Annotated in this window: 109 protein-coding genes and 3 tRNA genes (2 of these 112 only partly in view); 92 read left to right on the top strand and 20 right to left on the bottom strand. The window is 58.5% G+C overall.

What is annotated here, in order from left to right; translation table 11 throughout:
• The 17 genes from AC50YL_RS12875 to AC50YL_RS12795 form a co-directional block, all read left to right on the top strand.
• Positions 1-1,230, top strand: partial view of an ABC transporter substrate-binding protein gene (locus tag AC50YL_RS12875; protein ID WP_494832394.1) — the 3' portion only. Its footprint begins 231 nt before the window's first position; only the last 1,230 of its 1,461 coding nucleotides appear in the window; its start codon lies beyond the left edge, outside the window; its stop codon occupies positions 1,228-1,230.
• The gene (locus AC50YL_RS12870) at positions 1,223-2,113 is read left to right on the top strand and encodes a carbohydrate ABC transporter permease (RefSeq protein WP_494832393.1); all 891 of its coding nucleotides are present in this window, start codon (positions 1,223-1,225) and stop codon (positions 2,111-2,113) included. The genes AC50YL_RS12875 and AC50YL_RS12870 overlap by 8 nt, the downstream gene beginning before the upstream one ends.
• A gap of 12 nt (positions 2,114-2,125) precedes the next feature.
• A complete protein-coding gene (locus tag AC50YL_RS12865) occupies positions 2,126-3,004 on the top strand; it encodes a carbohydrate ABC transporter permease (protein WP_494832392.1) in 879 nt (292 codons plus the stop codon).
• Between the two features lie 16 nt (positions 3,005-3,020).
• Entirely contained in the window at positions 3,021-4,160 is a 1,140-nt protein-coding gene (locus AC50YL_RS12860; RefSeq protein WP_494832391.1) for an efflux RND transporter periplasmic adaptor subunit, read from the top strand.
• A 160-nt stretch (positions 4,161-4,320) separates the two neighbouring features.
• Positions 4,321-4,407, top strand: a tRNA-Leu gene (locus tag AC50YL_RS12855).
• A gap of 210 nt (positions 4,408-4,617) precedes the next feature.
• Entirely contained in the window at positions 4,618-6,420 is a 1,803-nt protein-coding gene (locus AC50YL_RS12850; protein WP_494832390.1) for a sensor histidine kinase, read from the top strand.
• Positions 6,413-7,828 carry a response regulator gene (locus AC50YL_RS12845; RefSeq protein WP_494832389.1) on the top strand — a complete coding sequence of 472 codons (1,416 nt, stop codon included), beginning with the start codon at positions 6,413-6,415 and terminating at the stop codon, positions 7,826-7,828. The genes AC50YL_RS12850 and AC50YL_RS12845 overlap by 8 nt, the downstream gene beginning before the upstream one ends.
• 190 nt (positions 7,829-8,018) lie before the next feature.
• Entirely contained in the window at positions 8,019-8,927 is a 909-nt protein-coding gene (locus AC50YL_RS12840) for an ABC transporter permease (protein ID WP_494832388.1), read from the top strand.
• On the top strand, positions 8,927-9,850 hold the full coding sequence (locus tag AC50YL_RS12835; protein WP_494832387.1) for a carbohydrate ABC transporter permease: 924 nt from the start codon (positions 8,927-8,929) through the stop codon (positions 9,848-9,850). The genes AC50YL_RS12840 and AC50YL_RS12835 overlap by 1 nt, the downstream gene beginning before the upstream one ends.
• Before the next feature lie 54 nt (positions 9,851-9,904).
• Positions 9,905-11,587, top strand: a complete 1,683-nt coding sequence (locus tag AC50YL_RS12830) for a type 2 periplasmic-binding domain-containing protein (protein ID WP_494832385.1) — start codon at positions 9,905-9,907, stop codon at positions 11,585-11,587.
• A gap of 335 nt (positions 11,588-11,922) precedes the next feature.
• Complete coding sequence (locus AC50YL_RS12825; RefSeq protein WP_494832383.1) at positions 11,923-12,096, top strand: hypothetical protein; 174 nt, start codon at positions 11,923-11,925, stop codon at positions 12,094-12,096.
• A gap of 60 nt (positions 12,097-12,156) precedes the next feature.
• The gene (locus tag AC50YL_RS12820; RefSeq protein ID WP_494832381.1) at positions 12,157-12,663 is read left to right on the top strand and encodes a hypothetical protein; all 507 of its coding nucleotides are present in this window, start codon (positions 12,157-12,159) and stop codon (positions 12,661-12,663) included.
• Positions 12,664-12,811: 148 nt separating this feature from the next.
• Positions 12,812-14,635 (top strand): right-handed parallel beta-helix repeat-containing protein, encoded by a 1,824-nt coding sequence (locus AC50YL_RS12815; protein WP_494832379.1) that lies wholly within the window; start codon positions 12,812-12,814, stop codon positions 14,633-14,635.
• Between the two features lie 82 nt (positions 14,636-14,717).
• Positions 14,718-17,117: a glycoside hydrolase family 95 protein gene (locus AC50YL_RS12810; protein ID WP_494832378.1), complete on the top strand. Its 2,400-nt coding sequence runs from the start codon at positions 14,718-14,720 to the stop codon at positions 17,115-17,117.
• Positions 17,118-17,160: 43 nt separating this feature from the next.
• Positions 17,161-17,706 (top strand): HAD family hydrolase, encoded by a 546-nt coding sequence (locus AC50YL_RS12805; RefSeq protein WP_494832376.1) that lies wholly within the window; start codon positions 17,161-17,163, stop codon positions 17,704-17,706.
• Between the two features lie 110 nt (positions 17,707-17,816).
• On the top strand, positions 17,817-18,233 hold the full coding sequence (locus AC50YL_RS12800; RefSeq protein ID WP_494832374.1) for an exosporium protein C: 417 nt from the start codon (positions 17,817-17,819) through the stop codon (positions 18,231-18,233).
• Between the two features lie 116 nt (positions 18,234-18,349).
• Positions 18,350-19,186 (top strand): divergent polysaccharide deacetylase family protein, encoded by an 837-nt coding sequence (locus AC50YL_RS12795; protein WP_494832373.1) that lies wholly within the window; start codon positions 18,350-18,352, stop codon positions 19,184-19,186.
• Here AC50YL_RS12795 and AC50YL_RS12790 read toward each other — a convergent pair.
• The gene (locus tag AC50YL_RS12790; protein ID WP_494832371.1) at positions 19,154-19,930 is read right to left on the bottom strand and encodes an N-acetylmuramoyl-L-alanine amidase family protein; all 777 of its coding nucleotides are present in this window, start codon (positions 19,928-19,930) and stop codon (positions 19,154-19,156) included. The genes AC50YL_RS12795 and AC50YL_RS12790 overlap by 33 nt on opposite strands.
• A gap of 148 nt (positions 19,931-20,078) precedes the next feature.
• On the opposite strand from AC50YL_RS12790, the gene AC50YL_RS12785 reads away from it, so the two are divergent.
• Positions 20,079-20,261: a YqzE family protein gene (locus AC50YL_RS12785; protein WP_161745108.1), complete on the top strand. Its 183-nt coding sequence runs from the start codon at positions 20,079-20,081 to the stop codon at positions 20,259-20,261.
• A gap of 12 nt (positions 20,262-20,273) precedes the next feature.
• Here the strand turns inward: AC50YL_RS12785 and AC50YL_RS12780 are convergent, their stop codons facing one another.
• The 3 genes from AC50YL_RS12780 to AC50YL_RS12770 form a co-directional block, all read right to left on the bottom strand.
• A complete protein-coding gene (locus AC50YL_RS12780) occupies positions 20,274-21,167 on the bottom strand; it encodes a hypothetical protein (RefSeq protein ID WP_494832369.1) in 894 nt (297 codons plus the stop codon).
• 171 nt (positions 21,168-21,338) lie between these two features.
• Positions 21,339-22,295 carry a YqhG family protein gene (locus AC50YL_RS12775; RefSeq protein ID WP_494832367.1) on the bottom strand — a complete coding sequence of 319 codons (957 nt, stop codon included), beginning with the start codon at positions 22,293-22,295 and terminating at the stop codon, positions 21,339-21,341.
• Positions 22,292-24,133: a DEAD/DEAH box helicase gene (locus tag AC50YL_RS12770; RefSeq protein ID WP_494832366.1), complete on the bottom strand. Its 1,842-nt coding sequence runs from the start codon at positions 24,131-24,133 to the stop codon at positions 22,292-22,294. The genes AC50YL_RS12775 and AC50YL_RS12770 overlap by 4 nt, the downstream gene beginning before the upstream one ends.
• A 331-nt stretch (positions 24,134-24,464) precedes the next feature.
• On the opposite strand from AC50YL_RS12770, the gene AC50YL_RS12765 reads away from it, so the two are divergent.
• The 10 genes from AC50YL_RS12765 (at position 24,465) to AC50YL_RS12720 (ending at position 32,803) form a co-directional block, all read left to right on the top strand.
• Positions 24,465-25,073: a hypothetical protein gene (locus AC50YL_RS12765; RefSeq protein WP_494832364.1), complete on the top strand. Its 609-nt coding sequence runs from the start codon at positions 24,465-24,467 to the stop codon at positions 25,071-25,073.
• The gene (locus tag AC50YL_RS12760; protein ID WP_494832363.1) at positions 25,070-25,369 is read left to right on the top strand and encodes a hypothetical protein; all 300 of its coding nucleotides are present in this window, start codon (positions 25,070-25,072) and stop codon (positions 25,367-25,369) included. Before AC50YL_RS12765 ends, AC50YL_RS12760 begins: the two co-directional genes overlap by 4 nt.
• A gap of 21 nt (positions 25,370-25,390) precedes the next feature.
• Positions 25,391-25,786: a hypothetical protein gene (locus tag AC50YL_RS12755; protein ID WP_494832362.1), complete on the top strand. Its 396-nt coding sequence runs from the start codon at positions 25,391-25,393 to the stop codon at positions 25,784-25,786.
• Positions 25,787-25,814: 28 nt separating this feature from the next.
• On the top strand, positions 25,815-26,603 hold the full coding sequence (locus AC50YL_RS12750; RefSeq protein WP_494832361.1) for a sugar phosphate isomerase/epimerase family protein: 789 nt from the start codon (positions 25,815-25,817) through the stop codon (positions 26,601-26,603).
• A 200-nt stretch (positions 26,604-26,803) separates the two neighbouring features.
• Positions 26,804-28,066, top strand: a complete 1,263-nt coding sequence (locus AC50YL_RS12745) for an alkaline phosphatase (protein WP_494832360.1) — start codon at positions 26,804-26,806, stop codon at positions 28,064-28,066.
• Positions 28,067-28,178: 112 nt separating this feature from the next.
• Entirely contained in the window at positions 28,179-28,943 is a 765-nt protein-coding gene (locus AC50YL_RS12740) for a GNAT family N-acetyltransferase (protein WP_494832358.1), read from the top strand.
• Positions 28,944-28,979: 36 nt separating this feature from the next.
• Positions 28,980-29,414, top strand: a complete 435-nt coding sequence (locus tag AC50YL_RS12735; protein WP_494832357.1) for a DUF1284 domain-containing protein — start codon at positions 28,980-28,982, stop codon at positions 29,412-29,414.
• Positions 29,415-29,602: 188 nt separating this feature from the next.
• Complete coding sequence (locus AC50YL_RS12730) at positions 29,603-30,454, top strand: phytanoyl-CoA dioxygenase family protein (protein WP_494832356.1); 852 nt, start codon at positions 29,603-29,605, stop codon at positions 30,452-30,454.
• A 149-nt stretch (positions 30,455-30,603) separates the two neighbouring features.
• Complete coding sequence (locus AC50YL_RS12725; protein ID WP_494832354.1) at positions 30,604-31,506, top strand: cation diffusion facilitator family transporter; 903 nt, start codon at positions 30,604-30,606, stop codon at positions 31,504-31,506.
• Positions 31,507-31,666: 160 nt separating this feature from the next.
• On the top strand, positions 31,667-32,803 hold the full coding sequence (locus AC50YL_RS12720; RefSeq protein WP_494832353.1) for a stalk domain-containing protein: 1,137 nt from the start codon (positions 31,667-31,669) through the stop codon (positions 32,801-32,803).
• Between the two features lie 289 nt (positions 32,804-33,092).
• Here the strand turns inward: AC50YL_RS12720 and AC50YL_RS12715 are convergent, their stop codons facing one another.
• The gene (locus tag AC50YL_RS12715; protein ID WP_494832351.1) at positions 33,093-33,938 is read right to left on the bottom strand and encodes an AraC family transcriptional regulator; all 846 of its coding nucleotides are present in this window, start codon (positions 33,936-33,938) and stop codon (positions 33,093-33,095) included.
• 187 nt (positions 33,939-34,125) lie between these two features.
• Here AC50YL_RS12715 and AC50YL_RS12710 point away from each other — a divergent pair, with 187 nt between their 5' ends.
• Positions 34,126-35,526 (top strand): HEAT repeat domain-containing protein, encoded by a 1,401-nt coding sequence (locus AC50YL_RS12710; RefSeq protein ID WP_494832349.1) that lies wholly within the window; start codon positions 34,126-34,128, stop codon positions 35,524-35,526.
• A 319-nt stretch (positions 35,527-35,845) separates the two neighbouring features.
• Here AC50YL_RS12710 and rbsK read toward each other — a convergent pair whose 3' ends face one another.
• The 4 genes from rbsK to AC50YL_RS12690 form a co-directional block, all read right to left on the bottom strand.
• Positions 35,846-36,760 (bottom strand): ribokinase, encoded by a 915-nt coding sequence (gene rbsK, locus AC50YL_RS12705; protein WP_494832348.1) that lies wholly within the window; start codon positions 36,758-36,760, stop codon positions 35,846-35,848.
• Positions 36,761-36,973: 213 nt separating this feature from the next.
• Positions 36,974-37,050 (bottom strand) — tRNA-Pro (locus AC50YL_RS12700).
• Between the two features lie 10 nt (positions 37,051-37,060).
• Positions 37,061-37,136 (bottom strand) — tRNA-Thr (locus tag AC50YL_RS12695).
• Positions 37,137-37,175: 39 nt separating this feature from the next.
• Positions 37,176-37,730, bottom strand: a complete 555-nt coding sequence (locus AC50YL_RS12690) for a GNAT family protein (RefSeq protein WP_494832346.1) — start codon at positions 37,728-37,730, stop codon at positions 37,176-37,178.
• A gap of 277 nt (positions 37,731-38,007) precedes the next feature.
• On the opposite strand from AC50YL_RS12690, the gene AC50YL_RS12685 reads away from it, so the two are divergent.
• The 34 genes from AC50YL_RS12685 to AC50YL_RS12520 all read left to right on the top strand — a co-directional run bounded on the left by AC50YL_RS12685 (position 38,008) and on the right by AC50YL_RS12520 (position 73,824).
• Entirely contained in the window at positions 38,008-39,597 is a 1,590-nt protein-coding gene (locus tag AC50YL_RS12685; RefSeq protein ID WP_494832345.1) for a phytoene desaturase family protein, read from the top strand.
• 327 nt (positions 39,598-39,924) lie between these two features.
• Entirely contained in the window at positions 39,925-40,596 is a 672-nt protein-coding gene (locus AC50YL_RS12680) for a PspA/IM30 family protein (RefSeq protein ID WP_494832344.1), read from the top strand.
• Between the two features lie 165 nt (positions 40,597-40,761).
• A complete protein-coding gene (locus AC50YL_RS12675) occupies positions 40,762-41,166 on the top strand; it encodes a DUF350 domain-containing protein (protein ID WP_161745127.1) in 405 nt (134 codons plus the stop codon).
• A gap of 25 nt (positions 41,167-41,191) precedes the next feature.
• Positions 41,192-41,698, top strand: a complete 507-nt coding sequence (locus AC50YL_RS12670; RefSeq protein ID WP_161745128.1) for a DUF4178 domain-containing protein — start codon at positions 41,192-41,194, stop codon at positions 41,696-41,698.
• A 15-nt stretch (positions 41,699-41,713) separates the two neighbouring features.
• Positions 41,714-42,451: a DUF4247 domain-containing protein gene (locus AC50YL_RS12665; RefSeq protein WP_494832343.1), complete on the top strand. Its 738-nt coding sequence runs from the start codon at positions 41,714-41,716 to the stop codon at positions 42,449-42,451.
• A gap of 184 nt (positions 42,452-42,635) precedes the next feature.
• Positions 42,636-43,853, top strand: coding sequence for a lysophospholipid transporter LplT (gene lplT / locus AC50YL_RS12660; RefSeq protein WP_494832341.1), 1,218 nt, complete (start codon positions 42,636-42,638; stop codon positions 43,851-43,853).
• 56 nt (positions 43,854-43,909) lie between these two features.
• On the top strand, positions 43,910-44,686 hold the full coding sequence (locus tag AC50YL_RS12655; RefSeq protein ID WP_494832340.1) for a phosphotransferase family protein: 777 nt from the start codon (positions 43,910-43,912) through the stop codon (positions 44,684-44,686).
• Positions 44,686-44,826 (top strand): DUF4269 domain-containing protein, encoded by a 141-nt coding sequence (locus AC50YL_RS12650; protein ID WP_494832339.1) that lies wholly within the window; start codon positions 44,686-44,688, stop codon positions 44,824-44,826. Before AC50YL_RS12655 ends, AC50YL_RS12650 begins: the two co-directional genes overlap by 1 nt.
• Before the next feature lie 181 nt (positions 44,827-45,007).
• On the top strand, positions 45,008-45,556 hold the full coding sequence (locus tag AC50YL_RS12645; RefSeq protein ID WP_494832338.1) for an acyltransferase: 549 nt from the start codon (positions 45,008-45,010) through the stop codon (positions 45,554-45,556).
• Positions 45,557-46,238: 682 nt separating this feature from the next.
• Complete coding sequence (locus AC50YL_RS12640) at positions 46,239-46,934, top strand: sensor histidine kinase (RefSeq protein WP_494832336.1); 696 nt, start codon at positions 46,239-46,241, stop codon at positions 46,932-46,934.
• Positions 46,935-46,939: 5 nt separating this feature from the next.
• The gene (locus AC50YL_RS12635; protein ID WP_494832334.1) at positions 46,940-47,608 is read left to right on the top strand and encodes a response regulator; all 669 of its coding nucleotides are present in this window, start codon (positions 46,940-46,942) and stop codon (positions 47,606-47,608) included.
• 255 nt (positions 47,609-47,863) lie between these two features.
• A complete protein-coding gene (locus tag AC50YL_RS12630; RefSeq protein WP_494832333.1) occupies positions 47,864-48,622 on the top strand; it encodes a YveK family protein in 759 nt (252 codons plus the stop codon).
• Complete coding sequence (locus AC50YL_RS12625; RefSeq protein ID WP_494832331.1) at positions 48,603-49,247, top strand: CpsD/CapB family tyrosine-protein kinase; 645 nt, start codon at positions 48,603-48,605, stop codon at positions 49,245-49,247. The genes AC50YL_RS12630 and AC50YL_RS12625 overlap by 20 nt, the downstream gene beginning before the upstream one ends.
• A gap of 260 nt (positions 49,248-49,507) precedes the next feature.
• The gene (gene galU / locus AC50YL_RS12620) at positions 49,508-50,407 is read left to right on the top strand and encodes a UTP--glucose-1-phosphate uridylyltransferase GalU (protein ID WP_494832329.1); all 900 of its coding nucleotides are present in this window, start codon (positions 49,508-49,510) and stop codon (positions 50,405-50,407) included.
• Between the two features lie 13 nt (positions 50,408-50,420).
• Positions 50,421-51,083: a sugar transferase gene (locus AC50YL_RS12615; RefSeq protein ID WP_494832327.1), complete on the top strand. Its 663-nt coding sequence runs from the start codon at positions 50,421-50,423 to the stop codon at positions 51,081-51,083.
• 20 nt (positions 51,084-51,103) lie between these two features.
• Complete coding sequence (locus tag AC50YL_RS12610; RefSeq protein WP_494832325.1) at positions 51,104-52,360, top strand: glycosyltransferase; 1,257 nt, start codon at positions 51,104-51,106, stop codon at positions 52,358-52,360.
• Between the two features lie 32 nt (positions 52,361-52,392).
• Complete coding sequence (locus AC50YL_RS12605) at positions 52,393-53,703, top strand: O-antigen ligase family protein (protein WP_494832323.1); 1,311 nt, start codon at positions 52,393-52,395, stop codon at positions 53,701-53,703.
• The gene (locus AC50YL_RS12600) at positions 53,700-54,920 is read left to right on the top strand and encodes a glycosyltransferase family 4 protein (protein ID WP_494832322.1); all 1,221 of its coding nucleotides are present in this window, start codon (positions 53,700-53,702) and stop codon (positions 54,918-54,920) included. The genes AC50YL_RS12605 and AC50YL_RS12600 overlap by 4 nt, the downstream gene beginning before the upstream one ends.
• A 2-nt stretch (positions 54,921-54,922) precedes the next feature.
• Complete coding sequence (locus AC50YL_RS12595) at positions 54,923-55,966, top strand: glycosyltransferase family 4 protein (RefSeq protein ID WP_494832320.1); 1,044 nt, start codon at positions 54,923-54,925, stop codon at positions 55,964-55,966.
• On the top strand, positions 55,963-56,850 hold the full coding sequence (locus tag AC50YL_RS12590; RefSeq protein WP_494832317.1) for a glycosyltransferase: 888 nt from the start codon (positions 55,963-55,965) through the stop codon (positions 56,848-56,850). The genes AC50YL_RS12595 and AC50YL_RS12590 overlap by 4 nt, the downstream gene beginning before the upstream one ends.
• A gap of 31 nt (positions 56,851-56,881) precedes the next feature.
• Positions 56,882-58,225 carry an oligosaccharide flippase family protein gene (locus AC50YL_RS12585; protein WP_494832315.1) on the top strand — a complete coding sequence of 448 codons (1,344 nt, stop codon included), beginning with the start codon at positions 56,882-56,884 and terminating at the stop codon, positions 58,223-58,225.
• A 51-nt stretch (positions 58,226-58,276) separates the two neighbouring features.
• The gene (locus tag AC50YL_RS12580; RefSeq protein ID WP_494832313.1) at positions 58,277-58,828 is read left to right on the top strand and encodes an acyltransferase; all 552 of its coding nucleotides are present in this window, start codon (positions 58,277-58,279) and stop codon (positions 58,826-58,828) included.
• Between the two features lie 54 nt (positions 58,829-58,882).
• Positions 58,883-59,839: a polysaccharide pyruvyl transferase family protein gene (locus AC50YL_RS12575; protein WP_494832311.1), complete on the top strand. Its 957-nt coding sequence runs from the start codon at positions 58,883-58,885 to the stop codon at positions 59,837-59,839.
• Between the two features lie 14 nt (positions 59,840-59,853).
• Entirely contained in the window at positions 59,854-61,221 is a 1,368-nt protein-coding gene (locus tag AC50YL_RS12570) for a sugar phosphate nucleotidyltransferase (RefSeq protein ID WP_494832309.1), read from the top strand.
• Positions 61,222-61,333: 112 nt separating this feature from the next.
• Complete coding sequence (locus tag AC50YL_RS12565; protein ID WP_494832307.1) at positions 61,334-62,674, top strand: UDP-glucose dehydrogenase family protein; 1,341 nt, start codon at positions 61,334-61,336, stop codon at positions 62,672-62,674.
• Between the two features lie 22 nt (positions 62,675-62,696).
• Complete coding sequence (locus tag AC50YL_RS12560; RefSeq protein WP_494832305.1) at positions 62,697-65,633, top strand: chitobiase/beta-hexosaminidase C-terminal domain-containing protein; 2,937 nt, start codon at positions 62,697-62,699, stop codon at positions 65,631-65,633.
• 8 nt (positions 65,634-65,641) lie between these two features.
• Positions 65,642-66,895, top strand: coding sequence for a sulfotransferase family protein (locus tag AC50YL_RS12555; protein WP_494832303.1), 1,254 nt, complete (start codon positions 65,642-65,644; stop codon positions 66,893-66,895).
• Complete coding sequence (locus AC50YL_RS12550) at positions 66,892-68,832, top strand: asparagine synthase-related protein (RefSeq protein ID WP_494832302.1); 1,941 nt, start codon at positions 66,892-66,894, stop codon at positions 68,830-68,832. Before AC50YL_RS12555 ends, AC50YL_RS12550 begins: the two co-directional genes overlap by 4 nt.
• Before the next feature lie 34 nt (positions 68,833-68,866).
• Positions 68,867-69,004 carry a paeninodin family lasso peptide gene (locus tag AC50YL_RS12545; protein WP_494832301.1) on the top strand — a complete coding sequence of 46 codons (138 nt, stop codon included), beginning with the start codon at positions 68,867-68,869 and terminating at the stop codon, positions 69,002-69,004.
• Positions 69,005-69,109: 105 nt separating this feature from the next.
• Positions 69,110-70,057, top strand: a complete 948-nt coding sequence (locus AC50YL_RS12540; protein WP_494832299.1) for an HPr kinase/phosphorylase — start codon at positions 69,110-69,112, stop codon at positions 70,055-70,057.
• Entirely contained in the window at positions 70,054-70,350 is a 297-nt protein-coding gene (locus tag AC50YL_RS12535) for a lasso peptide biosynthesis PqqD family chaperone (RefSeq protein ID WP_494832298.1), read from the top strand. Before AC50YL_RS12540 ends, AC50YL_RS12535 begins: the two co-directional genes overlap by 4 nt.
• A 43-nt stretch (positions 70,351-70,393) precedes the next feature.
• The gene (locus AC50YL_RS12530) at positions 70,394-70,816 is read left to right on the top strand and encodes a lasso peptide biosynthesis B2 protein (protein WP_494832574.1); all 423 of its coding nucleotides are present in this window, start codon (positions 70,394-70,396) and stop codon (positions 70,814-70,816) included.
• 46 nt (positions 70,817-70,862) lie between these two features.
• The gene (locus AC50YL_RS12525; RefSeq protein ID WP_494832296.1) at positions 70,863-71,981 is read left to right on the top strand and encodes a nucleotidyltransferase domain-containing protein; all 1,119 of its coding nucleotides are present in this window, start codon (positions 70,863-70,865) and stop codon (positions 71,979-71,981) included.
• 40 nt (positions 71,982-72,021) lie between these two features.
• Positions 72,022-73,824 carry an ABC transporter ATP-binding protein gene (locus AC50YL_RS12520; protein WP_494832294.1) on the top strand — a complete coding sequence of 601 codons (1,803 nt, stop codon included), beginning with the start codon at positions 72,022-72,024 and terminating at the stop codon, positions 73,822-73,824.
• 70 nt (positions 73,825-73,894) lie between these two features.
• Here the strand turns inward: AC50YL_RS12520 and cysC are convergent, their stop codons facing one another.
• Positions 73,895-74,506 carry an adenylyl-sulfate kinase gene (gene cysC, locus AC50YL_RS12515; RefSeq protein ID WP_494832292.1) on the bottom strand — a complete coding sequence of 204 codons (612 nt, stop codon included), beginning with the start codon at positions 74,504-74,506 and terminating at the stop codon, positions 73,895-73,897.
• Positions 74,507-74,773: 267 nt separating this feature from the next.
• Between cysC and AC50YL_RS12510 the strand changes: the two genes are divergently transcribed.
• Complete coding sequence (locus AC50YL_RS12510) at positions 74,774-75,667, top strand: helix-turn-helix domain-containing protein (protein WP_494832290.1); 894 nt, start codon at positions 74,774-74,776, stop codon at positions 75,665-75,667.
• Between the two features lie 293 nt (positions 75,668-75,960).
• On the opposite strand, the gene AC50YL_RS12505 is transcribed toward AC50YL_RS12510, so the two are convergent.
• The gene (locus AC50YL_RS12505) at positions 75,961-76,983 is read right to left on the bottom strand and encodes a DUF2332 domain-containing protein (protein WP_494832289.1); all 1,023 of its coding nucleotides are present in this window, start codon (positions 76,981-76,983) and stop codon (positions 75,961-75,963) included.
• A gap of 423 nt (positions 76,984-77,406) precedes the next feature.
• Here AC50YL_RS12505 and nrdI point away from each other — a divergent pair, with 423 nt between their 5' ends.
• The 6 genes from nrdI to murA all read left to right on the top strand — a co-directional run bounded on the left by nrdI (position 77,407) and on the right by murA (position 85,207).
• Positions 77,407-77,766 carry a class Ib ribonucleoside-diphosphate reductase assembly flavoprotein NrdI gene (gene nrdI / locus AC50YL_RS12500; RefSeq protein ID WP_494832288.1) on the top strand — a complete coding sequence of 120 codons (360 nt, stop codon included), beginning with the start codon at positions 77,407-77,409 and terminating at the stop codon, positions 77,764-77,766.
• The gene (gene nrdE / locus AC50YL_RS12495; protein ID WP_494832287.1) at positions 77,753-79,837 is read left to right on the top strand and encodes a class 1b ribonucleoside-diphosphate reductase subunit alpha; all 2,085 of its coding nucleotides are present in this window, start codon (positions 77,753-77,755) and stop codon (positions 79,835-79,837) included. Before nrdI ends, nrdE begins: the two co-directional genes overlap by 14 nt.
• Before the next feature lie 40 nt (positions 79,838-79,877).
• Positions 79,878-80,840 carry a class 1b ribonucleoside-diphosphate reductase subunit beta gene (gene nrdF, locus AC50YL_RS12490; RefSeq protein WP_494832286.1) on the top strand — a complete coding sequence of 321 codons (963 nt, stop codon included), beginning with the start codon at positions 79,878-79,880 and terminating at the stop codon, positions 80,838-80,840.
• 251 nt (positions 80,841-81,091) lie between these two features.
• Positions 81,092-82,891 (top strand): ABC transporter ATP-binding protein, encoded by a 1,800-nt coding sequence (locus tag AC50YL_RS12485; protein WP_494832284.1) that lies wholly within the window; start codon positions 81,092-81,094, stop codon positions 82,889-82,891.
• A gap of 209 nt (positions 82,892-83,100) precedes the next feature.
• Positions 83,101-83,913, top strand: coding sequence for a DeoR/GlpR family DNA-binding transcription regulator (locus AC50YL_RS12480; protein ID WP_494832283.1), 813 nt, complete (start codon positions 83,101-83,103; stop codon positions 83,911-83,913).
• The gene (gene murA, locus AC50YL_RS12475) at positions 83,900-85,207 is read left to right on the top strand and encodes a UDP-N-acetylglucosamine 1-carboxyvinyltransferase (protein WP_494832281.1); all 1,308 of its coding nucleotides are present in this window, start codon (positions 83,900-83,902) and stop codon (positions 85,205-85,207) included. The genes AC50YL_RS12480 and murA overlap by 14 nt, the downstream gene beginning before the upstream one ends.
• Positions 85,208-85,309: 102 nt before the next feature.
• Here murA and AC50YL_RS12470 read toward each other — a convergent pair whose 3' ends face one another.
• On the bottom strand, positions 85,310-86,476 hold the full coding sequence (locus AC50YL_RS12470) for an iron-containing alcohol dehydrogenase (RefSeq protein ID WP_494832280.1): 1,167 nt from the start codon (positions 86,474-86,476) through the stop codon (positions 85,310-85,312).
• 220 nt (positions 86,477-86,696) lie between these two features.
• On the opposite strand from AC50YL_RS12470, the gene AC50YL_RS12465 reads away from it, so the two are divergent.
• The 8 genes from AC50YL_RS12465 to AC50YL_RS12430 all read left to right on the top strand — a co-directional run bounded on the left by AC50YL_RS12465 (position 86,697) and on the right by AC50YL_RS12430 (position 98,297).
• Positions 86,697-87,170 carry a MarR family winged helix-turn-helix transcriptional regulator gene (locus AC50YL_RS12465; RefSeq protein ID WP_494832279.1) on the top strand — a complete coding sequence of 158 codons (474 nt, stop codon included), beginning with the start codon at positions 86,697-86,699 and terminating at the stop codon, positions 87,168-87,170.
• Positions 87,171-87,318: 148 nt separating this feature from the next.
• Positions 87,319-89,268 (top strand): 1,4-alpha-glucan branching protein GlgB, encoded by a 1,950-nt coding sequence (glgB, locus tag AC50YL_RS12460; protein ID WP_494832278.1) that lies wholly within the window; start codon positions 87,319-87,321, stop codon positions 89,266-89,268.
• A 54-nt stretch (positions 89,269-89,322) separates the two neighbouring features.
• A complete protein-coding gene (locus tag AC50YL_RS12455) occupies positions 89,323-90,489 on the top strand; it encodes a glucose-1-phosphate adenylyltransferase (protein ID WP_494832276.1) in 1,167 nt (388 codons plus the stop codon).
• A complete protein-coding gene (glgD, locus tag AC50YL_RS12450) occupies positions 90,486-91,598 on the top strand; it encodes a glucose-1-phosphate adenylyltransferase subunit GlgD (RefSeq protein WP_494832274.1) in 1,113 nt (370 codons plus the stop codon). The genes AC50YL_RS12455 and glgD overlap by 4 nt, the downstream gene beginning before the upstream one ends.
• 66 nt (positions 91,599-91,664) lie before the next feature.
• Positions 91,665-93,131, top strand: coding sequence for a glycogen synthase GlgA (gene glgA / locus AC50YL_RS12445; RefSeq protein WP_494832272.1), 1,467 nt, complete (start codon positions 91,665-91,667; stop codon positions 93,129-93,131).
• On the top strand, positions 93,113-95,098 hold the full coding sequence (locus AC50YL_RS12440; RefSeq protein WP_494832270.1) for a glycoside hydrolase family 15 protein: 1,986 nt from the start codon (positions 93,113-93,115) through the stop codon (positions 95,096-95,098). Before glgA ends, AC50YL_RS12440 begins: the two co-directional genes overlap by 19 nt.
• Positions 95,099-95,782: 684 nt before the next feature.
• Positions 95,783-97,702, top strand: coding sequence for a threonine--tRNA ligase (gene thrS / locus AC50YL_RS12435; protein WP_494832268.1), 1,920 nt, complete (start codon positions 95,783-95,785; stop codon positions 97,700-97,702).
• Positions 97,703-97,847: 145 nt separating this feature from the next.
• A complete protein-coding gene (locus AC50YL_RS12430; RefSeq protein ID WP_494832573.1) occupies positions 97,848-98,297 on the top strand; it encodes a GyrI-like domain-containing protein in 450 nt (149 codons plus the stop codon).
• 340 nt (positions 98,298-98,637) lie between these two features.
• Here AC50YL_RS12430 and AC50YL_RS12425 read toward each other — a convergent pair whose 3' ends face one another.
• Genes AC50YL_RS12425 through AC50YL_RS12405 form a run of 5 tightly spaced genes read right to left on the bottom strand, consistent with a single transcriptional unit; the run spans position 98,638 to position 100,745 of the window.
• The gene (locus AC50YL_RS12425; RefSeq protein WP_494832266.1) at positions 98,638-99,147 is read right to left on the bottom strand and encodes a spore germination protein GerPE; all 510 of its coding nucleotides are present in this window, start codon (positions 99,145-99,147) and stop codon (positions 98,638-98,640) included.
• Positions 99,144-99,398 carry a spore germination protein GerPD gene (locus tag AC50YL_RS12420; protein ID WP_494832264.1) on the bottom strand — a complete coding sequence of 85 codons (255 nt, stop codon included), beginning with the start codon at positions 99,396-99,398 and terminating at the stop codon, positions 99,144-99,146. Before AC50YL_RS12420 ends, AC50YL_RS12425 begins: the two co-directional genes overlap by 4 nt.
• 19 nt (positions 99,399-99,417) lie before the next feature.
• Positions 99,418-100,290 carry a spore germination protein GerPC gene (gerPC, locus tag AC50YL_RS12415; RefSeq protein ID WP_494832263.1) on the bottom strand — a complete coding sequence of 291 codons (873 nt, stop codon included), beginning with the start codon at positions 100,288-100,290 and terminating at the stop codon, positions 99,418-99,420.
• 18 nt (positions 100,291-100,308) lie between these two features.
• A complete protein-coding gene (locus AC50YL_RS12410) occupies positions 100,309-100,509 on the bottom strand; it encodes a spore germination protein GerPB (protein ID WP_161745175.1) in 201 nt (66 codons plus the stop codon).
• Positions 100,509-100,745: a spore germination protein gene (locus AC50YL_RS12405; protein ID WP_161745176.1), complete on the bottom strand. Its 237-nt coding sequence runs from the start codon at positions 100,743-100,745 to the stop codon at positions 100,509-100,511. Before AC50YL_RS12405 ends, AC50YL_RS12410 begins: the two co-directional genes overlap by 1 nt.
• Positions 100,746-100,900: 155 nt before the next feature.
• Between AC50YL_RS12405 and AC50YL_RS12400 the strand changes: the two genes are divergently transcribed.
• The 4 genes from AC50YL_RS12400 to gnd all read left to right on the top strand — a co-directional run bounded on the left by AC50YL_RS12400 (position 100,901) and on the right by gnd (position 104,151).
• Positions 100,901-101,326 (top strand): Hsp20/alpha crystallin family protein, encoded by a 426-nt coding sequence (locus AC50YL_RS12400; protein ID WP_494832261.1) that lies wholly within the window; start codon positions 100,901-100,903, stop codon positions 101,324-101,326.
• Between the two features lie 121 nt (positions 101,327-101,447).
• Positions 101,448-101,648 (top strand): hypothetical protein, encoded by a 201-nt coding sequence (locus AC50YL_RS12395; protein ID WP_494832260.1) that lies wholly within the window; start codon positions 101,448-101,450, stop codon positions 101,646-101,648.
• Between the two features lie 280 nt (positions 101,649-101,928).
• The gene (locus tag AC50YL_RS12390) at positions 101,929-102,525 is read left to right on the top strand and encodes a YkzI domain-containing protein (protein WP_161745179.1); all 597 of its coding nucleotides are present in this window, start codon (positions 101,929-101,931) and stop codon (positions 102,523-102,525) included.
• Positions 102,526-102,738: 213 nt separating this feature from the next.
• Positions 102,739-104,151 carry an NADP-dependent phosphogluconate dehydrogenase gene (gnd, locus tag AC50YL_RS12385; RefSeq protein WP_494832259.1) on the top strand — a complete coding sequence of 471 codons (1,413 nt, stop codon included), beginning with the start codon at positions 102,739-102,741 and terminating at the stop codon, positions 104,149-104,151.
• Here the strand turns inward: gnd and AC50YL_RS12380 are convergent.
• A complete protein-coding gene (locus tag AC50YL_RS12380; RefSeq protein ID WP_161745181.1) occupies positions 104,132-104,431 on the bottom strand; it encodes a hypothetical protein in 300 nt (99 codons plus the stop codon). The two genes, gnd and AC50YL_RS12380, sit on opposite strands and share 20 nt — an antisense overlap.
• 143 nt (positions 104,432-104,574) lie before the next feature.
• On the opposite strand from AC50YL_RS12380, the gene AC50YL_RS12375 reads away from it, so the two are divergent.
• The 6 genes from AC50YL_RS12375 (at position 104,575) to ptsP (ending at position 111,561) form a co-directional block, all read left to right on the top strand.
• On the top strand, positions 104,575-105,117 hold the full coding sequence (locus tag AC50YL_RS12375) for a shikimate kinase (RefSeq protein ID WP_494832257.1): 543 nt from the start codon (positions 104,575-104,577) through the stop codon (positions 105,115-105,117).
• Positions 105,118-105,136: 19 nt separating this feature from the next.
• Entirely contained in the window at positions 105,137-106,435 is a 1,299-nt protein-coding gene (gene aroA, locus AC50YL_RS12370; protein WP_494832255.1) for a 3-phosphoshikimate 1-carboxyvinyltransferase, read from the top strand.
• A gap of 57 nt (positions 106,436-106,492) precedes the next feature.
• Complete coding sequence (locus AC50YL_RS12365; RefSeq protein ID WP_494832253.1) at positions 106,493-106,927, top strand: CoA-binding protein; 435 nt, start codon at positions 106,493-106,495, stop codon at positions 106,925-106,927.
• Between the two features lie 158 nt (positions 106,928-107,085).
• Positions 107,086-107,766, top strand: coding sequence for a hypothetical protein (locus tag AC50YL_RS12360; RefSeq protein ID WP_494832251.1), 681 nt, complete (start codon positions 107,086-107,088; stop codon positions 107,764-107,766).
• Positions 107,767-107,920: 154 nt separating this feature from the next.
• Positions 107,921-109,804, top strand: a complete 1,884-nt coding sequence (locus AC50YL_RS12355) for a glucose PTS transporter subunit IIA (RefSeq protein WP_494832249.1) — start codon at positions 107,921-107,923, stop codon at positions 109,802-109,804.
• A complete protein-coding gene (ptsP, locus tag AC50YL_RS12350) occupies positions 109,801-111,561 on the top strand; it encodes a phosphoenolpyruvate--protein phosphotransferase (RefSeq protein ID WP_494832247.1) in 1,761 nt (586 codons plus the stop codon). Before AC50YL_RS12355 ends, ptsP begins: the two co-directional genes overlap by 4 nt.
• Positions 111,562-111,641: 80 nt before the next feature.
• On the opposite strand, the gene AC50YL_RS12345 is transcribed toward ptsP, so the two are convergent.
• On the bottom strand, positions 111,642-112,166 hold the full coding sequence (locus AC50YL_RS12345) for a type 1 glutamine amidotransferase domain-containing protein (RefSeq protein WP_494832246.1): 525 nt from the start codon (positions 112,164-112,166) through the stop codon (positions 111,642-111,644).
• A gap of 453 nt (positions 112,167-112,619) precedes the next feature.
• Here AC50YL_RS12345 and AC50YL_RS12340 point away from each other — a divergent pair, with 453 nt between their 5' ends.
• The 4 genes from AC50YL_RS12340 to AC50YL_RS12325 all read left to right on the top strand — a co-directional run bounded on the left by AC50YL_RS12340 (position 112,620) and on the right by AC50YL_RS12325 (position 115,191).
• Positions 112,620-113,036 (top strand): hypothetical protein, encoded by a 417-nt coding sequence (locus AC50YL_RS12340; RefSeq protein WP_161745189.1) that lies wholly within the window; start codon positions 112,620-112,622, stop codon positions 113,034-113,036.
• A gap of 16 nt (positions 113,037-113,052) precedes the next feature.
• Complete coding sequence (ytxJ, locus tag AC50YL_RS12335; RefSeq protein WP_494832244.1) at positions 113,053-113,409, top strand: bacillithiol system redox-active protein YtxJ; 357 nt, start codon at positions 113,053-113,055, stop codon at positions 113,407-113,409.
• Positions 113,410-113,482: 73 nt separating this feature from the next.
• A complete protein-coding gene (ccpA, locus tag AC50YL_RS12330) occupies positions 113,483-114,490 on the top strand; it encodes a catabolite control protein A (protein WP_494832243.1) in 1,008 nt (335 codons plus the stop codon).
• The gene (locus AC50YL_RS12325) at positions 114,487-115,191 is read left to right on the top strand and encodes a 5'-methylthioadenosine/adenosylhomocysteine nucleosidase (protein WP_494832242.1); all 705 of its coding nucleotides are present in this window, start codon (positions 114,487-114,489) and stop codon (positions 115,189-115,191) included. Before ccpA ends, AC50YL_RS12325 begins: the two co-directional genes overlap by 4 nt.
• Positions 115,192-115,274: 83 nt before the next feature.
• Here the strand turns inward: AC50YL_RS12325 and AC50YL_RS12320 are convergent, their stop codons facing one another.
• Positions 115,275-115,343, bottom strand: the final stretch of a protein-coding gene (locus AC50YL_RS12320) for an acetoin utilization protein AcuC (protein WP_494832572.1). It continues 1,110 nt past the right edge of the window; 69 of the gene's 1,179 nt are visible here — the last part of the coding sequence; its start codon lies beyond the right edge, outside the window; the stop codon is at positions 115,275-115,277.

The following is a 115,343-nucleotide window of genomic DNA, read 5'->3' as shown; positions in this document are numbered from 1 at the left end:
CGGAAGACCATCGTCTTCGCGGCGTTCTGGCCGAGCGACGAGTACGAGCAGGCGGCGAAGGACTACGAAGCGTCCCATCCGAACGTCACGATCAAGCTGCAGTACGGACTGAGCAAGCCTTACGAAGACGACGGCGGGAACGGGGAGCAGACGGATGCCGACATCGAGAAGTTCACGACCGCCACGAACGCGGCCATGCTGGCCGGCGAAGGTCCGGACGTGCTCGATTTGCGGTATCTGTCCGCGGACGATTACGAGCGGCATCATTTACTCGAGGACTTGGGGGCGAGAATGGACGGGGACGGCAAGTTCAGCAAGTCCGATTATTTCGCCAACGTTCTCGAGAGCGGAAGGAACGGGAGCAGCCAGTTCGGCATCCCGCTGACCTTCTCCTTAAGCGGCATGGTCGGCGACGAAGCCGCGCTCGCCGCGACCGGCGTGAAGTTCGACGATCGCACTTGGACGTGGGACGATTTCATGCAGACGGGACGGGCGCTCGTCGGGGCGAAAGGCAAATACGACGCGGCCGTAGTCAGCGGAGAAGGCTTTCAAGTAGGCGGCACCGATTATTTCGCGCGCAGCGTGGTGGCCGACAATTACAGCCGGTTCGTGGACGAAACAAACGGCAAGGCAAGCTTCGATTCGCCCGCGTTCACCGACCTGCTCCAGCAGATCAAGGGCATGTTCGACGATGGCGTCGTCAGCACCGCCGCCCGGGGTTACTTCATTAACGTCTCGATTATTTCTCCGGAGGACTACTTGACGAGCCTGAAAAATTTCGGCGAGAATACCGCGTTTTACGTGAAGCCGCATGCGGACGGGGAGGCAGCGGGCGCATCCTTCGAACCGGGCTCGGAAATCGGCATCAACGCCGGCTCCAAAGCCAAGGACGCGGCCTGGGATTTCCTGAAATACATGATGGACCATACGTCGATCGGCCTTCCGATCAACAAGGCGCGATTCGCGGACGCTGTTCAATCACTGAAGAAGCAGGGCACGATCACGCCTCCCGCGATCGGCTCGCAGCCCGCCAAACCGTTCAAGGTCGATGGCGCGCAGCTCGACCGGCTCGAAGGCTTCGCGGACGCCGCCGCCCGCAAGAGAAACGACGGCGGCAAGGTGCTGGACATCGTCGCGCAGAACGCGCCTGCTTTCTTCGCCGGCCAGAAATCCGCGGAGGACGTCGCCAAGCTGATCCAGAACAAAGCGACGACGCTTCTGCATGAGTAGCGGCATGCGGCTTCGGACGCTGCGTCCGCTCCGCAGGGACGGCTTCAAGGCGCTTTGGTTTCTCGCGCCGAGCCTGATCGGGTTCGCGGTCTTTTATTTTATCCCGTTCCTGCTCGGCATCTACGAATCCTTGACGGACGGCGCGCTGGGCGGCAAGTTCGTCGGCTTGGCCAACTACATGGAGCTGTTTCGCAGCGGCTCCTTCCGCAAGGCGGCCTCCAATACGATGCTCTTCACCGGCATCGGGGTTCCGCTGCTCATCGCGTTGTCGCTGCTGCTCGCCATGCTGTTGAACCGGCCGCTCTTCATGCGCAACTGGCTGCGGACGTCGATCATGATGCCGCTCGTGGTGCCCGTCGCGTCCATCGTCATGGTGTGGCAGATCTTCTTCGATTGGAACGGAACGCTGAACGCTTGGCTGCATCACTTTCATCTGGAGCGGATCGACTGGATGCAATCGAACTGGTCGATGAGCATTATCGTGGTCATGTACATCTGGAAAAACATCGGCTATAACATGATTCTGTTCCTGGCCGGCCTCCAATCGATCCCGAGGGATTATTACGAAACGGCCGCCATCGAGGGAGCCGGACGGCTGCACCAGTTCCGCCATATCACGATGGTGTATTTGACGCCGACGATGTTCTTCGTCGTGCTGATCTCGATCATTAATTCGTTCAAGGTGTTCCGGGAGACGTACCTGCTCGCCGGGGACTATCCGTACGACAGGCTGTACATGATGCAGCACTACATGAACAACATGTTCTTCACGCTCGATATCCAGAAGCTGACGGCCGCCGCCACGATCATGGTCGGCTGCATCGTGCTCCTGGTGTCGGGACTGCTCGGCGTCGAACGCCGGTTCCGGGATAACGTGGAGTAGCGGGGGGTTAACATGAAGAAAATATCCTGGCTTCCACGGCTGATCCTGTCGTTCGTGATCGGCGCGGTCGCCGTCGCCATGCTGATCCCGATCCTGCTGACGTTCACGAATTCGCTGATGACGGAGGAGGAGATCGGCCGCAATTACGACCTGCTCGGGAAGATGGTCGATGCCGCGGCGGGCGGCAAGGACGCGTTCGTTAATTTGAAGATCCTTCCGGATTGGCTGTCGTTCAAGCAATACGCGCAAGTGCTGGTGCTGAGCCCGAAGTTTCTCAGCATGTTCTGGAATTCGGCCGCGCTCGTCGTGCCGATCGTCGTCGGGCAGACGATCGTCGCTTCGCTGGCCGCCTACGCCTTCGCCAAGCTGCGGTTCTTCGGGCGGGACAAGCTGTTCCTGGTCTATCTGATGACCATGCTCATGCCGTTCCAGGTCACGCTCGTGCCGAACTATCTCGTCATCGACAAGCTCGGGCTCATGAATCATGCATCCGCGATCATCCTGCCGGGCATCTTCGGCGCGTTCGGGGTGTTCATGATGCGGCAGTTCATGTCGCATATTCCCTACGCGTATTCCGAAGCCGCCAAGATCGACGGAGCGGGGCAATGGACGATATTCGCGCGCATCATGCTGCCGCTGGCCAAGCCGGGATTGGCGGCATTGACCGTCCTCTTGTTCGTCGATTACTGGAATATGATCGAGCAGCCGCTCATTTTCCTGCAGGATGCGGCGAAGCAGCCGTTATCGCTTTACTTGGCGCAGATCAATCAATCGGCGCGGGGCATCGGCTTCGCCGCTTCCGCGCTGTACATGGCCCCGATGGTGCTGCTGTTCCTTTACGCGGAGTCCTACTTCGTCGAAGGCATTCAACAATCGGGCATCAAAGGATAACTCAGGAGTGATCGTCATGGAAGAACAGACGTCCCGATCCAGAAAACGCAAGATCCGGCTCGTCGCGGGCGCGTTCCTCGTGCTGCTGGCCGGATGCACGCTGGCCGGCAATTCGCTCCGGGCGTTAACGTTGCCGAAGGTCTACACGGCGGTTCCGTCCGCGGGCACGCTCGCGCATGACTTCGAAGGCAGCGCCGCCATACAGCCGGGGGAGACGAGGAATCTTGCGAATCCGGCGGGCTGGAAAGTCGCGAAGGTGCTCGTCAAGCAAGGCGACCAAGTGCACGCAGGCCAGCCGCTCGTGCAATACGACGACGCGGATGCCAATCTGGAGCTGGCCGATCAGCAGGCGGCCTTAAAGAAGCTTAATCTGTCGATGCATCAGCTGGAGACCGATTATATCGAGGCCGCAGGCGGGGACAGCGCTTCGGCCAAGGTGGCCGCGGCCAACGCGATCGAGACGGCCAAGCTCGACATCGCGAGCCAGCAGGAGCATATCCAGCACCTGCAGAAGACCATTGCAGAGAGCAGGCAGATCGCGGCGCCGTTCGATGGCGTCGTCACGGCGGTGAACGCGGCGGCTGGCCTCGATTCGGGAGGATTGCCGGACGTGATCTTGTCCAACGCGGCCAAGGGGTACCAGCTCCAGCTTCTCGTGCCGGGCGACACGGCGGCCTTGCTCCACATCGGCGATACGCTGGATCAAATCACGCTGCCGGAGGCGGATGACCGGACGCTCGCGGGCACGATATCGGCGATCGAGGAGGTCTCGGCGGTCGGCGCGGATCCGGCAATCGGCGACGAGACCGGCTCCGACGCGGCGGTCGGCTCGTCGTACAAGCTGACCGTCGGGTTCAAGGACGGCAGCCTTCGGGGAGGCGAGCGGGCGGAGGTGAAGCTGTCCGAGACCGGCGGCGACCAGCTGATCCTCGTACCGAACGAGGCTATCCACAAGAATGCCGAGGGAACGTACGTCTTCACGCTGAGAGCCGACGAAGGACCGCTCGGCAATGCCTATTACGCCGTCGAAACGCCGGTAAAAGCAGTCGACTCGAACGAATACGTGACGGCGGTCAGCGAAGGGCTGTTCGAGCAGCAGGAGATCATCGTCAACAGCAGCGACTTTATTATGGATGGCGTACGCGTCCGGCGGTAAGACGTCGGGCGCCTGTCATCGCCTGACCTGCCGAGGCTCCCAATACCGCCCTTGTTCGCTTTGGAGAAATTTGTTGAATAAGAGTTGACTTCGTACTTTCATTCGTGGTATATTAATTCTCGCCGCTTCTGAGAAGAAGGAAGCGACATCTGCCGGATGTGCGGTCGTGGCGGAATTGGCAGACGCGCTAGATTCAGGTTCTAGTGGTGTAACAGCCGTGGAGGTTCGAGTCCTCTCGACCGCACCAACCATACAAACTCAAGAAGTCCCGCTGATGCAGGGCTTCTTTTTTATGTTCGCCTGACGGCTGCGTTCGTCATGCCGCGGCTTCGTCCGTCGGGAGGATTCGCTCGTTAATTCCGCCGGTCGGCCGCCGGGCTTTTCGCACCGCGATTGACTATCCTTGTCGAAAGCAGTAATAATAGGCCATAGGCAATTCGACATTAGGGAGACGGGAATGAGCGCCGTGGCTTTCCTGAGAAGATTATCCATCCGTTCGCAATTGTTCATTCTGGCGGCGTGCACGATTATCGTGATCCTGGTCGTCGTCATGCATACGTACGCGATGATGTCCGGCATGATTACCCGCAGCCACGAGGAATACGTCAAGCAGACCGTCTCGGAGATCAAGAAGAACGTCGCCTCCAATCACGATGTCATTTATCGGATCATGCAAGACATCTCGTATAATCAGGACGTGCAGGACTACCTCGTCGAGACGGACAAGCTCGTCCGGTACGACAAGTTCACGAAGCTGAACAAGTACATGAGCGGCCAGAAAGAGCTGAAGGAAGGCATCGAGGACATCATCATCTCGGGCAACAACGGCACCTGGATCGATCTCTACGGAGGCAACCGGTACGTGATCCCGCTCCGCAAGCAGCTGGCGAACAGCAAGGTGAACGGCTATTACGCGGGGATGCTGCAGTTCGACCCGAAGCTGTACGGACCCGACAAGAAGCTGGTCTTCGCGACTTCGATCACCTACAGCCAGCAGGGAGAGCTGTTCAACCGCAACATCGGCACGGCGTTCTTTATCGTCGACGCCGCCGCGGTCGTCAGCGAACAGGATTATACGTCGCAGGAAACCGGCACGCAGATTTATTTGCTGGACCGTTCGAACCAGGTTATCGCCAGCAATTCGTCCGTGCAAACTGGAAGCGATTTCAAAGGGATTCAGTATGGCTCGACGAATGCCAGCAACCGGATCATCGAATGGAAGAACCGCAGCTACGTGGTCGAAACGGAGGCCTTGCCCGATATCGACGGCACGATCCTGAGCATGGTGCCGGAGAACGAGCTGCTGCGGGATTTGCTCGATATCCGCAGGCAGGAGCTGATCATACTCGGCATCGCGCTGCTGGTGCTGGCCGTTCCGTTCATGTTCATCATCAACAACATCCTGCGTCCGCTCAAGCGGTTGATCTTCTTCATCACGACGATCAGGCGCGGGGACCTGCTCAAATTCAAGAAGCGGATCGCCTTGCACGGCTATATGGAGATCAGCATCGTGGCGACCGAGCTGAACAGCATGCTCGACGAGATCGACCGGCTGACGCTGAGCCTGCTGGATACGAATACGCGGCTGTACGGCATCGAACTGGAGAAGAAGAAATCGGAGCTGGCGTTCTTGCGCAGCCAGATCAACCCGCATTTTCTCTACAATACGCTGGAAGCGATTACGGGCATTGCCGTCGTGGAAGGACAGGACCGCATCAAGACGATGACCCGCTCGCTGTCGAGCATCTTCCGTTACAGCATCAAAGGCTCGAGCGAGGTGCCGCTGAGCGAGGAGATCCGGATGATCGAGTCGTACGTCCGGATTCAGCAGATCCGGTTCGCGGACCGCTTCTCCGTCCATTACGAGCTGTCGGACGAAGCGCTTGCTTACCGCGTCCCGAAGATGATCCTGCAGCCGCTCGTGGAGAACGCCGTCTATCATGGCTTCGAGCCGACGCTGCGGCAGGGCGAGCTGTGGATCAGAGGGCGCGTCGACGCCGAAGGCACGCTCGTCGTGCGGATCGAGGACAACGGCATGGGCATCTCGTTCGAGGTGCTCGAGGAGCTGCAGCGGACGATCAAGGCGCCGGTATCGGGCTTGCAGGAGCCGGGCGAGCAGAAGAGCATCGGGCTCGTCAACGTGCATAACCGGATTCAATTGATGTTCGGCGCGGGCAGCGGATTGCGGATCGAAAGCAAGGCGGATAGGGGAACGACGATCGAGATGACGATTCACGGAAGGAGCGAGCAGGATGCATAGGGCATTGATCGTCGATGACGAGAGCTGGGTCGTGGAAAGCCTGAAGGACTTGGTCGACTGGGAGCGCCATGGCTTCGAGATCGTCGGCCAGGCGTACAACGGAGCGGATGCGCTGGCGTCGATGAGGGAGCTGAAGCCGGATGTCGTCTTTACCGACATTCGAATGCCGGAGATGAGCGGGCTCGAATTGATTCAACGGGGGCGGAATCCGGAGCATCCCATCCTCTTCGTCGTCGTCAGCGGCTATGCCGAATTCGCATATGCGCAGAAGGCGATCTCGTACGGCGCGATCGCTTACTGCCTGAAGCCGTTCGACGAAATGGAAATAGCCGGCGTGCTGCTCAAGCTGGACAAAATGCTCGCCGCGGCCAAGCCCGCGCCGGCGTCGTCGCTGCTGCATTTCCTGGAAGAGCCCGGCGAGGGCAGCAGGATGAAGCTGTTGGAAGAGCTGGGCCGCGCCGGCTTCGGCGATTGGACCGCCGACGGCATCGTGCCCGTCGTCGCGGTAGGTCCGGGCGACCTGCATGCGAAGGGACCGTGCGTACGATTGAAAACCGGCGCCTCGAAGTCCGTGTACCTGCTTCGCGCCGCGGAGGCGAGCACGCTCGAGGCGGAGTGGCGGGAGCGTTTCCCGCCGGGCTTGTCCGGCATCGGCATCGCCTGCGCGATCAAGGAGCTCGGCGAGGTCCGGACCGGGATCGATGCCGCGGACGCGCTCGCGCATCAGTTCTTCGTAACGCGCGATTGCGGCGTATATGCGGCCCAGGCTTTCCGGCAGGAGGAGCTGAACCGCTGCTTGGCGGACATGAGCGAGGCGATCTCCGCCAAGTCCGGACCGGCGATCCAGCGGGCGTTCAAAGGAATCGCGGAGCTGTTCGGCAGCCGCGCGCTCTCGATCCGCCATGCGTTCCAGGTATACAACATGACGGTCTCGTTCCTGTTCAAGCTGGGGCAGACGGAGGAGACCCTGTACAGCTACGAGCAGTTGATCCGGTCGTACCGCGACGCGTTCGACATGCTGGCCGTCCTGGAGGCGCTTGTCGCCCGGAACATGAGTCCCGCCGAGCCGCCGCTTTCGATCGAGACGAAGAACCGCAATTTCAACAGCATCCTGCAGTACGTCACGCAGCATTTCCGCCAGGAGCTGTCGCTGCAGGGCTTGTCGGAGCAGTTCTACATGAATCCGAGCTATATCAGCCAGCTCTTCCGGAAGGAAGTCGGCGAGACGCTGACGGGCTATATCGCCAGGCTGCGGATCCAGCATGCCCAGGAGCTGCTGAACGGCGACGACGACACGATTCAGGAGATCGCCGAGAAGATCGGCTACCAGGACTATTTTTATTTTACGCGGCTGTTCAAGAAGATGACGGGCAAAACGCCGACGCAATACCGCGGCGAACGGCCGTGAAAGCGCAGACAATGGATTCATTTTAGCTTTCCTATGGACTATTTTTAGAAAACCTTCCGCTGAAGGTTTTCTATTTTTATGTTCGGGCGCGAGAAGCGGTTACATTCGATAAATCCCGTGCATACCCGAAGCTCGCGGATGGGGGGATAATGGAAGCATATTGTTGGTAACGCTTACGAGGGGGTGCATCATGGGAAAAACCTTAGGGAAGGATCTGTTCAAACACCGCTATTTATACTTGCTTCTCCTTCCTACCGTGCTTTTTTACGTCTTGTTCCAGTATGTGCCGATGTACGGCGTCCTGCTGGCGTTCAAGGAATTCAAGTACCACGGGGGCATTCTGAGCGGGCCGTGGGTCGGAATGGACAATTTCAAGGATCTGGTGGCGCAAAGCGACTTCTGGCGCGCGTTCTGGAACACGCTCTACATCAGCTGCGGACGGCTGGCGTTCGAATTTCCGATCGCGATCATCCTGGCGCTGCTCATCAACGAAGTGGCGCGGGAGAAAATGAAGAAGTTTTACCAAACCGTGTATACGTTTCCGCATTTCATCTCCTGGGTCATCATCAGCGGCATCATGTTCAATTTCCTCGGCAACGCCGGCGTCTTGAACCAAATCATCGCCTCGCTGGGCTTTCATAAGGTGACGTTCCTGACCGATCCCGGGCTCTTCCGGGCGATCGTGTTCATCTCGAATATTTGGAAGGAAGTCGGCTGGAGCGCGATCATCTATTTGGCGGCGATCGCCGGCATCAACCCGGAACTGTACGAAGCCGCTTACGTCGACGGCGCGGGCCGCTTCCAGCAGCTGAAATCGGTTACCTGGCCTTCGATTCGCGGCACGGCGGCGATCATGCTCATCCTGGCCGTCGGCAACGCGATGAACGGCGGCTTCGATCAGATCTTCAATCTGTACAATCCGGGCGTCTATTCGACCGGCGATATCATCGATACGTACACCTACCGGTCGGCGTTCTCGGACGGTCTCGGCTTCGGCGTGACGACGGCGGTCGGATTGTTCAAAGCCGTGCTGAATTTCTCGCTGCTGTATCTGGCCAACTTCATCGTAAAACGCCTAGGCGGGGAGGGACTCGTATAATGCAAAGCGCTGCGAAAACAGCAAGCGCGCCGATCCGGCAAACGTCGGGGCGGCGCCGCAAGATTCATGCCGCGGACGCGGTCATCCACGCCGTTCTCATCGTGTTGACGCTGGCGACATTGCTGCCGTTCTATAACGTCGTGCTGATGTCGTTCAGCAACACGGTGGCGGTATCGAAGCAAATGGTCTATCTGATTCCGACCGTGTTCGATTTCTCGGCGTACACGTACATCATCCACGAGCCCCGTTTCTTGAAAGCGCTGCTGGTCACGATCTTCGTCACGGGGGTCGGGACCGCGGTCAATATGCTCGTCACGGTGACCGGCTCTTACGTGCTGTCGAAGACCGGCTTTCCGGGGAGGAAGATCGTCATGGGGGGCATCGTCTTCACGATGTTTTTCAACGGCGGACTGATTCCGTTCTACCTGACGATGAAGAATTTCCACCTGATCAACAATTTGTTCGTCATGGTGCTTCCGGTCGCCGTCAACACCTTTTATCTGATCATCTGCATCGCGTTCTTCCGCACGCTTCCGGTAGCCTTGGAGGAGTCGGCCAAGATTGACGGCGCCAACGATCTTCAAGTATTGTATAAGGTTGTCATTCCCATCTCCATGCCGATGATCGCCACGATCACGCTGTTCTACGCGGTGGACCGCTGGAACGAATGGTGGTACGGGGTCCTGTTCATGACCAATGTCAACCTGCTGCCGCTGCAAGCGCTGCTGAGAGAGCTGCTGACCAACTACGCGCAGGTGCTCTCGAGCATCACGACCAGCGTCAGCGTGCAGAATAGCGACCTGCAGCCGGAAATGCTCAAGATGGCGGTACTCGTCGTCAGCACGCTGCCGATCGCCTGCCTGTACCCGTTCCTGCAAAAATATTTTTCCAAAGGCGTTATGATCGGTTCCATCAAGGGATAGTAAGAGCGACAAGCTTTTATTATAAAATCATATCAGACAAGGGGATAATCGAAGATGAACAGAGCAAAACGGATTGGCTTGAACAGTCTCCTCGCAGCGGCGCTCATCGTTGTCGTATCCGGTTGCGGCAGCTCGAACGACGCGGGCAATACCGCGAACGACGGCGCGAACAATGCGCCGGCGGCGGATAACGGCGCAGGAAACAGCGCGGCAGCGAACACGCCGGCAGCAACGGATGATCCATACAAGGATCATCTGGATATTTCCCTCTCCTGGTGGGGCATCGGCGTCGGTTTCCAGCAGCACGACGAGCTGGTTCAGAAGATCGAGAAGGATTTCAACGTCACGCTGAAGCCCGTCGACATCGGCTGGGACAATTACAAAGAGAAAAACCAAGTATGGTCCGCGGCGGGCCAGCTGCCCGACATCATCACCAACAGCATCGTGAACGACAACCCGGCGACGTATAATCAATGGGTTTCGCAAGGACTCGTACATGCGCTTCCCGAAGATCTGAGCGCTTACCCGAACCTGGATAAGGTGGCCAAGGCGCCGGACGTGCAGGGCGTATACCGCGACGGCAAGCTGTACGCCATCCCGCGGATGACGTACCCGAATACGGACATGTGGGCCGTTGACCGCGCCATTTACGTACGCAAGGACTGGATGGATAAGCTCGGCTTGCAGGATCCGAAAAGCTTCGACGAATTCGACGCGATGATGAAAGCGTTCGCAGATAAAGATCCGGACGGCAACGGCAAGAACGATACGACGGGCATCGCCATGAATACGCTCGGTTATTTTAAAGGGGTCTTCATGCCGACCTTCCCGCAGTTCGACAACTCCAGCTGGGTGCAGGAAGACGGCAAATGGATCCCGTATTATGCCTCCAAGCAAATGGACCAAGTCATGGTTCAAGCCCGTCAGCTGTACACGGACGGCGGACTGGATCCGGACTTCGCGGTCGAGAAGGCCGGCGAAGCGAACCAGAAGTTCTATCAAGGCAAAGCCGGCGCGCTGGCGTTCGCGTCCAATTCCGTCAGCGGCTCCAATGGCGTCAAGGCGGAGTGGGAGAAGGCGAACCCAGGCAAAAACTTCTTCGATAACGTGAAAATTCTTCATCTGTGGCCGGCGGCGGACGGCACGATCTATCGTCACACGACGCAGTCGTTCTGGTCCGAGACGATGATCAACGCGGAAGTGGACGACGCGAAAATGTCCCGTATCCTCAGCATTTACGACTGGCTGCTGTCGCCGGAAGCCAAGGAGATGTTCGACTACGGCATCGAAGGCAAGGATTACACGAAGGACGCGAGCGGCGCGATCACGATTACCCGTCCGAAGGAAGGCGATGCCTACGTCGCCCTGAATAAAGAATATCCGTCGTTTGACATCGTCGCGCAGCTGGCAGCTTGGCGCAATGCAAGCACGCTGGAGGACAACGCGGCTAACCGTGCCGCATATGGCGACAATGTCGTCGAGTTCATTCAGAACGAGCTGAAATGGCAGATGGACAATGCCAAGCCCATCCCGACGGCTTTCGATATCTTCTCGATGTCCACGCCGGCGAAGGATAAGCTGTCAACGATCAACTTCGACGAGGACTTCACCCGCATCGTGCTCGGCAAAGACGATCCGGTGAAAATGCTGCACGACGCCCAAAAAGGCTATGACGGCAAAGGATTGCAGGACGCCATCGCCGAAGTAACGGCGGAAATGGCGAAACTGGGCAAATAACACAAGAAAGGGGAAAGGCTCTGCGCGGTCTTCGGGCGGAGCCTTTTTCTTTTTTTTGTCCAAGGATCGGCATGGGCCGGAGAGAATCGGGAGGGGACGGATTCGAATGACAAACAAAGCTCACGCAAGCGGCAACGCGGAATGGAAAGCACAAGCGTCGCACGACGGCATACGCGGCGATTATTACGATTGGACGGCAACGCGGCAGCCGTACCTGCATGCCTACGAACGGACGCTCGTGACCAAAATGTTTCTGGCCGAGCCGGACGGCAAGGGCGGCTCGAACGTCAAGCTGAACTTCGAGCAGGCGCTGGCGCGGGGCGGGAACCGTTCATTTGGATGCATTTTTCCCGCGCGCAAGCCCGTATCACGGCATCTCGCTGGAGACCGAGACGGCCGCGATGCGAAAGCTGTACCGGTACTGGCGTTCGCGGGGGATCGACGTGACGAGCGAGCAATTCGCGCGATTCCGTTCCGATCCGTTCATCGGCCTGCAGCCGATGGCCTAGTGGAACGACCTCGACGCGGTTACGCAGTTTCGAGCGCCGGCGTCGCTTGCTTGCGGCGGCATGCCTTTCGAGCCGAACGATGCGGAGCTCGGCTTCGCGTTCGGACAAAGCATGCAGGGCGTGGCCTTGTTCGGCTTGGAGGACCCCGAGGACTTCGAGGCGCGGTTCGTGCGCGAGTTCTGCTTGACGACGTTGCAATCCGTCTATCTGAGCGGTTTCGGCAAACTGTCGTACGAAGACGGGATTGCAGCGTACGAGGACGGACTGAAAGTCGACGCGCTCCGGCGACCGGTCGTTCATCGGGGCCGCCCGCTGCAGGAAGGGGACGATGTTCTGCTGCCGGCCGGATGGCTGCCTCATAAGGAGCTGATCGCGTTCAGCGGCGGCGGCTCCTTCGGCAAGCAGTGGACGCTGCCGCCGGATTGGAACGGCGCGAAGCAGGCGAACGTCCTGCGCATCACGGCGGCAGGTCTGGTGCCCCTCGTGACCGGCTTGCCCGTCGCGGACGGCACGGTGCGTCTTACGCTCCAAGCCGGTCAAGCGGTAGCGGTGCAAGCGGCGGAATAATCGGCTGCCGCGCGCGAGGTCCGCGTGCGAAAGCATAATTTCTTCCCGCCGTATTGAAGCGGGAACGGATTCGTTGTATGGTAGGTTAAGCGCTTAACCTATCGCTTTGCGCAATAGTCGACAGGAGACAGCAGACAGGAGGATGACAATGAATACCGATCATCATGTATCGGATGCGGCCGTCCGCATCCTGTTAACGGATTACGGCGCGGAGCCCGGCTCGGGGCGCGATGCGCTGCCCGCCATGCGCCGCGCGATCGAAGCGGCTGCGCGGACGGCTGGGCCGGTCGTGCTGGACTGCCCGCGGGGGCGTTACGATTTCTACCCGGACGAGGCTGCGCGGGAGAAGTACTATATTACCAATACCGCCAGCGAAGAAGAAAACCCCGACGTGACGAAGACGATCGCCATCCTGCTGAAGGACGCGGCGCAGCTGACGCTTGAAGGAAACGGATCGCTGTTCCTGATCCACGGGCGAATGACGATGCTCGCGCTGGACGGCTGCGACGATATCGAGATCCGCAATCTGCATCTGGATTATTCGCTTCCGACGGTGGCGGAAATGACGATCTCGGCAAGCGGCGGCGATTGGTTCGATGCCGAGGTGCACGCCGATTCCCGTTACGAGCTGCAGGACGGCAAAGTATACTGGATCGGCGACGGCTGGCGCTTCAACGCGGGGCCGATGCAGGCATTCGACCCGGCCCGGAACAGAACCTGGCGGATCGATAATTTGGGCGAGCAGGCCGCTCGGGTCGAGGAGCTTGCCCCGAACCGTCTCCGCTTCTTCTTTGACGCCGGGACGCCGCTTCAACCCGTAGGCCGGGTGCTGCAGGTGCGCGACGGCATTCGCGATCAGGTAGGCGCGTTTATTTACAAAAGCCGCAACGTTCGCTTGCTCAAGTCCGGCATTCATTTCATGCACGGCCTGGGCATCGTCTGCCAGTACAGCGAGCATCTTCGCTTCGCGGAGCTGGACCTGTCGCCGCGCCCCGAGACGGGACGGACGGTGACGGCGTTCGCGGATTTCATCCATCTATCCGGCTGCCGCGGCAGGGTCGAGATCGAAGACAGCCGGTTCATCGGCGGTCATGACGACGCGGTCAACGCGCACGGCACGTATCTGCAGATCGCGGAGGCGGCGACGGCCAATCAAGTGCGATTGCGGTTCATGCATCCGCAGACGTACGGCTTCGAGGCGTTTTTTCCCGGCGACGAGGTGGCGTTCGTGAGGAGCGCATCGCTGAGGGCGTACGGTACGGGTACGGTGCGCGCCGCCGAGGCGATCAGCCCGCGGGAATTACTGCTTACGCTGGAGGAAGATTTGCCGCCCGGCGCAACGGCGGGCGATGCGGTCGAGAACGTGACCTGGACGCCGGAGCTGCACGTGCGGCGCAACTATTTCGCGCGTATCTCGACGCGCGGCGTTCTGGCGTCGACCCGCCGGAAGATCGTCATCGAGGATAACGTCTTCGACGGCATGACGATGAGCGGCGTGTTCGTGTGCGACGAAGCGGAGAACTGGTTCGAATCCGGTCCGGTACGCGATATGACGATACGCCGCAACCGGTTTCTCGCATGCGGAAGCGCCGATCATCCCGTCGTCTATATCGCGCCGGAGAACCGCGAGGTCGACTCCGGCATGCCGGTGCACAGCGGGATCGCGATCGAAGACAACGTGATCGAGACGTCCTTGGCCGCGGCGCTGGACGCGAAGAGCGTCCGGGGAATTCGCTTCGCCAACAATACGATCGTGCCGGCATCCCCGGAGGGTCGCGCCGCCAACGATTCATCCGGCGAAGATGCGCCGACGGCCGGCAGCATCATTCGGCTGACCGCATGCAGCGAGGCCGAGATCGCCGGCAATCGCATCGACGCGGCAGGAACGCCGGCCGGCGTCGTCTCGATTGATCGAATGCCGCCGGGCGAGCTGCGCTTGGATGCGGGACAGGGGCTGCGCCTGGAAGCGTAAGCGAACGGCCTTCTTGGATGAAAGGGAACGCCGGCACGACGATGAAACGAACGAGGGCATTACGCGAGGAGGCAGCAAGCCTATGAATCAAGCAGCATCGACGAAGCTGCAATACGGGGCGCCGGCGCGCGCCTGGACCGAAGCGCTGCCCGTCGGCAACGGCCGGATCGGCGCCATGGTCTTCGGCGGCGTCGAGAAGGAGCGGATCGCGCTGAACGAGGACACGCTCTGGTCCGGCCATCCTCGGGATTGGAACAATCCGCGGTCGAAGGAGCTTCTGCCGGCCGTGCGGGAATTGATCGCGCAAGGGAAGTACCGCGAAGCGGACCTGATGTGCCGGGACATGATGGGCCCGCACAGCCAGGCGTACCTGCCGCTCGGGGACCTGACGCTGCGCTTCGGGCACGGGGACGTTTACCGGGACTATGTCCGGGAGCTCGACGTGGCGAACGCCTTGTCGGCGGTCGAATACACGATCGGCAACGTAGCATACAAGCGGGAAATCTTCGCCTCCCATCCGCACGGAACGCTGATCGTGCGGCTTGAATCGAGCGTGCCGGGCGCGCTGGACGTGCACGCCCGGCTGGAGAGTCCGCTGCGCAGCCGCACGGCGGCATCCGGAACGCGGTTCGTCCTGCGGGGAATCGCCCCGGAGATCGCGATTCCGAGCTATGACGGCAGCAGCAGCCGGCCGCTCGTCTACGGCGACGAAGCCGCCACGGAAGCGCTGCGCTTCGAAAGCCATCTGCATGCCGTGCTGGAAGACGGCAGCCTGACGGCGGACGGCGACGGGCTTTATGTCGCCGGCAGCACGAGCGTGACGTTCTACGTGAGCGCGGCGACCAGCTTCAACGGCTTCGACAAGCTGCCGGGGAGCCATGGCCGGGATGCCGCCAAGGCGGCGTCGGCAGCGCTCGACAAGGCGATTGCTATGTCGTACGAGGCAGCCAAGAGCGTCCATACAGCCGATTACCGTTCCTTTTTCGATCGGGTCGAACTCGATCTGGGTCCATCGAAGGCTCCGGCCGGGTTGCCCACGGATCGGCGGATCGCGGAATACGGCGCGAAGGATCCGGCGCTCGTGGAGCTGTTGTTCAATTACGGCCGCTACCTGCTGATCGCCAGCTCCCGCCCAGGCACGCAGCCGGCGAATTTGCAGGGCATCTGGAACGAGTCGACGCGGCCGCCGTGGAGCAGCAATTATACGATCAACATCAATACGGAGATGAACTATTGGCCGGCCGAAACGACGAATCTGGCGGAGCTGCACGAGCCGCTGCTGGATTTCATCGGCAGCCTCGCGGTCAACGGGGCGGAGACGGCCCGCGTCAATTACGGCGCGCGCGGCTGGACGGCGCATCACAACTCCGATATTTGGGCGCTGACCTCGCCGGTCGGCGATTACGGCGCAGGCGATCCCATCTGGGTCACGTGGCCGATGGGCGGCGTATGGCTGACGCAGCATCTGTGGGAGCATTTCGCCTTCGGCGGCGATGTCGTCTATTTGCGCGAACGCGCGTATCCGGTCATGAAGGAAGCGGCGCTGTTCTGCCTGGATTGGCTGTTCGAGGACGCGGAAGGCCGTCTCGTGACGGCCCCGTCGACCTCGCCCGAGCATAAATTCCGCGCCGGCGACGGCTTGGCCGCCGTCAGCATGGCGTCGACGATGGATCTCGCGCTCATCGCCGAGCTGTTCGCCAATTGCATCGAAGCGGCGGGCCGCCTGGAGACGGACGAGGCGTTCGCCGCGGAGCTGGCTGGATCGCTCGAGCGCCTGCTGCCGATGGGGATCGGCAAGCACGGCCAGCTGCGGGAGTGGTTCCGGGACTTCGAGGAAGAGGACGTCCACCATCGCCATCCGTCGCATCTGTTCGGCGTTTACCCCGGCCGCCGCTTGACGGAGCGGACGACGCCCGAGCTGTTCGCGGCCGCGAGACGGTCGCTCGAGCGCAGGGGCGACGACGGCACGGGCTGGAGCCTCGGCTGGAAGATCGGACTGTGGGCGCATTTCGGGGAAGGCAACCGTTCGCTGAAGCTCATCTCGAATTTGCTGCAGCTCGTCGGCGAGAACGAGCCGCCCGATTCCGAGAAGGGCGGCGTGTACGCCAACCTGTTCGACGCGCACCCGCCGTTCCAGATCGACGGCAATTTCGCCGCCACGGCCGGCATCGCCGAGATGCTGCTGCAATCGGACCAGGATTGCCTGGACCTGCTGCCCGCGCTGCCGGACGATTGGCGGGAGGGCTCCGTCAGAGGGCTGCGGGCGCGCGGCGGGTTCGAGATCGGCATTCGCTGGCGCGAAGGCAAGCTCGCGGAAGCGTCGATCGTTCCGCTGCGCGACGGCCGCTGCGTGCTGCGCGCCCGCGATGAAGTCGAGGTCGTCAATGTCGGCCGAAGCGTAGCGATAGCGGCCGGGCAAGCGGAATGCATCGCGTTCGACGTCAAGGCCGGCGAGACGTATCTAGTGCGGCCGGGCGGATAACCCGCGCCGCGTTACAACATGAAGAGAAGGAGCTAAAACGAACATGAGCGAAAAAAAATTAATTCTTTTCCTCGATAGCGGGGATACCATCGTCGACGAATCGACGGAAATCCGGGACGAAGAGGGGATCGTCGTCAGCGCGGACCTCATTCCCGGGGCGGCCGACATGGTCAAGACGCTTCATGAGCGGGGGTACACGCTGGCGCTCGTCGCCGACGGGGATGCGCAGTCGTTCAAGAACGTGTACAAGCAGCATGGACTCTACGATTATTTCGCCACGATGATTTACTCGGAGACGATCAAGGCCTTCAAGCCGAGCCCGCGCATGTTCCGCGCGGCGGCGGGCGCGCTCGAGCTGAGCGAAGCGGATTTCGGCCGGATCGCCATGGTCGGCAACAACCTGAGCCGCGACGTCAAAGGCGCCAACGCGCTCGGCATCGCCAGCGTCTTCCTGAGCTGGACGACGCGTTATCCGCACGAGCCGGCCGACGACAGCGAACGTCCGGTCCATGTCATCCGCGAGCCCCTGGAGCTGCTGGAATTGGCCGAGCGATTGGAAGCGGGATTACGGGAAACGGAATCCGCATAAAACGCGGATTTCGGCCATTCGCCAAAATTGAATAGCAACTCGTCCACACCAGAGCATTTCCGTTTTCATAGAATGGAAATATCTGATAGGGAAGGAGTTGAACTTCTACTATGGCACAATTAATCAACTACAACGTCAGCGTACCGGCTGTCGCTACGAACCAAGTCGCGATTACTGCTCCGCTCACGCCGAACAAAATCATCCTCGCGGAGCTTGGCATCTACGTTCTCCCGCAATACGCCAACAACAACCGCGTGCAGCTGATCGCTTCCTTCGGCGCGCAAGGCGTGGCCAGCTTGCCGTCTCTGCTGTTCCGCGTATTCCGCGGAACGCAAGAAATCTATTATGGCTTGCATGGGTTGGAATCCGGCTTCGAGCATTACGGCCTGATCACGTTCCAAGTCATCGACATCAACGTTGCTGCAGGCGCGCACGGCTATTCCGTTTACGTCGAAAACCTGACAGCAGGCACGACGGGCCAAATCATCGGCCCTATGAACCTCAGCGCAGCCGTATTCGCGGTCTGATCTCTTCCTTTCATCGGTCGCAAAAAAGACGAGCATTCACTTGCTCGTCTTTTTGCTTATACATAATTTTTCCTCTTTCCACAAACAATGTACGTGATGCGGCAGAAAGAGGGCGAATGAACATGAACAGGAAACGCAGAAAGAAGATCGGAAACGCGGCGGCTGCCGCCGCTTTGTGCCTGACCTTATTTCCACTATCGGGACGGGCATTGAACGCGGCTCCGGAAGGCAAGCCGACATCGGTTCAAGGCCATCGCCAAGTCGCCATCGTCATCGACGATTTCGGCAACGGCATGACGGGCACGCCGGAAATGATGGCGCTGCCCGTCAAATTCACGACGGCCATCATGCCGTTCATGCCAACGACGAAGCAGGACGCGGAGCTCGCGCACAAGCTGGGCGACGACGTCATCGTGCATATGCCGATGGAGCCGGTCAGAGGCAAGCCGGAGTGGCTCGGGCCCGGGGCCATCACGACGGCGATGAGCGATGCCGAGATCCGCAAACGGGTGGAGGCGGCGATCGCGGACGTGCCGTATGCCGTCGGGATGAACAATCACATGGGTTCCAAGGCGACGGCGGACGAACGGGTCATGCGCGTCGTGCTGACCGTCGTGAAGGAGAAAGGGCTGTTCTTCCTGGACAGCCGGACCACGTACAAGACGGTGCTGCCCAAGCTGACGGCCGAGCTGGGCGTCCCGCTCTTGTCCAATCAAGTGTTCCTGGACGACGTGTATTCGGCAAGCCATATCACGAAGCAGCTTGGCGTGCTCCGCGAATACTTGAAGGACAACGACAGCTGCGTCACGATCGGGCATGTCGGGCCGCCGGGCAAATTGACCGCCGCCGTGCTGAAGAACGCCATTCCCCGGATGCAAGCCGACACGCAGTTCGTGAAATTGTCCGACATGGTCGTGCCTTCAGCGGAGAAGGATATAATTCCGCACCCCTGAGGCGATAGCGGCCGCGATTTCCTCCTGCTTGCGGGGGTCGGTCAGCATGGCGCGGTCGCGTTCGTGGCTGATGAAGCCCATTTCCACGATGACGGCGGGCTGCTTCACGACATTGAGCAGGTAGAAGGGCTTGCCGACGCGAGGAAGGCCGCGCGTGTTCTGCCTGCGGTTCAGCGCGTCTTGAATGCAAAAGGCAAGCAGCGCGCTTTCGCCTTCGTTCTGATGCAGCACGAGCGGTCCGTATTCCGTCCGGTCGGGAGCCCAGTTCACGTGAATGCTGACGAGGATCTGCGTGTTGATTTCCTTGGTCAGCTGGCTGCGCTGGGACAAGTCGCGGCGATGCCGCGACGCGGACGGATTCCACCGGTTGTCGTCGCTCAGCGCGTAATCGCCGCTGCGGTTCATGATGGCGCGTACTCCGCCGGTCTGCAGCATGGCGTACAATTTCGTGGCGACGGCGAGATTGATGTCCTTCTCCAAAATATCTTCATGATGCGCCCCGCCGTCGATGCCCCCGTGGCCCACGTCGATGAGCACCTGGGCGGTCGGCAGCGCGCGGCTGTAATCCGTCGGGAGCTGGCTGTCCAGCAGCGATTGCGCGGACGGGGCGGATTCCTCATCGATCGGATCGGCTCCGCGCGAATAAGACGCGTTCGCCAAGCCGCCGCCATGCAACAGGATAACGCCCGCGCACAACGACGCGGCCAAGCGAAACGAAAGATGCTTCATGCGGCGATCGCGCATCGTCATCCCTCCTCCATTTCCAAAATGATTATCCTTAGCGTGGCACAGACCAAGGGAACTCATGCATGTTTGAAAGAAATGATTCGCGGGGACACTGTAAATAACGGAGTTCCGTACCGATCATTTGAAGAAGAGGAGTGTTCGAAGCATGGAGAAGACCGAGGACTACATCAAATTCATGACCGGCAAAGTAGTGGATTATATGGAGACGCCGCAGGAACAGCGCAAAGAAAACCGCAAAAAAGCCAAAGCCGCTAAAGAGCCTTGGCTGACGCGATGGTTCGGCCTGGGCGGCTTCGCGCTCGCCCAGTGGATCAAATCCCGCGACTGACGGTCGATCCGGTTACTTGTAAAAATGCCCCTCCCGGTTCAACGCATCGATCGGAATATACCGCGTGCCGGGGAAGCTTTGCTCGAAAGCCACGTACAATCGGCCGTCGTTCCAGTCGTGATAGCCGACCGCGGGCAGCACGTACAGCACGGTGGATTTAAACAGTTCGGCGGTATAGCGGACTTGGGTCAGCTTGTCCAGCATGCCGGTTAAGCCTTTCAGCTGCTCCGCCGATAGCGGGGCGTTGGTCAGCCAAGGCAGGCGTTCGAACGGATCGAAGGTCCGATTCGTCTTGGCCGCCGTGAGTTTGCTGAGCTCCGGAGAGCCGGCCGAACCGGGCGCTGCCGGCCGTTTCGTCTGCTCGAGCCAAGCCTGCTCGTCGATCGGCAGCGCTTCGCCCGTCCAAGCGTCCAAATAATACGTTTCTCCGCTCGCGGCCGTCCATTTCCAGGCGGCCAGCATCGGAGAGAAGTAAAGCCGTTCCAGTCGGAGCGGCTTTTTGGCGATTTCTCCGTATCCGCCGATTAAGCCCTGGCGGATCAGCGCGTTGTACATCGTATCGGGATCGAAGGCCGGATGCCGGCCGACGCCGTATTCGCCAAGCTGATAGCCGCCTTCCGGCGTGGCGTTCACGATCATGTAGCCGACCGGTTTGCCGGCGCGCGCGAACGTGACGAGCCAGCCGTGCGTGCCCGGTCCGAGCGGCGAGATGGAGCGGGACGCGCCGTTCCATGCATTGAAAGCCGGCTGCTTTGACAAGGCGTCCGTCCAAGTGCGGACATGCCGCTGCAGCGGCGTATCGGCGGATTGGGCGGCTTCCGGCACGGATGCCGCAGCCGTGCGCATCGGCGCGCTCACGATCAGCATGACCGACAAAGCGGCAAGAATCGCGGTCCATTTTCTCATAAACGGCATCACCTGCTGTTTCTGTAGAATAGGGTGACGAAGGGCTGACAGCACCAGACACTTTCAATTGTAGCGCAGCGCGCGCGGGGAAGTTGTTGGTTTCTGTCAGGGAAGCGGGACGAGCACCGTTCTATTTTTGCCGGAATAAGGGGGGGCGTTGTCGCAATTTCGCTAACCGATGCCCTGCAAGTAGAAGATGCCGCAGTTCATCGCCGAGACGCTGACCCGCGGCTCGTATTGCCAGCGGATCTCGTCCTGCCTGCGCTCGTATTGTTCCGCGATGAGCGGGCGATGCTCTTCTTCCGCGCCTTCGATCAGCGGCTCGTAGTAATGGCGGATCGTGGACAGCTCCTCTTCCAACCGCCGGGCGGCCGCGTCGGCCCATCCGTAATCGTACGCGCGCAGCTTGCGCTCGAGAATTCCCTCGGCGATGGAAGCGGCCTTGTTGAGCGTGATCGCATTTTTGGCGGTATGGACGTTCGGCGGCAGCTTCGGCGTCATTTTGTGCTGCTGCAGCCGGTCGTTGAACTGCTCCAAGCATTGGCCCGTCGCGAGCGAGATGCCGAAGGAATGGATTTCTTCCCGCTTCATGTCGCACTGGAATTCTACTTTCATATTAACCCCGAGCCAGGCGCTGTAAGCAGTCGAATGCAGCGGGTGGCTGGTGCGCTTCTCCGGCTCTTGGAACAGGCACAGGTAGCTCCCGCCGAGCTTGGCGGACTGGAACAGCTGCTCCAGCCGCCGCGCGCCGAAGTGCAAATCCTCCCGTGACACCCGCACGTTCGGGTTGATCGTGCTGTTCAGGTAACCGAACGAGCGGCCGAATGCGGCTTCGCCGGCGGCACCCGCCGAACCCGCGGCGGATTTTTGCTGAACGGGAGGCTTGTCCTTGGCGGCTGCGTCCGCCTCGTCGTATTTGTGCTTGTCCGTGACCAGCAGCATGGACATCGTCTCCGGCTCGGCGCCGGTCCGATCCACGAAGCTCCAGTAATAGGGGCGGTTCGTCAAATCCCGGTCCGCGCGGGGGGACAGCTTCACTTGAAAATGCGCGGGCGATTTCTCGACGATCCGGCAGTCCGTCGCTTCCAGGTAACGCTGCACGAATTTGTGGATTTGGCGCTCGTTCATGGTCTCACCTCGATCGTTTGTCCGACGGCGTTCAGGACGGCGTCGACCGCTCCGAGATCGACCGGCTCATCGAGCTCCACTTCGTCCCGGATGCGGCTCAGCGAACTGCCGAGCTGGTCGATGCCTTCTTTGAGCGCGTCCTTGTTCGTCCCCGCCTCCAGCAGGAGCCGGGCGAGGCGCTGTTCCAGCGTCTCGTTCTTCTCGAACCGCTCGAGAATATGATCCAGCTCGCCGATGACCAGCTCGAACAGATTGATTTTCTCGTGCAGCAGGCTCACGATATGCTCTTCGATCGTGCCGATCGTGCATAGGTTGTAGATGTGCACGTCGCTCGTCTGCCCAAGCCGGTGCACGCGCCCGATCCGCTGCTCGACGCGCATGGGATTCCAGGGGAGATCGAAGTTGATCATATGGTGGCAGAACTGCAGGTTGATGCCTTCGCCGCCGGCTTCCGTGGCGATGAGCACCTGCGCGCGGCCGCGGAACAGATCCATCATCCAGTCCTTCTTGCCGCGGTTCATGCCGCCTCTGTAGGGCACGGCCACCATGTTGTGGGAACGGAAATACTGCAGGAGATATTCCTGCGTCGCCCGGTATTCCGTGAAAATGATCACCTTGTCGTTCATTTCGCGGACGAGCTCCATCGCTTTCTCCGCCTTCGTGTTGGCTTGAATGCCGCGGATGACCTCGACCAGCTGCCAGATTTTCGCGCGAACCGGAGAGTCCTCCGGCGTCTTCTTGAACATGTTGACGAGCGTCAGGAACACGGCGTCGCGGCTGCTGCACACCTCGCGCTGGAGCGTGACGAGCGACAGCATGCTCGTCCAATCGCCATGATTCTCGTCGAACCGTTCCCGCACGAAGTTGGTGACGCCGTCGTAGAGCGCCTGCTCCTCGGTCGACAGCTTCAGCCGGATATTCTTGACGATCCGTTTCGTAAAATGAATGCCGCCGTCGCCGCGCCGGTTCCGGATCATGACCGCTTGCAGCGCCTCCTGCAGCTGGTCCTCGTTCTTCGGCAGCCGCTTGTCCACGACGAAATTCGCGGCGAATTCGTTCTGGCCGCCGAGCTGGCCCGGCTTCAGCAGCGTGATCAGGTTGAAGAGCTCGTCCAGGTCGTTCTGAACCGGCGTCGCCGTCAGCAGCAGGCAGTATTTCTTGCGCATCGCGTTGACGAACTGGTAATTGGTCGTCTTCTTGTTCTTCAGCTTATGCGCCTCGTCGATGATCAGCATGTCGTAATCCTGGTTCAAGAGCTTGTCCCGGTGCGGATCGCGCTTCGCCGTGTCCATGGAGGCGACGACGACGTCATAGCCCCAGGAATGGTCTTTCTTCTGCGCGTAAGCGGAGATGCCGAACTTGGTGTTCAGCTCGCGCACCCACTGCAGCACCAGCGAGGCGGGCACGAGGATAAGCGCGCGTTTGACGAGTCCGCGGACCATGTATTCCTTCAGGACGAGCCCGGCTTCGATCGTCTTGCCGAGACCGACCTCGTCGGCCAGGATCGCCCGGCCGCTCATTTCGTGCAGCACTTTGCGGGCGGTGCTGATCTGATGCGGCATGGGTTCGAACGAAGGCAGGCTGCGCAGGCACTGCAGGTCGTCGAAGCTGCTGACCAGCTTGGATTGTTCCGCTTCCACGGCAAGCTGGTACAAGGTCCAGTCGTCCCAAGGACCGTTGCGGTCGACGCGTTCCTGCAGCTGCTGCAGCCAGGTACGGTCGTAATGAAGCTCGACGCCGGGATGAAGAAGCTTGCGTTTGGGCGTTCCCGCGCCCGCGCCGTTCGGACTCGAAGAGAGCTGCTGTTCGCCATTGGCGGAATCTTTACTCGGATGCATGGGGGCGGAACTCCTTTCTTGTGAGATTCCGACAGAATGAACGGAAACTGTATGCAGTTAGTATGACCCTTGATTCGGGAATTCATAAGGCGGGCAGGCGAAAGGAGCGTTTTCATCCCTATGGCAACGCGAAGGCCGATATCATCGATAGGACTGGGGAACGAAAATGCGGGATTTTGCTAGCCGGCTAGCCGCGAAGATTCGCCCAAGGCAGGAATAAGCGCCGGTTGCTCGTACTTATTTAGTAGGGCGGGTTTCGCTCGCCGCCGATGGAAAGCAATCGTAATCTATTGGATCGGAAATCGAAAACCATACAGAGGATGATTAATCGATGGGATCGAGAGTCATGCATTATTGCATAGGGACCATGCTCGCAGATGAAATACAAGGCTCGCTCGGGCAGTTTCTGCTTGGGGGAATCGCCCCGGACGTGAATAAAAACATGCATGCGCCCAAGAGCGTTTCGCACTTTGTCGTCGAGGGCGAAGATGGGAAGCGCTATATCGACTTGGCGGGCTTTAACGCGAAATACTTGCGGCAGGGGAGCGAGCCGTTTTACTTGGGCTACTATTATCATTTGATTGCCGATCATATCTGGACGGAGCGCATATACGATCCTAGGATCAGATGGCTGCCGCAGCCGGAGAAGGAACTCGCGAAAGGGAAGTATTATCGGGATTTCTGGCGATTGAACGGCAAATTGATCGATTATTACGCGTTGGAGTTGATCGATATGAAGGCGGAGCCGATCGCGATGGAAGAGATCGATTACCGGTATCTGCCCGCTATCGTCAAAGAGTTGGCCGACGACTTTGCGATGAAGGACGAGGCCAAGGAACAAGCCTTGGAGATCCTGGACTTCGCCGAAGTAATCGAGGTGCTCGAAGATACGGTCAAGGCGCTCAGGGCTTGCGCGGTCGGCGGGCTGGTGTCCTATTGAGAGGCATCGCCATTTTCGTCGGCATCGCGATCGTGAACGCGGGCCTTCTCTTTTTTACCACGATTTACGGGCTCGTGTATTTTGATCTGTCCTTGATCGTTACCTTGTTGATTCTCTTGTCGGAAGACCAGAGACGGATCGTCAGAAGGCTGAACAGAAGGAAATCGGCGCACGAACGGCAAGCGTTGCTCATGCAGCGAGAGGCGGCCGAACAAGATTTCGACAAGAAGGATCTGCCGACCGAGAAAGACATCGAGGATATGAGCCGCGATACGGACGACATCGGCCGCGGGTAACGAAAAGGAGCATGCGAACCGATGAAACCGGCGGAAGATTTCATTCATAAGCAAGAGCAAGCGGGTCGAAAAATACTACTCTCCATCGTCGTTTCGAATCTGTCGCTGTTCATTGCGTTGTTCAACATGAGTCTGATATATGGCATCTATCATAACTCAACCGGACTTATTCTGATGATCCTGGTATGCGTATTCATATATAAGGGCGGCCAAGTCGCGAAATGGATCTATATCGTCTTGAATACGATCAATGCGCTGTCATTGTTTCTCGCATTAACGATCGGTCATGTCGCGTCCGATGCTCCCTTGATCATGAATGTCATCACGGTCTTAACGCTGTTGGTGGCGATCGCGACAAGCGTCGCCTTGCTTTTCTCGAATCAGGTGAAGGAATTTATGGATAAGCAACGCGGTTAAACTTAAGCTCGACCGAAAGGGTGATCCTATGAAGCTCGGCATGCCGACGCTGGTGGAGTTCAAGACGCTGGAGCAGAACGTGGAGCTATGCCGGGAGTTAAAGCTGGACTTCGTCGAATTGAACATGAATTTGCCGATCTGCATCCCGGAGAACCTGAAGCATGCGCATCTCCGCGCAATCACGGAGGAGACGGGGATCGCGTTTACGCTGCATTTGCCGGAAGAGCTGGACCTGGCTTCCTTTCAACCGAGGATTCGGCAGGGACATATGGAATGCTGCCTCGAGGCGATGGATTGGGCCAGCCTGGCGGGAATCGGGACGCTGAACATGCACGTGAACAACGGCATCTATTTCACGCTGCCGGACGGCAGGGAGTGGATCAATGCCGCCTATGAAAAGGAATTCATCGCGCTGCTGCTGGATTCGTACCGCGCGTTGTACCGCCACGCGGAACGGCGCGGCATTCGGCTTTGCATCGAGAATACCTGCAATTTTCATCTCCCTTTTATCCGTCGCGCGCTCGATCGGCTGGCGGCGTTCGACGATTTCTGTCTGACCTGGGACACGGGGCACGATGCCAAGACCGGCTTCCGGGAAGAGCCCGCGCTCCTCGCGCATGCCGACCGGATCAGGCATATGCATCTGCATGATTGCCGCGCCCAGTCGGATCATCAGACGCTGTATTCGGGCGACGTGCCGATTCATCGGCGCTTGGATTTCGCGAAAGCGCGCGGTATCTCCGCGGTGATCGAAGTGAAAACCGGCGAAGCGCTCCGGGAGTCCGTTCAGCGCTTACGAGAACGGTATCCCCTCTAGGCCGGATCTTTGGCCGCTTCGCAAATGGAAGCGTCTCTCCACACGGCGGTTTTTATCGCATTTTGACGGAGAACGCGATGTCCGTTTTCAAGAATTCTAACAAAATTGGAAATTGCTTCACAGGATCTTAACATGATTCGTACATCCTCTTAATACTCGAATTCTATGATGCTATAGAAAAGACAATAGGAGGCGTACTCATGAAATCCACAATTGGCTGGAAGACTTCTGTGATTGGCATTACGGCAGCGGCTCTCGTCGTGACGAGTTTTGTCGCAGCGCAAGGCAAGACTAACGAAGCGTCCGCGGCATCGAAACAAGCAAAGAACGTCATTCTGTTCGTCGGCGACGGCATGGGCACGGCTCAACGCGACGCGATTCGTCTTGCGACGGTCGGCGAAAATGGCCAACTGGCGATGGATGCCATGCCTTACCTCGGATTGATTCATACGAGCTCCACGATTCCGGTAACGGACTCCGCTGCGGCTGCAACGGCGTTTGCAAGCGGCGTGAAAACGTATAACGGCGCGATTGGCATGGATGCCAACAAGAAAAGCGTCAAAACGATCTATGAATATGCCAAAGAAATGGGCAAATCGACGGGTCTCGTAACGACGAGCCAAATCACCGACGCAACGCCGGCGGCGTTCGCTTCCCACGTAGAAGACCGCGCGAAACAAAGCGACATCGCGCTGCAATATTTGACGAAAACGAAAGTCGACGTCCTGCTCGGCGGAGGCGAAGATTTCTGGTACCCGGCCGGACAAGCCGGCGCGTTCAAGGACGAGCCTGCCGAAGATCCGTCCGAGAAGAGCAAAGGCACGCAGGGCAACCTCGTCAATAAAGCGAAAGCGCTCGGCTACACGTACGTGAAGAACAAAGCCGATATGCAAAAAGCGAAAGGCAAAGTGCTCGGCCTGTTCGCGAACGAAGAAATGTTCCAACAACGTCCGGAAGGCGAAGGCGATATCTACGCGCCGATCGTTTCGCTGCCTGACATGACGAAAAAAGCGCTAGACACGCTGTCCACGAACAAAAAAGGTTTCTTCCTGATGGTCGAAGAGGAAGCAACGGACGAAATGGCGCACTCCAACAACGCGAAACTGACGATCAAAGCCGGCCAAGAGCTGGACAAATCGGTTCGCATCGCGACAAACTACGCTAAAGCGCATCCGGACACGCTTGTCCTCGTGCTGGCTGACCACGAAACCGGCGGCTTCTCGATCGAAGAAGTCGACGCTAACGACGAGTCGGGCGACAAAATCTCCAAAGAAGACGGACCGTTCGCCATCGCGAAGTCGAAAATGAACTTCGTCGTGGACTGGACGACTTCGGGCCACACGGCGGTTGACGTACCGGTAACGGTAATGGGTACGGGCGCCGAGCTGTTCTCGGGCGTTTACGAGAATACGGGCATCTTCACCCGCCTGGCGCAAGCCATGGGCATTAAGCTTCCTAAATAAGCAAGCAAGCGAATAAAGGCTGTCTCCTCTCGAGGAGGCAGCTTTTTATATTGAATTTTAATGCGATAAAATGTATATTTATACATAATTATTGGATAAGGGGGACGGTTGAATGGCGGTTGCGATCGAGGAATTAACGATGAATGCATGGCCGTCGCAGCAGACCGTCGCGCACGGGGGCTGGCTGCTCAGATTGGCCGAAGGCTACACGAAACGGGCGAACTCCGTCCATCCGCTGTACGCGCAGGAGGAGACGGCAGCCTCGCTTCGGCGGAAAATCGATGCCTGCGAAGCCTTCTACGACCGTGCGGGGCAGGATACGATTTTCAAGCTGACGCCGTTCGCCCCGGACGGGCTCGATCTTGCGTTGGAAGCGCGCGGCTATGTGCTGGACACGCCTTCGCGTGTTATGATGTTACCTAACCTCGACTCGCCCCGGAAGCTTAAAGCTTACGATCCGGGCTTGGCCGTCGAATGCGAGGATCGGTTGTCGTATTCCTGGCTGGGCCTGATGTGCGGTTTTAACGATATCCCGGCTTGCAATGAAGGAGCGGCCGCGCGGATTCTTCACGCGATCACGATGAAGACCGGGTACTTCACGCTCTACGCGGACAAGGTTCCGGCATCCTGCGGCCTTGCCGTTATTGAAGGGGAGTACGTCGGTCTGTACGATATCGCGACCGCGCCGTCGCATCGGAATCAAGGACATGGGGAGCGGTTGATCCGGCATATGCTGCAGTGGGCGAGGACGAACGGGGCCGCGCGCAGTTATTTGCAGGTCGTGCAAAGCAACGCGCCGGCCAATCGGCTGTATGCCAAATTATCGTATGAGGAGCTGTATCCCTACTGGTTCCGCGTCAAGAAACGCGGCGGTTAAGGGGGATTCATGCCTTCGGAAGGGGAACGTTCGCGCATGGACATTCGGCTGAGAGGCCATCATATGCTATGTTTGCTGGGATTTCGGGGAATGGGGTATTCGGCCGCGTATGCGGCCAATATGACGAACGTCTATAACCGGCTGCGGGACGAGCCGGGCACGCAGGTGACGATCATCGCGGGTCCCGACGATCTGTGCGCCTGCTTCCCGGAAGGCGAGGAAGCGCATTGCGAGAATGATTCCGTCGCCGGACTCGACGCGCGCGTACTGAAGCGGCTGCAGCTTCAGGTCGGGCTGACGCTGCCTTGGACCGCCGTCATCGAACGGGTTCGGAAGAACGTCATGCCCGAGGATATCAACGACTTGTGCATCACCTGCCAATGGCGCTCCTACGGCGTATGCGAAGCCGGCGTGCGCACGATCAAGCGGGGAGAATGGCTTCCGCCGCTGCCGCAATCAGAAGCGCTATGAGGATCGGCTGAACGCCGGACCGCCGCTTGTTATGCGAAGATTTCCCATTGCTGAACCCCGCCGATTGCACGCGAATTGTCGCGATCGGCCAAGGCGCATTCTAATCTTGCAATCGTTTTCAACGGGGACTAAGATAAGGATGAGCGACGAAACGAGTGTCTATTTCTCTAATAACGGAGGGTGTGGGCATGACGGAATTCAGCGTATCGGTTCAGCAGAAGGCGTTCTTCGACACGTTCGGTTACCTGGTATTCAGGGGATTGATGAAGGACCGAATCATGGAAATCACCGACGAGTTCGATCGCGTGTTTCGGAAGATGGGCGGCAATTTCAACGGGAGGGAACATGATTTCGTCAAGACGTCGACCATCGTCGCGTTTCTCGGCCACAGCGGGAAGCTGGCCGCGCTGCTGGACGATCCGCGGGTCATGCATATCTGTTCCGCGCTTCTCGGCGAAGATTACAATTATTTGACGAGCGCCGGCAACAAATACGTCGGCGATACCGGCTGGCATTCCGATACGACGATGGATAGGCCGTGGCCGGGCAACCTCAAGAGCATCAATCTTTCCTTTTACCTCGATCCCGTCACCAAGGACACGGGCGCGCTGCGGGTGATTCCGGGCAGCCAGTTCATCGGCGACCGGTTCACGGAGATCCTGAAGGAACAGATTCAATCGTCGGACATGAAGGCGCAGTGGGGCGTCGACCGGACGGACCTGCCGGCGGTGCCGATCGATATCCGCCCTGGCGATCTGCTGGTCTTCAACAATTACCTCAAGCACGCGGCCTTTAACGGCGGCAATAACCGCAGGGTGCTGCTGCTCAACTTTTCCCGGCGTTACACCGAGGAGCATATGGACGAACTTCATCAGTACGTCGGTACCTTTGCCCCGTATTGGGTGGAGGAGCTGCACGGCGAGGCGGTGCTGAACGATGCCGGTCCGGAACGCATGCGCCATTTGCGCCAGATTCAAGAGAACCAAGGACATCTGCCGGCGCTTGCGCGAGCGGCGCGAGCCGCGGCTTTGAACGGTTAGCGGCAGGCGGACGGCGCGACAAGATCAGGCATCGCCCATGATTCGGCGAAGCCTGTTTTGTGCTGCGAATAATGGAAAAGTATATTTGATTTTCACTGGGCGAGAATGGTAAGATTCCTCTGCAAGAAAAGCGCCGGCAAACGAAGGAGATGAGAAGAGACGCCTTGGGAAATCGATCGTCTGTCATTGCTATGTGGGTCTCTCTGCTCAGCAATGTGCTTCTTACGGGAATCAAGCTCATCGTCGGGATCGTATTCAAGAGCCAGGTCCTGATCGCGGACGGGATACATAACGCCGGCGATATCATCGCCACCGCGACCGCCTACAGCTCGATGCGGCTTTCGGGCAAGCCGCCTGACGAGGACCACCCTTACGGCCACGGCAAAGCCGAGGTGCTGGGCGCGGGCGTCGTGGCGTTCATACTCGTGCTCGCCGCGCTGTATATGGGCTATCATGCCGTTCTGGCGTTCTTCCATCCGCCGGGCCAAGCGCATCTGATCGCGCTCGCCGCCGCCGTCGTATCGCTGATCGTGAAGCAGCTGCTGTACATCTATACGAAGCGCGTCAGCATGACGGTCAACAGCAAAGCCTTGATGGCGACGGCGTACGATCATTTGGCCGATGTTTATGCGTCGCTCGCGGCGTCGATCGGCATCTTTCTGGCTTGGCTCGGCGAACGGATCGATATCGTCTGGCTCGGGTACGGCGATCCGGCCGCGGGCGTCATCGTCTCGGTGCTCGTCCTTCGGCTCGGCATCGAGATGGCGCGCGAGACCGTCGATGTCCTGATGGACAAGAGCCTCAGCCCCGAGAAGGTCGAAGACATCATGGAGCATCTGCGCGAGGTGCCGGAAGTGCGCCGGATCGACCGCCTGCGCGCGCGCGAACATGGCCACTATGTGCTGGTGGACGCCAGGGTAGCGGTGCTCGGAACGCTGACCATTCAGGAAGGGCACGACATTATCCGCAAGATCAAGAAAAAAGTGCAGGACGCCCATCCCGAAGTGGATGAGGTGCTCGTGCATCTGAATCCATGGTACGCGGACGAATAGCGGGATCGAGCCGGCATGAACGATGCCGGCTTTTGCATGCGGAGTCTAGTGCCTAGGGACGAATAATAAAAGTGCTGCAACCTTTTTCGCAAGGTCGCCGTCTGAGGACATGTAAGATCATACAACAACTACTCGTGACGATTGGAAGGGGCAAAACAACATGAACAAGAAGAAAATCATTATCGTGGCAACGCTTGTAGGATTGATGGGCTCGGCGGTCGCCGCGGAGGCATCCGGTTTGTTCCAAAAAGTAAACGGACTCGTGCGCAGCGACATCAAGGTGACGGTCGACGGACAAAACACGTCCATGAAGCCGGTATTCATTAACGGCCAAGCTTATCTCCCGGCGAAGAGCGAAGCGAACGCGCTCGGCTTCGACGTACAATACAACGCGAAGGATAAGAGCCTTACGCTGACTTCCAGAGACCAAGGCAACGACGGCAGCGGAGACCAAGAAGCGCAGCTGATGATGCTCTCCGGCGTCATCCAAAGCGTAACGCCGATGGACAACGGTACATACCGTCTTGACGTCGTCGGCAGAGGCACGAACAGCTGGGTACTGCTGACCGTCGATCAAGAGACGAAATTGACGGACGGCAGCGGCAAAACGTTCGCGGCCAAAGATTTGAAAGCCGGCACGGAAATCGTCGCCGAATACGGTCCGATGATGACCATGAGCTTCCCGGGACAATCCCACGCGGTGAAAGTAACGGTCGGCGCGGAGCGTCTGGTCAAAGAAGACACGATCTCGGCGGTTAAACATACGGAAGACGGCTGGCAAGTCACGATCGGCGCCGACGCTGCATCGCAAATCGTGCTGAATGCCGGCAAAGAAACGAAGCTCATGAACGCGCAAGGCTCGTCGATCGACTGGGAAAGCCTGAAAGCCGGCACGAAGGTCGTCGCTTATTACGGTCCGGAAATGACGAAGAGCCTGCCGCCGATCAGCCCGCTGTTCTACCTGGTCGCGCTGACGGATAAACCGGCACAGGATTCGCTTGCCCCTGCAGCGATCGCCGAATTCCAAACGCTGGCTTGGAGCAAGCTTCCCGAAGGCCAAGCGTCGCACGTGAAGACGAAGAAGGAAGAAGCGGTAGTCGAAGTGGTGAATGCCGCCGATTCCGGCGTGCTGGCTACGACCGACGAAGCGAAGAAACTGCTGCAAGCCGTGAAGGATAAAGGCGGCAAACTGGTCACCGTAACGTACCAAACCGACCAAGACGAGCTGCTTGGACCGTTGACGGTCGTGTTCGACCTCGATTCCAAGACGTTCATCGGCTATAATGCCCGCAGATAAGCAAAAAGCACGCTACGTGATGCCGATGATGCAAGGTTCGGCAGCGCTGTGAAATTCGGCAAAAACGCCTCTTGGGTATTCAAGAGGCGTTTTTGCGTTGAGCGCCGCGAGGCTGGCAGCTCACGGCTGTTGAGCGGGCACCGAGCCGATGTTCGTCAAGTCTCCACTGGTATGGCCGGGCGTCGACCCGGCGCTCGGGTAGTGCCGACGACAAACAAGGCGATCCCCGCAGCAGCCCGCTGCGGAGATCGCCTTGTTGCCGTTAGGCTTCTTGCAGGGAAACCGCTGGCTAACTGCCATGCAGCAGCCGATATTCCGTCGGGCTTTGACCCGTTTCCTTGCGGAAAAATTTCGCGAAATGGTTCGTTTCCTTGAAGCCCGTCTGATCGGCGATGTCCTTGATGCTGAGCGCGGTCGTCGAGAGCAGGATTTTCGCTTTGTCCGCCCGCCTGCGGCTGATGTATTTGAGCGGGGGCACGCCGAACTGCTTTTTGAAATACGCGATGAAATAATTCGGATGCAGGTGGGCGGCCTTCGCCATGTCCTCCACCTTCAGGCTGCTTTCCATATGGGTGTCGATATACGATTGGATGAATTGGATCCGCTTCAAATCCTCGGAACGATGCTGCAGGATCGTGATCGGCACATGCTCGAGGTACCGGGAGATGATCTCGAGCAGGATCGATTTCTCGCGCAGCCTGGCTATGACCGAGGCATTGCCGTACGAGCTGGCGAGAATCTTGAACAAGGCGGACATTTCCTCGCGGTCGGCGATGGGAACGGAGAGCGGCACGCCGATCCATTGAAACAGGTCGAACGGTCCGATCGAGGACGTGAAATGGCACCAGTACTTCAGAAACGGCGGCCGGTTCTTCAGCGTCGCGTAAGACTGGTTGACGTAGGCGGGCAGCAGGCAGAGGTCGCCCGGCGCCGGCGTCAGCTCGGTTTCGCCGGATTTCAGCCAGCCCTCGCCCTCCAGGATGTAGTACAGCTTATTGTATTCGGGGACGAAATCGTAATCCTGCCATTCGTGCGTCACTTGCGTCTTGTGCGCGATTTGCAGGTCGATTTGCAGCGAATGCAGCAGGTCGGTCAAGGCGCCGTGCTCGCGTTTCATGTTCATGCTCATGCTCATGCGGGGATCTCCTTACGGACCGAATCTATGGAATGGAAAGCGTATGGTCCCATCATAGACCATTTGGGCGCCGCTGCAAACGGATACCTTAACTTTGGCACCTTCATTCTTAGCCTTATCCATTTGAATGCGCGCGGACGGATCCTATAATGGGGAGGAGAAGACAACCGAGGAGGACGATGAGGCAATGACGCAGCAACAACCGCTTCTGCTCACCGACGAGCAGCTCAAATCTTTTATCGTAAACGGATTTTTAATCTTGAAAACGGATTTCCCGCAAGCGTTCCATGAACGTCTCGTAGCGCAACTGAACGAGATTTACGACAAGGAGGGCAACCCGGGCAACAACATTTTGCCGCGGATCCGCGATTTGCAGCGGGTATTCGAGCATCCCGTCATCACCGGCGCGCTCACCAGCGTGCTCGGACCGGACTATCTGCTCCACACGCATCGCCACGGGCATTACAATTCCATCCCGAAGCCGGGCGCGTGGCATAAAGACAGCTATTGGGGCTACGACAGGCTGCGCAACCATCACCCGTGGTGGGCGATGATCATGTATTTCCCGCAGGACACGCCGCAGGAGCTCGGACCGACGGGCGTGCTGCCGGGCACGCAGTACGAGGACGGCCGGAATTTCGCTTCCGACGAGATGGCCGAGGAAGCGACGGCGAAGGGCGAAGCGGGCACGTTCGCGCTGATCCACTACGATATCTGGCATCGCTCGACGCCGAATCTGCTCGGTCAGCCGCGCTTCATGCTGAAATTCGAATTCATGCGGACGCAAGCGCCGACCGCGCCGACCTGGGATAACCGGCAGGCGGATTTCCGCCAGGTGCAAGGTCCCGAACCCTTGGCCCACGAAGCGATCGCGGAGGAAGTATGGAATTGGATGTCGGGCCGCGTCGCCTCGCGGGCGGGTTCCAAGCCGGGCAATGCCGAAGCGATCGAAGCGCTGTCGGCGCGCCTGACGGGATCGAGGGAGCCGGATGCCCTCACGGCGGCCTACGATCTGGCTGCAAGCGGGCCGGAAGGCATCCGCGTGCTGCTGGACGCGCTGGGCGGCGGCTACAAGAAGCGCGCGCGCATGGCATCGTACGGATTGTCGACCGCCGGCTCCGAAGCGGTGGCCGGTCTGACGCAGACCTTGGCGAGCGAGGACGAGATCGCCGTCAATAATGCCGTGTTCGCGCTCTCCGAGCTGCGCGGCTTGGCGGAAAGCGCCGTGCCGCAGGTCGCCGCGCTGCTGGATCACCCGACTGTCGAGATTCGCCGCACGGCCGTGGAAGCGCTCGGCATCATGAGCGCGAATCCGTCCGCCGTCGTGCCCGCGCTGATCAAGGCGCTGTCGGACGAGGACACGCAGGTCAAGTTCACGGCCGGCCTGTCGTTGGTTCGCGTCGGCCCCGGCGCCGCGGATGCCGTGCCGGCCCTGGAGCGATCGCTTGCGGACGAGAACCGCTACGTGCGCGGGCATGCGCTGGAAGCGCTGCGCAGCATCGGCACGAAGGAAGCGCACAAGGTGCTGATGAACGAGCTGTTCAATACGCGCTGGTGCTCCGATACGACGCCTGCCAGCACGTTCTGATAGGCAGGAACAGTCATACGGCTGCAGGTGAAGAATGCATGGATGGCGTCAGCTACAGGCCACAAGGAAAGGCTGTCGGTACCGGGATGATATATTGAATAGGCTGCATGGAAAGAGCCGAAGCGGGTATTCTTCCGTCTGCCAACGAGGTGCGGGTAGGGCAACGAGCGGTCATGCGGACTTGCGAGGTTCCGGTCGACGGTAGAAACGGGCATAACAAAAACGGGCGATGCAGCTGCTGCATCGCCCGTTTTTGTTTGCGGTGGTTTACCGTCTCGTCTGCCATTCGGCAGCGCCGGTCGAGCCCGGACGGGCGGCTCTAAGCGAGATCCGCCATCGTCGGCATGCCGTCCTGCGCGCCGAAGACCGTCACGGAATGGGACGCGGCTTTGACGGCCAGCGGAAGCGTCTCTTCAAGGCTCCTACCCGCCGCGAGGCCGTAGCAGAGCGCCGCGTTGAACGAATCGCCGGCGCCGGTCGTATCGACGACCTGCACGATGGGAGCGGGGACCGTGACGATCTCGCCGCCGTCTCCGGCCAAGCAAGAGATGCCGTGCTTGCCGCGGGTCACGATCAGCGTCTGATGCGGGAATCTCGTCCGCCAGTCCCGCATCTGGGCGAACAGCTCGTCCTCGTTCGCGGCAGGTCTTCCGCAATAGAACTCGAATTCCGTCTCGTTCGGCGTGAAATAATCGCCGAGCGCGATTTGTTCCTCCGTCAGCGCGAGCGCGGGGGCGGGATTGACGATCGTGCGCACCCCGGCTTCGCGGGCGATCCGCAGCGCCGCTTCGACGGCGGGAAGCGGGATCTCAAGCTGGACGATCAGCGCATCGGCTTCCGCGATGACGGGTGCGTGCGCCTGAATCATCGCCGGCGTGCACATGCCGTTGGCGCCGGGCACGATAACGATGCTGTTGTCGTTCTCGGCATGCAGGATGGTAGCCGTCCCCGTAGCCGCGTCCTTCAGGACGGACACCGTATCCGTGCCGACGCCGAAGGTGCTCATCCGCGCCATGACTTGGTCGCCGAAGCCGTCCCCGCCGACCGCTCCGATCATGCGCACGTCCGCGCCGAGCTTGGCGCAGCCGACCGCCTGATTCGCGCCTTTTCCCCCGGATATGTAATGAATGTCGTCGCCTTGGATCGTTTCACCGATTCGGGGCATGCGCCGCATCGAGATCACGAGGTCCATATTCAAGCTGCCGACAACGGCGATTCGCGGTTTTTGCGTCATCTTTATCATCCTTTGCGTTTGAGGGAATGTGGTAACGGTTACCTAACATGTGCATCCCGACTATATCATGCGGCAAAAATCATCGTCAATTCGGGAGGATCGGCGGCAACAAAAAAAGCCCGGGCGTTTGCCCGCGCTTCATTGTAATTTGCGTAATGTTGAACGCAATTTGCGTCGTCTTGAACGTCCATGACCTGAACGCGATTGTTAAGATGGTCGGGACGACACGATTTGAACATGCGACCCCCTGGTCCCAAACCAGGTGCTCTACCAAGCTGAGCTACGTCCCGAAAGCGAAGATGGTGCCGGCGAGAGGAGTCGAACCCCCGACCTACTGATTACAAGTCAGTTGCTCTACCAGCTGAGCTACACCGGCAACTGTGTTCTGAACACAAAAAATATTTTATCATATCCTTTAAAAAGGATGCAAGTCCTTTTTTTCGGCTTTCTGGAACCGCGAGAACCGGAAGAAACGCTTCCGCTCAAAAGCGCAATGCGACGGCGCGGGCTGCAGCTTTGCGTTGTCCCACCGCAGGTTGAACTGCTCGTCGACGGCGAAGCCGAATTTGGCATAGAAATGCCGCAGCCGGTCAAGATGCTCCCGATGCTCGGCCTGCCTCATGCGGCCCTCGATATAGGCAATCCCTTCTCGCTCCGCAAGCAGCAGCAGCTGTCTCATCATGATGGAGCCGAATCCCTGGTTGACTTTGTCGCCGAGGATGCGGATATACTGCAGGTTCCATGCTTTGACCGTCGTCCCGCCGATCGGCGAGACATGCAGCGAGAGATCGTTCATATGCCGCCTCGTCGCCACGCCGCTCGGATAGACGATGCGGGCGTGAATGTCGCAGCGTCCGAGCGGCGAATAGAGAATGACTGTGACGCCCGATTTGGCCGGCTGAACGTCATGGACGAAGCAGCCGTCGTTTCGGATGCAGGCGATCTGGGATTGAACGAACGCGTTTTCCATCGTTGAACCTCCCGGTCGAAAGGATTGGTTTCTACATTGTATTACCTCGTATCGTCTGAAATTATTCATTATGCGCCGCGCCCGAGCGCGGAACGAGGATTATTCAACATGCTTATACGTGCCGTTATCACATATGAACGGCCTCAAACCGCGACAATCCGACGCAACTTCGCAATTATTAAGGAAATCTTTGGAATCTAGTACAAGATCCGACAACCCTCGCTTTAAGCTTGCGATAGACTGGTTTTGGACGATAGCCATGGAGGAGGAATAGCCGTTGAACGAGTATGACGTAATCATGATTGGAAGCGGCCATAACGCACTGATCGCAGCCGCTTATTTGACGCGCGCGGGGAGAAGCGTCCTCCTGTTGGAGAAGAACGACCGACCAGGGGGCTATTTGCGAACGGACGAGCTGACGCTTCCCGGCTTCAAGCATGACGTGTACGCCGCGGCCCACCCGCTGTTTCTGACCGGACCGGCGTACGCGGACTTCGGGGAAGCGCTGGAGGCGCGTGGACTGCAATACGCGAACACGGATCTTCCGACCGGGGTGTCGATGGAGAACGGCGAGACGGCCGTCTTCGCGCGCACGGGCGAGGAGCTGGCCGCCGAAGCCGAACGTCTCGCGCCGGGAGACGGCGCGGCGATGGGACGATTGTTCGAGTCGTTCGCGCCGTATGCGGGGGATGTATTCGAGCTGTTCAATCTGGATTTGTCGGGTCAACGGGCTTCCGAGATTATCCGGAAGCTGCTGCATGACCATCGTTCCGAAGGGAAAGGCTATTCGGCGTTCGCCGCCTCCCTGTATTCCACGGCGCGCAACGCGGTTGGCGATTTCCGATCGCCGGTTACGCGCGCGATGCTGGCGTCATGGGTCACGCATCTGGGCAGAACGCCGGACGAGGTCGGCAGCGGCATCTGGGTGCCGCTCACGGCAATGGCGCTCATGGGCGGCGGGATGCCGATTCCCGTAGGCGGCAGCGAGAAGCTCGCGCAGGCCTTGACGCGGCTGGTGCAAGACCAGGGCGGTACGATCATTACCGGCGCGCGGGCCGAACGGATCGCCGTTGAACACGGCAAGGCCGTCGGCGTGCGCACGGCGGAAGGCGAGGAATACCGCGCGAAGCATGCGGTCGTCGCTTCCACCGGACCGGATCAGCTGTACTTGTCGCTCTTGGCCGATACGAAAGTCAGCTCGGACATTCGCGGCCAAGCGAAGCGATTCCGTTACGGAAGGGGCTGCGTGCAGATTCATCTCGCGCTGAGCGAAGCGCCGAAGTGGCCGGATTCGCGGTTTGCGCGCGTCGGCCAGCCACATCTGACCGACGGGCTCGACGGCTTCACCCAAGCCATTGCGCAAGGGATGGCCGATCTTCTGCCGGCCAAGCCGACCTTTACGGTCGATTGCCCGACCAATCTCGATCCGACCCGGGCACCGGAGGGCAAAGCGATCATGCGGATCCAGGTGCTCGAGGTTCCTTGCCGTCCGAGGGGGGATGCCGCAGGCCGGATCGACGTCGGCGACGGCTCATGGATGCCAGAGTTGACCGAACGGTTCGCGGAGCGCGCGATCGCCGTCGCCGGCAAGCATATTCCGAATCTCCCCGGCGCCATCATCGGCAAATCCGTCATTACTCCGGACAGCATTGCCCGCTTCAATCCGAATTCCGGTCCGGGGGACCCTTACGGCGGATCGCACGACTTCGCGCAGAGCTATTTGTTCCGTCCTCTGCCTTCGCAGCCGAGCCACCGCACGGAAATCCCGAATCTCTACATGCTCGGCGCCGCTACTTGGCCGGGACACGGCATTAACGGCGGATCGGGTTATATCGTGGCGCAGCAGCTGCTTTCTCTCGATCGATGACGCCGTTCGGCTGACAGCCGGGCCTGATCGATGGCTCGGATGAGCGCGACGAGAGCCTCTTGCGGCGTTTAGCGCCGCGATAGGCTCTTTCCTTGTTTCCGTCCCGTATGTTAAATTAAGGATGTCGCTTTCGATGAGCGGGCAGAATGAGCTTAACTGGCGCCGGCGGCTCCAACTCGGGCGCGTGCCGCATTTTGGCAGGCAAGGCTGCAAGACCGGAATCCGCTATTCCGCGCGCGAATTTTTTTGAAACGCAATCCGGCTCGTTGTCGTATTAGGTAGCATAAACGCTGACGAACAGCACATTATCGAGGAGGAAATGAAACCATGTCTGTATTTAAACGCCTGCGCGACCTTACGTTGTCGAATGTCTACTCCCTGATCGAGAAAGCCGAAGATCCGATCAAACTGACGGACCAATATATCCGCGACATGCAAGAGGATTTGGAAGACGCGGAGAAAGCGGTAGCCGCGCAAATCGCGATCGAGAAACGATTCAAGCAGCTGTACGAAGAGCAGGAATCGCTCGTGCAGAAGCGCGGCGAGCAAGCGCACACGGCAGCCTCCATGCAAAACGTCGAGCTCGCTAGACGCGCGCTGGAAGAGAAGAAAGCCGCCGAGACGAAGCGCGACGAGTACAAGGTCAGCTACGACTCCAACAAAGCGTCCGCGGACAATCTTCGCGGCAAGCTGAGCGAGATGCGCGACCAGCTGACGGAAATGAAAAACAAACGCGAAACGCTCGTAGCCCGTTACAAAGCGGCCAGAGCGCAAGCCGAGATCAACAAGTCGATGGCGGGATTCAGCTCCGATACGGCGATGTCCGGCTTGAAGCGGATGGAAGAGAAGATGCTGCAGGCGGAAGCGCAAGCCGAAGCAAGCAACGAAATGAGCAGCAAAGGCAAGTCGCTCGACGACGAATTCGAAGCGCTCGGCACGAACAAAGCCGTCGACGACGAACTGGCCGCTTTGATGAAGCAATACGAGAAAAAAGAGTAAGCGCGTAGTATACTACAACTAAGCAATCCGCTTGTTCGCAATCGGAATGAACGTCCGCCGGCATGGACCGCTAAGCTTCGCGCGCTGCCTTCCATCCGCCCAAGGACGTTTTTTCTTTGCGAAGCGCGGCGCTGCGGCAAATTAGACGATGGAGGCTCTTGACGAATGACACTTGACGAGATGCTCGGCATTCTTGTATGGACCGGAGCGGGCGCGGTGCTGCTGATCGTGCTGATGGCGGTCGATTCGCTGTTTACCCGGTACAAGGATTTGGAAGAAATCAAGAAAGGGAACGTGGCGGTGACGACCCGCTTCATCATGAAGCTGCTCGCGCAGGCTTACATTCTCTCGCGGTCCATCACGACATCGGACGATCTGTGGGAAGCGCTGCTCGTATCGGCCATATCGTTCGTGATCCTGCTGCTCATCGAGAGCCTCGTCGAATTCGCGCTCCGGGCGATGTCGGGGCTGGACCTCACCGAAGGCACGAAGCAGAACCAGATCGCGCCGGCGCTGTTTACGGGTTCGCTGCATCTGGCGGGGGCGCTCATTATCGGGGCGTGCTTGTAAACTAGAATCGTAAGGAGCGATCGCCATGGGCATATTTTCGCGCATCAAAAACATTATCGCTAAACCCGAGCCGCCGATCGTGGAGAAAAGCTTGCTGACGATCGGTCCCGGCGACGTCTGCGAGGTATCCCTGGTGACCTACCAGGTGGTCGGCAGACTGCAGAACCGCAAGCGCAATCTCGTCGTGCTCACGCTGCAGGACGGATCGGCCATTCGCTATCTGACGATCGAAGAACGCGAGCGTACCGTCTACGCGCTCTACGAGCCGATCGACGGCCGTCTGGATTCCGTGGAGGAAGTGCCGACGGAGCTGGAGCTGGACGACAGGACGTTCCACTTGGAGGAGCAATACTCCGGCTTCGTCACGGCGGCCGGCAGAACCCCGTTCGTGCAGGGCGGCGAGCAATACGTATGGCAGTATCAGTCGGACGACCAGAAGCTGCTGCGGGTCGAGTGGCAGGACGGCCGCTTCATGCTGTACGAAGGGGAAGACGTGCTTGCTGCCGATGTTCGCGTTCTCCGCGGAAACTAGGGGAGGATGAGAAGGATGCGAAGCAAGAGCTCGTACTTACTTAAATTATTTCTTGTCTTCACGCTCGTCTTTCCGCTGCTGGCCGCTTGCGGCATCAATCAGAAGATCGAGGAGCAATATCCGCTCGAATCGGTGAACGGCAGCGGGGCCGAAACCTCGTACGTGTACCGCGCCGCAGGGGTGAGCGTGCCCGAGGTCGCGAAGGCGCTCGTGGATGCGGATAAACCGCAGCAGGAATCTACCGAAGCGAAGGACCATATGTTCCTCGTCTACTCCGACCGCATCATTCATCTGCAGCAGGATACGGCGAAGCCGGAAGACACGCTGATCGAAGTGGATTCCCAGGAATACGTCCGCAACAATTACAGCTCGAGCTTCCTGGAAGGGTATCTGCTCGCGAGCTTCCTCGGCAATCTGTTCGATAACGGCCGCTACGGTCACGGCACGTATCGCGGTTACGACGACCGCGGCACGTACAAGCCGACAGGCGGCAGCTACCATGCGCCGACGGACCAAGAGAAGAAAGCCGTGCCGCCGATGACGGTGACGCGCACCGGCTCGGTGTTCAAGCGCTCGAAGAACGCCGTGTCGACGAGCCCGTCCGGATCGGGCGGCGTGACAGACAATCCGTCGAAGGGCAAGATTACCCGGGATACGGACAGCGGCAAGAAATCGGGCAGATGGCTCACGCCGCGCAAGTCGTCGAAGCCGAAGACGCGGGTCGGTTTCGGCAGAGTATCCAGGCGACGATGAGCCTGCGCGCGTACGGTTCGTTACGGTGAGCATAGAGATGGCGGACGGAACCAGACGGTTTCTGCCGCCGTCTTTTTTTTGCGTGAAAAAGGCGAAATTCGGACTTTAAGCAGGCATGCGCATTGCGGTATGATAGGGAGGTTGCAATCGATAGTCAGTCGTACATAAAGGAAGGGGAACGTGGATGAAACGAATGTTATCGCCGCTGAATACGGTCGTGCTCACGCAGTTTCTGAGCGCATTCGCGGATAATTTGAACTTTTTTCTGATCGTGGGCATGGTGAAGCGCCAAGGGGTGGAGAACCCGGACATCGCGGTCAATTATATCCAGATCGCTTTCCTGGCAGCGTACGTGATCTTGGCGCCGATCGTCGGCGCGTATGCCGACAAGAAGGCAAAATCGAACGTGCTGCTGCTCGGCAACGCTTTGAAGGCCGTCGGCATCGGCATGCTGCTGTTCGGCCTGCCGCCGGCGTTGTGTTATGTATTCGTCGGCATCGGCGCGGTCGTGTATTCGCCGGGGAAGTACGGCATCCTGACGGAGCTGACCCGGACCGAGGACGAGCTGCTTCGGGCGAACGCGAAGGTGGAAGGTTCCACGATATTGGCCATCCTGCTGGGAACGGTCGCGGGCGGCTTCCTGGCGCAAAACTCCGATCTTCCGGCGGTACTTGCCTGTCTCGGCGTCTACCTGCTCTCCTTGCTGATGACGCTCGTCATTCCGGCCAGGGCGGGAAACGCCGAGCTGCGGTATGGCAAGGAAGCGATGCAGTTCCTACGGGATTTCGGTACGATGTTCCGCAATCCGCGCGCGCGCTTCTCGCTGATCGGCACCGGCTCGTTCTGGCTGACGGCCGCGGTGCTGCGCATCGCGTTGATCGCTTGGCTGCCGCTCAACCTCGGCATTACCGACACGGACCAGCAGTCCATGATGATCGGAATCACGGCGGTCGGCGTAGTCGTTAGCGCGTTCTTGACGCCGAAGCTGGTGCCGGCCGGCAAGCTGCACCGGGCATTCTATTACGGTTTGTTCATGGTCGCATCGGTAATGGTAGCCACGATGACCTACGTGCTCTGGCTGACCATCGTGCTGCTGTTCCTGATCGGCATCTTCGGCGGGATCTTCGTGATTCCGCTGAATACGATGCTGCAGGAAGAAGGGAAGTCGACCATCGGTCCCGGCAAGACGATCGCGGTTCAAAACTTCAGCGAAAACATTCTCACGGTCAGCGGTTTGTTGATCTATCTGACGCTCAGCCAGATGGATGTCTCCGTGAACGGCTCCGTGATCGGCATCGGCCTCGTGCTGCTCGCGTTCATCTTGTTTCTGGCGACGCAGCTGCCGAACGTACTAGGGGCCGAACGGCGCAAACGGGCCGATCAGAGCAACCAAGTATCCTGAGCAAGCCGGGCGTACCGGGAAACAAGACGCTTAACCAGGAACGGGAGGCGGGCAGGATGAAACTGGGGGATATTCCGGAATCGGTCATTCGGCTTACCGGGGAAGTAAGAGAACTCAGACTGCCGGTCCAAGGACATACGTCGGTCGTGGCGCATGCGACGACCGACAGCGGAATGTATATAATGAAGAAATGCGATTATTCGCTATACCGCGAATGGCTGCGAGCGGAGCATCGGAGCCTCCGGCTGCTCCAATCCGCGAACTTGCCGATTCCGGACGTACTAGGCTGCGCGGAGGAGGCCGGCAGCAGTTGGCTTGTGATGTCTTATATAGAAGGAACGCGTTTGCGGGAGTTTCTGGCGACAGAGCATCGCGCATCGAAACGGGAGCAGGCCATTCACGAATACGGTGCCGCGCTTAAGCGAATCCATGAAACGCCTTGCCCGGCGGGATTGAAGCGCGCGAGAGATTGGTTGGACGGCATGCTGCTGCAGGCGAGATCGAATTTGGCTCATCATGCGGTGGACGGCAGCGCGGAATTACTCGCTGAATTGGAACGGTCGAGACCGGACCCGATCGGAGCGACGTTGATCCATGGCGACTTCACGATCGACAACGTGCTCGTCCGCGATCAGGCCGTCGTCGGCGTCATCGATTGGTCCGGAGCCGCTTTCGGCGATCCCCGGTACGATGCGGCGCTGGCGACCAGGCCGAAGCCGAATGCGTTTCAACGCGCGCATGACGTGGAATTGTTCTACGAAGCCTATGATTGCTTGCGCGTCTCGACCCAAGAATATCGCTATTACGAGGAAGGGCTCTATGCCTTTTTCTAATGCGGCTAAGGACGGAAGGCGCGAAGACGGAAGCGGCATGTACGCGAATAATGAGGCTTGAAGGTGCCCCTTACGCGGCTTTATTGCAATTCGGATCATGGGGGGGGGGGGGGGGGGGGGGGACACGCGTTGTTTTCTAAGGAATGGCTAAAATTTAAATAAATTTATTCTAAATAAGTCTTTCGTTTTGCTGCTGCGGCGGCAGGGCGAAGGGCTTTTTTTCGCGGGTTTACAATTTGTTTAGCGGGTCCATTGTTTCAATACGCATCCGACATGGGTAAATGCTTGCCGGAACGTAAACTGAATTTCGGAGGGCAACGCATGATGCTTGTCAACACGCTCAGAAGGCTGAAATGGATGATTCGATTCGGGAAAGGAGGACATTCGCTGAGAGAGCTTCCATGGATCAAAGGGAAGCTTTACGTGAATCGGTCAGGGACGCTGCGAATCGGGAAACGCGTTCGGTTCGTGGGCAAGCCATGGGCGACGCAGCTTACCGTGGAGAAGGGCGGCGTACTGGAAATCGGGGATAATACGTTCATTAATGCAGGGGTCGGCATTGCGGCCCGAGAGCGCATCTCGATCGGGTCCGACGTCAAAATCGGCCCGCGCACCAGCATCCTCGACAGCATGTACCACCAACTCGACGCAAACGATAGTCCGGATGCGAGCAAACCGATCGTTATCGGAAACAACGTATGGATCGGAACGCGCTGCACGATTCTGCCCGGCGTCACGATCGGGGAGAACTCGGTCGTCGCCGCCGGCAGCCTCGTGAACAAGGACGTTCCCAAGAACGTGGTCGTCGCCGGAACGCCGGCGAGAATCATCCGCGAGCTCGACATTCCGGAGGGGTGGATTAGGCAGTAAATTTTTCTCAGAAATCTCATCGATACCCCTGCAAGTTGCGCAAAAGCACCATGCCGAATACTTCTACTTGAGTAAAATTTAGGAGAATAGAGGAAAAATGCCAAAAAATTCAATAGAAATATTTGTATAAAGAGGATCGTTGGCCCAATAATTGTGTCTAAATTGTGACACCGCTATTCATCAGCCCTTGCCCGATGCCCGAACAAGCCGCCGCGAGCTCACCAAATTTCATGGTTCCGCATGGGTAATGAGGCCTGCGGTCCTGACACGTTCCGTTGCATCCAAAAACCGCTCGAATGAAACGCTTTCAATTCTTACAGATATCTTTCAAATCCAGCATTGCGGCAATTTTTCGACCCATGTTCGCGAAAGGGTCGTTTCTCTGAAAAAAGGTGGTCGATCGACAAAATTCATCGGGACGAATTGAGACCAAGGTCACTGTTAAAGTGAGGATGTACGAGGAATAAATTCAGTACTCCTGAAGCATGTCCATGTTAATACCAACAAGGTATGTTGGGAATAGAGAGCGTTGTCCAAAATTGCGGATATATGGCGAAAACATTAAGGCTTTCTCATTCTATCCGCGGAGCGACTGAAGATTTCGCAATGGCAAGGTCACTGGCGTGCTGATACTTCAACTGGCATTTGTGTTCAATGAGCGGCAAGAAAGGTGATGATAGCGATGGCAATTCAGATCGAATCAAAACGGCTTGTTATTGAGGAGCGCAACCGGATCGCCGAGGAGCTTCATGATCGCGTATCCCAGCATTTGTTCGGTATCATTTACGCCATGCACTCTATCAAATGCGGCTGGAAGGATATGACCGAGGAACAAAAGCTGGAGCAGATGAAGGAAATCCAGGAAGCGGCTTCGACGGCCTCCTGCGAGCTGCGGGCCACGATCAATAACCTCAGCACGACGGGCAGCGACACCGATTCCTGGATCGGGATCGTCAAATCGCATTTGGCCAATCAAGCCAAGCTCAATGGGATCAGCATCGTTTTTCATGCCTCCAAATCCTGCAGCCTGTTGTCTATCAATCATCAGAAAGCCTTGTACCGAACCATATTGGAGGGCGTGGGCAATGCGATCCGCCATGGAGCGAGCAGCTGCGTGAGCGTCGACCTGACCATGAAGCAGGGTGCCGTCAAGCTTGCGATCGAGGACAACGGATCCGGTTTTGACGTTAGATCCAAGATGAACAAGTCCAATTCGGGCTTCGGGCTCTGCAATATGCACGCACTTGCCGTATCGCTCGGAGGCACCTTCGATATCGAGAGCAAGGAAGGAAGCGGAACACGGATCCTGCTCTGGCTGCCATTGGCCGACATTGCCGGCGCAGGCGAAGGATCCGGCCAAAATACGAAAAGCGGGTGATAAGCATGAAAGTCGTTATCGTGGACGATCATCCATTGGTCCGTAAAGGATTGATCGCCGTTCTCGCAAGCGAAGAAGAAATCGAAATCGTCGGGGTATCGGAAGCCGTCGACGATGCGCTGAAGTTGATCGAGAAGACGGAGCCGGACATGGCGATCGTCGATATTAGGCTCGGAGATCGTTCCGGGTTCGAATTGGTGGAAAATTTCAGCCATCTCGCGTGCCGTTTCATCATGCTCACATCGTCCGCGGCGGAGTTCGATGTCCGCCGTGCCGAGGAGAGCGGTGCCTACGGGTACGTATTGAAAGATTCGATGCCCGAGGAGCTGCTGCTCGCCATCAAGATGGTCGACCGCGGCCGTAAATACTTCGATCAGGGTTTGATGGAAGTATTGATCCGGAAGGAAGCGGACGATCCGCTGGAGAAACTGACGCCGAAGGAGAGAGAAGTCTTGATCTCGCTCGGCGAAGGACTGTCGAACGGCGCGATGGCGAAAAAGCTGACGATCAGCGAGTTCACGGTCAAGAAGCATGTCAGCCGCATTTTTCAAAAACTTAATCTGAACGATCGTACGCAAGCTGCCCTATACGCGCAGTCGCGGGGCATGACGGCTTATTCGCCGCCCGAGGATCGCGCGGAAGAGAAACTCGACCCGACTGGTACTAAAGTGTAACAAAAGGCAGCTCGAAGGTAGTAGTCGGATATACGACCGGAGTAGAAATAAAATCATCCTGCCGCGTAATAGTCTTGTAAGGCGTGGTCGCTATAGAATTAAGGTGAGGCAAGGAAAAGGCCCGTCAACGCAAGAAAAACGCGGGGCCGAAAGCGAAAAACGCCAGCAGAACCGCCATTATAAGTCAGAATATTCAGAAAAAAATATATTTTTGTTCATCGTTACATGAACGAAATCGGTATCGGAGGAAACAGCTTGGAATTGCTACGCTACTGGAGTGTTATCCGAAAACGGCTATGGATGATTGCGCTGCTCATTGTTGTCTGCTGCACGGCTGTCGGCTTCTACTCGACCCATTTCCTGCCATCGCAATTTGAGGCCTCCGCCCAACTGATCGTCAACAATCAGCAAACGGACACGACAAAGACCGCCACGAGCATCGATGTCGGATCCATCAGCTCGAGCACCATGGTGATTAAAACGTACAAGGAAATCATCCGCACGCCGCGCATCATGAAGAAAGTCGCGGATCAATATCCGGACTTGCATGCGAGCCCGGAAGAGCTCATCGCCAAGATCAGCGTGAAGTCCGTTAACGAAACGCAAGTGATGTCCATCACCGCCGTAGACGGTTCGTACGTACGGGCGGCCAAAATGGCGAATGCGGTCTCGACGGTGTTCCAACAGGAAATCAAAACGCTGATGAAGCTGGACAACGTGTCCGTGCTCAACCTGGCCGACACGACGAAGCACCCGCAGGCGGTATCGCCTCACCCGTCGACGAACATCGTCGTCGCGTTCATCCTCTCGGCGATGGTCGGCGTCGGAATCGCGTTCGTGCTCGATCAGCTGAACAATACGGTCAAGAACGAAGAAGAGATCCGGGATCTGCTCGGCGTTCCCGTGCTGGGGGCGATTCCCAAGGTAAAACGGCGCGATTTGTCCGACAAGGGCGCGCAGCCGAAAACGACGAGTCTGGGAGGTGGGGGAAAAAATGTCACGCTCGATTCTTAAACGGGATCTCATCGCCGACTCGCATCCGGCTTCGGCGGTTTCGGAAGCTTACCGCAGCCTGAGGACCAACATCGCCTTCTCGAACCGGGAGGAAGCCGTAAAAACGATCGCGTTCACTTCCGCCTTGCCCGGCGAAGGGAAAAGCACGATCGCGGCCAACATCGCGGTCGCCTATGCCCAGACGAAGAGACGGGTCGTGGTCATCGACGCGAATTTGCGGAAGCCTGCCCAACATGACATATTCGGTCTCTCCAACGTGCATGGTTTAAGCACGGTATTAACGAAGCATGGCGAGCTTGACGACGTCCTTCAGCGGACGGGCGTCGGCAACCTCCAGGTCATCACGGCCGGTCCGCTTCCCGCGAATCCTTCCGAGCTTCTGGAATCGATTCCCATGACGGAATTGCTGGCGGCGGCGAAGGAACGCTTCGACATCGTCATTCTCGACACGCCTTCGATCGATTCCGTATCGGACGGGCTGGTCGTGGCCAGCAAGAGCGACGGCGTCGTGCTGGTCATGAAAGCCGGAAAAGTGAAAAACGAAATCGCGTTAAAAGCAAAGGCTTCGCTGGAATACGGCAATGCAAAGCTGCTCGGCGCCGTGCTGAACAACGTCAACCGTTAAACGTTGACGTCCTATCCCGCCGGTTATTAGGAAATGTCTCCTGCTCCTCTATCACCGGAGGCACTCGGTCATGCTGTGGGTCAGCCGACCTTAGACGTTCATCGTCAAGGGTATGACGTGAGGATGGGTTGGATGCCCGCTGCTCCATGCTTTATCTAAAAGTACGAGCTATGTTTACTCGTTAAGGAGAAAACATAGCTCGTATTTTTAGCATCATGATTAAACAGACAAACAGATAAAAACGGATAGGGTGAGATCAAATGACAAAAGTGAGAAAAGCGATTATCCCAGCGGCTGGACTCGGTACAAGATTTCTGCCCGCGACCAAAGCAATGCCGAAAGAAATGCTTCCGATCCTGGATAAACCAACGATTCAGTACATTGTCGAAGAAGCCATCGCATCCGGCATCGAGGACATCATCGTCGTTACGGGCAAAGGGAAACGGGCCATCGAAGATCACTTCGACATTGCCTTCGAGCTCGAGCAGTCGTTGGCGGAGAAAGGAAAGCTCGAACTTCTGAAGAAGGTCCAGCAGTCCTCCAACGTTGAACTCCACTATATCCGTCAGAAAGAACCGAAAGGGCTGGGACATGCCGTTTGGTGCGCGCGGAATTTTATCGGCGACGAACCGTTCGCGGTATTGCTCGGCGACGACATCGTGCAATCCGATATTCCCTGCACCAGGCAGCTGATCGAGCAATACGAGCAAACGGGAAAATCGGTCATCGGCGTTCAGACCGTCGGTCCCGAACAGACGGACCGTTACGGCATCGTGGACCCGCTCGAGAAATTCGAACGACTCTACAAAGTCAACCGCTTCGTGGAGAAGCCGCCCAAAGGGCAGGAGCCTTCGAATCTCGCGATTATGGGCCGCTACGTGCTGACGCCGGAGATTTTTGAATATTTGGGCAGACACGAGACCGGATCCGGCGGCGAAATTCAATTGACCGACGCGATTCAAAGGTTGAACGAAGACCAAGGCGTCTATGCCTATGATTTCGAAGGCATCCGTTACGATGTCGGCGAGAAGCTCGGCTTCATCATGACGACGATCGAATTCGCGCTGCGCAACAACGAGCTTCGCTATACCCTCATGGAAGAGCTCGAGGGAATACTCGAACGCGAGAAAGTGAGTGAGAATAATGCCCCAAAGGTATGAACAGGATGCGGTGATGGAGATTTCGGACTACGATTCGATCCGGCGCGCGCTGGCGAAGGACGGCGATCTGGTTTCCTATACCGTGGTCAAACGGTTGATCGATATTACGGGCGCTCTGCTGGGTCTCCTGTTCTTTCTGCCGCTGTTCATGCTCGTCGCGTTGCTCATCAAGCTGGAAGATCCGAAAGGCTCGGTCTTCTTCTACCAGGTCAGAATCGGCAAGAACGAGAAGCCGTTCCGGATGTTCAAATTCCGCTCCATGGTGTCGAATGCCGAAGAGAAGCTGAAGGACCTGCTTGCCCAGAATGAAATCAAAGGCGCGATGTTCAAGATGAAGGATGACCCCCGCATCACGAAAGTGGGCAAATTCATCCGGAAAACGAGCATCGACGAGCTCCCTCAGCTGATCAACGTGCTGATCGGCGACATGTCGCTTGTCGGTCCGAGACCGCCGCTCAAAAGAGAAGTCGCGGAGTATTCGGAATACGACAAGCTGCGGCTGACCGTCACGTCGGGCTGCACCGGCCTGTGGCAGGTAAGCGGGCGCAACAACCTCAGCTTCGAACAGATGGTCGAACTGGATCTGAAGTATATCCAAAACAGAAGCATTGCGGGGGATCTGAAGATCATTTTCAAAACATTCAAGCTCCTGGTCGGGGCGAAGGATGCTTTTTAACGGATGGGACGGGGATTGCAATGAAGAAAATCATGTTTATTACGAACCGGCTTCCATTTCCGAACACGGACGGACGGAAAAATATGCTGCTGCAGTACATCCGTCAAATGAAGGAGATTTATCCCGATAGCGAGCTGGTTAACCTATCCTTCGTGGACGACGCCAAGTACTTGAAGGACCGCCCGCGCGAGATCGACCGGCTCGTAAGCCTCGAGCTGCCGGGATTGGTCGAGAAACTGTACAATATCGCCGTCTATTCGGTGCTGTTGCGCAAATGGCCGCTGCAGGTCGCGCTCTATTACTCCCGGAAGACGCATCGGAAAGTCAAAGCCGCGATCAAGGAAGAGAAGCCGGAGTTCATCCTGTACGATATGGTGCGGGTAGCGGAATACTTATCGGACGAGCAGGGCAGCAAGGTGCTCAGCTACGATGACCTGCTGTCGCTGCGTTACAAGCGTCAGCTCGAATGGTTCCAGTACATTCCGTCGATCTTCGGCGGCTTCACGGGCAAGCTGCCCGGCGGCATGAAGCGGCTCGCGGATCTGAAGTTCATCCAGAAATGGCTGATCAACTTCGAGAGCAAGCTGCTGGACCGGTACGAGAGACGGGTGGCATCGCTCTTCCATCATCTCGTCTTCACCTCGCCGGTCGAGGCGGAGAGCTTCCAAAAGCTGACCCGCCACGAATCATGCTACGGCATTCCGATGAAGTTCGAACCGGATCAAACGAGAGGCAAAGGGCCGCGCCGCTACGACCGCAACAAGCTCGTCTTCGTCGGGAAGATGGACATCCCGCATAACAGCTCCGCCGTCGCTTACTTCTGCGAGCGGGTATGGCCGAGCATCAAACGGCAGGCGCCGGACACGACGTTCTATATCGTCGGGAAGAATCCGACCGCTGCCGTGCTGCGCCTGCAGGAGACGCACCCGGGCGTGATCGTGACCGGGGAAGTGGACGACGTGAAGCGGGTCGTGGGCGATTCCGCCCTGATGATCGCGCCGATGCTGTTCGGAACGGGCATCAAAACGAAGATCGTCGAAGCGATGTCCTGGGGCGTTCCGGTCGTGACCAATCAGATCGGCATCGAAGGCATCGACGCGAACCATGGAGAGGACTTGTTCGTCTGCGATTCGGACGAGGAGATCGTACGGAACGTGCTGCTGCTGCTGAATAACGACGAGCTGAACGATAAAGTCTCGCGCAATTCGGTCCGTTACGTGGCGAGCCATTTCAGCAGCTCCGCGACCCTCAAAAACATGGAGCTGATTCTATCATAGCGCCGTTCAAGCAAAGCCCAGCCAAAGCATCCATGGTTCGCAACCTCATCATCGGGCTGTTTCTTTTCTCGATCGCTGTCCTCTCGTACGATAGCTTGCCGTATTTCCACTTCTCGGTTTATCGTCCGCTTTCGATGTTTTCGATGTTCGCGTCCTCGTTTCTGCTCTTGTTCACAGGGTATCGGTTCAAAACGGGCGATTATTTTTTGCTGGCCTTCGCGACGTACAGCATCGGGCATTCCTTGGTCGTCTCCATCGGCTACGATGACGTGGGCAGCAGCTTCAAGCATGTCATCACGGTGCTGTTCGGGCTGTCGATGTACCGAACGTCGGTTTATATTGCGCAGGAGACGAAAGAGGATCCCGCCTTGGTCGGACTGATCGCAAAGAGCGTGCTGGTCGCGTTCATTCCGTCGATCGCGGTCGGCTTTCTCCAATTGCTGGACGCGCTGTTCGTCCACAGCGGATTTTCCGGGACTTTCACCGGGTTGTTCTCGGAGAAGGTGTACAAAGGAAGGATTCAGATGCTGTCGGGCGAGCCGTCCTGGGCTGCCATTCACATGCTGAGCGGCGGACTGCTGATGGTGTTCCTGCACAAACGGGGCTACCGTTGGCAATTGCAGCTCGCGATCGGTACCGCGGTGCTCATGGTGCTGTCGTTCTCGGCTTACGCGTACAGCGTATTGCTGGCCGCGCTGCTCATCTACGTGCTCATCACGAAGAAGAACCGCGGGAAAATGATGCTCCTGCTCGGGGCGTGCGTCGCCGTCGTCGCGATCGTCGTGCCGTTCTTGCTCGAGGCGCTGCATGTCAGCGGTTATTTCACGGATCGCTTTCAATTTAATTTCAGCCATATGGTCAAGGCGGACAATTCGTTCTTCATCCGCGTCTTTTTCCCGGCCATCGGTTTTCTCGAGTTCGCCCAGCACCCGGTATTCGGCGTGGGAGGCGGCTTTTACTACAGGGATTTCGCAGATCTCCTGCTCAAGCATTTCAGCGATGGACTCGTATTCACCGAAGTATCCGATCTCGTATTCAACCGACCGGAAATGGCGACATCGCGGAATTTGCTGTCAAAGGTATTCGCCGAAGAAGGATTGGTCGGCGCTATTCTGCTCATCGGATTCATGGCCTCGGTCTTGCGAAGCGCAGGCGCGAATCCGTACGCGAAATTCGCTTTTGCGCTGTGCATATCGCTCGTCATGAATTTCGATTCCTATTCCTTCGTGAACTTTTGGTTGTTGATCGGGTTCATCCGCGGCGGCTTTTTTAACGATTTGCCGGCCGTGCGGGAGGTTGGAATGGAGATGCAGCGCATGAAGGGAATGAAACGGATCGCATGAAAATCGTTATCGTAAACAGTCTCTACACGCCGCATATCATCGGCGGCGCCGAAATATCGACGCAAATCCTCGCGGAAACGCTGACGGCGGCGGCCGAGGTCCACGTGCTTACGGTCGGAGCGCAGAAGCGCGCCGCCGGCATCGATTCCGAGATCATCAACGGGGTGAACGTGCACCGGCTGCCGTACAACAATCTGTATTGGATCGGCGAAGGAAAGGATGCCGGAACGCTCAAGAAAACGGGCCGCAGGCTCATCGATCTGTACAATCCCGTGCAGATTCGGGCCGTGCGCAAGCTTCTTGACCGGATCGATCCGGATCTGATCCACACCCAGAACCTGTCCGGGTTCGGCGCGGCGATTTGGACGGCGGCGAAAGCGCGCGTGCCGATCGTGCATACGCTGCGGGATTATTCGCTGCTCTCGCCGGTCAGCTCGCCGATCGCGAATCCAATGCTCTCGCGCATCTACCAACGCAGCTCGCTCGGCGTCAGCAAACGGGTATCGGCGGTCGTCGGGATATCCTCGCATATCCTGAAGCGCCATACGAACGCGGGGCTGTTCCCCAATGCGACCCGGTTGGTCATCCCGAACGTCGTGGACGGCGAAATCGCCGGCGCGCCGAAGGAGTTCGACCGCAACCCGCTGCGTATCGGCTATTTCGGCAGAATCGAGCCGGAGAAAGGCGTGCGCGAGCTGGTGGATGCCGTCCGCTCGCTCCCTCGCGAGCTGGTGGAGCAAGTCGTCGTCTGCGGCGAAGGCGGCATGCGGCAAAAGCTTGTCGAGTTGTGCGGCGGCGACGACCGCTTCCTGTTCACCGGCAAGGTAACGCCGAAGGAAGCGCGCGCCAACATGGCGAAGGTCGACGTCACGTTCGTGCCGTCCATCTGGGAGGAGCCGTTCGGACGGGTGATCATCGAGTCGTATCAAGTCGGGACGCCCGTATACGCTTCGGCGGTCGGGGGCATTCCCGACGCGGTCTGGAATCCGGACGACTTCCTGTTCAAGCCGGGCAGCGCGGACGCGATCAAGGAGAAGATCGAGGCGTTCTACGGCATGTCGGGCGACGAGAAGCGCATCGTCCAAGAGCACTGCCTGAAGCATTGCGGCTGGTTCACCAAGGGCTCGCTGCTTGAAAACCATTTGGACCTCTACGGACGGATCACGGAATCCGGCAGCCATGCCTATACGTTAGCGGCCGCGAACGGGAGGTCCTGAGCATGCGCAAGCCGATCGTATACATGTGGCCCAAGACGAGCCCGCATAACAAATACAGCGAACTGCTGACCAATTCGATCGAGCAGAACGGATTGCAGGTCGAGCACTACGACCAAAAGGCGATGTTCAAGCCCCGCAGGGGCGATATCGTGCACCTGCACTGGCCGAGCAATTCGTATACGGCGTCGGCCTTTCCGCTGACGGTCGTGAAATCGCTGTTCTTCGCCTTGCTGCTGCTGGCCTACAGATGCCTCGGCGTGCGGCTGTTCTGGACGGTTCATAACGTCTGGCCGCATACCGGCAAGTCGGGCTGGGACAAGCGGATGCGCAAATATATATTGACCGTCTGCCACGAGGCGTTCGTAATGAGCGAGTCGGTGAAGACGGAGGTCGCCGCGACGTTCGGCGTATCGAAGGACAAGCTCGTGGTGACGCCGCACGGCCACTACGTGAACGCCTATGCCCGCAAGGGCAAAGACATCCGCAAGCAGTTCGGCATTTCCCCGGACAGCTTCCTGTTCCTGTTCATCGGCCGGATCAATCCCTACAAGGGGGTCGATCAGCTCGTGGAAGCTTACGCGCAGCTGGGGCAGGGGGGATGCGAACTGCTCGTCGCGGGGCATGTCGATTCGGGGTACGACCTCGATTTCATCGACCGCGTCAACGACGGCACGATTCATCTGTACCCGCAGTTCGTGGACGACCTCGAGCTGGCCGATTACTTGGAAGCGGCGAACGTGATCGTGCTGCCGTACAAGCAAATCACGACGTCGGGCAGCGCGATCCTGGCGTTGTCCCACAAGAAGCCGGTCGTCGCGCCGCGATTGGGCGCGCTCGGCGAATACGTATCCGAGGGATGCGGGATCTTGTACGATCCGGACGATCCGGAAGGGCTGCTCAAGGCGCTCCGCCTGTCCATGGAGATGGACGCGAAGGAAACGGAGATGCATATCGCGGCGAAGCTCCGGGAACTGGATTGGGGCCGGATAGCCGGTAAAATGATTCAAATTTATACCGGTACGAAACGGTACGAGGTGAACGCATGAAAGCAACAGTAGCGATTTGCACGCATAATCGGGCAGCGGACGTGAAGGAAGCGCTGCTCAGCCTGATGAAGCAAAGCTTTACCGGTCCTTACGAGGTGATCGTGGTCGATAACCGTTCCACCGATCACACCAAGTCGGTCGTGCTGGAGTTCCAGCATATGGTGGACATTCCGATCCACTACGTGTACGAAGAGCGGCTCGGCCTCTCCGTCGCCCGGAACACGGCCATTCGCCGATCGAGCGGCGAGTACGTGCTGTTCCTCGACGACGACGCCGTCGCCTCCGAGGATTGGATCAGCGGCATCGTCGCCCTGTTCGACGGCGATCCGCGGATCGGCTGCGTCGGCGGCAAGATCATTCCCGCTTGGGAAGGAAGCGCCCCGCAGTGGCTGCCGGCGGAGAACCGGACGCTCTACACGATTCTGGATTACGCGGACGACATCGTGGAGATGCAGCGGCCCGACATTCCGTTCGGCGCGAACGTGGCCTTCCGCAAATCGCTCTTCGATGCGATGGAAGCCTTCCGCGAGGATCTCGGCCGGGTCGGCAGCAATCTGCTGTCGAGCGAGGAAGCCGAGCTGATCGAGCGGATCCGCGCCCGCTACACGGTCTATTACACGCCTCACGCATCGGTGCTGCACAAGATTCCCCGCAGCCGGATCAGCAAGAAATGGCTGCTGCGGCGCATTTATTGGCAGGGCGTCAGCAGCGCGGTTTCGTCGAAGCGGAAGGCGGGCATTCTCCTGAAGTCGCTCGTGAAGCTGCCGCTGTTCGCGGTGCTCACCATCGTGTTCGCGTACGATAAACGCAAAATTTTCCGCAATGTCAGCAAACTCTCGTACAGCAACGGACAGCTCCGGGGCGTGCTGAAGATGTATCAATGAAGCGAATATGCGGTTTAAGGATGTCGAACCTATGATCAGTCTACAAGCCGTGAAAAAAAGGTTGACCGGGCGCGGAGCTTTTCAAACGATTCTCCATACGAGCGCCGCCAATCTGTTCATTATGATCCTAAGCACCTTGACTTCCATCGTGACGGCCCGGTTGTTCGGCGTGGAAGGCAAGGGCGAGTTCTCGGCCATTTTGTTCTGGCCGACCTTGCTGGCGGGCCTCGTCAGCTTCGGGCTGCCGACGTCCCTCATCTTCAACATGAGGACGCACGCGGGCAAAGCGACCGAATACGTCAGGGCCGGCTTCCTGTTCCAGATCCCCGTCAGCCTGGTCGTCGGCATCGTCGCCTGGATCTTTCTTCCGATCTGGCTTGGGAACTATCCGGACGAAGTGGTCGACATCGCCAGGTGGTATACGGTGATGACGCTGCCGATGCTGCTGGCCGTCAACCTGCTGGCCGCGCTGACGCAGAGCATGGACAAGTTCAGCTTGTACAACGGTCTTCGGCTGTACGTGCCGCTGAGCAATCTGGTCGGCTTGCTGGTGCTGTGGGCGATCGGCGAATTGAATCTGAAGTACGCCTCGCTCGCCTTCTTCGCGACGAGCCTGATGGTTATCGTCTGGTCGCTCTACCGGCTGCGGCGCGAATTGACCTTCAGCTGGTTCAAGCCGTTCGCGGACCGCATGGTGTTCACGACGTTGTTCGGCTACGGCGGCAGGGTGTTCGGCGTCGAATTGCTCGGCACGCTGTACTCGCAGTGCGACAAGCTGATCATCTTATCGCTGTTGCGGCCGAAGGACTTCGGGTTGTATACGGTCGTGTACACGCTGTCCCGGGTGTTCAACGTCGTGCAGATGGCGATCTCGAACGTGATTTTCCCGAAGGTGACGGGCATGGACAAGGACAAAATCCTGGCCACGGTCGGCCGGGCTTTCCGCTTGTCGTTCCTGCTCATGTGCGCCGCGGTCATACCGGGGATGATCATCGGCCGCTTCCTGCTGGGTCTCCTGTTCGGCGAACAGTTTCTGGAAGCCGGCGACGCGTTCTATCTGCTCTCGCTGGAATGCATCCTCGGCGGAGGATCGTGGATTCTCGCCTCCTCCTTCAACGCCATGGGCCGTCCGGGACTCGTGGTCATCCGGCAGGCGGTTGCGCTTGCCATCACGGTCGGATTGTTTTTCGTCTTCACGCCGCTCTACGGGCTGAACGGAATCGCGTTCGCGCTGCTGCTCGGCGCGGTCATCCGAATCGTGATCACGATCGCGGCCATGAAGGTGGTTTTCAAGGTGAAAATCGCGGCCATTCTTTTTGACAAAAACGATTTGCGCTTCCTGGTCAAGCGATTCGCAAGAAGCGTGCAATCCTGACGAACGGAATGAATCGATGTGAAAAATGCGCTTGAAGCCAGACAGACTGGCATGAACCGAAGACAACGAAGCTTCAGGGACTATGCGAAGTACGGCTACCGCATCCTGCTCGGCGCGCTGTTCAGACGGAAGGTCGACCAGTGCGGCAAGCTGCTGCGGGTAGCCGGCGGCGTGACCGTCTCGAAGGCGAGACACGCCAAGCTCATCATCGGCGACAATGTCCTGCTGTTCAAGGACACCGGCTTTTACTTGGATTCCGGCGAAGCGGTCATCGAGATCGGCGACCATACCTTCATCAACCGCAGAACCGAGATCATCTGCAAGAAACACGTGAAAATCGGCAGCCATTGCGCGATTTCATGGGACGTCGCCATCATGGACACCGACATTCACCGCATCGAGGGCTCGGCGGACACGAAGCCGACCGTCATCGGGGATCATGTGTGGATCGGCAACAAGGCGATCATCCTCAAAGGCGTCACGATCGGCGAAGGCGCCGTCGTGGCGGCCGGCTCGGTCGTATCGAAGGACGTGGCGCCCTATACGCTCGTCGCCGGCGTTCCGGCGAAGCCGGTCAGGGAAGACGTCAGATGGCATGTTTGACGGGATGATTCCCGAAAGAGAGAAGCAATGCCTAGTGGAAAAGGAGACGGATTGATGAAAACCGCACAGTTCGCTCATCCGATGGATGAGCTCAAGCACCGGCTTCGGCACATTTTGACCGTGATCCCGTCCGGTTCCAGCATTTATTACCTCGATTACCCGGTGCACGGGAACGGCGGGGATCTGCTCATCATGAAAGGAACCGAGGCGTTCTTCAAGGATAACGGCATCCGCGTCCAGGCGCGGTACAGCGTATTGGACTTCCCGGACGGGTTGGCCATTCCGAAGGATCATATCATCGTGCTGCACGGCGGCGGGAATTTCGGCGACTTGTATCCGGCGCACCAGAAGCTGCGCGAGAAGATCGTGGCCGATTATCCGAAGCACCGCGTAGTGATGCTGCCGCAGACGATCTTCTACAAGAGCGATGCCGAATTCGACCGCACCGCAGCGGTCTTCAACCGGCACTCGGACCTGCATCTGTACGTCCGCGACACGTTGTCGCAGGAGATGGCGAAGGTCAAGTTCAAGACCTGCAACGTCTACCTGTCCCCGGACATGGCGCATCAGCTGTGGCCGATCCGCAGCAAGAACCAGCCGGGCAAGGAGCTGCTCTGTTTCCTCCGCACCGATATCGAGAAGACGGCGGAGCAGGAGCGGCTCGAAGCGTCGGGCCAAGGCGAGTATTTGGACTGGGGGACGCTGTTCAACGGCGTCGAGCACAAATCGATCCGCGTCTTCAACAAGATCCTCCGGAAGGGCAGCGGCAAATTGCCCCTCAGCATGTTCTGGGGGAAATACACCGATTATCTCGTGAACAAGGCGGTCAGCCGGTTCAGCAACTATAAGACCGTGCAAACCTCGCGGCTTCACGGCCATATCCTCTCTTGTCTGATGGATAAGCCGAACATCCTGCTCGATAACTCGTACGGCAAGAACGCCAGTTACTACCGCACATGGACCGGAGGCATTACGTCAGCGACACTAATGGCGGATCCATCGGGAAAATAGAATGGAGGAATCGTATGAAAATCGTACTTCTTTCGGGTGGCTCGGGAAAAAGGCTGTGGCCGTTGTCGAACGACTCCCGTTCGAAACAGTTTCTGAAAATCCTCAAAAACGGCGACGGCGGGTTGGAATCCATGATTCAGCGGGTATGGGGTCAGCTTGAGGATGCGGATTTGCGGCAGCATGCTTACGTAGCGACCAGCAAGCCCCAGGTCGAAATGATCTACAGCCAATTGGGCAGCGAAATCAACATGATCGTGGAACCGGAGCGCAGGGATACCTTCCCGGCCATCGCGCTCGCGGCGACGTACCTTTATTCGATCGAAGGCGTGAATCTGGGGGAAACGATCGTCGTGATGCCGGTCGATCCTTACGTGGAAACCTCGTTCTTTCATGCGCTGAAGCAATTGGAGCATGTGCTTGACAACTCGGACGCGGATCTGGCGCTCATGGGCGTCAAGCCGACCTATCCGTCGGAGAAGTACGGCTACATCATTCCGAAACAAGAAGGCGCCGATCAACCGTTCCTCGGCGTGCAAAGCTTCCGCGAGAAGCCGCGCAAGGAAGAAGCGGAAGAGATGATTGGGCAGGACGCGCTCTGGAACTGCGGCGTGTTCGCCTTCAAGCTGGACTTCATCATCAACATCCTGATCGCAAGCGAGCTGCCGATTCAGTACGAAGAAATGCTGAAGCGGTACGCCAAGCTTCCGAAGATCAGCTTCGACTACGAAGTGGTGGAGCGGGCGAACCGGGTTGCGGCCGTCCGTTACGACGGGCCTTGGAAGGATCTCGGCACCTGGAACACGCTGACCGAAGAGATCGAGACGCGCCTGATCGGCAAAGGCATCATCACGGATGATGCGACGAATACGCATGTCATCAACGAATTGGATATCCCGATCACGCTGATGGGCCTCTCCGACGTCATCGTGGCGGCGAGCCCGGACGGGATTCTCGTCTCGGATAAAGCATCGAGCCCGATGATCAAGGAAGTCATGAAGCATTCCGATCAGCGTCCGATGTACGAGGAGAGACGCTGGGGCCGCTACCGCGTGCTGGACTTCATCAAGTACCCGGACGGCAGGGAAGTGCTGACGAAGCGGATCTTCATCTCCGCCGGCAAAAACTTGAGCTACCAGTACCACAGCCTCCGCGACGAGGTGTGGACGGTCATCTCCGGCTCCGGGGAAATGGTGTTCAACGAACACCGGTTCACGATATCGGAGGGCCAGGTGCTCACGATTCCGCGGGAATACAAGCACAGCCTCCGGGCGGATACGGATATCGAAATCATCGAGGTCCAAACCGGCACGCAGCTGATCGAAGAAGATATCGTCAGGCTCGAGCACGATTGGAGCGAGATCGTTCAACTTTGCAAGGTATAGAGATCGAATAAACGCTTAGTCAAGGCTTACGATGCTGCGTTTTGCAAGCAAAACGCTTAGCTTATGCTTACGATGCTGCGTTTTTCTTCGAAAAACGCTTAGGAGTGAACATATGAATATCACAGTCATCGGCACAGGTTATGTCGGGCTCGTGTCGGGAATCTGCTATGCGGAACTCGGCAATCACGTCGTCTGCGTCGACAAGGACTTGTCCAAAGTCGAAACCTTGCGTAACGGGGGCATCCCGATTTACGAACCCGGCCTTCAAGAGCTTTCGGCCAAAAATACGGCTGCCGGCAGATTGAGCTATACGGCCGACCTGCGTCAAGCGGTCGGGCAGGCGGACATCATCATCATCGCGGTCGGAACGCCGTCGCTGCCGAACGGAGAAGCGAACCTCTCCTACATCGACCAGGCGGCCGTCGAAATCGCGCAAGCGATGAACGGGTACAAGATCATCGCCGTGAAAAGCACCGTCCCCGTCGGCACGAACGAACGGGTCGCCAATCTGATCCGCAGCTGGACGAGCGAGCGGTTCGACAGCATCTCGCTGCCGGAATTTCTCCGGGAAGGTTCGGCCGTCCAGGACACGCTTCATCCCGACCGGATCGTGATCGGGGCCGATTCGCAAGAGGCGGCCGATACGATGGCCCGGCTGCACAAGCCGCTGACGGACCAGATCGTCGTGACGGACATCCGCAGCGCGGAGATGCTGAAGTACGCGTCCAATGCTTTTCTGGCGACGAAAATCTCGTTCATCAACGAGATCGCGAACATCTGCGAGAAGGTCGGCGCCGACGTCACCCGCGTCGCGGAAGGCATGGGCTACGACAAACGGATCGGGCACGCGTTCCTGAAGGCCGGCATCGGCTACGGCGGTTCCTGCTTCCCGAAGGACACGAGGGCGCTTATCCAGATCGCGGGCAACGTGGATTACGAATTCAAGCTGCTGCGCGCGGTCGTCGAAGTGAACCAGGATCAGCGGATGAGCGTCATCCGCAAGCTGGAAACGATCTTCGACGGGGAGCTGTCGGGGAAAACGATCGCCGTCTGGGGCTTGGCCTTCAAGCCGAATACCGACGACGTCCGGGAATCGCCGGCCGTGGAGATCATTCAATATCTGGTGCGGAGCGGCGCACGCGTGAAAGCGTACGATCCGATCGCCATGCAAAATTTCAAAGCCATGCACGGCGATAACGGCGTGATGTGGTGCGACGACGCGCTCGAAGCGGCGACCGGCGCGGATGCGCTCTGCCTGCTGACGGAATGGGAAGAATTCGTCCGCGTGGATCTCGGCCAGCTGCAATCGCTGCTGCGCAAGCCGATCTTGATCGACGGCCGGAACGTGTTCAAGGAGGAGGACCTGGCAGATACGGCATTCATTTATTTCTCCATCGGGCGTCCTCGTCTTAACCAAGGGATCAAGGAGGAAATGTCAGCCCTGAACGGCTAGCAGGTCCAGAAGGAGAAACATCGTGAACAAGAAATTAGCGGGCCTGCTTGCGTTCGGCGTGCTGGCGTTGATCCCTGCGCCGGTCTTGGGAGATGCCGTCCCTCCCTCTTATGAAATCGAAGTCGATGCACTTGAAAATTGGAACCAGGTCTTTCAGCACTCCGGCACGCTCAAGCTGCAAAACATGCCCGGCGACGTCTTGGATCCGTCGCGCGTGAAGCCGAGCGGCGTTCCCGGCGAGAATCTGGTCTACCGGACGCCGGACAAGAACTATCTGCGTTCGTTCTCGATCTACGGCTACTACGCGGCCGGACGCAATTACGATCATCCGATGATCGCGATTTCCGGCGACGGCAAGACGTACAAGACGATTACGCCGGATATCCATGAGAGCGGCGGGAATACCGTCGTGTACGAATCGCGCGGGTTGCCGGCCGGCACGAAGTATCTGAAAATCACGTACCCGGGCCTCGGCATCAACCAAGCGCCATCGATCGGGAAAGTCGTGCTGAACGGTCCTTCGATGGTCGATGCCAGCGTGCCGTCGGGCACGGTGCCTTACGGCCGCATGGTGATGCTGATCAGGGGAGAAGAAGGCGAGACGGTCTATTACACGACCGACGGCAGCGATCCCCGGGTTTCGCTGACCCGCAAGCATTACAGCAATCCGATTCCGGTGCTCGGCAAATTGTTATTGAAGACGACCGCCGTGAATCATTCGAGCTCGGGCAGGTCGGCGGCGAGCATGGTGTCCACCTATCAATACGCCCCGACGGCCATGGATGCGGCGCCTGCCGGCATGGTCGACCCGCTCGACGATTTCGAGCTTACCGACAGTCGTTCCAACCTGTATATCGCCAAGGACGACCCCGGGTATTTCGACAACGACGCAAGCCGGATCTCGCGTTCCGCGATGGGGCAGGGGTATATCGTGTACCATACGGATTACGATATTCATACCTTCACGGTGTACAGCAGCTTCTTCACCGGCGTTCCGGTCGAAAACCACCGTTTCTTCGCCTCGACGGACGGCAAGCGGTACACGGAGATTTCCGCGGAAGCGAGCACGGCCGGTTATGCGGAGAGCAACTGGCAGCCGTACGCGTTCGAAGGCTCTTCATTGCCCGCGAAGACGCGGTACTTGAAAATCATGCTGGTCGGATCGGCCAATTCCTGGTCGCCGCAAGTATCCAAGGTCGTGATCAACCGGAATACGGCTTCGGTGAAGCTGGTCTCCTCGGAGAAGGACGCGAAGGTCAAAGCGAGCCTATCGACGGACACGCAGGGCGCGCGCATTTATTACCGGTTGAACAAAGGGGCGGACTTTCTGCCGTACAGCACGCCGCTGGAGCTGTCGGGCTACAACGTTCTGGAAACGTATTCGGTCAAGGACGGCCTGCTGCCGAGCCCGATCGGCAAATTCACGGTGAACGCAAGCAGCGACATCCTGGTCGACAAATACGGCCAGATGAAGAACGCGAACTTCGCCGGGAAGGTGAAGAGCGACGCGGAGCTGGCCGCGGACGCCCAGGAGGACGCCGATTATTACGGCAGCCTCACGCCGCCGACCGATCGTGACGGCTACGGCGGACTGGCCGGCAGCGCGGAGAAGAACGGCTTGCAGAAGACCGGGTATTTCGCGGTGCAGGAGTTCGGCGGCCGCAAAGTCCTGACGACGCCGGAAGGGAATCTCTACTTCAGCCTGGCGGTAAACGGGATCACGGCCAACGAGACGTACACGATGGTCAAGGGACGGGAGCAGAAGTTCGAATTCATTCCTCCGTACGAGGGCGATTACAAGCGCGCGTTCGTCGGCGGGAAAGACAATTTCTCCTTCTACATGGCCAACGTATTCCGGAAGACCGGGGTGTTCCCGACCGAGCATGGCGTCTACGCGCAAGCGATTACGCGGCTGCAGGATTGGGGTTTTAACGGCATCGGCAACTATTCGACCGAGAAATACGGCGAAGAGGGTAAATTCCCTTATGTGCGGATGCTCCCCCTTAACAGCATGAGCTTTGCCAAGCTGGACGGCATTTCGATCTTCGATATCTTCGCGCCGGATGCCGAAGCCAAGATCGACGGCGCGTTCAACAAAGCGCTGACGCCGCATAAGGACGACAAGATGCTGATCGGCTACTTCATCGACAACGAATATGATTTCCATAAATTTTATTCCAACGTGCCGAAGCTGAAGGCGAGCTCGGCAGCCATCAAAGGCAAATTGGTCGAGCGGCTGAGAGACGAATACCGGACGATCGACGCGTTCAACGCCGCCTGGAAGACGAAGTTCAAGTCATTCGATGAAATGAACGAGGCGGAGCTGCCGATCATTACTTCGGCATCGTGGCGCGACATGGATGAATTTTTCGCTTATTACCTGGATACGTTCTTCGAGACCGTTTCACGGATCTATCGCAAGTATGATCCCAATCATCTGCTGCTCGGGGACCGTTGGATCACGACGGCGTTCCATAACGAGAAATTCCGGGATCCGCTGGCGGAGACGGAAGGGAAATACGTGGATGTCATCAGCATCAACTATTATTCCTACAAGCTCGAGACCGACCTCTTTCAGGATGTCTACGAGAAATCCGGCGGCAAACCGATCCTGCTCAGCGAATTCGGTTACGGTACAGGGGAGCAGGGGCTGAATCCGCTGCTTCCGAACTCGGCGGCAAATCAATTCCAGCGCGGGATGCGCTACCGGAACTACGTGGAAGGCGTCGCCACGCTGCCTTATATCGTCGGCGCGCATCTGTTCAATTACGTGGATCAAGCCGGTCTCGGGCGTTACTGGCAGGGCGAATGGGGAGAGCATTACAACTCCGGGCTCGTCAACGTGGCGGATCGTCCGTACAAAGACTATCTGCAGGGCATCATGGACACGAACTACGACATTTATAAAGTGATGCTCGGGGAACGCGCGAAGTTCTACTACGATTTCAGCAAAGGGTGAAGGGTGCTTTGGTCGATTCGAACGGCAACAATCTGGTCTTCTTGCTCTGCACGCCGAGAAGCGGCAGCTCATTGGCAACGGTGATGCTCCAAAATCACAGCAAAATGTTCGCCACGCAGGAAATGTGGTTCTTGATGAGCCTGGTCGATCTGCTCGCGCCGCAGCGCAGGGCGTACGGCGGAACGGGCATCATCAACCAATTTTACAATGGCGTCCTGCCGCATGAAACCTTCGAGGACGCATGCAGGGCATTTGCGCTTCAGGTGTACAACGGCTTGCTGCAAAGCAGCGAAGGCGCGGAGCTGGTCATCGACAAGTCTCCCCGGTACTACTATCTGTTGGAATTCCTGGATGCGCTGTTTCCCGAATCCAAGCGGATCTGGCTCATCCGGAACCCGCTCGCGGTGCTTTCCTCGTACAAAAAGGTGGATAAGCACAGGGGCGGCAAGGGCTTCGATCTGGCGGAGGGCTTGCGGAATCCGGCCTTCGATATGAAGATCGCCGACCTCACCGTCGGGTTGTTCCGGTACTGCGACTACTTCGCCACGGACAGTCCCTACGCGCATCGGCTGCATTACGAGAAATTGGTGGCCGATCCCAAGACGCAGCTCGCGGAGGTGTGCCGATTCCTCGGCCGCGACTACGAGGCGGGCATGGAGACGTACGGCAACGCGATGAACACCGCCAAGTCGGATCTGTATTTCAGCATGGGGGTAGGCGATCCGTTCGTGGCGAACCATACGGCGCCCAATCAGGATTCCGTTTCCATCTGGAAAGAAGTGCTCGACAAGCGGGAGATCGAGCTGTACGTCCGGGTGCTCGGGGCGCGGATCTTCCACGACCTCGGCTACGCCGAGCAGCTGGAAGAGGCCGAGAAGCTGACGGGCGTGCGCTTCGGCATGGAACCGGACGAGGAGCTGCTCGCGCTGCGCGCCAAGCAATTGACGGACGCGGCGGGGCGCGGATGGGAGGAAGGCTATACGATGACCTCCAAGCCGGCCGCGGGAAGAAGGTTGTTCCTGCCGGGACGCGGCGAACCGGTCGCGGACAGCCGGACTCATCCGGATACGCTGCAGCTGCAGATTACGATCCGCGCGCTCGAGAAACGGTTGGAGATCGGCGCCATGGAGCAGCGGCAGTTGAAATCGCGGCTCGATACGATGAACCGGAAGATCAACCGGGTGAAATCGCTCATTCCCTTCGGCAACCGGCTGTCGTCTTTGGCCTCGTCCTACTTGACCAACGGCGGAGGCAAGAAATGAGCGCGATTGCCGGATTGCTCAGATTCGACGGGCAGCACGCCGGCTTCGAGGACGGTCAAGCGATGATGGACGCGATGCAGGCGTACGCCGCGGACGACGTGCAGAGTTGGACGGACGGCCCGGTCTTTCTCGGCTGCCGCGCCATGTGGATCACGCCCGAGTCCGTCGGCGAACGGATGCCCTATTACGATCCGGAGAACGGACTCGCGATCGCCGCGGATGCGATTATCGACAATCGCGCGGAATTATTCGATCTGCTGCAGGTTCATTCGCCGCTTCGCAAGCGGATGACCGACAGCGAACTGATCCTGCTCGCTTACCGCAAATGGGGGCGCGAGGCGCCGGAACATCTGGTCGGCGATTTCGCGTTCGTCATCTGGGACGAGAAGCAGCGGCTGCTGTTCGGCGCCAGGGACCTGCTCGGCTATCGCAGCCTGTATTACCATCGCGATGACCGGCGATTTGCCTTCGGCACGACGATGGCGCCCTTGTTCGCGCTGCCGGACGTGACGAAGGAGCTGTACGAGACATGGCTCGCGGAGTTCATGGCCATCCCGGAGATGTACGAAGCCACGGACGTCGGATCGACGCCGTACCGGCACATTCATCAAGTGCCGCCGGCACATACGTTCATCGTCTCGGAGGGGAAGATGACGCTGTCCGGTTACGGATCGCTCGAGCCGAAGGAGATGCTGCGGCTGAAGTCGGACGGCGAGTACGAGGAAGCGTTCCGGGACGTATTCGAGGAAGCGGTGAAGTCGAGGCTCAGGACGCACCGCCATGTGGCGGCGACCTTAAGCGGCGGCCTGGATTCGGGCGCGGTCGCCAGCTTCGCGGCGCGCGCGCTGCGAAGCGAAGGGAAGTCGCTGCATACGTACAGCTACGTCCCGACGAGCGACTTCGCCGATTGGACGCCGAAGAGCGCGACCGCCGACGAGACCCGGTACATTCAAGCGACGGTTCGCCACGCGGGGAACATCACGGACCGTTACCTGGACTTCGAGGGGATCAGCCCGATGTCCCAAGTGGACGATTGGCTGGACATCCTGGAGACGCCTTATAAGTTCTTCGAGAACTCCTTCTGGCTGAAAGGGATGTACGAGCAGGCCGGCGGGCAGGGAGCGGGCGTGCTGCTGACAGGAGCGCGCGGGAATTTCACGATCTCGTGGGGACCGGCGGTCTACTATTACGCGCTGCTGCTCCGGAAGATGAAGTGGCTGCAGTTCATGCGGGAGCTCCGGCTGTACAGCGCCAACAAGGGCATCCCCGGCTCGCGGCTGCTCTCCGTCATCTGCAAGGAAGCGTTCCCCATGCTGGCGAAGCATGCGGCCCCGGACGCCGGGAGCGAGATTCCGGGCATGCTCATCCACCCCGATTTCGCCAAGCGGACCGACGTGTTCGCCAAGCTGCAGGAAAGCCGGCTCGGCGCGAACGGCTCCGCGATCACCGATCCGCTGGAGCTGCGGAAGGACAAGCTGCAAAGCTTGGCGGTCGGCAACAAGAACGGCTCGTCGGCCACGAAGCTGTCCCTGCGCTACGGCGCCTGGGAGCGAGACCCGACCTGCGACCCCAGGGTCGTCCGGTTCTGCTTCTCGGTGCCGGTGGAGCAGTACGTGCGCAACGGCCTGGACCGGGCGCTGATCCGGAGGGCGACGAAGCATTATTTGCCCGACGAGGTCAGGCTGAACCAGCGCGTGCGGGGCATTCAGGGCGCGGATTGGGTGCACCGCATCATCCCGGCGTGGCAATCGCTGGAGAACGAGCTGCACCGGCTGTGCGCCGATCCCGTCGCGTCGAATTATCTCCACGTCGGCCGGATCAAGGAAGCCGTCTCGCGGCTCGGCGGCGAACCGCGTCCGGAGCATGCGTTCCATCCGGAGATGCGGATGCTGATGCGCAGCCTGATCATTTACCGGTTCCTGAAGCGGATGGCGTAAGGCGCGCGAAACACATGAAGGGAGGTGAAAACACATGGAAAACCAAGCGAAAAAAGAATGGTTTGCTCCTGCTTTGGAGGCGCTGAACGTAAGCGAAACGATGTACGGCAAAGGCAATACGGTGATCGACTTCTTGACGACAGACGATATGGACATCTACAACCCGAGCTAGGTTCGCGTTAAAAGCTCGCTTTGATTCATGTGTCCTTATACAATCCGTTCGCGGATTGTATAAGGCACCTTCTTTTTTTTATACGGACGAAAGGGGCGAAGCGAATTGATATCGACCGTGCGGCAAACGATTTACAAGGCCTTCGGCCTGCGGATAGCGAGCGAGATTTCGCTGCCCGAGCTGCCCTTATCCGTTCCGGCGGAGGACGGCGCGGACGCGGACGTCGTCATCGCGACGGGCAGCCCGGACGGCTTGCTGGAAGCGCTGAAGCACGCGGGCAGCAATTTTGCGCGCATCGAGAACCGATTTTTGTTTTTGATTCCGGATACGGCTTTCTATTGCATCGAGGACGGCCGCAAGATCACGGTTTCCCCGCTTGCGGGAGCGGATCCGGAGAAAGTGCGCGTGTACTTGCTGGGCACCTGCATGGGCGCGTTGCTGATGATCCGGGGCGTGCTGCCGCTGCATGGGAGCGCGGTCGAGATCGACGGCAAGGCGTATGCGTTCCTGGGCGACTCCGGCGCGGGGAAATCGACGTTGGCGGCCGCGTTCGTAAGCGGAGGCTATCGGCTCGTCAGCGACGACGTCATTGCGGTGACGGCGGCGAACGACGGGACGGCGGTCGTTGCGCCGGCCTATCCCCAGCAGAAGTTGTGGCAGGAAAGCCTAGATCAGCTCGGCATGAACCGGAGCGGCGGGAATTATCGCCCGGTTTACCGGGAAACGACCAAATACGCCGTTCCGGTGGCCGCGCGATTTTGCGAGAAGCCGGTTCCGCTCGCGGGCGCGTTCGAGCTGCTCCGATCAAGCGGGGGCGAGATCAGCGTCGTCCGGCTGCCGAATCTCGAGCGGCTGCGCGTCATGATGGTCCACACGTACCGGAACAGGCTCATCCATCGGCTCGGCTTGGAGACGTGGCACTTCAAGACGGCGGCGGGCTTTGCCGAACGGATGGACATGCACCAGCTCGGCAGGCCGCCGGAAGTCTTCACGGTCAATAGCCTGGCAGCCGCGATCATCCACACCATAAGAGAAGGGATAGATAACAAATGACGAAAACCATCCACGGCGGGCAAAAGGTCGTTCAATCGGCAGGAAGCGTCGTCAGCGACATGAACGGGGAGAAGGTCATGTTCTCCGTGAATTCCGGGAAATACTTCAACCTTGGCGCGGTCGGCGGCCGAGTATGGGAACTGATCGCCTCGCCGATTCCGGTAAGCAGCCTGGTCGACGAGCTGGTCTCCGAATACGACGTCGATCGCTCGGCTTGCGAGGAACAGGTCGCCGCCTTCCTGAAGAACCTGCAGGAGGAAGAGCTGATCGAGGTTCGGAACGGTGAAGGGTAAGCTGTCGAAATTCCTGTCGCTGCCGGGGGGAAAGAAGCGTCTCATGCTGGAAGCGCTTGTTTATTTGGGCGTGGCGCGCATGATGAAGGCGATGCCGTTCTCCCGGATCGCGCCTTCCTTGGGAAGGCGGATGCTGGAAACGCCGTTCGAGCGCGAGCCGGCCGACGAGCAAGCGATCCGGCGGGTGGCGCAGGCGGTCGGGACCATGAGCCGCCATACGATCTGGGAAAGCCAGTGCCTGGTCAGGGCGATCGCCGCCAAAAAAATGCTGGACCGCCGGCGGATCGGGAGCACGCTTTATCTGGGAACGGGAAGAGACCCGGACGGGAAGCTGGTCGCGCACGCGTGGCTGCGCAGCGGGCCGTTCTACGTGACCGGCGCCGAGGAGATGGGCAAGTTCACCATGGTGGCCGCGTTCGGGACGGATAAACGTACGGAGAGGATGGAAGGTGCTGATTATGGATAACGATTGTACGCTTGATTTGACCGCTTTTCCGGAGGAGTTGCACATCATGCTGGCGTTCATGCGGACGGGCGCCGATACGCAAGCGGGGCAATCGGTTCACCCATCGCTGCCGAACATCGATTGGAATCAATTCGTGAAGCTGGCCCGTCATCATCGGGTCTATCCGAAGCTGTATGCCGATCAGAAAGCCGGCGAATTGATTCCTGCCGATGTTCTGCAAGTCCTTCATTCCGATTTCATGCAAAACGCGTTCCAAATGCTGCGGCTGAGCGGGGAGATGGAGCGGGTATGCAAGTCGTTCCGGGAGAGCGGGATCCCGCCGCTGGTCCTGAAAGGGCCGGTGCTGGCCAAGGATCTGTACGGGGATCTCTCGCTCCGGACGTCCAAGGATTTGGATATTCTCATTCCGACGGCCGAGGTCGAGCCTGCCGAGAAGCTGCTGCTGGCGCTCGGCTACGAGAGCGATTCGAGCGTTCCGCGCGTCTTCAACTGGAAATGGAAAACGCATCATATTTCCTTTACGCATCCGCAGACGCGAATCCAGGTGGAGGTGCATTGGCGGCTCAATTCCGACATGGGGAAGGAACCGCCGTTCGAGGAGCTTTGGGCGCGGAGAAGGCGCAGCCCGTTATCCCGCGAGGAAATCTATCTGCTCGGAAGCGAAGACCTCTTCATGTATCTCGTGTCGCACGGCGCCCGTCATGGCTGGTTCCGGCTCCGCTGGCTGGCGGACATCGACCGGATGGTTAGACGAAGCCTGGACTACGGCATGCTCATCCCCTTGATGCGCCGTTACGAATGCCTGCATCTGGGCGGGCAGGCGCTGACGCTCGTCGCGAGCTTGTTCAATACGCCGATTCCGCGCGAAGCGGAGCCGATGCTTGCGGGCGGGCATCCGCGCGAATTGGCGGCGCGCTCGCTTTATTTTATCCGGGACATCGTTTCGTTCACGCCGGGGCCGGGCTACAAGGAATTGGACAAAACGTACAAACGCTATTTGTTCGCCTTGAAGACGAACCGTCAAAAGTCGGTTTACATGATCAGCCAGCTCTATCCCAGCTTCCGGGACACGGAGGCGCTGCCGCTGCCGAAATCGCTGCATTTTCTGTATTTTCCCTTACGGCCGTTCGTGTGGCTGTGGCGGCAGATGAAGCAGGAAGCATAAAGATTCCCCGCCGATAACGACGGATAAGGAGAGATCGGATTTGAGGCATCTGCTGCTATACATCAATAAACTGCGCGATTTCGCCGGAATGAAGCTTTACGGCAATCTGATCGGCATGACGCTCATCAGCTTTCTGGAGGGCATCGGCATCTTCCTGCTCGTTCCCGCGCTCGGCTTGATCGGGATCTTCCATATGGATACGAGCGGATTGCCGTTCGTGTCGTATCTGGAGAAGCCGCTGCAGGCGATCCCGGAAGGGGCGAGACTGCCGGTCCTGCTAGGCGGATTCATTCTCTTGATCTCGGGCCAGGCGCTCATGCAGCGCAAACAGACGAATCTGAATCTCGAAATCCAGCACGGCTTCATCCGCTACCTGCGCGTAGATATCTATCAAGATTTGTTGCGGGCGGACTGGGCGTTCTTTCTGCGCAACAGACGGTCCGATTTCACCCATGTCATGACGAACGAGCTGATGCGCGTCAGCGTGAGCACGTACCTCGCCCTGCGCCTGATCACGACGCTGCTGTTCACCGCCGTTCAGATCGGCTTCGCGCTGTGGTTGTCGGTCAAGCTGACGGCCTTGGTCTTGATCTGCGGCGTGGCGGTGGCGCTGTACTCGAGCAAGTTCATCAAGAAATCGAAATCCATCGGGGACGAAACCACCGAGCTCGCGCAAAATTACATGGGCGGGATGACCGATCATTTCAACGGGATGAAGGACATCAAGAGCAACATGACGGAATCGCAGCATTTGACGTGGTTCCGCGCGCTCTCCGGCCAGATGGAGAAGAACCTCGTGCAGTTCGGGAAGACGCAGTCCGCCTCCCAGTACGTCTACAAGGTCGCCTCCGTCGTGCTGATCTCGCTGTTCGTGTTCTTGTCGCTGGAGGTCTTCCATATCCCGGCCGAGAAGCTCGTGCTGATCATCGTGATCTTCTCCCGGCTGTGGCCGAAGTTCTCGACGCTGCAGGCGAACTGGGAGCAGATCGCCCAATCGCTGCCCGCCTTCAAGAGCCTTGCGGACCTGCAAAGGGATTGCGCGCTGGCGCGGGAGCTCGACGACCTCGACAACGTGCCGCAGGGCAGCCGCGTGCGCATGAAGCAAGGCATCGAATGCCGCGGCATCCATTACCGGTACGACGCGGGCGGCTCCGCCTACGCGCTGCGGAATATCAACCTGTCGATCCCGGTGAACAGCATGACGGCTATCGTCGGCAAATCGGGCGCGGGCAAGAGCACGTTGATCGATATCCTGATCGGGCTGATCAAACCGGAGGAAGGGGAAGTGCTGGTCGACGGCGAAAGCCTTGCCCATGACGACGGCTTCTCGCTGCGGCGATCGGTCAGCTACGTCTCGCAGGATCCGTTCCTGTTCCATGCGAGCATCCGGGAAAATCTGCTCATCGCTTCGCCCGAGGCAAGCGAGGAACAGATGTGGGAAGCGCTGGAGTTCGCGGCGTCGGCCGAATTCGTGCGGAATTTGCCCTTGGGGCTGGATGCGGTCCTCGGAGACCGCGGCGTGAGGCTTTCGGGAGGGGAACGGCAGCGGATCGTGCTGGCCCGGGCGATCCTGAGGAAGCCCGCGATTCTGATCCTGGACGAGGCGACCAGCGCGCTCGACAGCGAGAACGAGGCCAAGATCCAAGCCGCGCTGGATCGGCTGAAGGGCAGAACGACGATTATCGTCATCGCCCATCGGTTGTCGACCATTCGGAACGCGGATCAAGTGCTGGTCTTGGAAAACGGGCAGGTGATCCAGCGGGGCGGGTTTCAGCAGCTCTCCGCGGATACCAAGGGGACGTTCAGCAAACTGTTGGAGTTTCAAGCCGGGGTGCACGCCTAAGCGTGCACCTCTTTATTTATCCATCCTCTAATCTACGGTAACGATCCCCAGGCCGAGGCTTTTGATGCCGTCAACGGCTTGCGAGATAGTTCCGATCCTCCAAATAAGCGAGCAGGGCGGCCAGCGACTCGTCGACCGTCATATGCTCCGTATCGATGATCAGATCCGGGCTGCCGGGAACGTCGTATTTGCTGTCGATTCCCGTGAAGTTGCTGATCTGTCCGCTTCTTGCCTTCTTGTACAAGCCCTTCGGATCCCGCTTCTCGCATTCCGCGAGCGAGCATTTCACGTAGACTTCGATATGATCGCCCGGCTGAAACATCTCCTTGACCATCAGGCGGTCCCGCTCGTCCGGCGAGATGAATGCCGACAAGACGATCAAGCCCGCGTCCACGAACAGCTTCGATACCTCCCCGATCCGGCGAATGTTTTCTTTCCGGTCGTCGCTCGAGAACCCCAGGTCGCGATTGAGGCCATGCCGGATATTGTCCCCGTCCAAGACGTAAGAAGCGACGTTCCGGGCGTGAAGCGCCTGCTCCAAAGCGAACGCGAGCGTCGATTTACCCGAGCCGGAGAGGCCCGTGAACCAGAGCGTACAGCTGTTGTGACGGTTTCTAAGTTGACGGTCCTGCCTGGCGATCATGGAGTTCTGCCACGAGATATGGCTGCTTTTATGCTGCACGGTTCCAGCTCCTCTGCGATGTCGTGATTTGTCGCTATGCTATCGAATCCCTATCCATTCTATCATAGAGTTCCGGCGAGAGGACCGCCCCGCGCAAGATTGGGGCTTCCGTACCGGTCGTTCGCCCGGAGGTTTTCGTTCCGTGGACCCGTTCCCGGAAATTTTACGCGGATCGCGTATTTTTAGTATTCCTCGCGCCGGATATGTCTGATAAAATAAACGGGCAACACGACTACTTTCGCTCAGATCAACAGGGAGGCTTTCAGCTTGTCGTCCGAACCGCTGCTTACCTTTTTATCTCCGCCGCTGCCTTATTTCATCGAGTCCAATCGCGGAACGTATCCGAAAGGCGGCGAGCATCCGAATCGCCGGAACATCGGCGTGTTCGATTTGCTTTTCGTTCACAGCGGCACCTTGCATGTCGGCGAGGAATCCAGCTCCTGGGAGATCGGACCCGGGCAGATGCTCATCCTGCGGCCGGATCTGTGGCATTACCCGACCCGGCCCTGCTCGGAAGACACGGTATTCGACTGGGTGCATTTCCAGACGGCCGGCCCGTGGGAAGAGCATGACGGCAGCAACTGCGGCTCGCTTCGCGGGGATTATTATTCCTACGCGATCCGGCTGCCCAAGACGATGACGGTGGCGTATCCCGAGGAAGCGATTTCCTTGTTCGGCAAGCTGCACGACGCGGCGCTCGGCACGTCGCATGCCGCGTTCTGGCAGCGCCAGCAATGGTTCCTTCATCTGCTGCAGCTGTTCGACGAGGGCTGGCGCAGCGATGCCGCCAAAGCGCCGATCTCGGTCGCGGAGGAAGCGGCCGCCTATCTGAAAATGAACTTCCGTACGACCGTGACGAACAGCAAGCTAGGCGAGGCGATGGGCTTGCATCCCAATTATATCGCGCGCTGCATGGGCGAAGTGTTCGATTGCACGCCGCAGCAATATTTGCTCTCTTACCGGATGGATCAAGCGAAGCTGATGCTGATGAAGACGAACTGGCCCATCTCGCGGATCGCGGACGAGACCGGCTTCAAGCAGACGCCGCATTTCTCGCGTTCCTTTGCCGACCATGTCGGCATCACGCCCTTGTCCTACCGGAAGCGGTTCACCGGCACCTCGCTCTCGAAGCCGGTCCAGCGCGACGAACTCGAAGATTGAACGGTCGGCGCGCGGGGCCTGCTTCGGCAGGCAGCGGCCAAAGGCACGGATGTTCCATCCGTGCCTTTTTGCTTTGCCATGACTTAATTAGCCGTGCCTGGCGCTGCATTGCTTTGCTGCGACTTGACTCGCTGCGTCTTGCCTTCCTTGCAATGTCTTGCGCTCCTTGCTACGCCTCGCCTTGCTTTCCCATGCCAAGCCTTGCCTTCTCCAGCTATGCCCTGCTTCGCTAGCACTTCTTGTCGCCCCGGTCAGGCGGCCGGCGCAGACCGCAGCACGCAGCACGTCACCGTTCAAGGCGCGGCCAGCCATTTGAACCAGCGGCCGTGGCTTTCCGTCTCGGCGAGCGCGGCGTGCCGCACCGTCCCGCCTTCGTAAGCATCCAGATGGAGATTCGCGTCGCCGATATTATTATAGAGATGATAGAGATCGCGTTGCCTGCCGATCGCTTCGATCTGTTCCAGCCATTCGCGCTTCGCGTCGGCGGAGAACTGGTTGGCGACATGCGTATGGTAGATGCACAGCGCGGCATCCGCCGGCATGGCCGCGGCCGTGCCGGCGATCAGCCCGACGGCATTGCCTTCGATCAGCCGCGGCGGACGGCGCTTCAAGCAGCCTGCGGCCTTCTCCAGATTGACCCGGCGTTCCCGGTGTTCGGGCCAGATGAGCGCTTGCAGCCACGCATTATCGTCCGCGCGCTTCACGTCGACGACATGCAGGTCGATGCCGACGCGGTCGGCGACGGGAGGGGGTTGACGGAGGAGGGCAGGCAGGATCCCGCCGCGCGGCTCCGATCTCAGATGCAGCCCGGCGCTCGTGCCGCCGTAGACCTCGCCCGTTCCGTAGGAGTAGCCGTACTGATCCCAAAGCAGTTGCAGACCGGCGCTCGTGCCGATTTCGATCAGGGCAAGCGGTCTGCCCGCTTGCCGATAGATCCGGCAAAAGGCGGGATACAGGTACGCGCAGCGGTTCACCTCGTTCGTTTGGACGCGGTTGCCGCGCAGCAGCGGGAGGAGCGCGTCCCGGTACGCCCGGCAGAAATCCTTGAACGGCGCGACCGCGAGCGCGGGATCGCCGGGGTTGCTCGTCAGGCTCGGATAGAAATGCCGGAGCGGATGATCTACGCCTCGCAGCAGCAGATACTGAACGGCGCCGAACAGCATATTCGGCTGGGGCTGCCCGGGGCCCGCCTGGGCGGCGAGCTCCAGCAGCCCGGGATCCTCCGCCGCGGCGAGCGAGAGGCACTCGTACAGCGGACTGGACGTCCTGAAGTGATGGACGGCATAACGGCGGAATACTTCCGACAACGGATGCATGCGCGGTCCTCCTCTTAAACTCGGATTTATCCGTAGTATATATGCGTCGATCGATAAATGGAATTTTTTATATTTTATTCTGACTATAGATTAATTTTATTGATAGTACCGAAGATGATCGTCATCGCAGCATCCATCCGATTGTCCCCGCCTTCAAGTCGGCATTCGCCTGCCAGTCCCCCCATGTCATGTCTTCATGGATCATAGAGTCGCAGATAGATGGCTTCCATGCGAAGTCATCTTTTTTCCGCGCCATTGCAGGCTGCAGGCGGCATCCTCGTTAGCGGGGCCGGACCGTTTTGGAATCTGTCACAAGTGGACACGTTATTTTGTTTGACAAGCACAACATATTGATATAGATTATTAAATACACTCTATATATAGTTGTTGCTTGCACTGTACTTGGCAAAGGAGAAATCAATCATGCTGATCGCTTATGATTCACGGACGGGCAATGTCAAGCGATTCATCCAAAAAATCGATCTCCCTTCGGTTCAAATCGAAGATTCGACGGTGCTTGAAGATCCGTTCGTGCTCGTTACATATACGACGGGGTTTGGCAGCCCGCCGGCGAAGGTGCTGTCCTTCCTCCAAAAAAACCATCTGAACATGCTCGGCGTATCGGCCAGCGGCAATCGGAATTGGGGAAACGGTTTCGCGAAGAGCGCGGACCATATCGCACGCATGTACGGCGTGCCCGTGTTGTCCAAGTTCGAAATGGCCGGCACCGGCCGGGACGTCGAAAACTTTCTGAGAGAGGTGAAGACCATTGCGGCATATTGAACTCAACAATCTATTGATGCAGCGGGACGCGGATGGATTTTTCCAATTGGACAAAGACCTTGAGGCGGTCGAAGCCTTCATGGCGGACGTCGCGGGCAAAAGCCTGACGTTCGCGAACACGGCGGAGAAGGTCCGGTACATGATCGAGCACGATTACTACGAGAACGTCTACGAGCGCTATACCGCGCAAGAGGTGGACGAGGTATACGCCCTGACGCACGGCAGCGATTTCCGCTTCCAATCCTATATGGCGGCATCGAAATTCTATACCGACTATGCCGTGAAGAACGACGACAAGTCGCTGTATTTGGAGCATTATCCGGATCGCGTGGCCATCGTCGCGCTTCATCTGGGCCAGGGCAACGCCGGTACGGCAAAAAAATTGGCCGGGGCGATGATGGAGCAGCGCGTGCAGCCGGCGACGCCGACCTTCCTCAATGCCGGCAAGAGCCGCAGAGGCGAGCTGGTATCGTGTTTCTTGCTCGAGATGGACGATGCCTTGAATTCGATCAATTACGTCCTCAGCACCTGCATGCAGCTGTCCAAGATCGGCGGCGGCGTCGCGGTCAACTTGTCCAAATTGCGCGGTCGCGGCGAGCCGATCAAAGGCGTCGAAGGGGCGGCAAAAGGCATCATGCCGGTCTTGAAGCTGATGGAGGACGCCTTCTCCTATGCGGACCAGATGGGGCAGCGCAAAGGCTCGGGCGCCGGTTACTACAACATTTTCGGCTGGGACGTCATGGAGTTCCTGGACAGCAAGAAAATCAACGCCGACGAGAAGACGCGCCTCAAGACGCTGTCGATCGGCCTGATCGTTCCGAACAAATTCTATGAATTGGCGGAGCGCGGCGAAGCGCTGCACGTCTTCGGCCCGCATTCGGTCCTGAAAGCCTACGGCGAGCACCTGGACGACATGAACATGGACGAGATGTACGATACGCTGCTGGCGGATCCCCGCGTGAAGAAGAAAGCCGTGCTCAGTGCACGGGACATGCTGACCAAAATCGCCACGATTCAACTGGAATCCGGCTATCCTTATATCATGAACCGCTCGAACGCGAATCGCGGACATGCCCTCGGCGGCATCGGCAAGATCAAGATGTCCAATCTATGCACGGAAATCTTTCAATTCCAGGAGACGTCGGAGATTACGGATTACGGACAAGCGGACATCATTCGCCGCGATATCAGCTGCAATCTGGCGTCGCTGAACATTGTCAACGTCATGGATCTCCGCAAGATCCGCGAGTCCGTGCACGAAGGAATCACCGCGCTGACGGCCGTCAGCGACATGACGAACATCGACAACGCGCCCGGCGTCGCGAAGGCGAACGACGAGATGCACGCGGTCGGTCTCGGCGCCATGAACTTGCACGGCTACCTGGCCAAAAACCGCATCGCCTACGAGAGCGCCGAAGCGCTGGACTTCGCCCGGACGTTCTTTATGATGCTGAACTATTACTCGCTGGAATCCAGCATGGAGATCGCCCGCGAGAAAGGGCAGACCTTCGCCGGCTTCGAGCGCTCCGATTACGCGAACGGCGTTTATTTCGAGCGGTACAAGCAGACGGATTACAGGCCGTCGACGGAGAAGGTGCGGGAGCTCTTCGCCGGCATGGACGTTCCGACTCCGGACGACTGGGCCGCGCTGCAGGCGCTGGTGGAGCAGCACGGCCTGTACCATGCCTACCGCTTGGCGGTCGCGCCGACGCAAAGCATCTCGTACGTGCAGAACGCAACGAGCAGCGTGATGCCGATCGTCGAGCCGATCGAGACGCGCACGTACGCGAACTCTACGACCTATTATCCGATGCCGTACTTGAGCAAGGACAATTTCTTCTATTACAAGTCGGCCTACCAGATGAACCAATTCAAGGTCATCGATCTCATTGCCGAGATTCAAACGCATGTCGATCAAGGGATCTCGACGATATTGCACGTCAACAGCGACGTCTCGACCCGGGAGCTTTCCCGGTACTACGTTTACGCGGCCAAGAAGGGATTGAAGTCGCTGTATTACACGCGGACGAACATGCTTTCCGTCGAGGAATGCATCAGCTGCGCCGTGTGATCCGGAGGACGATTGAGCCGACGAGGGGAGAATGGCACGTATGTGCGCTATGAAAGCCGTGAATTGGAATCGTCCGGACGACGATTTCACGAGCATGTTTTGGAACCAGAATATTATGCAGTTTTGGACCGATGACGAGATTCCGCTGTCCGACGACAAGATGTCTTGGATCGAGCTAAGCGACGCGGAGCGGACATTATATATGAAGGCGCTGGGCGGGCTGACGCTGCTCGATACCGTGCAAGGCGGCGTCGGCATGCCCAAGATCCTGGAGCATGTGGAGGGCTTGCAGCGCAAGGCCGTGCTCGGGTTCATGGCAATGATGGAACAGATCCACGCCAAATCGTACAGCAGCATCTTCACCACGCTGGCGACGACGGAGGAGATCGACGAGGTCTTTCGCTGGGTGGAAGCGAGCCCGCTCTTGCAGACGAAGGCCGAGGAAATCTCCCGCTACTACAAGAACATCACGTCGGGCAAAAGCCTCTATCTGGCGATGGCGGCCTCCGTGCTGCTGGAAAGCTACTTGTTTTACAGCGGATTTTTCTATCCGTTGTATTTGTCCGGCCAAGGCAAGATGACGAGCAGCGGCGAGATCATCGACCTGATCCTGCGGGACGAGAGCATCCACGGCGTCTACGTCGGCGTGCTCGCGCAGGAAGCGTTCGCGGGCTTGGGCGAGGAAGAACGTCGCGAAGCGAGCGATACGTTAGCCGGCCTGCTGCATTTCCTGCACGAGAACGAGATGGCCTACACCGAGGAATTGTACGCCGAGGTCGGCTTGGTCGACGAGGTGAAGACCTTCGTTCGCTACAACGCCAATAAAGCGATGATGAATCTGGGACTCGATCCCGCGTTTCCCGAAGAAGACATCAATCCGATCGTATTCAACGGCATCAGCACGAAGACGAAACAGCATGACTTCTTCTCCAAGAAGGGGAACGGTTACGTGCGGACGATTCACGTCGAGCCGCTGAACGATCGCGATTTCATCTTCGACTAAGCGATAGAACAGGTCGTCTATGATCAGGCCAACCGGCCTTTGCCGGTTGGTCTGTTTTTATGGGCGGATTACGATGGCCAAGAATTATGTGTTCGTCCCGAACGATAAGCCTGGCTGCCGAATGCCGCGAAGTCGGACAACGGTGAATTTCGTCGATTTTTCTTAAACACGCGTTTACAAAACCGCCGCTTATGCCTTACTATTGCGAGTGACTATGAATTGATTTTGCGCAGAAGGACGGGACACCGCAGATGGAGAGAATTGAGAGAAGCAAGGCCGGCGCCTTAAGCTACGAGCATACGTTCCAGCAGGTCGCCGAGAAGGATGAGCAGAGCACCGTCAAGTTTCTGATCTCGCTGTACCAAGGGAATTTTATGAACTTGTCGCTCTCGGTGCTGTTTTATCTGATCAAAAGCATGCCGATCTTCGTGCTGCCGGTCGTGACGGCGAATATCATCAACATCGTCAGCCATCCGGGGGCGCACGCGATGCGCGGGCTATGGATTAATTTCGCGGTCATCGCCGTCATCATCCTGCAGAACATTCCGACGCATACCTGGTACGTGTCGTTCATGAGCCGCGCCATCCGCCACGTCGAGGCCGGCATCCGCAGCGCGCTCGTGCGCAAGCTGCAGCAGCTGTCCATCACCTACCACCGCGACCTGCAGGCCGGACGCCTGCAATCGAAGGTGCTGCGGGACGTCGAGGCCGTGGAACAGCTGTCCAAGCAGGTCATGCTGGCGCTGCTGCCCGCGATCTTCAATATCATCATCGCGATCATCATGACCGCGTACAACAGCTGGTCGGTATCGATGTTCTTCGTGCTGACCATTCCGGCGGCGATTTTGCTCGTGCGGATCTTCAAAGGCAAGATCACCTCGACGAACAAAGAATTCCGCAAGGAAATCGAGAAGATGTCCTCCAAAATGTCCGAGATGGTCGAGATGATCCCGGTGACGCGCGCGCACGGACTCGAAAACGTGGAGATCGAGCGCATCGACCGCACGCTTCACAAGCTGCAGGGCAAAGGCCAGCGGCTGGACATTATCGAAGCGTACTTCGGGGCATCCAACTGGGTCGTATTCCAGCTGTTTCAGGTGCTGTGCTTGATGTTCACGGCCTACCTGGCTTACAAGGGCAGCATTCCGGTCGGCAATATCGTCATGTACCAGGGCTTCTTCAGCATGATTCTAGGTTCGGTTACCGCGCTGATCACGACGTATCCGAACCTCGCGAAGGGCTTTGAATCCATCCATTCCATCACGGAGATTCTCCGTTCCAAGGAAATCGAGCAGAACCACGGCAAGCTGAAGCTGACGCAGATCAACGGACAGATCGATTTCGACAACGTGCAGCTCGTCTATCCCGGCAGCGAGCATCATGTGCTCGAAGAGGTAACGCTTCAGGTACGGGCGGGCGAGTGCGTGGCGTTCGTCGGGGAATCGGGCGCGGGGAAATCCACGATTCTGAACCTTGTGACGGGCTTCCTGCAGCCGACCGGCGGCAAACTGACGATCGACGGGGTCGATTTCGGCGCCATCGATCTGCGGGAGTACCGCAAGTTCCTCTCCGTCGTGCCGCAGACGAACATCTTGTTCTCGGGGACGATCCGCGACAATATCACGTACGGGCTGCCGGACATCACGGACGAGCAGATCCGCAAGGCGATCGAAATGGCCAACCTCGCCGAGTTCGTCGACCGGCAGCCGCTCGGCATCCATACGAAGGTCGGCGAGCACGGCGGCAAGCTGTCGGGCGGCCAGCGGCAGCGGATCGCGATCGCGCGGGCGCTCATCCGCGACCCGAAGATCATCATTCTCGACGAAGCGACGTCCGCGCTCGACAACGCGTCGGAGTATCACGTCCAGAAGGCGATGCAGGAGCTGATCAAGGGGCGCACGACCTTCATCGTCGCGCACAGGCTCTCCACCATCCGCGACGCGGACCGCATCGTCGTCATGAAGCAGGGCCGCATCGCCGAGGTCGGCACCTTCGACGAACTGATCGCGCGCAAAGGCGAATTCTATCATCTGAAGCAGCTGCAAGTATAAACCCAAACGACGCAATCAAATTTTCGCCGTCCCGGCACGAAAAGGCTTCGTGCCTAGGGCGGCTTTTTTGCATTGAAGCCGATAGCGGATTAGAATCATGAAAAAACGTTAAGAAACGTTAAAAAGACCGAATAAGAAATTGACAACAATGAATAATACGGAATACGATGTGAGTAGACCACGTAAACCAACGCCATGGAGGGGTTGCAATGCTAGCGGAGGAACGAAGGCAGCATATCTTGGACCTGCTCGCCAGAGAGGGCAGAATCATCGCCAAGGACCTGGCCGGCAAGTTTCAGCTTTCGATCGATTCGATCAGACGCGACCTGACCATTATGGAAGAGCAAGGATTGCTGCAGAAAACCTACGGAGGCGCCATACCGCTGTCTCTGCCGCCCAAAGTGCGCACCTTCGCGCAGCCCCGGTCTATCCGTTACGGGGAGGGAGCCCCGCATCAGAATGCGATTTCCGAGTATGCGGCGTCCCTCATTCAGAAGAACGACACCGTGTTTATCGGCAGCGCCGGCATCCACTACGGCATGTTGAAATATTTGCCGGCCGACATTCCGTTCACGGTGATCACGAACTCGCTTACGATCGCGGAATGGATTCGGAATCAGCCGCATATCGAGTCTTATTTGATCGGAGGGAAACTCCGTTCGATCGGCGACAGCATGATCGATACGATCGCATTAGAGACGATCGGGAAGTACAATTTCGATATCGGCTTCATTACGGGCGGCGGGGTCGCGCTGAACGGCGTCAGCACGTCTACGCCGGAAGGCGCGGCTTTCACGCGCGCGGTTTCGGAAGCGTCCAGGCGGACGATTTGTCTGGCGCCGCACGAGAAAGTCGGCGTCCGAATGTTTGCCGCCACGATTCCGCTTCATCAGATCGATTTGTTAATTACCGACCAAGGCGTTTCCGAGAAAGCGATTCGGGAATTCGAAAGCAAAAACGTCGATGTCGTGGTCGCGGACGAAGATTTTTCAAGCGAAGGAGTCAACCATGAAGGCGATTAAAGTCCAACGATCCTCGCCGTTGCGAGGCAACGTCAAAATTCCCGGTTCCAAAAACAGTTCGCTCGCGCTGCTTGCGGCCGCGTGCCTGTCCGACGAGCCCGTTACGCTGATAGGCATTCCCGATATCGCCGATTTGCGCGTCATTTATGAATTGGGCGCCGAAATCGGTTTGCAATTCGATCGTCGGCCGGACGGCGCGATCGTAGTCGATCCCCGTTGCATCGACAGTACGGTGCTGGAACCGGTCAAGTCTTCCTCGTTCCGGGCCGCTTATTATTTCATCGGCGGCCTGCTGGCCAAATTCGGCAGCGTCACCGTCGGCTACCCGGGCGGAGACGACTTCGTCAGCCGTCCCATGGACCAGCATATCAAAGCATTGAAGATGATGGGGGCCACGTTCTCCTTTTACGACCGCTACTATACGGTCGAAGCCAAGGAGCTTAGGGGGGCAACCGTTTACTTCGATATGATCACGTCCGGCGGCACGATCAATGCGATGCTTGCGGCCGTTCGCGCGACAGGCAGCACGGTCTTGCTCAATGCGGCGCGCGATCCGGAAGTGACGGATACGGCGAATCTATTGAATCGCATGGGGGCGAAAATCACCGGAGCGGGTACCGATCAGATCCGCATCGAGGGCGTAACGTCCCTCTCGGGGTGCACCCACACCGTCATCCCGGACCGGCTGATTGCCGGCGCGTTCTTGATGGCGGCCGGAGCGACGGGCGGAAGCGTAACCGTCCAAGACGTCATCCCCGAACATCTGTCGTCCTGCGTCGCCAAGCTTCGCGAGATCGGGATGGAGATCGAAACGGACGGGCAATCCATGACGGCTTCGTATTCGGGCATACTCCGGGCGACTAGGGTGCGGACGGCGATGTACCCCGGATTCGCCACCGATCTGCAGCAGCCGTTAACCGCGCTTTTGACGCAGGCCGGCGGCAGAAGCATGATTGGCGAGCGCATTTATCCGGCAAGGTTCAATCATGCCTACCAGCTTATGCGAATGGGGGCAAAGATCAAGGTTCGTTCCGGCGTTGCGATCATCGACGGCGGACATCCGCTGCAGGGGAATTTGGTTCATGCCTCGGACGTCAGAGCGGGCATTTGCTTGATCCTGGCAGGACTTTGCGCCGAAGGCACGACGACCATCGCCGGCGTGCAGCATATCGACCGCGGCTACGAGGACGTCGTCGGCGCCTTCCGGACGCTCGGCGCGAATATCGCCGCATACGACTCCCATGAGGTCTCGGCCGTGGACGTCTCCCGGCAAAAAAGCATATTTCTCGGGTAACACGACGACCGTCCGCATAACGACGTGACAAAAGAGGCTTCGATTCCGTTCCGGCTGACCGGACAGAACGAAGCCTCTTTTGCGTTGTTTGCTTAGATTGCTTTACAGCGCCATGACCAGGATTTCCTTCACGTCGTTCTGATTCAGCTTCTTGAAGTTGCCGATCGGCCCGAACAAGACCGCTTCCCGCGCCATGACGTCCAGATGCTCTTCGCCGATGTCGTAGAAGGACAGCGTCGCCGGGGCGCCGATGCGGGTGAAGAAGGCGCGCGTCGCGGAGATGCCGGCAAGCGCCATTTCCTCGTCGGATTTGGCGCCGCGCTCGATCCCCCATACGCGCTCCGCGTACTGCGCGAACCGGTCGATCCGTTCGTTGTAGACGTACTTCATCCAGTTCGGGAACACGATGGATAGGCCCGCGCCGTGCGGGATATCGTAGATGGCGCTGATCTCGTGCTCGATGCCGTGGGATGCCCAGTCGTTGGCCATGCCGACGCTGATCAACCCGCCGTTCAGCGCCAGGGTGCCGCACAGCATCAGGTTGGCGCGCGCTTCATAGTTTTCCGGATTCTCCAGCGCGATCTCCGCGTTCTCGATGACCGTCTGCAGGATGGATTCACACAGGCGTTCTTGAAGCGGCACGTCCGCCGTCAGCGAGAAATATTGCTCGAAGACATGCGACATGATGTCGACGACGCCGTTGACCGTCTGGTCGCGCGGAACCGAGAACGTCAAGGTTGGGTCGAGAATCGAGAAGCGGGGGTAAGTATATATGCTGCCGAACGAACGCTTCTGCTTCGTCTCCCAATTCGAGACGACGGCGTTGCCGTTCATTTCCGACCCGGTAGCCGAGAGCGTCAGCACGGCGCCCATCGGAAGCGCGTCGCCGATCTTCGCTTTGTTCATGAAGAAATCCCAGACGTCGCCGTCATAGCGCGCGCCTGCCGCGATCGCCTTGGATGCGTCCAATACGCTGCCGCCGCCGACGGCCAGGATGAAGTCGACGCCCTCGCTGCGGCACAGCCCGATGCCGCGATTGACGGTCGCGAGCCGCGGATTCGGCTCGATGCCGGACAATTCGATGACAGTTGCGCCGATGGATTCGAGCTGGTTCTTGACTTCGTCATACAAGCCGGTTCTTTTTATGCTGCCTGACCCATATACAAGTAAAACCGTCTTGCCGAAAGGTTCGATCAGACCGCCTAATTGCGCGACCGTTCCTTTGCCGAAAACGATCTTCGTTGGATTCTGGTAAGTAAATGACTGCATGCTCGCACCTCCGAAAGATATGTGATCTTGCTCCCTTATCTTAGCGATATCAAAATCGACAAGTCAAGTTCGCGGGTCAAGCGCTTGAGTTTGGCAAGCGGGAAATAACGGAAATTCTAAGCTTGACGGGCAGGCAGGACTCTATTAAAATTGTTCATATACGAACTGTTCTTTGTCGAACTATGTGGAATATGTCGATTTAGGCGAAGGGGGTTTTAGATTGGACTATACCGACCCGAAAGTCGAGCAGGCGATCGAAGTGCTGCAGTCGTTCATGGCGGTGACGCGAACGGCCTCCGATTTTACGCGCCGCAACGCGGAAAGCCTGGGTCTTACGATGCAGGGCATGGCCGTCGTCAACACGTTGTACCGCGCGCCGGGCTTGACGCTGAAGGAGTTGACGGAGCGGCTGCATGCATCCAAGAGCACCTTGAGCGTCAGCGTGGAGGGGCTGGTTCGATCCGGCATCGCGGAACGCCAGCAGGCGGAGGGGAACCGCAGGGAGATCAACGTCAAGCTGACCCCGAAAGGCGAAGCGCTCGCCAAGCGGTCGATCCGGCAGGCTTACTCTTACCGGGCGATGACAGCCGCGCTCGAGACGGTAGACGGCGAACAAATCCAGGCGTTATTGGCCGCCCATAAGCAGATTTTGGATGGGCTGCACCGCTTCGAGATCGACGCGGAACTGGCGTAACGGCGCGGTTTCCGACCTTCAAGAATTTTCTGAAAACAAGTGCGATCTTGAGTTGGTACGTGTATAATGAAAGAATAATCGTGCCTGCGTTAGTATTCTTGACAAAACCTTTACAAAGAAGCGACATTCAGGAGGTGGATGGCACTTTATGGCGAATGCGGCAACGATCGGAATCTCTCTGCGCGATTTGTATTTATTCAATAAAGGTAATCTCTTTCATAGCTACCGCACATTTGGTGCGCATCCGATTCGGCTTGCCGACGAGCATGGCGTGCGTTTCACGGTATGGGCGCCCCACGCCCGGCGCGTCCGGATCGTCGGCGATTTCAACGGTTGGCTCGGCGAGCGTCACGATATGGAGCTCATCGGCGAAACCGGCGTCTGGAGCCTCTTTGTGCCCAATCTCGGTCCAGGCACGATTTACAAGTACGAGATACATACGCCAGACGGCAAACGGCTCGTAAAATCCGATCCGTTCGCGTTTCAATCCGAGCTTCGCCCCAGCACCGCGTCCATCGTATCCGAAGTGTTCAATTACGATTGGCATGACGGCGAATGGCTGCGGCGGAAGCAGGAAGTCAGTCCCTATCATGAAGCGATGCTCGTCTACGAGGTCCACCTCTCGTCCTGGCGCAATTGGGGCAAGGAGCTGTTCTGGACCTACGAAGAGATCGCCGACGGACTCGTCGAATACGTCATGGAGATGGGGTACACCCACATCGAGCTGCTGCCCGTCACCGAACATCCGCTCGACCAATCCTGGGGTTACCAGGTGACCGGCTACTTCGCCGCCACCAGCCGGTTCGGCAGCCCGAAGCAGCTGATGTACCTGATCGACCGCTGCCATCAACGCGGGATCGGCGTCATTCTGGATTGGGTCCCGGGCCACTTCTGCAAGGACGATCACGGGCTAAGGCTGTTCGACGGCACGCCCATCTTCGAAGGACCGAACGCGAAGCTGGCGGAGAAGCCGCTGTGGGGCACCCTGGCATTCGACTTCGGCAGCACGGAAGTACAAAGCTTTCTCATTTCCAACGCCATCTATTGGATGGATGTTTTTCATATCGACGGCCTTCGCGTGGACGCCGTCGCCAGCATGATCGACCTGCATTTCGACAAACCCCCAGAGATGTTCACCTACAACGCCTTCGGCGGAACGGAAAACATCGACGCCATCCGCTTTCTGAAACGCTTGAACGAAACGGTATTTCACTACTATCCCGACGCGCTCATGATCGCGGAGGACTCCTCTTCCTGGCCGGCCGTCACGTCACCGACGTACATGGGCGGACTCGGCTTCAATTTCAAATGGAACATGGGCTGGATGAACGACATGCTCCGCTACATGGCGCTGGATCCGGGCGAACGGATGCGCCACCACAATTTGATTACCTTCTCGCTTATTTACGCCTTCTCGGAAAATTTCGTCCTGCCGCTGTCCCACGACGAGGTCGTGCACGGCAAACGCTCGCTCTTGAACAAGATGTCGGGCTCCTACGATCAGAAATTCGCGCAGCTGCGCTTGTTTTACGGCTACTGGATGACGCATCCCGGCAAGAAGCTGCTCTTCATGGGCAGCGAATGGGGTCAGTTCGACGAATGGAAATACGACGAGTCGCTCGACTGGCAGCTGATCGCGTATCCCAAGCACGGCAGCATGCACCAATACGTCAAGGCGCTGAACCGCGTATACGGCGAACAATCCTCCCTCTGGGAACGGGATTGCGACCCCGGCGGTTTCGAATGGATCGACGTTCACAACGCGGCCCAAAGCGTCATCGTGTTCATGCGCCGCGGACATGCGGAGCACGACTTTTCCGTCATCGTCTGCAACTTCTCGAACCACCATTATCCCGAATATCGCATCGGCGTACCGGAGCACGGTCAATACCGGTTGGCCCTGCACAGTGAGGCGGCAGCTTTCGGCGGTGCCATGGCGCACGTGCCGGAAGTTCTATATAGCACCAAGACAGCTTGGCATGGAAGGCCGTGCAGCCTGACGATCGACCTTCCGCCGCTTACGTTTCAACTGCTTGTGTTTGCCGCAGGGAAACCTGGCCGCAGCGAACGCTTTTCCGCTTTGCATGGCATGACGTAAGGGAACATTTTTGAGCTGCGGCAGGCAGCTGCAGCCGAGAAGGAGAGGGTGTCCATGGGCAGAAAAAGAATGATAGCTATGCTGCTTGCCGGAGGAGAAGGGAAGAGGTTGGGCGTCTTGACGAAAGACGTGGCCAAACCGGCCGTCCATTTTGGCGGGAAGTACCGCATTATCGATTTTACTTTAAGCAATTGCGCTCATTCGGGCATCGACACGATCGGCGTGCTTACGCAATACCAGCCTCTCGTTCTGAATACGTATCTGGGCATCGGCAGTCCGTGGGGACTGGACCGGCGCGACGGCGGCATGGCGATTCTCCCTCCTTACGTGAAATCGAAAGGCGGCATGTGGTACAAAGGGACCGCGAACGCCATCTATCAGAATATGGGCTTTATCGACCGGTACGATCCGGACTACGTGCTCGTCATCTCGGGCGATCATATTTATAAAATGGATTACGAGCTCATGCTGCGGGAACACGAGGAGCAAGGGGCGGACGTGACGATCGCCTGCATCGAGGTCGACTGGAAGGAAGCGAGCCGGTTCGGCATCATGCACGTGGACGACGACGGCGGGATCGCCGCCTTCGAAGAGAAGCCGAAAGTGCCGACGAGCAACCTGGCGTCCATGGGCGTCTATATTTTCTCGTGGCCGGTGCTGCAGCAGTATTTGATCCGCGACGAGGCCAACCGCCTCTCGGGCAACGATTTCGGCAAGGATATCATTCCGGCCATGCTGCAGGACGGGGTTAAGCTGCAGTCGTATACGTTTAATGGCTATTGGAAGGACGTCGGCACGCTGGAGAGCCTGTGGGAAGCGAACATGGATCTGCTCTCCGAGCGGCCGGCGCTGGACTTGAACGACCGCAACTGGCGGATCTATTCCGTCAATCCGAACCGCCCGGCCCACTATGCGGCGGCGACCGCGGAGATCGCGGACTCGCTCATCACGGAGGGCTGCATCGTCGAAGGTCTCGTGCAGCGCTCGGTCCTGTTCCACGGGGTGCAGTCGGGCATCGGCAGCGAGATCCGCGAATCCGTCATCATGCCGAACGTCAAGATCGGCAAAGGCGTCCGCATTTATAAATCCATTATCGGGGAAGGCGCCATCATCGGAGACGGCGTCGTCGTCGGCAGTCCGAACAGCGAGAACGTCACCGTCATCGCGAGCGACGAGCTCGTCACCGCCAACCATTCGTTGCAGGAGGTAGAGCGCACATGAACTCCAACATACTTGGCGTCATCAATCTGATCCACGAGGCGGACGAGATGGAATCGCTGACCGCGAGCCGCTGCCTCGCCACGGTGCCGTTCGGCGCGCGCTTCCGTTTGATCGACTTTACGTTGTCCAGCATGGTCAATTCCGGCATCAACAAGGTCGGCGTGTTCGCGCAGACCAAATACCGTTCCTTGATGGACCACCTCGGCTCCGGCAAGCACTGGGACCTGCATCACCGCCAAAGCGGGCTGTTCATCATGCCGCCCGTCACGGACGACGTCAACGAGGTGCGCCGCGGCGATCTCTATCATTTCTACCAACACCGCGACTTTTTCGTGCGCAGCACGCACGAGTACGTGCTGATCACGCGCAGCCATATGATCAGCAACCTCGATTTCGAGGGCGTGCTGGCCTCGCATAAAGCGAGCGGCGCGGACATCACCGTCATCTGCAAGGAGCAGCCGGAGCTATTCGGCGGGCGGGCCCGCAAGGTGCAAATCGACGAGAAGGGGCGCGTCACGGCGATGCAGGATCATTTCGGTCGGCTGGAGAGCGACCTGATCTCGATGGAGATGTACCTGATGCGCAAGGAGCTGCTTCTGGAGATGGTCGATACGTCGCTCGCGCAAGGCCAGGATCATCTGGTCCGCCACGCCATCATGTCCCGCGTCGACAAGCTGCATATCCAATGCTATAAATTCGACGGTTATCTCGGCATCGTCAATACGCTGAACAGTTATTATCAGAACAGCATGCAGCTGCTCCGGCCGGACGTGTGGAAGAGCTTGTTCTTCGAGCCCGGCCCGATCTTCACGAAGGTCAAGGACGAGCCGCCGGCCCGCTACGCGGAAGGAGCGAAGACGAGCAACTCGATCATCGCGAACGGCTGCATCATCGAGGGAACGGTCGTGAACAGCATCCTGTTCCGGGGCGTGCACGTCCGCAAAGGGGCGGTCGTCCGCAATAGCATCATCATGCAGAACGGCATCGTCGGCGAGAACAGCTCGGTGAATCACGTGATTTTGGACAAGGACGTCACGGTGGAACGCAGCAGGGAGTTATACGGCGCGGAGGCGTCGCCGTTTATCGCGATGAAGCGGAAAGTCATCTAATTGGTGGTTCGATATTACATGGTCATGGACGAGTGGCGGACATGACCATATTCGAGGTGAATCCTTATGATGAAAGTATTGTTTGCGGCATCGGAGGCGGTGCCGCTCGTGAAGACGGGCGGTCTCGCCGACGTGGCCGGTGCGCTGCCGAAGGCGCTGCTCGCGAAAGGCGCGGACGTTCGGGTGATCCTGCCGAAATACGGCACGATTCCGGCGGAATTTGCGGAGCGGTTCGAGACCGTCTCGACGTTCACGGTGCGGATGGGCTGGCGGGACTTGTATTGCGGCCTGCTCAAGGCGGAGATCGACGGCATCGCGTACTACGCGATCGACAACGAATCCTACTTCAAACGCAGCGGGCTCTACGGGTACGACGACGATGCGGAGCGGTTCGTGTTCTTCTGTTATGCGGTCGTCGAATCGCTGTTCCATTCCGATTTCCATCCGGACGTGATCCACTGCCACGATTGGCAGACGGGACTCATTCCGTTCCTGCTGAAGACGAGATACCGGTACGAGCCGGGCACGAGGGACATGAAGTCGGTGTATACCATTCATAATCTGCGCTACCAGGGCGTCTTCGGACGCGAGCTGCTGAAGGATCTGCTGGGTTCGGGCGACGAGCTCTTCGGCACCGAGGGCATCGATTTCTACGGCGCGGGCAATTGCATGCTGGGCGGCCTGCGGTACGCGGACAAGCTGACGACGGTCAGCCCGACGTACGCGAGCGAAATCCAGACGGAATATTACGGCGAGAAGCTCGACGGACTGCTCCGCTGGCGGACGGGCGATTTATCCGGCATCGTGAACGGCATTGACACCGAGCTGTTCGATCCGATGAACGATTCGGCGCTGTCCACGCCGTACCGCGGCTCGCTGCCGCGCAAAAGAAAGAACAAGCTCGCGCTGCAGCGCGAGCTGGGCTTGACGGAATCGGAAGAGACGCCGCTGCTCGGCATCGTGTCGAGGCTTGTCGACCAGAAGGGCTTCGACTTGATCGCGGCCGTGCTGGAGGAGATCCTGTCCGAAGACGTTCAGCTGGTCATCCTGGGTTCCGGCGATTGGAATTACGAGCAGATGTTCCGCAAAGCGGAGCAGCGCCGCCCCGGTCAAGTGTCCACGTGGTTCGGCTTCAACGACGGGCTTGCCCGGCGCATCTACGCGGGGAGCGACATGTACCTCATGCCGTCGCTGTTCGAGCCGTGCGGCCTCAGCCAACTGCTCGCGCTGCGGTACCGGTCCGTGCCGATCGTGCGGGAAACCGGCGGCCTGCGGGATACCGTCCAGCCCTACAACGAGTTTACCGGCGAAGGCAACGGCTTCACCTTCGCGAATTACAACGCGCATGATTTGCTGTACACGGTACAGCGGGCGATCCGCTTCTACCGCGACCAGGAAACCTGGCAGCGAATCGTCGCGAACGGCGCGAAGGAAGACTTCGGCTGGCATCGTTCGGCGAAGGCTTACCTGGCGCTGTACGGCTCGCTCGTGCCGCAAAGAGAGGAGAATTCCGCATGGCCCGTCATCTCGTAATCGGCAACGGCAAAATATTGATGAATTTGGACGACAACTGCTACATACGCGATATTTATTATCCGTTCGTCGGGCAGCTCAACCACGTCGGCGGCCAATATTGCCGGTTCGGCATTTGGGTCGCCGGCCAGTTCTCCTGGCTGGAGGATCCGGAGTGGCAATTCCAGCTCTCGTACGTGGCGGATTCGCTCGTGACGAACATCATCGCCCGCAACGACAGGCTGGCCATCGAGCTGCATTTGAACGACGGCATCCACCAGCGCGAAAGCATCTATATCAAACGCGTCCTCGTCCGCAATCTGGGCACGGAATCCCGCGAATGCCGCCTGTTCTTCCACCACGATCTGATGATCGACGGCTCCGAGGTCGGGGATACGGCGGCGTATTATCCCGAGAATCATACGCTCTACCATTACAAGCGCTCCTCGTATTTCATGTTCAACGGCTTCTCCGACGAGGGGGGCATGATGCAGTACACGACGGGCATCAAGCGGTTCCAGTCCGCGGAGGGCACCTGGCGGGACGCGGAAGACGGCACGCTCATGGGCAATTCCATCGCGCAGGGCTCCGTCGACAGCACGATCAGCTTCCGCACGGTCGTGCCGCCGGGCGGCGACAAGACGGTGTATTACTGGATGTCGATCGGCAAGAACCTCGAGGAAGTCAAGGCGCTGAATCAATACGTCCAAGAGAGCCATCCGGAGAAGCTGCTCAGCCGGATCGTCATCTACTGGAACCACTGGCTGCAGCGCGCGGAGCAGAATCTCGGCGATTTGTCGCCGGAAGCCATCAACCTGTTCCGCCTCAGCCTGCTGATCGTGCGCACGCAGACCGACGAGCGGGGGGCTATCATCGCCGCGAACGACACCGATATTCTCCAGTACAACCGCGATCATTACAGCTACATGTGGCCGCGGGACGGCGCGCTTATCGCGGACGCCATGTCGGCCGCCGGCTTCCAAAGCGTCATCTCGCCGTTCTTCCATTTCTGCGCCCAAGCGCTGTCGCCGGACGGGTACTTGTTCCACAAATACAACCCGGACGGAACGGTCGGCTCCAGCTGGCATCCGTACATCGTCCAGGGCAGCAGGCGGCTGCCGATTCAGGAGGACGAGACCGCGCTCGTGCTGTTCGCGCTGTGGAAGGATTACACGCGCAATCAGGTGATCGAGCTGCCGCAGGCGTTGTATAACAATTTGATTCGCAAAGGCGCATTGTTCCTCAGCCAATATATCGAGCATGCGTTGTCCCTGCCCAAGCCGAGCTACGACTTGTGGGAGGAGCGTTACGGCATCTGGACGTATACGGCCGCTTCCGTGTACGGCGGCCTGATGGCGGCGGCATTCTTCACGGAGCTGTTCGGGGATTACGAGCGCAGCGACCATCTGCGCAATACCGCGGAGGGGATCAAGCAGGGGATCCTGACGCAATTGTGGGACGAGGAAAGCGGCCGCTTCGCAAGAGGCTTGATCCAGAAAGACAACCGCTGGGTGAAGGACATGACGCTGGAGAGCAGCATGTTCGGCATCTGGGAATTCGGCGTGCTGCCCGTCGAGGACGAACGCGTGATCAAGACCATGCACGCCATTCGCGACGGCTTGGCGGTCAAGACCGGCGTCGGCGGCGTGGCCCGGTATACGAACGACTATTATTTCCAACAGTCGGGCGATATCGAGAACGTGCCCGGCAACCCGTGGGTCATCTGCACGCTCTGGGTCGCCAATTTCGAGATCGAATCCGCCAAGACGCTCGCCGATCTCGTCAAGCCGCGGGATACGCTGCAATGGGTCGTCAAGACGGCGCTCTCGAGCGGCTTGCTGCCCGAGCAGCTGCATCCGAACGACGGCAGCCCGCTGTCGGTCGCGCCGCTCACCTGGTCGCATGCGACCTATGTGCAAAGCGTCACCCGCTACGCGCAGAAATACGCCGAGCTTTCCTCGGCGGAGAAAAGCGCGGCGGCAATATAGCAAGGCGAAGGCAGCGAAGCGATCGGCTTCTGCTGCCTTTCTTGTTTTGATTAGGGCGGCGAGCGCATGGCGCGGCGTCTCGGTCGTGATGCCGTGCAGCTATGCCTGCGCGCAGATGCCAAGGTGCTTGCCTGCGAAGGTCCGTTCGGCCGCAGCTCACACTCCGACACGTCGTGTGAACAAATCTGACACTCTCGCGGATGCACATGCAGCGCCAAGACACAAGGCGCTTCCGGTACCGCCGCGAGAAAAAACGCCGCCCCCCTCTTGACATTTTCATAGTTTCCTGAATATTATGAATACACAGATTCATACTTGGCGAAAACCAAAGACACGGTTCCCATAGTCAGGCTGCGCAGAGAGAGGGATGATTGCTGCGAATCCCTTCCGTCCTGAGATGCGAATTACCACTTTGCAGCCGTCACGTTGAACCCGCCGACTCGGTGTCGCGGTTGTAAACGGAGCCGATTCATCCCCGTTACCGGATTCCAATAAGGATCTTGGATTCGCTGCGCGAAGGCGCGCGGAGACAAGGTCGAACTAGGGTGGAACCACGAGCCGAACGCACTCGTCCCTTTTGGGCGAGATGCGTTTTTTTTGCGTTCACGCGGTACGAGACGCGCCCGGCCGCCACGGGGCAGCGACAAGCGGCTCGCCGCAATTCGATCGAACGGAGGAAGGCTAATGGACAACAAGGTCAACGTGAAATTAGCGGACGGTTCGGAACGGTGCTGCATCAAAGGTGAATCGATTGCGACGCTGGCGGAGGCCATCAGCCCCGCGCTTCGCAAGAACGCCGTCGCCGGCAAGGCGAACGGCAAGCTCGTGGATTTGAGCTTTGCCATCGCGGAGGATTGCGCGGTAGAAATCGTAACGCTCGACAGCGAAGCGGGGCTGGAGGTTTATCGGCACAGCGCGGCCCATCTGATGGCGCAGGCGATCAAGCGTCTCTATGGCGGCGATGCGGTACGGCTCGGCGTCGGTCCCGTCATCCAAGACGGATTCTATTACGACGTCGCGGTCGCCGAACCGCTGACGCCGTCCGATCTGCGCGCCATCGAGAAAGAGATGGAGGCGATCGCCAAAGAAGACCTGCCCATCGTGCGCAGGGTCGTCGGCAGGGAGGAAGCATCGGCGTTGTTCGAGCGGCGGGGGGAGCGCTTGAAGCTCGAGCTGATCCGCGATCTGCCGGAAGACGCGGAGATCTCCGTCTACGCGCAGGGAGAATTCCTCGACCTGTGCAGGGGACCGCATCTCCCCTCGACGGGGCGGATCAAGGCGTTCAAGCTGCTCAGCGTCGCCGGCGCCTATTGGCGGGGCGATGCGGCGAATGCCGTGCTTCAGCGCATCTACGGCACGGCGTTCCTGAAGAAATCGCAGCTGGAGCGCCATCTGGAGCTGCTGGCGGAAGCCAAGAAACGCGATCACCGCAAGCTCGGCAAGGAGCTCGAGCTGTTCATGTTCTCGGAGGAAGCGCCCGGCATGCCGTTCTATCTGCCGAAAGGGATGGTCGTGCGCACGCAGCTGGAAGAGTTCTCTCGTGGCTTTGGACGTAAGGGAGGCTACGAGGAAGTGCGGACGCCGCTCATGATGAACCGGCGGCTCTGGGAGCAGTCCGGCCATTGGGACCACTACAAGGACAATATGTATTTCGCGAAGGTGGACGAGACGGATTTCGCGCTGAAGCCGATGAATTGCCCGGGGCATATGCTCGTGTACAAAAACCGCTTGCGTTCGTACCGCGACCTGCCGCTCCGGCTGGCGGAGTTCGGCCAGGTTCACCGCCACGAATATTCCGGCGCGCTGAACGGCATGATGCGCGTACGGACGTTTTGCCAGGATGACGCCCATCTGTTCGTCCGGCCGGATCAGATCGAGGAGGAGATCGGCCGCGCGATCGCGTTGATCGACGAGATGTACGCGGTGTTCGGATTCTCCTACCGGATCGAGCTCTCGACGAGGCCGGAGGATGCCATGGGGTCGCAGGAGCTGTGGGACCGCGCGGAACGCTCGCTCGAGCAGGTGCTCCGCGGCCGCGGCGTCGACTACCGCGTCAATCCCGGGGACGGCGCTTTCTACGGACCGAAGATCGATTTCCATATCCGCGACGCGATCGGCCGGAGCTGGCAGTGCGCGACGGTGCAGCTGGATTTTCAAATGCCGGGAAAGTTCGGCCTCGTCTATGCGGGCGAGGACGGCGGAAAGCATGTGCCCGTGCTCATCCACCGCGCCGTCTACGGTTCGATCGACCGCTTCGTCGGCATTCTGACGGAGCATTACGCCGGCGCGTTCCCGCTCTGGCTCGCGCCTGTCCAAGCGAAGATCATTCCGGTCTCCGAAGCCGATGCCGATCGCGCCAGAGATATCCGCTCCATGCTGGAAGAGGCGGGTCTGCGTGCGGAAGCGGATTTCCGGCAGGAGAAGCTCGGGTACAAGATCCGGGAAGCGCAGCTCGAGAAAGTGCCGTACACGCTGGTGCTGGGCGAAGCGGAACGGGGTGCCGGCACGGTATCCGTGCGCAGGCGCGGCGACGGGGATATCGGCTCCCGCACGGTACGGGAGCTGATCGCGGAACTGTTGGCGGAGGTCGCGGCCAGACGTTGACGGTCTTGCCGGCAGCGCCCGCGTTCGTACCTCGAATCGGCGCTTGACGGGAAGGCCGCCGAAGCATAGGCTATTGCTGACAACGAAGATTGCGCGCGAGATGCATAGTCGGCGAAGGCCAAAGGAGGGTTCTCGTTTGAGCACGGTGGAGGATGTGAAGGAACTATCGCTTCCGGAGCGCGGCTATATCGGCATGGCGATCACGTCGGTCTTCGCTTCGCATGAGCCCAAGCGCGTCGAGCAGCTGCAGAAGCTGTTCATCAGCAGGCGTTTCGAGATCAAGGGCATGGTGGATGCCGAACATTACGTGTGCCCCTCGTTCGTGTGCGAGCAGCTGTTCACGTATTTGTTCTGCATGGAGGTCGATCAGCTGGACGTCGTGCCGGACGGGATGATCGGCTTCCGGATTCCGGCGCAGCGCTACGCGACGGTGAGGGCGGTAGGAACGGATCCCTACGATCTGCTGCACGGCTACCTGCGGGCGAAGGGGCTGCAGAACAACAAACGCGGCCTGGCGCTGGAGAAATACAACGTGCACAAGCCGGTATGGCCGGACGAGGTCGACGTGTACATTCCGCTGCTGGGCAGCGGATAACGTAGAATCGATTGTGCGGATCGCCAATGAAATCGACGCGAAAACTCAAACAAGTCCTGCCTCCGGGCAGGACTTGTTTGGAGTTTTGTCGGATTGTCAGTTGCTCAGAAGAAGCCGCCGCGAAGAACGATTACGAGCAAAATATAAAGAACAAGGATTACGCCAATAGCTGTTCCGAATACCGGTCCGCATCCGAGGCCTGCGCCGCCTACACCATATCCCACTGTACATACCTCCTGAGTGGTTGATTGTGATGTTTCTTATCACATTGCTAATATATGTTGGCGGCAAGGATGGGATTGGACGTTTGTACGGGGTTCATTCATAATTATGCATTCGCCTATTCCGAAACCCGGACGGTCGGGGCTCCGGACGTCACGGGGGGACAATAGCCGGTGCCGTAGTAACGCAGCGGCGGCCGCGCGAACTGCCGGATATTGCTGATGCGCGATTCGGCTCTCGTGTTCACGCCGTTCCCGACGAGCAGCAGAGCCGAGCTGCTGGCGGCGATGATCTCGATGCAGCCGACGCTGATGCGCGGTTCGCGGTTCGTCGTGCGCATCTCGAGCGGATTCGCTTGCGCGGCGAGCGCGAGGAACGGGCTCAGGGAAGGGACCGGCTGGGAGAAAATATCGTAGGATTCGAAGTAAACGTCATTCGAGACGAGGTGATCGGATTCCCGCTGCACGGCAACGCCGCGAAGGGATGCGTTGACGTCCGCGCGGTCCCCGAATTGCGCGATGGACGCGCTGCCGATACTCGTCAAGTAGAAGCCTCCGACCTCCGATACGCGGACGGGGTAGTCCGCATTTTCGCCGGTTGAAGCCGCCAAGCCGTCATTTCGCTTCATCGGCCGTCAATCGGCTTCTGCCGCTCCTCCGATTCCTGCTCCAATGCGCCTTCTCCTTCGGCCGTCATGAAGCCCTCCGGTTCTTCGAGGGGCGCGAGCGGCCCGACGATGACCGATTCCGGCGGCGTGTCGAACATGGAAACGAGCGAGATCGTTTGCGTATCTCCGATCTGCAGGATCGAGGCGCTCGCGACGGCCGTCAATTGAATGCAGCCGACGGCCAGCACATGATTCACGACATTGAGCTGCATGGGTCATTCTCCTCTTCGTTCATGGATTGCCGAGTAATCGGCCTACGTAATTTCGCAAAGCCATATCGATATCGCGTTCGGTCTTGCGAATGACCTGTTCCTGCAAGTCGGGGCCAGCCGCCGCGGTCCCGCCGTGCTTGCCCTCGCCTTTCTCCGCTTCTCGGGCACCCGTCTGGATATAGAATTGGATGCGCTGGCTCATTTGTTTGCGAATATCTTCGATGATCAGCCTTTGATGGTAGGGGTCCAGCGCGATGCCGGTTTCGGCTTCGAGCTGCCGCAGCTGCTGCGACGCGTTCTGATCCAAGTAACAGTCGATGGCATGCCGGATCTCCGGGTACGGGTAGGGCGGCGAGACGGCGGGCGGAATGCCGAGCGCGGACGGCGCCGGGAATTGGTGGGGCGAATTGGTCGCTTGGGGGTCCATATCCGCTTCGGCCGATTTTTTCGGTTCGTTCACGACGCCGGGGCCGGCTTGGTTCCCGATGCCGTTACCGATGCCGTTACCGATACCGTTTCCGATTCCATTCCCGTTGCCGTTCCCGATGCCAGGGCCATTTGCGTTGCCGTTCCCATTTGCCCCGTTGACGGGCATGACCAGCTGGCCGATTTCCTTGATTTGTTCGTCGTTGGGCGCGGACATGCCGATATTGAGCGTGCCGGACAGCTTCTCCACTTTCAACTGGTCAAAATGGTATTGTATCGTATCGACATGATAATACGGTTTGTTTTCCGCGGCATTCATTCGTTCGTTCAAAGCTTCAAGCTGCTGGCATAACCGGTCGATAAGCGCCTGCTGGTCGTTCACTTGGCACTGCAGCTGCTGGACGTATTGATTGAGACCCATGACCATCTGCCAAGGGGACGGCGTCCTTTGAGGTTCATTGAGCATATGCAGGCACCTCCGGCATTAATTCGGATTGGGCAGCGGCACGAAGTTGACGGGGTTCTCTTCAAGCTGCGGCGCCGGTCCCGTAAAACCTCCCGTGTTGTACATTTGGGCGTTCGAAGCGATGGAACCCGCCGTCCCGACTTGCAGGACGGAAGAGTTCGACACGCTGTCCACTCGAAGCTGATAAACCGTGATCGTCTGGTGAACCGTGAGATTCATTAGACGTTGACTCCGTTCGCGAGATTGTTTTCCGTGTTGTCCTGAACGTCGGGATCACTGGTGTTCGTGGCGCTGACGGCGGTATTGGAGTTCGCCAGGCTGCCGGTCAGGAAGGAGCCGGAACCCGCGTACGTTTTGGAAGAACTCGCCGGCGAAAGCTGAACGGAATCGCCGAACTGCACGATCGAGCCTGAACCGACGCTGATGACTTTGACGAAGCCGACAATTGCGGGCATGACGAGTCACTCCTTATCTGGATTTGCGGCGAGCAGATGTTACATCTTATGCGGCATTCGCCCAGAGGTTACTTTCCGCGGCCTCCGGCGGGTGTGTCGGAACCATGGGCGAACGCATATATAGGAAGCAGAGAAACGAAGCGGAGGGACCGGGAATGGCAACGAATTGGGAGGAACTGGAGAAGTGGATGGAGAATCAGCAGCTGCCCAAGGGCTTCGACGTATTCCGACAATCGGATTGGATCGAGAACTACGTGCGGAACATGATGAACAAAGCGATCCCCGCGGCTTCTTCGGCGTTCCAGACCAGCAATTCGAACGCGGTGGAGACGAAGCGGTTCGTGATCGTCACGTATCCCCTCGGGGAATCGGCGGATCTGTCGGCGGTCCGGCTGCTGGTCAAGGAGGACCATGTGAAACTGAGCGGGCTGCCGGGCGGCGGTACCGAGACGATTCGGCTGCCGAAGCTGGTGCTTCCCAGGACCTGCCAAGCGGACTATGACGGCGCCGTGCTCAAGATCCGGCTGCGCAAACGCCCGCCGAGCAAGCGAACGCATATCGCGACGATCAAAGGGCTGTAGCCGGACGCGTCTTTTCACGCAACTGTCACCAATTTGTCCGAACTTCGTCCGGCCGGCGGGTGGCTATTGACGGCGGCTTTCCTTATAATGCAAGTAAGATCTTGCATAGGGAGTGTTTTCCGTGACACTGGTGGATGTTAGTCAAATCTCGGCCGCGTTGTTCATAACGGGCGCGATTTTCATCATGCTGTTCTTTTCCTTGCTCAGCCTGGGCGTGCTGAGAATGTTCCAGTTGAAATACCGAGCGGGCACGTACAGCTTCATCGGCGCGGTCGTGAGCGGCGTCGTGTTCGGCATCATTCTTAAGACGTGGTTCGTCTGACGCTGCCATGCGTCTACATACGAATAACAAAGTCGTTCCCTTGCCTGAGCACCAGGCGGGAACGCTTTTTTTTATCGAACCGGTTCGGCCGGGCGAGTCTGCGGCAGGCTTCGGCATACGTCCGGGCGCGCAAAGAAATTTGTTGTCCAAATCGGGGCGGCATGTTTAAAAATAGTCAATAATCCAAGTTGCCAGAACATAAGATGGAGTATAAGATAATGATATGAGAGAATATTCAGAACATTTCGTTAATGAGTCCATTCGAGGGGAGGGCTTGCCGATGAACAAGAGCTATGAAGTTGAGTATTGCAATTTGGAGCTGCGATTCGACCGCCGGCAAATCCAAAATCTCATTCGGGATTTGATCCAGGAAGGTTATTCGCTTTATTGGAGCGAAACGGAAGTTTATTTTCTCATCTCCGTGCGGAGCGGCCGGAAGCTGGTTAAGCTACGTTTCCAACGGATGCGCAACCGTTACAAAATCGTCGGCGATTATTTGATCAAGGACGAGAAGCTGTCGGATTTACTGGAGAAGCTCATCAACGATTCGCGCGGTCATGCGGTGGTCAAACGGTTCAAGGACAGGCAAATCGTCATCGAGAGCATCATGTTCGGCGAAATCATACGACTTGTGGAGGTGTCCGGCATGGAACATCGGATCATTTATCAAAAGAAACCTTTCGTCACGGTCGAAGAAGTGATTCAGGCGTTTCAATCGAAGCGGGCCGAGGAGCGCGCGTCGGTTCTCCGTTACGAGCTAGATTACGAATTGTCCGTCCTCCACGAAGCGATCACGGAAGGACGCGAGACCGAGACGGCGCAGTCCAAAGAGAGGCTGCAATCCCTGAGAACTGAGATGATACAGCTTGAGCTTTGAAAACCAAGCGCTTGAAAGCATGAAATAAACTCCCGGCCGAACGCGCGCCGGGGGTTTATTTTGCTTTTGGGGCCGGCACGGCAAATTTCTGGCGGGCATGGTTTTCTTTGGCGGGCAAAAAGAGTAAACTAGGGGTATTGTTTGCGCGCCCGTGACAAGCGTCGCGGCATGGCGCTTTACCACTATAACAGAGAAAAGGTGTGGAAGAATTCAATGTCTAAACAACAAATCGGTGTCGTCGGTCTTGCCGTCATGGGGAAAAACCTGGCCCTGAATATCGAAAGCCGCGGCTTTACGGTATCCGTATTCAACCGCTCCCGCGAGAAAACGGACGACCTCGTCGGCGAAGCCGCCGGTAAAAACCTTGTCGGTACATACACGATCGAAGAATTCGTGCAATCCCTTGAAGTGCCCCGCAAAATCCTGATCATGGTCCAAGCCGGCGCCGGCACGGACGCGACGATCGACGCCCTCGTGCCGCTGCTCGACCAAGGCGACATCATCATCGACGGCGGCAACGCCTACTTCCCGGATACGGTCCGCCGCAGCCGCGATCTCGAAGCGCGCGGCATCCGCTTCATCGGCACCGGCGTTTCCGGCGGCGAAGAAGGCGCGCTGAAAGGGCCGTCCATCATGCCGGGCGGCCAAGAATCCGCGTATAAACTGGTCGAACCGATCCTGACGGCGATCTCGGCGAAAGTCGGCGGCGACCCTTGCTGCACGTACATCGGTCCGGACGGCGCGGGCCACTACGTCAAGATGGTGCACAACGGCATCGAATACGGCGACATGCAGCTGATCTGCGAAGCGTACGACCTGCTGAACCGCGTGCTCGGCGTCAGCACGGAAGAGCTTCAAGCGATCTTCACGGAATGGAACAAAGGCGAGCTCGACAGCTACCTGATCGAGATCACCGCAGACATCTTCTCCAAATACGATCCGGACACGAACAAACCGATGGTCGACGTGATCCTGGATTCCGCGGGCCAGAAGGGCACCGGCAAATGGACGAGCCAAAGCGCGCTCGATCTCGGCGTACCGCTGTCCATCATCACGGAATCCGTGTTCTCCCGCTTCTTGTCCGCGCTGAAGCAAGAGCGCGTCGCGGCAAGCAAGCTGCTGAAAGGACCGCAAGCGGCTCCTTATCAAGGCGACAAAGCGGCCTTCATCGAAGCGGTGCGCAAAGCGCTGTTCGCGAGCAAAATTTGCTCGTACGCGCAAGGCTTCGCCCAAATGCGCGCGGCTTCCGACGAGTTCGGCTGGAACCTCCGCTACGGCGACATCGCGATGATCTTCCGCGGCGGCTGCATCATCCGCGCGGGCTTCCTGCAGAACATCAAGGACGCCTACGACCGCAACGCGGGCTTGACCAATTTGCTGCTGGACGAATACTTCCAAGAAATCGTGGAATCGTACCAAGGCGCTTGGCGCGAAGTAATCGCGACGGCCGTCACGCAGGGCATTCCGGTTCCCGCGTTCTCGAGCGCGCTGGCGTATTACGACAGCTACCGCACGGAGCGTCTGCCCGCCAACCTGCTGCAGGCGCAGCGCGACTACTTCGGCGCCCACACGTTCAAGCGCGTGGACAAAGAAGGCACGTTCCACTTCAATTGGATTCAATCGTAAGACCCGCGATGATTTCCTGCAGGCAGGCGCGAAGCCGGTCCGCTTCCGGACCGCATCCGCTGCGCTGCTTCAGCAGCAGAAGCGAAGCTTCGGCGAAGCTTTGAAATTTCCTTAATAAGAGTGGCTGGGGGAGACCGATGAGATCGGGTGCTTCGTCAGCCATTTTCTTTTTCACGAACGCCAGCGTCCAGATCACGTCTTCGCGGGACAACGGGTAATCGGGATCGTTGATCCGCTCCACGCGATACCGGGCGGAGAAGGGCTCGGGCAATGAAGCCATGGAGGTCACTCCTTTTATTCTTGGTAGCACCAGTACTAACAACTCTACGGTAGAAACAAGTTTTTTATACCCGCCAATCTCAGAAAATGCTATAATCATGAAACATGTTTAGCGTGTAAGACGCAAGAGGAAGGTGTCGGTCAATGAGCGACGGAAAGCCGCTGCGGCATGTTGTGCTCATCGGGTTCATGGGCACGGGAAAATCGACGGTCGGCAAGCTGCTGGCGGAACGGCTGGCTTGCGCCGCATGCGACGTGGACGCCGAGATCGTGAAGCGAGAAGGGGAAGAGATTCCGGCGATCTTCGCGAACCGGGGCGAGCGCGAGTTCCGCGCCGCGGAGACGGCCGCGCTCGGCGCGGTGCTCGGCGCCGACGACACGCTTATCGTCGCGACGGGCGGCGGCGCGGTGTTGTCTCCCGTGAACCGCGAGCTGATGCTGCGGCACGGATACGTCGTGGCGCTTACCGCGGATCCCGAGCAAGTAATCGCGCGGGTGAGCCAGGACGAGAATCGCCCGCTGCTGCAAGGCGATCTGCGCGAGCGGGTCTACAAGCTGCTCGAGGACCGGAAGCACGCCTACGATTTTGCCCATCTGACCATCGACACGACGCATCTCGGCGTCGATGAGGTCGTGGAGCGGATCGCGCAAGGATTCAAACGCAGTACCAGCCAACATTCCAATTAAGAAGGGGATCTACGCAACCATGGACGTTCTTGTTACTCCTACACCCAGACTGCAAGGCGAGCTACAAGCGCTTTCTTCCAAAAACTACACGACGCGTTATCTGCTTGTAGCCGCGCTCGCGGAAGGCACTAGCACGATTCATTATCCTGCCCACAGCGAAGACAGCGATGCGATGCGCCGCTGCATCCGGGATTTGGGCGCGGTGATCGAAGAGGACGACACGAAAATGACGATCACCGGCTTCGGTTCCCGTCCGCGCGACGTGAAAGAACTGGACGTCGGCAATGCCGGCGCGGTACTGCGGTTTCTGATGGCGATCGCTGCCCTGGCGCCTGACGTGACGTTCATCAACCGATATCCGGATTCGCTGGGCAAACGTCCGCATGACGATCTGATCGACGCGCTCGGCCAAATCGGCGTGGACGTGCTGCACAACGACGGGAAGCTGCCGATCACGATCCGCGGCGGAGCGGCCAAAGGCGGCAAAATCCAGGTATCCGGCAATGTCAGCTCGCAGTTCCTGAGCGCGCTCCTGTTCCTGACGCCGCTGCTGCAGGAAGACAGCGAGATCGAGGTGCTTCACGACCTGAAGTCCAAGGTCGTCGTCGGCCAGACGCTCGAAGTGCTGGAGCAAGCGGGGATCGTCATCGAAGCGAGCGAGGATCTCATGCGTTACCGGGTCAAGGGCGGTCAGCAATACGCGGCGAAAGAATACGTCGTGCAGGGCGATTACCCGGGCTCGGCCGCCGTGCTCGCGGCGGCTGCCGTGACGCAGTCGGACGTGAAGCTGCACCGTTTGATGGAGAACAGCAAGCAGGGCGAGCGCGCGATCGTCGACGTGCTCCGCTTGATGGAAGTACCCTTGACCCACGATAACGGCGTCGTTCACGTGCAGGGCAACGGCAAGCTCAAGGCGCTCGAATTCGACGGGGACAAAGCGACCGACGCGGTGCTGGCGATGGTGGCGGCGGCCGTGTTCGCCGAAGGCACCTCCCGCTTCTACGATGTCGAGAACCTTCGTTATAAGGAATGCGACCGCATTACCGATTTCTTGAACGAGCTGCGCAAAGCCGGCGCCAACGTGGAAGAGCGCCGCAGCGAGATCATCGTGCACGGCCGTCCCGAGGGCGTCGAAGGCGGCGTCGAGATCAACGCGCACTACGATCACCGCGTCATCATGGCGCTCACCGTCGTCGGTCTTCGTGCCAAGGCGCCGATCCGGATTCGCGACGCGCATCATGTCGCCAAGTCGTATCCGATCTTCTTCGACCATATGAAGGCGCTCGGCGCGAACGTGGAATGGGTGGCGTCGAATTAAGGCACGCTAGTTCACAGGCATACGATTAGTGTCAAGAAGGAAAGGATGGGATTTCGGATGGCGTTCGCAAACCCTTCGCGGGATGAGATCAAACGCATTTTAGAGGAAACGTCCACGATCGCGGTCGTCGGGTTATCGGATAACCCGGAGCGGACTTCGTACATGATCGCGGAAGCTTTGCAGGCCAAGGGCTACCGGATCGTCCCGGTCAACCCGAATGCCGAGGAGATTCTCGGCGAGAAGGTATACCCGTCGCTCAAAGACATTCCGTATCCCGTCGATATCGTCGACGTATTCCGGCGCAGCGAATTCACGCCGCCGATCGCGGAGGAAGCCGCGGCGATCGGAGCGAAGACGCTGTGGCTTCAGCTCGGGGTCGTAAGCGAGGAAGCGGCGGCGATCGCGCAGCAAGGCGGACTGAACGTGATCATGGACCGATGCATCAAGGTCGAGGATTCGATTCTGCTGCCGCATGGAAAGCCCAAATCCTAACAATCATAAAAACAAGGCGTCTCTCCAACAATAAAGGAGGCTTTTGAGGGCAGAAGCAGGCAAGCTTCGAGGCTCTAGGGCTAATCCATGCATTCTAGGAGGACAACAATTTCATGAATCAATTCGGGCAGCAGGGCTTCAGCGGGAATATGTCTGGGATGACACAACAAAGAAATCAATACCAACCGTCGGGTTACGTGCAATCCCATTACCAAGGCATTTCCAGACAACCTGGCAGTATATCCGCGCAATCCAACGTAGGGCCGGTCATCTCCCATGTCGGCTATTCGGCACAAAACAGCGGATACGGCCAGTCTTCCTCGATGAATTCGTTCTCTGCTAACAACTCCCGCAACACGCAGCCGGTGCTTTCGCATTTCGGCGGAAGCTCGATAAACGCCGAATCGCAGCAACCGGTCATTTCGCACTACGGCGGCTATCAAGCGCAAAACGCGCAGCAGTCCCAGCCGATGTATTCGCAACAGGGCCGCAGCTCCTCCATGTCGAATTCGCAACCGGTCATTTCGCATTTCGGCGGCTATCAAGCCCAAAACGCGCAGCAATCGCAGCCGTATCAAGCGTCGACGAATTTCATCAATCATTCGCAGCCGGTCATTTCGCACTTTGGCGGCTACCAAGCGCAAAACGCGCAAAACCGCGGAGGCTACGGCATGAACGGCAGCAGCGGCTATGGCGCCACGCAATACACGAGCCAAGCCGGCAAAACGCCGGTGCTGCAAAACGCCGGTTTCTCCAACCAAGGACCGGTTATTTCCCGTCACGGGTTTACGGCGAACGGCCAATCCACGATGGGATTCAGCAACCAGCAGCAATTTTAAGCGAGCGGCTGACTTAGCCGAAGAATATCGAAGGGCGGCGGACCTGAGAGGTCCGCCGTTTTCTTTTTGACAACCGGGGGTGAAACCCTTACGATCAAGAAAAGAGGAATAGCCCAAGCGATCAGATGTTTTCATATAGAGAGGAGGGGAGCTTATGAACATCATGGGGCACCTGCAGCAGCTCGGGCGGTCGCTGATGCTTCCGACGATCGTGCTGCCTGCCGCTGCCGTTTTTCTCGCTCTGAGCGGGCTGCCATGGGCATCGATGGGCATGCCGAGCATGCATACGCATCTGCAGACGGCCGGCGAGACGCTATTCGTGTTCCTGCCGTATTTGTTTGCGTTCGGCGTAGCGATGGGCATGACGAGCAATGCGGGCACGGCGGGGCTGGCCGCCATCGCCGGCATGTTTATTTATACGAGCATCATCAATGCCAGCCATTACGAGCTTGAGCCGACCGTGTTTACCGGCGTTATCATCGGGATCGTCACCAGTATTCTGAACGAGAAATTCAAATCTATCAAGCTTCCCGAATATATTCAATTTTTCGGCGGGCCTCGTTTCGTACCTCTGATCGTAAGCGTGTTCTCGACTCTGTGGGCCATCATCATGGTGCAGATCGCGCCGACGATTCATAACGCGCTGATCGAACTGGGCAACGTCGTCAATTCAGGAGGCGGCTTCGGCGTCTTCCTGTTCGGGTTCGTGCTGCGGATATTGGTCGTCTTCGGCCTGCATCATTTGGTCAGCCACGTCTTTTGGTTTCAAGTCGGCGGCTACCAGGTTCCCGGCGGACATATGGTGTTCGGCGATTTGCCGCGCTTTTTCGCAGGAGATCCGACGGCCGGCGGCTTTATGGCCGGCTTGTACCCCACGATGATGTTCGCGCTGCCCGCGATCGCGTTCGCCATCATCCATGAAGCGCGCGAGGATCTGAAGCCGACCATCCGCAAAACCTTCATGACCGCCGCGCTCGCTTCGTTCTTGACGGGCGTGACGGAGCCGATCGAATTCGCGTTTCTGTTCGTCGCGCCGTACTTATTCGTCGTTCACGCGCTGCTCTCCGGCTTCATGATGTGGCTTACGTACGAGCTCGGCATCCGGACGGGATTCTCGTTCTCGGCGGGGGCGATCGATTTTCTGATCAACGAGCATCTGGCGACGCGCGGGTGGCTGATCATCCCGATCGGCATCGTGTTCGGGCTCATCTATTACGTGATGTTCCGCTGGGCGATCCGCCGGTTCCGGATTCCGACGCCGGGCCGCGAGGAGGGCTCGCAGTTGGACGAGTGGGCCGGCGATATTCCTTACCGCGCGCCCCTGATCCTGCAGGCGATCGGCGGGAAGGAAAACATCGTTCAGATGGAAGCATGCATTACCCGGCTTCGCTTGAAGGTAGGCAGCGACAAGCTGATCGACAACAACGCGCTCAAGCATCTCGGAGCCGCCGGCGTCATCCGGCTCGGCGGCGGGAACGTGCAGATCGTCTTCGGCACTTATTCCGAGCTGATACGGGAGGAAATGGACAAAGCCATCCGAAGGGATATATCCAGGGTGCTCTTCTGTTCGCCGGTTCAAGGCCGGATGATGCCGCTCAGCGAGGTGCCGGATCCGATCTTCGCGGGCAAGCTCGTCGGGGACGGCGTCGCGTTCATGCCGGAGAAGGGAGAGCTCGTATCGCCCGTGCTCGGCAAGGTCATACATGTCTATCCGTCGATGCATGCGATCGGCATTCGGACGCCCGACGGGCTGGAGGTGCTGCTGCACATCGGCATCGATACGTCGCAGCTGAAGGGGCACGGGTTCTCCGCGGTCGTCAAGGAAGGCGACCAAGTAAAGCCGGGCCAGCTGCTGATCACCTTTGACATGCAGAAAATCCGGAAAGGCAGCAAGTCGCTCGCGACGCCGATGGTCATCACGAACTCGGATCGCGTCAGCTCCTGGAGCTTCGCGCCGTTCAAAAGCGTGAAGCGGGGACAGGCGTCCGTCATGTCGGTTGTACTAAAAGAGAGAAGCGGTGGAGGGGAAACAGCGTGATTCAAGGAATTGCAGCTTCATCAGGCATTGCGATCGGCAAAGCGTTCGTCCTTCCGAACTGGGAGTGGGATCTGCCGGAACAAAAGATCGACGTCGGCGATCTGGCACGCGAATTCGATCGGCTGTACGAGGGCATTCGCACGTCCAAGGTTGAGATCGAACAAATGAAGGATGAGCTTCGCGAAGTCGTGGGCGCGGAGGAAAGCTATATCTTCGATGCGCATCTCGCCATCTTGGACGATCCGGTCTTCATGAACGAAATTCAGGGCATTATCCAGCGGCAGTACAAAGCCGCCGAAGTGGCCGTCAAAGAAGCGATCGATCATTTCGTCACCATGTTCGACCTGCTCGACGACGAATACATGAAAGAGCGCGCGCTCGACATCAAGGACGTCGGCAACCGGCTGCTCAAGCATCTGCTGGGCGCGCCCGAGATCACGCTGCCTTCCGATACGCAGCCGTTCATCCTGATCGCCAAGGAGCTGTCGCCGTCCCAGCTTGCGCATCTGAATCCGAATCATGTCCTCGGCATCGCGACGCTGGCCGGCAGCATCACCTCGCACTCGTCGATTATGGCCAGGGCGCTCGGCGTCCCGCTCGTCATCGGCATCGAGGCCAAGCTGGAGGAACCGATCCAGACAGGCGATTCGCTGATTATCGACGGGGGGCTCGGGATGGTGCATCTGCATCCGGAGCAGTCGCTCGTCGATTATTATACCAGCAGGCAAATCCTGCAGCGGGAGAAGAAGCAGCAGTTGAAGGGCATCATCAGCTTCAAGCCGGTCACGCAGGACGGCAAAGAGATGGAGCTGAGCGCCAATATCAGCTCGCTGAAGGAGCTGGACGTGGCGTTGTCCAGCGGCACGAACGGCGTCGGCTTGTTCCGGACGGAATTTCTTTACATGGATCGCAGCCGGCTGCCTCGCGAAGAGGAGCAGGTCGAGGTCTACCGGAGCGTCGCGGAAAAGCTGGGTCCGAAGCCGCTCATCGTGCGGACGTTGGACATCGGCGGAGACAAGCAATTGGACTATTTCGAGCTGCCGGCGGAAGACAATCCGTTCCTCGGCTACCGGGCTATCCGGATTTGCCTGGACAAAACCGACCTGTTCAAAACCCAGCTGAGGGCGATTTTGCGGGCCAGCCATCATGGCAACGTCAAGATCATGTATCCTTTGATCTCGTCCGTCGACGAAGTGCGTGCGGCCAATGAGCTGCTCCAGGAATGCAAAGAGGAACTGGACGCGGAAGGCGTTCCGTACGCGGCGGACATTCAGGTCGGAATCATGGTCGAGCTGCCGGCCGCTGTGCTGATCGCGGATATGCTGGCGGAAGAAGTGGATTTCTTCAGCATCGGCACCAACGACCTGATCCAATTCACGCTCGCGGTCGACCGGATGAACGAACGGATCTCGCACATGTACGAACCGTTCCACCCGTCCGTGCTGCGGATGATCAAGCTGACGGTCGAAGCGGCGAAACGCAAGGGCATCCACGTCGGGGTATGCGGGGAAATGGCGGGGGATCTCAAGGCGCTGCCGATCTGGCTGGCGCTGGACGTCGACGAGCTGAGCATGTCCGCGCATTCCATCCTGCCGGTGAAGGAGCGGCTGTTGTCGCTCCGGCAGCAGGAGAGCCGCGAACTATTCGATCGGATTCTCGGCTGCAGAACGAGCGCGGAGATCCGTGAGCTGCTGAAGCTCAGGACGGCGGAGGAGCAGGCGGCGGAAGAGTTTCCGGATTTGTTCAAAAGCTCCTGAAATGAAAAAGAAAAAGGAAAAGGAACGAAAAAGAAAAAAAGGCGGCAACCGCAAGGTTTGCCGCCTTTTCCTTTGCAATTTCATCGCTTCCGGAGCGCGTCTACGAACGCTTTGGCGTAAGGCGGCAGGTCCGGCGGACGCCGCGCGGAGATCAGGTGTCCGTCGACGACGACGGGCTCGTCGATCCATGTCGCGCCGGCGTTCTCCATATCGTCGCGGATACCGGGCGTGGACGTGACCTTGCGTCCTTGCAGAATCTTGGCGGATATCAATACCCAGCCGGCATGGCAGATCTGTCCGATCGGTTTTGCGGCCGCGTCCATCTCCTGCACGATTTGCAGCACTTTCGGGTAGCGGCGGATTTTGTCCGGCGCCCAGCCTCCGGGTACGAGCAGTCCGTCGATCGCAGCGCTGTCCAGCTCGTCGTACGCAAGGTCGGCGGTGGCGGGCACGCCGTATTTTCCGATATGCGTCCGGCCTTTCTCCGGTCCGGCGAACAGGACGGTCGCGCCTTCCTCCCGTACGCGGTAGACGGGGTACCACAATTCGAGATCCTCGAACTCGTCGTCCAGCAGGCAAATAATGGTTTTTCCATGAAGCGGCATTGCTGTTCCTCCTCCAGATGAAGCGCATTATCGAACACTATCTCCCATCATAATCGAAGCGGTTTCCATGAAGCAAACCGTCAAACGGCGGTTGGCCGGTATTTCAGGCATCCAGGTCGTGCTGGCGATCTTCGGGTTGTCCTCGCGATTCTGACATGGCAGACGGCTTAACTGACGAATATACCATCAGACGTTCGCAGACGACCGGATGATGCGCCTCGCCTAACCGCTGCAATACGGCATCGGCGCCGCGCCGGCCATGGTATCGACGCCGCTGCCTTTTGTCCGCAAATTGTAGCGGAGGCTGGCTGTTTCATCCGATAGATGCAAAAATTACAACCCTGTTGGAAGAAGGACTTTCATGCAAAAAGTCGAATACCTTATCGTCGAGCCGGGCCTTTGAAAGAGCGCTTTCAAGGTGGGCTGCTTTTTTAGGAGAAGGAGTGGACGATTTTGCAAAAGCGCTGTTCTTGCGGCGATGTGATGCCAATGAAGCTGCGTACCGTTATTTATTCCAACAAGGTTGAAATCGATAATGTTCCCATTTACTCATGCCCTTCCTGCAATCGCAGCGAAGTGTTTCCCGAAGTCAAGCCGGATTTGACCGGTTTGATCGGAAAATTGGGCGCGCAACCCGTAAAACAAACCTTTTTGTTTAACGAATGGAATGAATGGGCAAAGCTGTTAGTAGAGGCTTACTATGAACATAAACATTCCGACCCCGCGTTCGTGAGGCGGATGACGGAGGAACGCATCGACATGCTCCTTGACTTGTTATCCGTTGCGCAGGCTTCCGGCGACGAGGAATGGACGGCTGAAATACATAAACGGCTGACCCAGTTGAGCAGGAGCATGCTTCAATACGGATGACGAAGGAAGTGCCGGGATGGAAATGCCTCTTCCGATAACGACGGTCGCAAGCTGGGAGGAAGCGTTCGGCGGCTCATCGCGCCAGCCGCTGCTCGTGTTCAAGCACAGCACGCAATGCTCCATCAGCAGCGGGGCGCACGAGGAGCTGTCCAACTGGCTGGAGGATGCCGTAACGTTAACGCTCAGCCCGATCATGGTGCTCGTTCCGGACAACCGCGACGTATCCGATGCGATCGCCGCGCGATTGAATCTCAAGCATGAATCGCCTCAGCTGATTCTGGTGGAAGGCGGCAAGGTGTCGTGGCATGCTTCGCACTGGCGGATTACCTACTCATCATTAGACGAGCATCTCGGCACGCATTGCGAAAAGTAATATTTTGTCGTATCATTAAACGATAAGGTGTTATGGGGCGCGAGAAAAATTTGAACTAATGGAGAGTAGGACTGTGACGGTAACCATTTATGATGTAGCAAGAGAAGCAGGCGTGTCGATGGCGACTGTGTCGCGTGTCGTCAACAACAATCCCAACGTAAAACCTCAAACACGCAAGAAAGTATTCGAAGCCATCGAACGGCTCGGCTATCGCCCGAATGCCGTTGCCCGCGGTCTGGCGAGCAAGAAGACGACGACCGTCGGCGTGGTCATTCCCGATATTTCCAATGCGATCTTCGCGGAAGTGGCGCGGGGAATCGAAGATATTGCCAATATGTACCACTACAACATTATCCTGTGTAACGCGGATAAGAAGAAAGATAAAGAGATTCGCGTCATCAACACGCTTCTGGAGAAGCAGGTCGACGGTCTTTTGTTCATGGGCGGCGCCGTGACGGAAGAGCATTTGCAAGCGTTTAAGACGGCCAACGTGCCGATCGTGCTCTGCGCGACGACCGACGAGAACGGCACGATTCCTTCCGTCGACATCGATCACGAGGCGGCGGCGTTCGAGGCGGTGCAAACCTTGATCAAAAACGGCCACCGCACGATCGCGATGATCGGCGGCACGCTGCAGGATCCGGCGAACGGCTATGCGCGTTTCCAAGGCTACAAGCGCGCGCTCGAGACAGCCGGCTTGACTTACGATGAGAACCTCGTGCGCATCGGCAATTACCGGTATGAATCCGGCGTCGATGCCATGAAATACTTCTTGGAGCAAGCGGTTCGTCCGACTGCGGTCTTCTCCGCGACGGACGAAATGGCGATCGGGGCGATTCACTGCATCCAGGACGCCGGCTTGAAGGTGCCTGACGATATTTCCGTCATCAGCGTCGACAACAGCCGCATGGCTTCCATGGTACGCCCCCAACTGACCGCCGTCGCTCAACCGATGTACGATATCGGCGCGGTATCGATGCGTCTGCTGACGAAGCTGATGAAGAAAGAAACCGTCGAGAATCCGAAGGTCGTCTTGCCTTATGAAATCGTTACCCGCCAATCGGTAGGGAGCATCGAATGACGGCAGCGTTTGGGAAAATCGGCATCGTAGGCGCCATGACAGAAGAAATCGAACTGCTTCACAAGCATGTCGCGAAAACAGGCTCCTTCATCAAAGCGGGCATTGAATATACGGAAGGCAGCCTGCACGGCCATCAAGTCGTGTTCTGCAAATCCGGCGTAGGCAAAGTCAACGCAGCGGTATGCACGCAGCTGTTGATCGATGCCGGCGTGGAATGCGTCCTGTTCACGGGCGTCGCTGGCGCGGTTGCGCCGAGCTTGAATATTGGCGATATCGTCATCTCGACCTCGTGTTTGCAGCATGATTTCGACGTGACGCCGCTCGGATTCGCGCGCGGACAAATTCCGTACCAGGACGTATGGGAGTTTCAAGCGGATCGGGACCTCGTAGAGCTGGCCGGCGCGGCAAGCGAGCGTTTGTTCCCGGGACGGAGCTTGAAGGGCAAAGTGCTTTCCGGCGATCAATTCATCGCCTCCCGCGATGCCGTCCGCGGGCTCTATGAAGAGCTTGGCGGCGCTTGTACCGAGATGGAAGGCGCCTCGCTGGCGCAGGTATGCGCGATGAACGGCGTTCCGTACGTCGTCATCCGTTCGATGTCGGATAAAGCGGACGGATCGGCGCATGCGAATTTTGCCGAATTCACGGTTCAAGCTTCCATTAACTCGCATGCGATCATTGATGATATGCTCAAACATCTGTAAGCCGACTTGGCTTGCAGGCGTTACACGACAAAAGGCAGCCGTATGTTCTTCCCTAGCGGGGGAACGTACGGCTGCCTTTTCGTTTACAGCTGATCTAATACGATATTCATAATGCCTTTGTTGCGCGTCTCGATCTCGTGCCGCCTTGGCAT

The organism is Paenibacillus sp. J22P277, assembly GCF_059383675.1.
The sequence above is the reverse complement of the archived record's forward strand: the minus strand, read 5'-3'. Positions and strand labels throughout refer to the sequence as shown.

Bases quoted from the DNA above. Each gene is read 5' to 3' on its own strand.
- AC50YL_RS12815 (WP_494832379.1), top strand. From the start codon at position 12,812: ATGAATACCGATCATCATGTATCGGATGCGGCCGTCCGCATCCTGTTA.
- AC50YL_RS12550 (WP_494832302.1), top strand. From the start codon at position 66,892: ATGAGCGCGATTGCCGGATTGCTCAGATTCGACGGGCAGCACGCCGGC.
- glgD (WP_494832274.1), top strand. From the start codon at position 90,486: ATGAACTCCAACATACTTGGCGTCATCAATCTGATCCACGAGGCGGAC.
- AC50YL_RS12575 (WP_494832311.1), top strand. From the start codon at position 58,883: ATGAAAACCGCACAGTTCGCTCATCCGATGGATGAGCTCAAGCACCGG.
- AC50YL_RS12680 (WP_494832344.1), top strand. From the start codon at position 39,925: ATGTCTGTATTTAAACGCCTGCGCGACCTTACGTTGTCGAATGTCTAC.
- AC50YL_RS12610 (WP_494832325.1), top strand. From the start codon at position 51,104: ATGAAGAAAATCATGTTTATTACGAACCGGCTTCCATTTCCGAACACG.
- AC50YL_RS12640 (WP_494832336.1), top strand. From the start codon at position 46,239: ATGGCAATTCAGATCGAATCAAAACGGCTTGTTATTGAGGAGCGCAAC.
- AC50YL_RS12860 (WP_494832391.1), top strand. From the start codon at position 3,021: ATGGAAGAACAGACGTCCCGATCCAGAAAACGCAAGATCCGGCTCGTC.
- AC50YL_RS12675 (WP_161745127.1), top strand. From the start codon at position 40,762: ATGACACTTGACGAGATGCTCGGCATTCTTGTATGGACCGGAGCGGGC.
- AC50YL_RS12805 (WP_494832376.1), top strand. From the start codon at position 17,161: ATGAGCGAAAAAAAATTAATTCTTTTCCTCGATAGCGGGGATACCATC.
- AC50YL_RS12665 (WP_494832343.1), top strand. From the start codon at position 41,714: ATGCGAAGCAAGAGCTCGTACTTACTTAAATTATTTCTTGTCTTCACG.
- AC50YL_RS12670 (WP_161745128.1), top strand. From the start codon at position 41,192: ATGGGCATATTTTCGCGCATCAAAAACATTATCGCTAAACCCGAGCCG.
- AC50YL_RS12690 (WP_494832346.1), bottom strand. From the start codon at position 37,730: ATGGAAAACGCGTTCGTTCAATCCCAGATCGCCTGCATCCGAAACGAC.
- AC50YL_RS12615 (WP_494832327.1), top strand. From the start codon at position 50,421: ATGGAGATTTCGGACTACGATTCGATCCGGCGCGCGCTGGCGAAGGAC.
- AC50YL_RS12755 (WP_494832362.1), top strand. From the start codon at position 25,391: ATGAAACCGGCGGAAGATTTCATTCATAAGCAAGAGCAAGCGGGTCGA.
- AC50YL_RS12865 (WP_494832392.1), top strand. From the start codon at position 2,126: ATGAAGAAAATATCCTGGCTTCCACGGCTGATCCTGTCGTTCGTGATC.
- AC50YL_RS12765 (WP_494832364.1), top strand. From the start codon at position 24,465: ATGGGATCGAGAGTCATGCATTATTGCATAGGGACCATGCTCGCAGAT.
- AC50YL_RS12530 (WP_494832574.1), top strand. From the start codon at position 70,394: ATGCTGGAAGCGCTTGTTTATTTGGGCGTGGCGCGCATGATGAAGGCG.
- AC50YL_RS12840 (WP_494832388.1), top strand. From the start codon at position 8,019: ATGGGAAAAACCTTAGGGAAGGATCTGTTCAAACACCGCTATTTATAC.
- AC50YL_RS12820 (WP_494832381.1), top strand. From the start codon at position 12,157: ATGCCTTTCGAGCCGAACGATGCGGAGCTCGGCTTCGCGTTCGGACAA.
- AC50YL_RS12590 (WP_494832317.1), top strand. From the start codon at position 55,963: ATGAAAGCAACAGTAGCGATTTGCACGCATAATCGGGCAGCGGACGTG.
- AC50YL_RS12580 (WP_494832313.1), top strand. From the start codon at position 58,277: ATGAACCGAAGACAACGAAGCTTCAGGGACTATGCGAAGTACGGCTAC.
- glgA (WP_494832272.1), top strand. From the start codon at position 91,665: ATGATGAAAGTATTGTTTGCGGCATCGGAGGCGGTGCCGCTCGTGAAG.
- AC50YL_RS12790 (WP_494832371.1), bottom strand. From the start codon at position 19,930: ATGCGCGATCGCCGCATGAAGCATCTTTCGTTTCGCTTGGCCGCGTCG.
- AC50YL_RS12380 (WP_161745181.1), bottom strand. From the start codon at position 104,431: ATGGCTTCATTGCCCGAGCCCTTCTCCGCCCGGTATCGCGTGGAGCGG.
- AC50YL_RS12440 (WP_494832270.1), top strand. From the start codon at position 93,113: ATGGCCCGTCATCTCGTAATCGGCAACGGCAAAATATTGATGAATTTG.
- gerPC (WP_494832263.1), bottom strand. From the start codon at position 100,290: ATGCTCAATGAACCTCAAAGGACGCCGTCCCCTTGGCAGATGGTCATG.
- AC50YL_RS12810 (WP_494832378.1), top strand. From the start codon at position 14,718: ATGAATCAAGCAGCATCGACGAAGCTGCAATACGGGGCGCCGGCGCGC.
- AC50YL_RS12365 (WP_494832253.1), top strand. From the start codon at position 106,493: ATGGCGTTCGCAAACCCTTCGCGGGATGAGATCAAACGCATTTTAGAG.
- AC50YL_RS12345 (WP_494832246.1), bottom strand. From the start codon at position 112,166: ATGCCGCTTCATGGAAAAACCATTATTTGCCTGCTGGACGACGAGTTC.
- AC50YL_RS12775 (WP_494832367.1), bottom strand. From the start codon at position 22,295: ATGAACGAGCGCCAAATCCACAAATTCGTGCAGCGTTACCTGGAAGCG.
- AC50YL_RS12800 (WP_494832374.1), top strand. From the start codon at position 17,817: ATGGCACAATTAATCAACTACAACGTCAGCGTACCGGCTGTCGCTACG.
- AC50YL_RS12410 (WP_161745175.1), bottom strand. From the start codon at position 100,509: ATGAATCTCACGGTTCACCAGACGATCACGGTTTATCAGCTTCGAGTG.
- AC50YL_RS12650 (WP_494832339.1), top strand. From the start codon at position 44,686: ATGCGGCTAAGGACGGAAGGCGCGAAGACGGAAGCGGCATGTACGCGA.
- lplT (WP_494832341.1), top strand. From the start codon at position 42,636: ATGAAACGAATGTTATCGCCGCTGAATACGGTCGTGCTCACGCAGTTT.
- AC50YL_RS12390 (WP_161745179.1), top strand. From the start codon at position 101,929: ATGAACAAGAGCTATGAAGTTGAGTATTGCAATTTGGAGCTGCGATTC.
- AC50YL_RS12600 (WP_494832322.1), top strand. From the start codon at position 53,700: ATGAAAATCGTTATCGTAAACAGTCTCTACACGCCGCATATCATCGGC.
- AC50YL_RS12595 (WP_494832320.1), top strand. From the start codon at position 54,923: ATGCGCAAGCCGATCGTATACATGTGGCCCAAGACGAGCCCGCATAAC.
- murA (WP_494832281.1), top strand. From the start codon at position 83,900: ATGAAGGCGATTAAAGTCCAACGATCCTCGCCGTTGCGAGGCAACGTC.
- AC50YL_RS12405 (WP_161745176.1), bottom strand. From the start codon at position 100,745: ATGCCCGCAATTGTCGGCTTCGTCAAAGTCATCAGCGTCGGTTCAGGC.
- AC50YL_RS12325 (WP_494832242.1), top strand. From the start codon at position 114,487: ATGACGGCAGCGTTTGGGAAAATCGGCATCGTAGGCGCCATGACAGAA.
- AC50YL_RS12605 (WP_494832323.1), top strand. From the start codon at position 52,393: ATGGTTCGCAACCTCATCATCGGGCTGTTTCTTTTCTCGATCGCTGTC.
- AC50YL_RS12745 (WP_494832360.1), top strand. From the start codon at position 26,804: ATGAAATCCACAATTGGCTGGAAGACTTCTGTGATTGGCATTACGGCA.
- AC50YL_RS12635 (WP_494832334.1), top strand. From the start codon at position 46,940: ATGAAAGTCGTTATCGTGGACGATCATCCATTGGTCCGTAAAGGATTG.
- glgB (WP_494832278.1), top strand. From the start codon at position 87,319: ATGGCGAATGCGGCAACGATCGGAATCTCTCTGCGCGATTTGTATTTA.
- AC50YL_RS12400 (WP_494832261.1), top strand. From the start codon at position 100,901: ATGGCAACGAATTGGGAGGAACTGGAGAAGTGGATGGAGAATCAGCAG.
- AC50YL_RS12645 (WP_494832338.1), top strand. From the start codon at position 45,008: ATGATGCTTGTCAACACGCTCAGAAGGCTGAAATGGATGATTCGATTC.
- aroA (WP_494832255.1), top strand. From the start codon at position 105,137: ATGGACGTTCTTGTTACTCCTACACCCAGACTGCAAGGCGAGCTACAA.
- AC50YL_RS12625 (WP_494832331.1), top strand. From the start codon at position 48,603: ATGTCACGCTCGATTCTTAAACGGGATCTCATCGCCGACTCGCATCCG.
- AC50YL_RS12740 (WP_494832358.1), top strand. From the start codon at position 28,179: ATGGCGGTTGCGATCGAGGAATTAACGATGAATGCATGGCCGTCGCAG.
- AC50YL_RS12545 (WP_494832301.1), top strand. From the start codon at position 68,867: ATGGAAAACCAAGCGAAAAAAGAATGGTTTGCTCCTGCTTTGGAGGCG.
- AC50YL_RS12525 (WP_494832296.1), top strand. From the start codon at position 70,863: ATGCTGGCGTTCATGCGGACGGGCGCCGATACGCAAGCGGGGCAATCG.
- AC50YL_RS12455 (WP_494832276.1), top strand. From the start codon at position 89,323: ATGGGCAGAAAAAGAATGATAGCTATGCTGCTTGCCGGAGGAGAAGGG.
- AC50YL_RS12535 (WP_494832298.1), top strand. From the start codon at position 70,054: ATGACGAAAACCATCCACGGCGGGCAAAAGGTCGTTCAATCGGCAGGA.
- galU (WP_494832329.1), top strand. From the start codon at position 49,508: ATGACAAAAGTGAGAAAAGCGATTATCCCAGCGGCTGGACTCGGTACA.
- AC50YL_RS12480 (WP_494832283.1), top strand. From the start codon at position 83,101: ATGCTAGCGGAGGAACGAAGGCAGCATATCTTGGACCTGCTCGCCAGA.
- AC50YL_RS12565 (WP_494832307.1), top strand. From the start codon at position 61,334: ATGAATATCACAGTCATCGGCACAGGTTATGTCGGGCTCGTGTCGGGA.
- AC50YL_RS12420 (WP_494832264.1), bottom strand. From the start codon at position 99,398: ATGCAGCTCAATGTCGTGAATCATGTGCTGGCCGTCGGCTGCATTCAA.
- AC50YL_RS12720 (WP_494832353.1), top strand. From the start codon at position 31,667: ATGAACAAGAAGAAAATCATTATCGTGGCAACGCTTGTAGGATTGATG.
- AC50YL_RS12725 (WP_494832354.1), top strand. From the start codon at position 30,604: ATGAGAAGAGACGCCTTGGGAAATCGATCGTCTGTCATTGCTATGTGG.
- AC50YL_RS12485 (WP_494832284.1), top strand. From the start codon at position 81,092: ATGGAGAGAATTGAGAGAAGCAAGGCCGGCGCCTTAAGCTACGAGCAT.
- AC50YL_RS12360 (WP_494832251.1), top strand. From the start codon at position 107,086: ATGACACAACAAAGAAATCAATACCAACCGTCGGGTTACGTGCAATCC.
- AC50YL_RS12470 (WP_494832280.1), bottom strand. From the start codon at position 86,476: ATGCAGTCATTTACTTACCAGAATCCAACGAAGATCGTTTTCGGCAAA.
- ytxJ (WP_494832244.1), top strand. From the start codon at position 113,053: ATGGAAATGCCTCTTCCGATAACGACGGTCGCAAGCTGGGAGGAAGCG.
- AC50YL_RS12735 (WP_494832357.1), top strand. From the start codon at position 28,980: ATGGACATTCGGCTGAGAGGCCATCATATGCTATGTTTGCTGGGATTT.
- AC50YL_RS12355 (WP_494832249.1), top strand. From the start codon at position 107,921: ATGAACATCATGGGGCACCTGCAGCAGCTCGGGCGGTCGCTGATGCTT.
- gnd (WP_494832259.1), top strand. From the start codon at position 102,739: ATGTCTAAACAACAAATCGGTGTCGTCGGTCTTGCCGTCATGGGGAAA.
- AC50YL_RS12785 (WP_161745108.1), top strand. From the start codon at position 20,079: ATGGAGAAGACCGAGGACTACATCAAATTCATGACCGGCAAAGTAGTG.
- nrdF (WP_494832286.1), top strand. From the start codon at position 79,878: ATGTGCGCTATGAAAGCCGTGAATTGGAATCGTCCGGACGACGATTTC.
- AC50YL_RS12505 (WP_494832289.1), bottom strand. From the start codon at position 76,983: ATGCATCCGTTGTCGGAAGTATTCCGCCGTTATGCCGTCCATCACTTC.
- AC50YL_RS12870 (WP_494832393.1), top strand. From the start codon at position 1,223: ATGAGTAGCGGCATGCGGCTTCGGACGCTGCGTCCGCTCCGCAGGGAC.
- AC50YL_RS12845 (WP_494832389.1), top strand. From the start codon at position 6,413: ATGCATAGGGCATTGATCGTCGATGACGAGAGCTGGGTCGTGGAAAGC.
- AC50YL_RS12730 (WP_494832356.1), top strand. From the start codon at position 29,603: ATGACGGAATTCAGCGTATCGGTTCAGCAGAAGGCGTTCTTCGACACG.
- AC50YL_RS12710 (WP_494832349.1), top strand. From the start codon at position 34,126: ATGACGCAGCAACAACCGCTTCTGCTCACCGACGAGCAGCTCAAATCT.
- AC50YL_RS12715 (WP_494832351.1), bottom strand. From the start codon at position 33,938: ATGAGCATGAGCATGAACATGAAACGCGAGCACGGCGCCTTGACCGAC.
- AC50YL_RS12655 (WP_494832340.1), top strand. From the start codon at position 43,910: ATGAAACTGGGGGATATTCCGGAATCGGTCATTCGGCTTACCGGGGAA.
- AC50YL_RS12850 (WP_494832390.1), top strand. From the start codon at position 4,618: ATGAGCGCCGTGGCTTTCCTGAGAAGATTATCCATCCGTTCGCAATTG.
- AC50YL_RS12780 (WP_494832369.1), bottom strand. From the start codon at position 21,167: ATGAGAAAATGGACCGCGATTCTTGCCGCTTTGTCGGTCATGCTGATC.
- AC50YL_RS12795 (WP_494832373.1), top strand. From the start codon at position 18,350: ATGAACATGAACAGGAAACGCAGAAAGAAGATCGGAAACGCGGCGGCT.
- AC50YL_RS12770 (WP_494832366.1), bottom strand. From the start codon at position 24,133: ATGCATCCGAGTAAAGATTCCGCCAATGGCGAACAGCAGCTCTCTTCG.
- rbsK (WP_494832348.1), bottom strand. From the start codon at position 36,760: ATGACGCAAAAACCGCGAATCGCCGTTGTCGGCAGCTTGAATATGGAC.
- AC50YL_RS12375 (WP_494832257.1), top strand. From the start codon at position 104,575: ATGAGCGACGGAAAGCCGCTGCGGCATGTTGTGCTCATCGGGTTCATG.
- AC50YL_RS12750 (WP_494832361.1), top strand. From the start codon at position 25,815: ATGAAGCTCGGCATGCCGACGCTGGTGGAGTTCAAGACGCTGGAGCAG.
- AC50YL_RS12585 (WP_494832315.1), top strand. From the start codon at position 56,882: ATGATCAGTCTACAAGCCGTGAAAAAAAGGTTGACCGGGCGCGGAGCT.
- nrdI (WP_494832288.1), top strand. From the start codon at position 77,407: ATGCTGATCGCTTATGATTCACGGACGGGCAATGTCAAGCGATTCATC.
- AC50YL_RS12570 (WP_494832309.1), top strand. From the start codon at position 59,854: ATGAAAATCGTACTTCTTTCGGGTGGCTCGGGAAAAAGGCTGTGGCCG.
- thrS (WP_494832268.1), top strand. From the start codon at position 95,783: ATGGACAACAAGGTCAACGTGAAATTAGCGGACGGTTCGGAACGGTGC.
- AC50YL_RS12830 (WP_494832385.1), top strand. From the start codon at position 9,905: ATGAACAGAGCAAAACGGATTGGCTTGAACAGTCTCCTCGCAGCGGCG.
- AC50YL_RS12425 (WP_494832266.1), bottom strand. From the start codon at position 99,147: ATGAAGCGAAATGACGGCTTGGCGGCTTCAACCGGCGAAAATGCGGAC.
- AC50YL_RS12835 (WP_494832387.1), top strand. From the start codon at position 8,927: ATGCAAAGCGCTGCGAAAACAGCAAGCGCGCCGATCCGGCAAACGTCG.